Raw genomic sequence first — 113,071 nt, forward strand, 5'->3', positions numbered from 1 at the left:
CGCGGGCGCAGACATGACGTGGGCCGATCCCAAGGATCGCGGCGTGGCGCTCGTGTTCCAGTCGTACGCGCTCTATCCGACGATGAACGTCGAGCGAAATCTTTCATTCGCATTGCGTATCAATGGCACGCCACGCGCGGAAATCGAGCGGCGCGTGCAGCGAGCGGCGGAGATGCTCCAACTCGGCCCGCTGCTCTCGCGCAAGCCGTCGCAGCTTTCGGGCGGTCAGCGCCAGCGCGTGGCGATCGGGCGCGCGCTGGTGCGCGAAGCCGATGTGTTCCTGTTCGACGAACCGCTCTCGAATCTCGACGCCAAGCTGCGCACGGAACTGCGCCGTGAGCTCAAGCAACTGCATCAGCAACTGGGCGCGACAATGATCTACGTGACGCACGATCAAGTGGAGGCCATGACGCTCGCCACGCGCATGGCGGTCATGAATGGCGGCGTGATCCAGCAGTTCGGCGCGCCCGCCGATGTCTATGCGCGGCCCGAAAACCTGTTCGTGGCGACCTTCCTTGGTGCACCGCCGATGAATCTTCTGCACGGTGTGCTCGAAGCCGGCGAAGGCAAGCTGTGGTTCCGCGGCCAGCGGCTCGCCGTGGACGTCTCGCGCTATGGGTTCAAGGGGGCGCCCGATCCTGGCCGGCCATGTGTGCTGGGCGTGCGTCCCGAGGACATCCGCTCGGGCGATCCGGTGCGCATTGCCTCGCGGGGCGAGGCGCTGCAAGGCCAAATTACGCTGATCGAACCGATGGGCAACCACCGGGTGCTCTGGCTCGATTATCATGGAACGCAGATCGCTTCGATCGATCAGGACAAGACACCACTCGCGAGCGGAGCTAATGTGCCGTTCGAGATCGATGCCGGGCAGGTATCGCTGTTCGACGAGGCGAGCAGCCTGCGACTTTGAGCGCCCATTCATCAGACCATTAGATGAAAGGGGCGGGCGCTCGGAAAACATAGCCAGAAGAAGGCAAGGGGGCAAACAAGCGTGGTAACCCTCAAAGACGTGGCAACGCTGGCCGGTGTGGGTCTTTCCACGGCCTCGCGGGCGATTTCGGGCAAGGGGCCGGTGTCGGCCGAGGCCGCTGCGCGCGTGCAGGCCGCTATTGAGCAACTAAACTTCCGGCCGTCGTCGATAGGGCGGGCGATGGCGACGCAGTCGCTCGGCATCGTCGGCATTTTCGTGCCGACTTTTTTTGGCTCTTATTACGGCACCATCCTCAAGGAGACCGATACGGAATTGCGCGCGGTGAAGCGGCACGTGGTAGTGGCCACCGGTTGCGGCGACGGCTCGCCACGCGAGCAGGCCATCGAGGCCGTGCGCTTTCTGATCGGGCGCGACTGCGACGGCATGGTGGTCATCAGCCACGACCTGCACGACGAAGACCTCAATATGCTGCATGCGATGCATCCGCGTATGGCATTCCTGAACCGTGTGTTCGATCAGTTGCCCGAGGCGTCGTTTTGCGCCGACCATTTTCACGGCGGCGAACTGGCCGCGCGGACGCTGGTCGAGCATGGCCACCGGGAGATTGCAGTGATCGGCGGGCCGCCGAGCTCTTCGGACAACCTCGCGCGTCTCGACGGTTTCTTCACCGAACTCGCGCACCACGGCATTGCGCGCGAGGCAGTGCCGCTCATCATGTCGGACTTCTCGCCCGAGGGCGGCTATGCCGCGGCTGGCGAGTTGCTCGACTCGAAGCAACGCTTCACGGCACTTTTCTGCGCCAACGATACGATGGCCATGTCGGCGCTCGCCCGTTTGCAGCAGGCGGGCATTGCGGTGCCGGACGACATCTCGGTGATGGGCTACGACGATGATTATTCAGCGGCCTATATGGCACCCGCGCTCACCTCGGTCCACATTCCGACGGCGGAACTCACCCGCAATGCCGTGCGCTGGCTGATCAATCAGTGTTATGGCACGCATTGGGACATCGAGCGCGATTTCGGCGTCAGCGTAACGATGCGTGCCTCGGTCGCACGGCCGAATCCCGCTCGTCTTGTCTAACTATTGCTCGGCGCAAGAGCGGATGGGCGGATGGGCGGATGAGATGGCGGTGGCACGCACATGCGCACCACCGCCCGCGCGAATCACGGCTGCGCAGCGAGCGCAGGCGAGGACGACGGGGTGGGGGCGCTGGTGTGCGTGGTGGCAGCCGTATAGGTGCCGGTCAGCTGGATACTGCAAAGCCTGTGCAGGGCCATGTCCAGGCTTCGCTGATCAGTGCCGGTTCGCGCGCAGGGAACAAATGGGTGCTGCAAGCTGGGGCGGTCATAGACGACCTTTCAGTCAGGAGACGACGTGAACAAAATTGTCTTCCCTGGAGTCATTGCGCGAACCTTCGCGGTGCCGCTCGTGAGCCCGCTTTGCCTCTCGCTCATAGGTGCAGTCATGCTGGGCGGCTGCGCTCACCAGAAAGTGGCAAGCGAGCATGAGCCTGCAAAATCGAACGTGCCATCGCCGCTCAATGACCTCGGCAGCGGGCCGGGCGAGAGCGGTGCGGCAATAATCGATGCGCGCGCAACTAGTGCGCTGGATGCCATGGGCCGGTATCTGCGCTCGTTACGCACCTTCGAAGTGAATGCGGACACGGCCACCGACGTCGTGCTCGACAACGGCCAAAACGTAGCGCTCCTGCATCACACCATGCTCAAGGTCAAACGGCCCGATCGCCTGCGCGCGGACATCACAGGTAACGGCAACGTGCGCGGCATCGTCTATGACGGCCATCGCTTCACGATCTTCAACGAGAAAAAGGGCTACTACGCGCGGCACGATGCTCCGCCCACGCTCGACGCTCTGGTGCATGACCTCGCCGCCAACTGGCATATCGAAACGCCGCTCGTCGATCTGTTTTATTGGGGCAACGGCAAGCCCGACAACAGCGCCATTCAATCGGCACAAACGCTTGGCGACGAGAAGATCGACGCGCGCACCTGCACGCACTATGCATTCCGGGAAGCGGACGTGGACTGGGAACTGTGGGTACAAACGGGGCGCAGGCCACTGCCGTGCAAAATGATCGTTACCGACACGACCCAGCCGACGCGGCCGCGCCATGATGTGACGTACCACTGGCGGCTCAATCCGGCCTTCGCGGCGTCGACGTTCGTGTTCCATCCGGGCCCCGGTGCGCGGCAGATCGAGCTTAAGCCCGCAGATCATTCACCTGACGGGGAGGCGGAATGAGGAACCCGAAGCACGAGCCTCACACCTGTGCGCATGGAACGCAGGCACGGGCCTAATTACTTGAGGGGCGAAGGGACTTAAGCAATTCTTAAGCTACCGGCGACGAGACTATCGGCCAAGTCTGAAAAAGTGTGCCGATGGAATGAAAGCGATTTACGCCGATCTGAAGCGAGCCCGTATGCGTCCGACCTCTAGTCGCGTCGCGGTTCTGCATTTATTCCACGAATTTCCGCGCGAGCACATGACCGCCGACCAGGTCTTTCGGCGCGTGCCGCCGGAGACCGAGCAATGCAGCCTCGCGAGTGTGTATCGTGCGCTGGCGCAATTGCTGGATGCGGGCCTGATCACGAGCGCGTGGATTGGCGAGCAGCGCGTCGTGTACGAACTCAATCGCGGCACGCGCCATTCGCATCTGGTCTGCAGCGATTGCGGCACGATTTGTGATGTCGACGACAACGCGCTTGAGTTGCAGCACGAGGCCATTGCGGCCGCGCGCGAGTTTCGGTATGCAAGCGCAAGCCTTGTGATCTTCGGGCGCTGTGCGCAATGCGAGGCCTCGCCAGATTCGGCCGTTCGGCGTGCGGGCGCGTTGCATGGGATGGATCGGCGCATGCAATAGTGCGGGGTGCATGCGCGGGCGGACCAGGCTGTGGTGGAAGCGAAAGCCGGTGAATTTTTTATTTTACATAATATAAATTATCGAATTTTTAAGTGTAGATCCCAAATAGAAATGTCGGGTTTCCGCTAAATAGAAGTGTCGTGTTCTGTGTAGGTTGAGTGCCGGACATCCACATGGAGCGCCGAGCGCGCATCGTCGTGAACGATCTCGACGATCCGGCGCACGAAACGGTGGAAGCACTCAAGAAGATGGGCGCCGAAGCGGTGGTCTGCGTGGGCAACGTGTCCGCGCCAGACTTCGCCGAGCGCTTCATCGGCACCGCGATGAACACCTTCCAGGGCATCGACATCGTCGTCAACAACGCGGGCTACACGTGGGACGACGTGATCCAGAAGATGACTGACGAACAGTGGTATGCGATTCTCGACTGCCACATGACCGCGCCGTTTCGCATCCTGCGCGCCGCCTACCCGCACATCAAGGCGCTGCACGCCGCGGACGTAGCGGAAGGCCGCGAGGTCTATCGCAAGATCGTCAATATCTCGTCGACGTCGGCGCTCAACGGTAACGCGGGCCAGATGAACTACTCGGGCGCGAAGGCCGGCGTAATCGGCATGACGCGCGCGCTCGCGCGCGAATGGGGTCGCTTCAACGTGAACGTCAACGCGGTGGCGTTCGGCCTAATCCATACGCGCATGACGTCCGCTGACGCAAAGGCCGGTGCGACGGTGAAGATCGACGGACGCGACATCCGCGTAGGTCTGAACCCCGAAATGCTGAAGACGCACGCACAGCGCAACCCGCTAGGCCGTGGAGGCACGCCCGAGGAAGCCGCGGGCGGCGTGTATCTGTTCTCCCGAGTCGAACTACATCACGGGTCAGACCGTCGCGGTGGCCGGCAATCTGCAGTAAGTCCGGATTCGCCTGCACGCAAGGCCCACGCGAGTCCCATGCGGGGCCCGTTCGGCCCCACAGGCGGCGTCCGTCGCCTGAGGGGGCCTCGCATTTTGCGCCATCGCTCGCGCGCCGCTTTCCAGCCGTTGCCGAACGGAATAGCATAGGAATTTTGGTGGCGAAGGAGACGACCATGGCTACGTATGCTGTCGATGGCGTGCGCATCAGCGCTTCAACGGACCGCGTGACGCACGTGCGCTGGGCGCCAATCGACCCTCATTCCCATGACTGGCTCTCGCCGCCCAAAATTTCGGAAGTGGCCGACGTCGCGAACGGCCTGCGCTCGGGAGCCGTGGTGTATTCCGTGTTCACGCTGGGCGGCATGAAATTCCTCGGGCCGAAGATCAAGGCTGTTCCCCACCCCAACGGCATCGACGGAATCGATATGGAGGTCCCGGACGGCAGCGTCGAAAAGTCGATGGATGATCTGCCGCGCATATAGGCCGGCGCGCATGCGCGCCTGTGCGAACCGATAAAATAGCGGAGTGCGCTTGCCGGCGCACAAGCTGCGCCTGGCCGACGGCCGGGCGCCGTGCTCCCCACGCCCCTATTCAACGCATTGCGCCATGGCCCGCATCGAGCTCCATTTCCCCGAATACCAGTTTTACTACTCGACCCACCTCACGGTGCGCGTCACCGACATCAATTCAGCCAACCACCTCGCGAACGACTCGATGATCTCGATGATTTCCGAGGCACGGGCACGTTTTCTCTTCGATGCCGGCATCGAGGACATGAAAGACGCCCATACCAGCATCATCGTCACCGACCTCGCCACCACGTATCGCGCCGAAGCCTATGCGCGCGACCAGTTGTGCTTCGAGGTCGGCATCATGGATTTCAACCGCTACGGCGGCGACATCATTTTCCGCATCACACGCCCCTCGGACGGCGCACTCATTGCGATGGCCAAGTCGGGGTTTGTTTTCTTCGACTACGAGGCGAAGAAAGTCGTGCCGATGCCGGTGGCATTCCGCGCGAAATTCCCGGGCGTCAACTCGCTCGCCTGAAGCGAATCCGCACTTCGTCTGAACTGACTCCCCGCAGAATACCGGTTCAGCGCGGCTGAAACGCAATGAGCGCCATGCCGGCCAGCGCAAGCGCCATCCCGGCGTAATCCCACGGGCTCGGCCGGATGGCTTCCACGCCCCACAGCCATAGCATCGCTACGCACACGTAGACGCCGCCATAGGCGGCGTAGGTGCGCCCCGCCGCACTCGGATGCAGCGTGAGCAGCCACGCGAACAGCGCGAGCGATGCGGCGGCCGGCACGAGCAGCCAGGCGCTCGCGCCCTCGCGCAGCCAGCGATACGGCAGATAGCAGCCGACGATTTCGGCAAGCGCGGTGGCAATGAACAGCAGGAACGTCTTCATGGATGGCACAAATACTGCGCGAGAGTCGTGGGGGCTCATGGTAGCGCACGTGGCCAATAAACAGTAAAAGCACGGAATGCGCGGACCCCGCCCGCCGATTATTTTTTCCCTGGAAGATTGATTATCTTAATTTCGAATTATTGAACGTGCCGCACAGGCATTGCTATTGCAAGTTCGGGTTATCTGAATTCATTGATTCACTGATAAAAATACTGCAAACAATTGTGTCAAAAATCGGCTCAATCGTTGAGGTCCGGTTTTTTACATACATGTAGTGCGCATTATGTGCACGACATGAATCAATTAATTATCAACGCGGGATTGAATTTATCCATAATCGGTAGATAATTATTTTCGAAATTTTCATTTTAAAAATGATTATTAACCGCCAAGGAAAAAACATGACAACCGCCATCCACGCCAAATGCCTTGCCGCCGCACTCGTGCTTGTCGGCACTGTCCTGCCCGCAAGCGTCGCTCTGGCCGCCGGCGAAGCCGCCGCGCCCGCCACGTCCACCACCGCGTCGGCGGCGTTGCCGCGCGTGGCCGTGCTCGCCACGGGCGGCACAATCGCGGGCCAGGCGGACACGCGCGCGGCCAACGCCTATAACGCGGGCGCGGTGGGCGCGCAGCAACTCGTGCAGGCCGTGCCCGGCATCGAAAAGCTTGCCCGCCTGAGCACCGAACAGGTTGCGTCCATCGGTTCGCAGGACATGAACGACAAGGTCTGGTTCACGCTCGCGCGGCGCATCCAGGCAATCTTCGACCGCAACGAAGCCGATGCGGTCGTCATCACGCACGGCACGGACACGCTCGAAGAAACGGCCTTCTTCCTCGACAACGTGCTGCGCACCGACAAGCCCGTCGTGCTGGTGGGCTCCATGCGCCCCTCCACGGCCACGAGCGCTGACGGCCCGAGCAACCTGTACGAAGCCGTCGAAGTGGCTGCCAGCCCCGCAGCGCGCGGGCGCGGCGTGATGGTGGTGCTCAACGACACGATCCAGTCGGCGCGCGCAACCACCAAGACCAACACCACGAGCGTGCAAACGTTCGTTTCGCCGAACAGCGGGCCGATCGGCTATGTCGATCCCGCAAGCGTGCGCTTCCTGGCGTCCGCGGTCCAACTCGACAGCCACAAGTATGCATCGCCTTCGGGCGAGCAATTGCCGCGCGTCGAAATCGTCTACGCGCACGCGAATATGGATAGCATGCAGATCGACAACGCCATCGCCAACAAGGCCAAGGGCATCGTGCTGGCGGGTGTGGGCGACGGCAACACCTCGAAGCCGGCGATCGAAGCGTAATCGGTAATTCACCGACGTCCTTGCGATCTCAAACGTCCTGATGCAAGGGCGAGCGCAGCGGATTGCCGGCGAAGAGCGATTTCCACATTCGCGGCGTGAGTTCATGCACGCGCGACGCCGGGTGCTGGCCCACGCGCTGCAGCACGTCGACCAGATAGTCATAGGGATCGACGTCGTGCAGCTTGCACGTCACCAGCAGGCTTTGTGCAATACCGATTTGCCTGGCGCCGAGTTCGGTCCAGCAGAACATCCAGTTCTTCTTGCCCATCGGGATGGCGCGCAGCGCGCGCTCCAATGAATTCGTATCGATCTCGACGTCCGGATCGTCCAGATACAGCAACAGGCCTTCGCGGCGCTCCCGCACATAGGCCAGCGCTTTCGTGAGCGGACTGCTCGGCAGCAAGCCTTGCGCTTCGAACTGCCTGTCCACCCAGACGAAGAACTGCTGCGCCACCGGCTTCGCATGCTGCTGGCGCCATGCGCGCTTCGCGGAGCCTGTCAGGCCCTTCTGCCGGATGTCTTCCTCGACGCGATACAGCGCGCCGATATGCTCCAGCGCTTCGGCCACGCGTACCGGCTCGATCTCCTCTGCCTTCACGAACGCCCGTCTGCTGTGCGCCCAGCACTGCGCGTGGGCGAGACCCGTCTTCTTCGCATACCAGGCGTACGCCTTGTAGCCGTCCGTGTGCAGGACGCTGCCAGCCGCCGCGGTTTGCCCGAGCAACTGCTCGACGTGCTCCTGCCGCCGGCTCGGCTGGTAATGGAAGCAGATCTCCTCGAGCTCGCCCATCACCGGCCAGAAGTACGCCGACTTCATCTTGCCCGGGCCGTCCCGTCCGGCCTTGATCGGCGTCTCGTCCATGCGCTTGACACGCGAGCTCAGGATCGACTGCCACTGCGCGTCGTGGACGGGCTCGATCAGCGCAATGGCCGCCTGCGCGATCTGCGTGAGCCACTGCCGCGACACGCGGATGCCGCACTGGGCAAGCCGCTGATGTTGGCGGTACAGCGGCAGGTGGTACACCAGCTTGTCGATGAGCAGCCCGGCAATGAACGACACATCGGCGCGGCTGCCTTCGATCACACCAACCGGCGCCGCAGGACACGACAGTGCCTGCGTGTCGCGCCGCTTGATCACCGGGCGCACGTACTTGAGCACGACATAGCTGCCGGGACGTTGGGCCAGCCGGTGGCTCACACGCTCGCCGATTACTTCGTAATCCTCGGGATCGAGACCTGCGCTCTCGGGGTTCGCGATTTCGATGACTTCGACCGGCACCTTGCCCTCGTCGAAGAACAGTGTTGATTCGTCGACCCCAGGGCGACTGGGCGTGGTGCTGCGCTCGTGGGCTGCTATGCGCGTCTTCCTGCCAGGCACGGGTGCATCGGGCACGGCATCAAAGGCTTCGCCCAGCGTGCCTTGTGCCGCATCGGGCTGTACGATGCGACGCTCGCTCTTGCGGCCGAACAGCTGGCGCTGGAACCATGCGACTTGCGCGCGCAATTGTGCGTTCTCGCTCAGCACCGCTTCGCATCGCGTCGACAACGCCGCTACTTGCGCGGCAAGTGCAGCGAGGGTCTCGTCGGTGGCGGCAGTCGATGGCATGGCTGCCATCATAGAGAAAGACGTGTTTCATGGCGAGGGGCTCGCCGGCGATTGCTGCAGCGGATGCCGGTAACGATGACGTTGCCGTACGACCTCGATTCCCTCCAGCAACAGCTTCAGTTGCGTGACATCAATCTCACGCGTATCCACCCGGTTCCAGTTGGCGAGAAAGCGGCCTTGCTCGAGCCGCTTGGCCCAAACGCACCAGCCGCTGCGATCGAAGTAGAGCACCTTGATCTGCGTGGCACGACGGTTGATGAACGCGAACAGATGCCCCCCAAGTGGATCGACCGGCATGCTGTGGCGCACGATCGCGTACAGGCCATCGAACGAGCGCCGCATGTCCACGGGTGCGCCGTACAGGAACACACGTACCTGCTGCTCCGGGAAGAACATCAGCTTCTCGCGATCGTCAGAACGATGCCGCCGGGCAGATCGAGGCGGATCGTCAGATTCGCCTGTCCAGCCGGCGTGCCCGGCTCGACGCTCGTGTCAGCTGCGGCAATGGTACCCAGATCGACAAAGGCTGAGCCTCCAGTGAGCACCTCCGCACCACGCGGCGATGCGGGGCGCTGCAAGCGCCGCCGCCAATGATAGAAGCGAAACTCCGACACCGATTCCTCGCGGCAAAACGCTCTGACCGTCTGTCCGCACTCTGCGAAGCGCGCCAGCCTTTGTCGCCACGCTAATTCCACTTCCTCTCGCTTCGCTGCTGCCTTCATCGTCTGCTCCTGATCGCACTGAACGAGGAGCATTCTGCAACGACACTTACACGAACTCTATAACGCTCACGGCTTACCGCTTACATCGAAGCGCTCCAGCGCGCCGCGAAGCAGGGAATCGTGGTGGTGCGCGCATCGCGCGTGGGGTCGGGATTCGTGAACCGCAATGTCGAAGTGAATGACGACACGAGCGGTTTCGTCGTCTCGCTCGACTTGAATCCGCAGAAGGCGCGCGTGCTCACGCAATTGCTGATCGCCAACGGGATCACCTCGCCCGCGCAGGTGCAGAAGGCGTTCGCAGCGACCTTGTGAGCGGTGCTGCATGATCAGGCGTGCTTCGGAACGATGAAGCGCTCACGATGAAGCGAACGGGCGGAGGCAAGCCGCCCGCGCCTGAACCTCGGAACAACTCGGCGCAATTCAACGCAATTCAATGCAACTAAGGGGCGCTCGCCGCGCGCGAGCCGCATTTTGATTTCCGTGACCACGAGCCGCGGCCGGCTTCGCTGTCGATCACACGATGCTCACCAGCGGCGCGCAGGCGTTTCGTGGCGGCATCGCGGCGCCGGGCGAATTCTTCGGGCTGTCCGCGGCATAGCCCTGCTCGGCAGCGCCGGGCACGATCTGGTCGATGATCTCGCGTGTGTGGCCCGTGTGTGGCCCGTGTGTAGCCCGTGCGTAGCCCGTGGTCGAGCCAATGCGTACGCCGTCCGCGCGCAGTTGCGCGGTCACGGCCGCCACGCGCGGAATCACGTCTGCGCCGCCCCGGTCCCGAAGGCGTCCCGGCCGCGAATCGGGCACAGGCAGGCACACGCGAAGACGCCCGGGCACCCGCGCCAGGACTGCGCGTGGCACACTGAAACAACCGTTCCGCTTCAACTTTGCATGACACAGGAGTCGTTCATGGAACGTCCCTTCACCGATCGCCGCGAGGCCGGGCAAATGCTCGCCGCGCAACTCGCGTCCTACGCCGGGCGCCGCGACATCGTCGTGCTCGCGCTGCCGCGCGGGGGCGTGCCGGTCGCGTATGAAGTAGCCGGGGCGCTGCGCGCGCCGCTCGACGTGCTGCCCGTGTGCAAGCTCGGCACGCCGTGGCAGCCGGAGCTCGCCATGGGCGCGATCTCGTCGAATGGTGCGCAATACGTCGATGAAGCGCTGATCCGCGAAGCCGGAGTGAGCCAGGCGAAATTACAGAGTGTACTTTCGCTAGCCCGCATCGAGCTGGGCCGGCGCGAGGCGCGTTACCGCGGTGCACGCGCCGCTGTGCCGGTGGCCGGGCGCGTGGCACTGCTGGTCGACGACGGCATGGCCACGGGCGCGTCGCTCAAGGCCGCCGCGCGGGCGCTCGCGTCGCTCGGGCCGGCGCGCATCATCGCGGCGTTGCCGGTTGCACCGGCCGGTGCGCGCGCACGGCTCGCCGGCGCAGTCGACGATTTCGTCTGCGTCCAGACGCCCTCGTCGTTCATGAGCGTGGGCCAGTTCTACTTCGACTTCGACCAGGTCGACGACGACACGGTACGCGATTTGCTCGACCGCGCGGCCACGCCGTAACGATCGAAGCGCCCAGCGTACCCGCGTTCAGCGCACCGGATTAGCCGCTTTTTCTCCTACTACGGTCTGCCAGGACCGCACGCGCCACGCCTTGACGAGGCCGGCCTTCACATAGGGATCGGCGCGCGCGAACGCTTCGGCGGCTGCCGGGCTCTCGCCCTGGAAGAGCAGCAACGCCTCGTCCACGGGCTCGGCAATCGCTCCCGCGAGCAGCAGCTCGCCGCGCTCCACCGCCGCCCACGCAAGCGCCAGGTGTGCATCGCGATGCTCGGCGCGCCGCTCGAGATAATCGTCTACGAGTTCGTACATCAAGAGGTAATGCATAGTCGATCTCCGGTCTCGTTGTGGTGTGCATACAGCGCATTGTGCCTGAGCATGCGTCAACCGAACCCACTCACCGTTCGTTTTCAGGTTGGCTTTGCCATAATGGTTGCGGCGATAGGCAATGATGGACCGGATGGGCCGCCTGCTCGCACGACTAACGACAAACGTCGAAATCCCATGGGAGTGAACGATGAAGATGCAATCCGTCATTGCTGCAATCGTGCTGGGCGGCGCACTGGCCGCACCGGCGTTCGCACAGACCGCCGCACCCGCGGCAGCGGCTTCCGCAGCCGCTAGCCCGAATAGCCAGCAGAACAAGATGAAGGCCTGCAACGCGCAGGCCGGCGACAAGAAGGGTGACGAGCGCAAGGCCTTCATGAAGCAATGCCTTTCCGCGGCCGGCGTGTCCCCCACCATGTCGCAGCAGGAGCGCATGAAGGCGTGCAACACGCAGGCCGGCGACAAGAAAGGCGACGACCGCAAGGCCTTCATGAAGCAGTGCCTCACGACCAAGAGCTGATCCGCCAGGCGGCCGAAGCTTGATCGAAGCATCGGGTTTGCCCTGCCACCGCTTCACCGCAGAACGATCGCTTTCACGACGCGCCGTAGCTCATGCTGCGGCGCGTCGTTTTTCATGGTGCGGCGCACCTGGCCTGGCAGGCCGTCCACTTGCATCCCGCGCGCTTCGGCGTTGCGCCCGTGCGCGATTTTTCTTCTATGATGGCTGCAGCGGCGCCCTTTCCCTGATACGCAATCGCACAGACGCCATCGGGCCGCCGAACGAAGGTTGGAGCCGGAGTGATGCCTGTCGCATCGTACGGAGGCGCGGATGGCATGGAAGCACAAGAATCGCTGGTTTCGCCGCTGGCTGGTGGTGATCGTTTTCTGGCTCGTGCCGGTGATGATCATTGCGGTGCGCGAGGCCCAGGACGAGATGGCCTACAACCGCGCGGATCTGCAGCGCGCCCTCGCCAACTGGACTTTCACCGACGCCGAACGGGCCGCCGGCGCGCCGTTGCATTGCCAGGGGACGCCTGAACGGGCACGCGCGCTGGGCTGCCCTGCCGCCGTGCTCGCGGAAAACGCCGCGGCTCACCAGGCTGCGCTCGACGAATACGCCACGCGGCGCGCCACACTCGTGAGCTATCTGTGGCACGCATTCGTTGGCTACTGGGTCGTGCCGGCTGCAACCCTGCTCGCCATCGGCATCGTCCTGGGCGCCGTGCGCCGCGCGCTGCGACGCCCTCCCGCTGCGAAGCCCGTGGCGGAACACTGATGCGCGTCTTGCCGATGCACGGTCTTGAACGGGCAAATCCGGACCCTGTGTTATAAGAGCGAAAGCTGATTCCTTCATTGGCAAAACGCCATGACGGCACGGCTTAAGGCTATTTCGGATATCCCGGAACACAGAACGGAGAACAACATGCAAGGACGCCGTTTCATCCTTAAGGCTTCGGTTGCAATCGCGCTTGCCAGCGCGGCGCTCGCAGGCTGCTCGACCACCGGCAACACGCCGCCGACGGCACAAACCAATGATGCGAAACGCCAGTCGATCGACGCAAGCGTCGACGGCACGATGTCGCGGCTCTATCAGACCGTGCCCGGCGCGCGCGAACTCGTAGGCAAGGCGCGCGGCGTGCTGGTCTTCCCGCAGGTGACTCAGGCAGGGATCGGCATTGGCGGCGAGCATGGCGACGGCGCGTTGCGTGTCGGCGGCAGCACGGTTGGTTACTACAGCACCACGGGCGCCTCGGTGGGCGCAACGCTCGGCATGCAGTCGAAGTCGGTCGTCTACCTGTTCATGACGCAGGAAGCACTCGACAAATTCCGCAATTCGAGCGGCTGGTCGGCAGGCGGCGACGCCTCGGTCGCGATCGCGAAGGTCGGCGCGAACGGCACGATCGACACCACCACGGCCACCAAGCCCGTGGAAGTCTTCGTGCTCACCAACAGCGGCCTGATCGGCGACCTCTCGCTCGGCACGACCAAGATCTCCCCGCTGAAGCTGTAAGTTTCACGCGTTCACGAGCATGCAGGGCGCCCGGGCCTTGTTCCGCTCGGGCGCTGCCTGTGCGAAACAAGGCCCCCCCGCCGCTCAGCTCGTGGACGTGTCGATCACCTTGAAGCGCGAACGCTTGTTCGCGCGGATCACCGCCTGATACGCCTCGATATACTGCTGCGCCATGCGGTGTGACGTGAAGCGCTCTTCGAAGCGTTGCCGCACACCGGCGCGCGGCACGCGTGAAAGCCGGTTCACGGCCGCCACGGCGCCAATTTCGTCCTCGACGATAAATCCCGAAACGCCCTCATCCACCACTTCCGGCACCGAGCCGCGATTGAACGCGATCACGGGCGTGCCGCACGCCATCGCCTCGATCATCACCAGCCCGAACGGCTCGGGCCAGTCGATCGGGAACAGCAGCGCATGCGCACCGGAGAGGAATTCGGCCTTCTGGCTGTCGTTGATCTCGCCCACGAATTCCACATTCGGGAGTGCGAAGAGTGGCTTGATCTCGCGTTCGAAATACTCGCGATCGGCCTCGTCGACTTTGGCGGCGATGCGGATCGGCAAGCCGCAGCGCTGGGCAATGCGAATCGCCGTGTCCACTCTCTTCTCGGGCGAGATGCGGCCGAGAAACGCGAGATAGCGCGGCTCGACGGGCTGCGGCGTATACAGCGCCTCGGGCAGGCCGTGATAGACCGTCCGGAGCCATTTGGCCTGCGGCATCGGTTGGCGCTGCGCATTCGAGATCGAGATGACCGGCGCCGTGTTGAACGTGTCGAACACCGGTTGCTGCTCGGGCAAGTCCAGACGGCCGTGCAGCGTGGTCACGAACGGCGTTTCCTGGCGCTTGAACACCGAGAACGAGTAGTAATCCATATGGAAATGCAGCACGTCGAACTGGTCGGCCTGGCGGCGCACCATTTCCATGAGCAGCATGTGCGGCGCAATACGGTCGCGAATGCCGGGGTCGAGGCGCAACGCGCGCGGCCACACGGGTTCGAGCTTCGCACGCGTTTGCGAATCGCCGCTTGCGAACAGCGTCACGTCGTGACCGAGCTCGACTAGCGCCTCGGTGATGTACGACACGGCGCGCTCGGTGCCGCCGTAGAGCTTCGGTGGCACCGATTCGGTCAGCGGGGCGATCTGCGCAATTCTCATTGAGTGTCTCCTTCGTGTTCCGCGCACGCACGCGGGAAATTCCGCCAGGTGGGTCGAGCCATTTTAAAGGAAGCCCAGTATTGCAATCGTGCCCTCGAATATCGAAGGAAGGGACAGACTCGCGGAGAACGCGATCGGGCGGCTCGCAGCACGGCGCATTTCGCTATTATTCGCCTTGCGCCGCGCCCGCGCTGCGAGTCTTTCAATTGCTATATGGACTTACACGTCGAAACATCCTGCCTGGCGCCCGTCGCAGAGCGCCCGAGGCGGCTTAGCGCGACGGCCATTGCCACGCCGGTACATCGAGCGAATCGGCGTCGGCGAGCGCCGTCGCGCCGAGACGCCGCTCCAGCACGATCGACTGGCTGCCCGCCTCGCGCTCGAGCGCTGCAACGAGCCGCGCCGCGTGCGAGACCACCAGCACCTGCGAGTGCGCCGAGGCGCGCGCGATGAGCCGTGCGAGCGACGGCAGCAAGTCGGGGTGCAGGCTCGTCTCCGGCTCGTCGAGCACGAGCAGCGTGGGCGGGCGTGGGCTCAGCAGCGCGGCAGCGAGCAAGAGATAGCGCAGCGTGCCGTCCGAAAGCTCGGCGCCACGCAACGGCCGCAGCAAACCTTCCTGACGCAGCGCGACTTCGAAGCGCCCTTCGTGATTGACGATCTCGACGCGCGCGCCCGGAAACGCATCGCCGATCGCCGCGTCGAGCGCACCGGCGTCACCGATCTCGCGGATCGTCTGCAGCGCGGCGGCAAGATTGGCGCCATCGTCGGCCAGCACCGGCGAATGCGTGCCGATCTGCACCCGGCGCGCGGGCGCGTGCTCGTCGGTGCGGAAGTGATCGTAAAAGCGCCACGAACGGATCTGTTCGCGCACCGCGATCATTTCGGGCGCGCTGCGCGGGTCGGCGAACTCCGTCATCATGCTGTCGAAGCTCGCCACGGGTTGCGCGAGCGTCGTCCACCCGCCCTCCGCTTCCCCGTCGCGAATGCGGATCATGGGCCCCTGACGGTCGACGAGCACAGTCGATGGCCGCAGCAGCGGCCCGCCCCAGATGCATTCGCGCTTGATGACCGGGTCCAGCGAGAACTGCGAGGAGCCGGGCACCGGCAAGCCCAGGTCGATCGCATAGCCGAAGGTCTCGCTCGCGAAGCCGAGCTTGAGGCTCACGGCGTCTTTGCGCACGGTGCCCTGCACGGCGTAATCGCCCTGGGCGACCGCGCGCGAAAAGCGCTCGGGGCCGGCCCAGAGCGTCGATTGCAAGCCTCCCTCGCGCGCGAGCGATGGAATCACGCCACCGCGCGCGGTCAACGCGAGCAGGCGCAGCGCCCGATAGAGATTGGACTTGCCGCTGCCGTTCGGGCCGGTGATGACGTTCAGCGGCCCGAGCGGCACGATGAGTTCGCGCAGTGAGCGGTAGTTGGCGATGGCGAGGGTCGAAAGCATGGGCCGTAGCAAGCGCGCGCATGCGCAGGTTGAGCCAGCGCCCGATGATACGCAATCGGGCGCGGCTCGCGCTATCTCCATACTCAGGCAGTCAGCGCAGCTGCGGCACGGCCGCGAGATCGGAGAGAAAGCGGTCGCGCCAGACGCCCAGATCGTTGCGGCGCAGCGCTTCCATATTGGTCAGATAGCGCGCCTTGCGCTCTTCTAGCGGCATCGACAGCGCGCGCCCGAGCGCCTCCGACATGCCCGCGGCATCATGAGGATTCACGAGCAGCGCGCCCGTAAGCTCGGCGGCCGCGCCCGCGAAGATCGAGAGCACGAGTACGCCGGGATCGTCGGGATTCTGCGCGGCCACGTATTCTTTCGCGACCAGATTCATGCCATCGTGCAGCGGCGTGACATAGCCCACCTGCGACTCGCGAAAAAGCGACATCAGCTTCCAGCGGTCGTACTGCTGGCTCAGGTAGCGGATAGGCGTATAGTCGAGGCCCGAATAACGCCCGTTGATGCGTCCGGCCTCGCGCTCCAGTTCCTCGCGGATGATCTTGTAGCTCGCCACGTCGGAGCGCGTGGGCGGCGCGATCTGCACGAGCGTGACCCTGCCGCGCCATTCGGGCGAATGCTCGAGCAATTGCTCGAAGGCGTGAAAGCGCTCGACGAGCCCCTTCGAGTAATCGAGCCGGTCCACGCTCATCACAAGCTTGCGGCCTTCGAGGCTCTGCTTGAGATCGAGCACATGCTGGCGGCTCTCGTAGCGCGCGGCCTGCTCGGCGATCTCGTCGGGAAACACGCCGATGCGATAGACGCCCGTGCGCAGCTTGCGCCCGTAGGCCTCCACCTCGCCCGCTTCCTTGTTTTCGCCATGCTCGCGCACCACGCCCCTCGCGGTGCGCGCGATGTAATCGTGAAACGCCTGCTGGTCGTTGCGCGTCTGGAAACCGAGCAGGTCATAGCAGCACAGCGACCTCACGAGCTCATCGTGCGGCGGAATCGTTTGCAGTACTTGCGGCGAAGGAAACGGAATATGGAGGAAGAAGCCGATACGATTGCGCATGCCCTCGGAGCGCAGCGCCTCAGCGAACGGAATCAGGTGGTAATCGTGGACCCAGATCATGTCGTCGGGCTGGATCAGCTTGACGAGCTTGTGCGCGAGCCACGCATTCACGCGCCGGTAGCCGGCGTATTCATCGCGCTCATAGCGCGCGAGATCGTTGCGGTAGTGGAACACCGGCCACAGCGTGGCATTCGAGAAACCGCGGTAATACTGGTCGTAATCCTTCTTCGTGAGCCCGGCAGTCGCGAAAGTGACCGGCCCCTCCTCGGCGAGCGTCGGGCCCGCGTTGGCCACCGTCTCGCTCACGACATCGCCGCTCCAGCCAAACCACACGCCGCCTGCGTCCTTGAGCGCCCCGAACACGCCAACAGCGAGCCCCCCTGCGGAGCCCTTGGTCTCCGTGGGCGTCGCCACGCGGTTCGAGACGACTATCAGTCTGGCCATCGAGATATTTCCTCCTCCGTTTTGCTCCGGCAACCGAATTCCCCAGCAAGGGACGTGCCACGGTATTGGCCGGAGCCTGCGGACTCGCCGGGCTGGCTAGCGTTCGGGAAGGTAGTGAGCGCGGCGCAAGGCAACAGTACCCGACGTCACGCTACTTGAATGCGCGTAAAGATGCGCTAAAGATTGCGATCGGCCAAGTCGGGCCGTTCAGGAAAAAATTCAGGCCGACGGCTCGGCGCTGAGTCGGGTTTCGGCGTGATTGCCGTCGCGATTGCCGGCCCGGCCCAGTGCCCCGTCAATTGCCGGTCTTGCAAGGAAACGCCTTGCCGAGCCCGAGCGAGATGGCCGTGCTGGCGTTGTAGCCGGCGACGTTCGGGTTATCGGCGATGTATTTGCGCACGGCGTCGGTGAGTTGCGCCGAGCGAGCCTCCTGCGGCAGGCAGAAATACTGGCCGACGCGCGGGCCGGTCGTGCCGCCGATGGCGTCGATGGTGTTGAAAATGCCGTCGGCGGCCCCTTCGATATAAGCCGCGCATGCGCTGCGCGACGCCACGTCAGTCTTCGAACACAGCCGGTTCAGATCGGAGGCGGTGAAGGCAAAAGCCGAAACCGGCACAGCGAGCGCGCCGGCGCAGATCAGAGCCCGCAGCATGATTCTCCTTGATTCGTCGCTTGATTCGTCATCGGGTGCGGCATTTGCCGCGCCGCGAGCCGCCCGCTGGCGGCCGGCGGCAACCCCGGTATTGTGCACTGTTTTAGGGGCGCGTCGTGCGGCTCTTCCGCGAAAGAGCTTGCGCGAATGCACCCGATGACCCGGCCGTCAGCGCCCGCGGCGGCGTTACTGCGCCGCCTGGCCCATGCGCGCCGAGAGGTCCTTGATCGCGTCAGGCGCCTTGTACTGCTTGGCGAAATCGAGCGCCGTCATGCCGATCTGGTTCTTTGCGTTCAGATTGGCGCCGTGGTCGAGCAGCAGTTTAGCGGTGCTCATATGGTCCCCGCGCGCGGCCATCATGAGCGGGGTCGTGCCGTTGGGCGACAGCGCGTTGACGTCGGCCGAATAGCCGACCAGCAGCTTCACCACGTCGTCGTGGCCGTTCGCGGCGGCGTAGTGCAGCGGCGTCCAGCCCTGCTTGTTCACCTCGGCGCCCTTGGTGATGAGCAGCTTCACGAGATCCATGTCGCCATTGAGCGAGGCCAGCATCAGCGCGTTCTCGCCCGACTTGTCCTCGGCGGCGATGTTGATCTTCGGATTGTCGAGCAGCACTGCCGCGACCTTGTCCGACTTCTCGCGCGCGGCCAGCACGAGCAGCGGCATGCCCTGGCTATCCGTGGCGTTCGGGTCCATGCCGTCTGCGAGGTCCTTGGCGACGCCCTTGGCGTCGTCGAACTTCACGCCCTTCACGAGCGAATCGATCGACGCGGCGTGGACCGGCGCGCTCGCGAGGAAGGCGGCGCTCATACCGATGGCGAGCGCGGCAGCGATGCGGCGCACGCCGGTAGCGCGCGTGGCCCGGACGGTGGACGTAAGCGGATTCGAGTTCATGTCAGACCTTAACGTTATTCGATATCTAATTGATAAAAAACGATAAATCAAAATCGACTGCTAGCGGATCACGAATCAGGCCGCGGCCGGAATCTTGAAGAGCCGGAAAAAATTCTGCGTGGTGGCAGCGCCGAGTTCGGCGTCCGGCAATCCGCGTTGCTGGGCGATGAATCTTCCGACATGGCTAACGTACGCAGGTTCATTGGGTTTGCCCCGATATGGCACTGGCGCAAGATAGGGCGAATCCGTTTCGATCAGCAAACGCTCGAGCGGCACGCGGCGCGCCACCTCCTGAACCTCGGTCGCGCTCTTGAACGTCACGATACCTGAAAGGGAAATGTAAAAATTCTGTACAAGGGCGCGCTCGGCGATCGCCCAGGGCTCCGTGAAACAGTGCATCACGCCACCGGGTTCGCCGGCGCGCTCTTCTTCCATGATGCGCAGCGTATCGTCCGACGCCGCACGCGTATGAACGATGAGCGGCTTTCCCGTCGCGTGCGCCGCGCGGATATGGACGCGAAAGCGCTCGCGCTGCCACTCCATGTCCTCGATCGTGCGCTCGCCGAGCCGATAGTAATCGAGCCCCGTTTCGCCGATCGCCACGACCTTCGGGTGCTGCGCCAGCTCCACGAGGTCCGCGACGCTGGGCTCCTGAACGTCCTCGTGATCGGGGTGCACGCCCACCGACGCGTAGACGTTTTCGTAGCGGCTCGCGATGTCGAGCACTGAGGGCAGCGTCTCGAGATCGACCGAAACGCACAGCGCATGCGTGACGGCCTGCGCGCGCATGTTCTCGAGCACCTCGGGCAGCCGGTCGGCGAGACCTTCGAAATTGATGTGGCAATGTGAATCGACAAACATGGCGGTCCTGCGATGGGGTTACGGTAAGGCTGACTGCGCGGAATCTACGGAAATCCGCAACCAACGTGCGCAACGAAAAATTCAGGCCTGCAACTCAGGCGGCAAGCCGCTTGCCGAGAATCACGTGGTCGCGCTCGACGCCGTCGAGCACGACCACGCGCGGCAGCGTCCCCCTGCCGGGACGGCACGGTCGAGTTGTAAATGGCGACGATCGTGGACAGATCGTCAAGGGTGGCATCCCGGTAAGCAAGGCTCATGGTGCGGATCAGCGGCGAATCATCGGATAAGGCGGACGCTCAGCAAGACGTCTCAGGCAAACATTTCACGATAGCCGAGAAACAGCTCCTCGAACACGAGGCGCGCATTCAGCGGATGATTTTCCACGGCACGCTGGCGCGCCATGGACTTCAGGTAACGGGCGAGCGCTGATGCATCCAGATTCGCTGCGCAGCGCGTGAGCGCCGCTGCGGACTGCGGGTAGTAGCGCGGCCGGCCCGCCGTGCGCTCGGCCAGCAGGTCGTAGACCCAGCGCTGCAGCCAGCCGAGGACGAGCGGCACTGGCAGCTTCTGCAGGGTCTCGCCGCAGGCGAAGGCGTCGCACGCCGCGCCAGCCGCGAGCTGGCCGAGGGTCCAGTCGCGCAGCGCGCGATTGTCGTCCTGCGACAGCGCGAGCGCCGCAAGCGGCGCGCCTCCCGCTTCCGCGAGCAGGCCAGCTGGATCACCCACGCCTTGGTTCGCGAGCCACGCCTGAGCCTCGTCCGGCGCGGGCGTGCTCATCGGCCACTGCCGGCAACGGCTGATGATGGTAGGCAGCAGCCGGTCGATGCGCGCCGACACCAGCAGGAACACCACGCCCGCGGGCGGCTCTTCGAGCGTCTTCAGCAGCGCGTTCGCGGCCGCAACATTGAGCGCCTCAGCAGGATACAGCACGACCACGCGCAGGCCGCCGCGATGCGAGCCCACGCCGGTGAAATCGAGCAGCGCGCGCACCTGCTCGATGCGGATTTCCTTGCTGGGCGCGCGAGTCTTCTTGCCCTCGTCCGCGTCAGCTTTATCGGCCTTGGCGTCTTCCTTGTCCTCGGCACCCACCTGGCCTGCGAGACCGGCCAGCGCCTCGGGCAGCACGATCCGGTAGTCGGGGTGGTTGCCCTGCGCAAACCAGGTGCACGCCGGACATTTGCCGCATGGCTGGCCGTCGGCCTGCGGCGACTCGCACAGCAGCCCCTTCGCCAGATGCTGCGCGAACTGGAGCTTGCCGATGCCTGCCTGGCCGTGCAGCAGCAGTGCGTGCGGCCAATGGCTGCGCAACTGCTGGAGGCGCTCCCAGTCGCCCGATTGCCACGGATAGATCATGTTTTAAATCAATCTGTTAAGCGGTATTTTGGAGAACCCGCGCGAACTCTATAAACCATCAGAGCAGCAAATAACGCTTTTTATCAAAGCGTTGCGATGACTTTTTCGAGCTTCTCACGAATCTCATCGATGCTCTGCGACGAGTCGACGATCGCGAAGCGGTACGGCGCTTCCTCAGCCCGGCGCAGATACTCGGCGCGGGTGCGCGCGAAGAATGCGTCGGTTTCGCTCTCGAAGCGGTCCGGCTCGCGCGCGGCGCCGCGGCGCTCGCTCGCCGTATTGGGCTCGATGTCGAACAGCACGGTCAGATCGGGCTGAAATCCGCCCTGGACCCAGCGCTCGAGCGCTTCGAGCTTGTCGCGCGGCAGGCCCCGGCCGCCGCCCTGATAGGCGAAAGTGGCGTCGGTGAAACGGTCCGAGAGCACCCAGTCGCCGCGCGCAAGCGCCGGCTCGATCACGCGTGCGAGGTGTTCGCGGCGCGCGGCGAACATCAGCAGCGCCTCGGTCTCGAGGTCCATCGGCTCGTGCAGCAGGATCTCGCGCAGCTTTTCGCCCAGCGGCGTGCCGCCCGGTTCCCGCGTCATGACCACCGAGCGGCCCGAGGCGCCCAGCTTCTGTTCGAGCCGCTCGCGAAACCACGCCAGATGCGTGGTCTTGCCCGCGCCGTCGATGCCCTCGAACGTGATGAATCGGCCCCGCGCCATTTAATTACCCCGGATGTACTTGTCGACGGCCTTGTTGTGGTCGACGAGATTGTCAGAAAAAACGCTGCTGCCATCGCCACGCGCCACGAAATACAGCGCAGGGGTCGAGGCAGGATTGAGCGCAGCCTGCAGGGCGGCGACGCCCGGCAGTGCAATTGGCGTCGGCGGCAACCCGGGACGCAGGTAGGTATTGTAGATAGTGTTGGTCTGCAAATCGCTCTTGCGCAGCCGCCCCGTATAGTTCACCCCGAGCCCGTAGATCACCGACGGATCGGTCTGCAACGGCATGCCTACCTTGAGCCGGTTCGCGAACACGGCCGCCACGAGCGGACGGTCGCCGGCCTTGCCGGTCTCCTTCTCGACCAGCGAGGCAAGCGTGAGCGCCTCGTAGGGCGACTTCAGCGGCAAGCCCTGCGCACGCGCGGCCCACGCCTCGTTCAGATGCGTCTGCATGAGCTTGTAGGCGCGGCGGTAGACATCCAGATCGCTCGAGCCCTTGTCGAACAAATAGGTGTCCGGGAAGAACAGCCCTTCTCCGCTGCCCTGCGGCGCGGCGGGCGCGCCGATCGCGGCCAGCAGTTGGGCGTCGCTCATGCCGGCAGTATCGTGGCGCAGCGCCGGATTGGTATCGAGTTCGTCGCGCATGCGCTTGAACGTCCAGCCTTCGATGATGGTCGCCACGGACTCGTTGACGTCGCCGAGCGCCATCTTCTGCAGCACCTCATAGGGCGTGACGCCGGCCTTGAATTCGTAGTTGCCGGACTTGAGCTGGCTTTGCAGGCCGAGCACGCGCGTCATCAGCACGAACAAATCGGTCTGGACCGGCACGCCGCCGCGGCGCAGCTGGGCAGTGACGCTGCGCACGGAGCTGTGCGGCTTGATGGTGACATCGAGTTGCGGGACGGCGAGCGCCACGGGCGAGGTCGCCCAGCGCCAGACGCTACCCGCTGCGACGGCGCCAAGCACGACGAGGCCGGCGCCGGCAACAAGGCATTTCTTGAGGAGGGACATGCGTAACGTGACTCAGGCGGACCTCATATAATAACTGCTTGCCCTCGCTAAAGTCAGGATTGACTGTTCCCCGAATCCATGAACGCTCCGCTCGCATCCCACGACACGCATTCCCCCGACACGCATTCCATCGCGGCGCCTGCCGCCGATGAGTTCGACGCCGTCCTCAAGGGAGGCGCCTGGGCGATCCTGCCGCAATTCGGCGTAATCGACGCCAATGGCGACGATGCAGCCAGCTTCCTGCACAGCCAGCTCACGAACGACATCCAGCATCTGGACGTGACCGGCGCGCGCCTCGCCGGCTACTGCTCGCCCAAGGGCCGACTGCTCGCCTCGTTCCTCACATGGAAGACGGGCGACACGATCCGCCTGCTGGTTTCGAAGGATGTCCAGGCGAGCGTGCAAAAGCGTCTCTCGATGTTCGTGCTGCGCGCCAAGGCCAGGCTCACCGACGACAGCGACAAGCTGCTCGTGGTGGGCCTCGCGGGTGATGTGCGCGGCGCGCTCGCGCGCGTATTCGACGCGCTGCCCGACGGCGTGCACGTGAAGGTGGACGATCCCGCCGGCACGCTGATCCGCGTGCCCGATGCGCTCGGGCGCCTGCGCTATCTGTGGGTTGGTCCGAAAGACGCCGTGGAGGCGAAGCTCGCCTCGCTCCAGGACGTGCTCAAGCCCGTCTCGCCCGCGGTGTGGGACTGGCTCGACATCCGCGCGGGCGAGCCGCGCATCACTCAAGCCGTGAGCGAGCAATTCGTCCCGCAGATGGTCAACTACGACGTGCTCGGCGGCGTGAACTTCAAGAAGGGCTGCTATCCGGGCCAGGAAATCGTGGCGCGCAGCCAGTATCGCGGCACGATCAAGCGCCGCACCGCGCTCGCGAGCGTCGCAGCCGGGACCGACGCCGCGCGCGCGGGCGCGGAGCTGTTCCATTCCGACGACCCGAGCCAGCCGTGCGGCATGATCGTGAACGCGGCGGCAGCGCCCGAAGGTGGCGTCGATCTGCTCGCGGAGATCAAGCTCGCGGCGCTCGAATCGGGCAGCGTGCATCTGGGCGCCGGTGACGGCCCCGCACTGCGCATCCTGCCGCTGCCGTACGCACTGCCGTCCGAGGTGTGACGGCTTGGCAAAGAGTCCTGTGACGACGCAGTTCGCGCCGCGCCTCGTTTTTGCGGGTCGCAGCGGAGGCCGCGCGCGATGTGCCTGATCGTCTTCGACTGGCGGCCGCATGCGACCGATGGCGCGCTCTTCACGCTCGCCGCGAACCGCGACGAATTCCTGCGTCGCACCGCCGATCCCATGCAGTGGTGGCAAGACGCGCCGGACGTGCTCGCAGGCCGCGATCTCGTGGGCGGCGGCACCTGGCTCGGCATGACACGTGGTGGCCGCTTCGCGGCGCTCACCAACTACCGCGCGCCGCACGAGATGCGCCCCGACGCCCCCACGCGCGGCACGCTCGTCTCGCGCTGGCTGGCAGCCGGCTCCGAAGGTGCCGGGATCGATATCCCCGATACGCCGCTAGCCTATCTCGCCGAAGTCGCGCGCGACGGCGAAATGTACAACGGCTTCAACCTGGTCATCGGCGACTGGAAGCGGCGCGAGCTGGCCTGGTACTGCAACCGAGGCGAGCGCATGCCCGCGCTGCTGCCCGAGGGCACCCACGGCATCTCCAACGCGGTGCTCGACACGCCGTGGCCAAAGCTCGTGCACAAGCGCGCAGGGCTTGCCGAACTCGCTGCTGATGGTCCCGATGTGCCACTCGAACGCCTGATCGAATTGATGCGCGACCCGCGCATCGCGCTCGACAGTGAATTACCCGCGACGGGCATTCCGCTCGAGCGCGAGCGCGCGCTTTCGGCGGCCTTCATCGAGACACCCGAATACGGCACACGTGGCACGACGGCGCTGCGCGTGCGCGTGAATGGCGGCCAGTTGAGCGTGGAAGCCAGCGAGCGCAGCGACGATGACGGCTCGCACCGCATCGTGCGGCCCGGCGCATTCGAGCGGCATGAACGCTTCACGGTAAGCGCGGCGCGCTGAAGCCAGGCGGCCCACCCGCCCTTGCCGCCCCACCCGCCTGATCAATCGTCGATGCCGAATGCCGCGCGCAACGCTTGTGCGGCTTGCGCCTGCGCGCGCCGCGCCTCGTCCACGAAACCGCCCATCTTGAAGAACTCGTGGATCATGCCGGGAAAGCGCACGAGCGTGACCTCGTTGCCGGCGGCGAGCAGCTTCTGCGCATAGGCTTCGTCCTCATCGACGAGCGGATCGAACTCCGCTGCCGCGATCCACGCCGCCGCCACGCCGTGAAAATCGGGCGCGCCATGCGTGCCGTCGAGCGGCGCGAAACGCCAGTCGTCGCGATCGGACGCATCACGCACGTAGTGATTGAAGAACCATTGCACGGTGGGCTCCGTGAGCAGGTAGCCGATGGCGAGGCGCTTGTGCGATGCCGTTTGCTGGTGCGAGCCCGTGCCCGGATAAATCAGCATTTGCAGCACTGCTGGCATGCCCGCGTCGCGCGCGAGCACTGCGCACACCGTCGCGAGCGTGCCGCCCGCGCTGTCGCCGCCCACGGCGAGCCGCGTCTCGTCGATCGCGAATTCGGCCGCGTGGGCGTGCAGCCATGCATAGGAGTCGAACGCGTCGTTCACGGCAGTCGGGAACTTGTGTTCGGGTGCAAGCCGGTAATCGACCGAAAGCACCGCGCAACGCGCGTCGCGCGCGAACATGCGGCACAAGGCGTCGTGCGTGTCGACGCTGCCCACGGTGAAGCCGCCGCCGTGGTAATAGACGAGCGCTGGCAAGGGTTCGGACCACTGCGGCTCGACCGGCAGATAGAGCCGCGCGCGGATCGTCTCGCCGTCGCGCGTGGGCACTTGCAGGTCTTCGACCGAGTGCATCGGCGCGGACGCGATCTCCAACACCGACGCGCTCTTTTCATACGACGCGCGCGCTTGCTGCGGTGTCATTTCGTGATAAGGCGTGCGGCCCGCGCGGGCCACCATGTCGAGCACTAAAGCGATCTTCGCGTTGAGCGGCATGAGTCTGTCGATTGAAGGTTCCGCTCGAACGCCGGCCGTGCCCGCAAGGGTATCGTCAAGCCGGCGCGTTCTTCACTTCGGGTTTGAGCGAGAGCGGATCGGTGGGATTGCGCAACGTCTCGATGTCTTCGTGACGCAGCTTCACGGAAGGGAGTATGCCCGGATGCGTGAGGATGTAGAAGCGCCCTTCGCGCACCGCGTCGAAAGTGACTTTCGCGACATCGTCGGCCGTGAGGCGGCCCGAGCGCACCGCGCGCTGCAATTGCAGATCGGCGGCCTGCTGCGAGCGCGTGGGAGGCGCTTCGTTGCGCATATCGTCAGGCCGGTTGCGCTCGGCGTTGGCGATGCCCGTCGGCACGAACGCGGGGCACAGGAGCGAGCAGCCCACCTGAGCACTCACGTTTCGGAGGTCGTGGTAAAGCGTCTCGGTGAGCGCAACCACCGCGTGCTTGGACGCGTTATAGATGCCCATTGCGGGCGGCGCGAGCAGCCCCGCCACCGAGGCCGTGTTGACGATATGCGCGCGCTCGCCCTGCTTGAGCATGATGGGCGTAAAGCTGCGCAAGCCGTTCGCGACACCCATCACGTTCACGCCGAACACCCAGTCCCAGTCCCGCGCGCTGCTTTCCCACACGAAGCCGCCGCTGCCCACGCCTGCATTGTTGAAGAGCAGATGGACCTTGCCATAGGCATCGAGCGCCGCCTGAGCGAGCGCGTCCACCTGCGCCGGGTCACGCACGTCGGTGCGCAAGCCGATCGCCTGGGTGCCCTGGGCGCGCAGCGCCTGAACGGTTTCGTCTAGCGTGAGCGCGTCCACGTCCGCGAGCACGAGTTTCATGCCAAGCGACGCGGCCTGCTGCGCGAACGCGCGGCCAAAGCCGCTCGCCGCGCCGGTAATGACGGCCACCCGGCCTTCGAATTGAAACGGGTCAGACATTGCGCTTCCTCACCTGATCGTTAATGCTGCAAAGGCGTCAAACGAGCTTGACGAGCTGTTTGCCGAAGTTCTGGCCCTTGAGCATGCCAAGGAACGCCGTGGGCGCGTTCTCGAGGCCTTCGGCAATGCTCTCGCGATAGGCCAGTTGCTTCTTCGCGACCAGCGTACCGAGTTCGGTGAGCGCTTTCGGCCAGACGTCCAGGTGCTCAGTCACAATGAAGCCTTGCACAAGCAGACGTTGCGTGAGCAACAATTGCGGGTGCTTGAGCGGGATTGGCTCGCCGTCATAGCCCGCGATCATGCCGCACACCGCGATACGCCCGCCGGCATTCATGCGCGCGAGCGTGGCGTTGAGGACGTCGCCGCCCACGTTCTCGAAGTAGCCGTCCACGCCCTGCGGGGTTGCGGCCTTGAGTTGCTGGTAGAGATCGCCAGCCTTGTAATCGACGCATGCATCGAAGCCGAGCGTCTCCACGACATAGCGGCACTTTTCCGCGCCGCCCGCGATGCCCACGGCGCGGCAGCCCGCCCGCTTCGCAAGCTGGCCCACGACGCTGCCCACTGCGCCGCTCGCCGCGCTCACCACCACGGTCTGGCCGGCCTGCGGCGCGATGATGCGGTTCAGCCCGTACCAGGCCGTGACGCCCGGCATGCCCACCGGCCCCAGATACGCGGCCAGCGGCACGTATTTCGTATCGACGACATGCAGATCGCTGCCGTCCGAAGTGCCGTACTCCTGCCAGCCGGCCATGCCGACCACCTGGTCGCCAACCTTGAACTTGCGGTTGAGCGATTCGACCACTTCGCCCGCCGTGCCGCCGATCATCACCTCATTGAGCGGCTGTGGCGCTGCATACGACTTGCTGTCGTTCATGCGGCCGCGCATGTATGGATCGAGCGAAAGCCAGTGATTGCGCACGCGCACCTGACCTTGCGCAAGCGGCGCGAGCGGCGTTTCGACGAGGCGGAAGTTATCGACGCTAGCCGCGCCTTCCGGGCGCGAGACGAGCAGAATCTGACGATTGGATTGAGTCATGGCGTTCGGGTGTGTCGTCGCGGCTTGCACCGCGCGGGTTGGGAGCGGAGTGGAGTCGCACACGCCCAGCAAATGAAAACACGCATGCGGCTTGTGTGCCCGAGGTACATCGGGCGCGGCGTTCAGCCGTCGCTCGGACCGGGTTTTGCGTTGGGGTCGCTGCGCAGGCGCTGACGCGTCACGTCGCGGCCCACTGCGAGACGGCGCATGTACTTGAAGGTTCCGAGCGCCTTCGCCACGAAGTGACCTTCGCTGTCGCGAATCTCGCCTTCGCAATAAGCCATCGTGGTCGAGCGATGCAGCACGCGGCCATAGGCACGCAGCTCGCCGCGGCCGGGCTGCATGAAGTTCACTTTCATTTCGACGGTGACGACGCCCACACCGTCGGCGGCGACGCTGCGCGCGGCCATCGCGAGTGCGATGTCGGCGAGCGTCATGGTCACGCCGCCGTGCGCTACGTCCCAGGTATTCATATGCCGCTCGGCGAGCGAAAGCAGCACTTCGCTCGCGCCGTCGCGCGCGCTCACGAGCTGCGCGCCGAGATGATCGACGAACGGGCTTTCGATGATGGGCTGCTGGCTCGATGCATCGCCCTGCGTTGTATCCGTGGTACCGGTCATGGTTGCGCTCGAATTCCCCAAAGTCTTCAGAGCACGTAATCGACGCACTGGCGCGCCTCGACCACGCGCCTAGCGAAGTCCTTCACGATCTGGTGGTCGGGGTGATCCTGGTAGGCGTCGAGCGCAGTCCGGTCGGTGAAATCGGAGAGCAGCACGAGATCGAACGTCGAAGCGAGGCCCGGCTCGGCAAGACCGGCTTCGAGATGCAACGTGCCCGGCACGAGATTGCGGCAACCTTCGAGCATCGTCTTGAACTTCGCGAGGTTCTCGACACGCGTTGCGCCTTCCGCTGATTCCTTGAACTTCCACATCACGATATGACGAATCACGTGTTCACCTTTTCAGTCAGTCTTGAACGGCGGACGCGCCACGCGGGCGCAATCCAGCCGTCATGATACCTGCCTGGGCCAGCGGCCACAGCGCGATCAGGCGATTTCGAACAGCCCCGCCGCGCCCTGCCCGCCGCCGATGCACATCGTCACCACCACGAACTTTGCGCCACGGCGCTTGCCTTCGATGAGCGCATGGCCCGTGAGGCGCGCGCCCGAGACGCCGTACGGATGGCCCACCGCGATCGCGCCGCCGTTCACGTTCAGGCGATCTGCGGGAATGCCGAGCTTGTCGCGGCAGTAGAGCACCTGCACCGCAAACGCTTCGTTCAATTCCCACAGGCCGACGTCTTCCACCTTGAGGCCGGCCTGCTTGAGGAGCTTGGGTACGGCGAACACGGGGCCGATGCCCATTTCGTCGGGCTCACAACCGGCCACGGCGAAGCCGCGGAAAATGCCGAGCGGCTGCAGTCCTTCGCGCTCGGCAACCTTCGCGTTCATCACCACGCAGGCGCTCGCGCCGTCCGAGAACTGGCTCGCGTTGCCCGCCGTGATCACGCCGCCCGGCATCGCCGTGCGGATCTTCGACACGCCTTCGAGCGTGGTGTCGGCGCGAATGCCTTCGTCGGCGGCAATCGTCACTTCCTTCGTGACGAGCTGGCCCGAGGCCTTGTCGACCACGCCGGCGAGCACCGTCATCGGCACGATTTCATCGTTGAAGAGGCCCGCAGCCTGGGCCGCCGCCGCGCGCAGTTGCGACTGCACGCCATATTCGTCCTGACGCGCTCGCGCGATCTCGTAGCGCTTCGCAACGTTCTCGGCGGTCTGCAGCATGCTCCAGTAGATTTCTGGCTTGTGCTGGCCGAGCCAGCCTTCGACCACCATGTGGCGGTTCATCTCGTTCTGCACGCACGAGATGGACTCCACGCCACCGGCGACGAACACATCGCCCTCGCCTGCGATCACGCGCTGCGCGGCGAGCGCAATCGTCTGGAGTCCGGATGAACAGAAACGGTTCACGGTCATGCCCGGCACCGAGACCGGCAGGCCAGCGCGCAGCGCAATCTGGCGCGCGATGTTGGTGCCCGTGGCGCCCTCGGGGTTCGCGCAACCCATGATCACGTCTTCGACACGTGCGGGGTCGATCTTCGCGCGCTCGACGGCGGCCTGCGTGACGTGACCGCCAAGCGTGGCGCCATGGGTCATGTTGAACGCGCCTTTCCACGATTTGGCGAGGCCCGTGCGGGCGGTAGAAACGATTACGGCATCAGTCATGTGTGTCTCCAGTCAATCGCATCAAGCATCGAAGCTCGACATGCGATCCCTTGCGAATGTGTTGATCCTGCGAATCAGATAGATTTCGAACGCTCATCAGACCGCGCCGCTCAGCACCTCGGCCATTTGCACGCGCTTCACGCCCGCTGCGCTCAACTGCTTCCACGCGGCGGCGAGCGAGCCGTGCAAGTCGATGGCGCGCGAGGCGTCCTCGATCAGCACGGTCTCGAAGCCGGCGGCACGCGCATCGAGCGCGGACCACGCGACGCAATAATCGGTCGCAAGACCGCAGCAGTAGACGCGCTTCACCTCCGTGTCGCGCAGATAGCCCGCGAGCCCGGTGGACGTCGTGCGGTCGGCTTCGAGAAACGCCGAGTAGCTGTCGACATGTGCGTGATGTCCCTTGCGGATGACCGCGCGCGCGTGCGGCACGGCGAGATCGCGATGCAGCGCGGCGCCTTCGGTGCCCTGCACGCAATGCGTCGGCCACAGCACCTGCTCGCCGTAAGGCAGCGCGATCGTCTCGAAGGGCTTGCGCCCCGCGTGCCCGGCCGCGAACGAGACGTGCTGCGCCGGGTGCCAGTCTTGCGTGAGCACGACGTGCTGAAAGTCTTGCGCGAGCCGGTTCGCGAGCGGCACGACTTCGTCGCCGTGCGCGACGGCAAGCGCTCCGCCCGGCATGAAGTCGTATTGCAGGTCGATCAGCAGGAGCACGTCTTCAGCGCTTCTCATGATGTTCGTCCGAATATGTGTCTGGGTGCTTAGTTGAACGTACCGCCCTTATCGGCCAGTTCGGCAACCGACGAGGCGATCTGCCATGCGTCGCCGTTCGGCTGCTGCGCATAGCCGCGGATCGCGCGCGCCACGTTGTAGAGGCCGACCGCGTCCGCGTAGAGCATCGGGCCGCCGCGCCACAGCGGGAAGCCGTAGCCCGTGAGGTAGACCATGTCGATGTCCGACGCCTTCGACGCAATGCCCTCTTCGAGGATCTTCGCGCCTTCGTTCACCAGCGCGTACACGAGGCGCTCGACGATTTCCTCGTCGCCGATCTTGCGGCGCTCGACACCCGCTTCCTTCGAGTACGCGACGATCATCTCGTCCACGAGCTTAGAAGGCAGCGCGTTGCGCTCGCCCGCCTTGTAGTCGTACCAGCCCGCACCGGTCTTCTGGCCGAAGCGGCCCTGTTCGCACAGGCGGTCGGCGACCTTCGAATATTTGATCTCCGGCTTTTCCTGATAGCGGCGCTTGCGGATCGCCCAGCCGATGTCGTTGCCCGCGAGATCGCTCATGCGGAATGGGCCCATCGCGAAGCCGAATTTTTCGATCGCGCGATCGACCTGCGCGGGCAGCGCGCCTTCTTCGAGTATGTAAAGCGCCTGGCGGATGTACTGCTCGATCATGCGGTTGCCGATGAAGCCGTCGCACACGCCCGACACCACGGCCGTCTTGCGGATCTTCTTCGCAACCTGCATCACGGTCGCGAGCACGTCCTTTGCCGTTTCCTTGCCGCGCACGACTTCGAGCAGCTTCATCACGTTGGCAGGGCTAAAGAAGTGCAGACCCACCACATCCTGCGGACGCTTCGTGAACGCCGCGATCTTGTCCACATCGAGCGTCGAGGTGTTCGACGCGAGAATCGCGCCGGCCTTCGCGACTTCGTCGAGGCGCTTGAACACCTGCTCCTTCACGCCGAGTTCTTCGAACACGGCTTCGATGATGAGGTCGGCTTCCTTGAGATCGTCATAGGTCAGCGTCGGGCGGATCAACGCCATGCGCGCTTCGAGCTTCTCCGCCGTGAGCTTGCCCTTCTTGACCTGGGCTTCGTAGTTCTTGCGTATCGTCGCGAGGCCGCGATCGAGCGCTTCCTGCTTCGTCTCGAGCAGCGTGACCGGCACGCCGGCGTTGAGAAAGTTCATGGCGATGCCACCGCCCATCGTGCCCGCGCCGATCACCGCCACCTTCTGGATCTCACGCGTGGGCGTGCTCGAAGGCACGTCGGGGATCTTGCTCGCGGCGCGCTCGCCGAAGAACGCGTGGCGCAGCGCCCGGCTCTCGGGCGTCTGCACGAGTTCGACGAAACATTCGCGTTCGAACGCGAGGCCTTTATCGAAACCCTGCTTCACGCCCGCGGCGATGGCGTCCACGCACTTCAGCGGAGCCGGATAGTTCTTCGACATCGCCGCAACGGTATTGCGCGAGAACTGCAGGAAGCCTTCGGCGTTCGCATGCTCGATCTTGCGGTTGCGCACGAGCGGATGGGGGCCCGGCTTGCTGGCGGCCTGGCGCGCGAAGGCGATGACCTCATCGAGCAGATCGCCTTGAGCCATGGCATCGAAAAGGCCGGCATTCGCGAGCTTTTCCGAGAGCACCGGCGTGCCGCTCACGATCATGTTGAGCGCGGCTTCCAGGCCGATCGCGCGCGGCAGGCGCTGCGTGCCGCCCGCGCCCGGCAGAATGCCGAGCTTCACCTCGGGCAGCGCGATCTGCGCGCCGGGCGCCGCGACGCGGTAGTGCGCGCCGAGCGCGAGTTCGAGACCGCCGCCCATCGCCACGCTATGAATCGCGGCCACCACAGGCTTGGCGCTCTTCTCGACTTCCTTGATGACCGTGTGGAGCGTGGGCTCCTGGGTCGCCTTGGGCGTGTTGAATTCGGTGATGTCGGCGCCGCCCGAAAAGGCCTTGCCGGCGCCCGTGATCACGATGGCCGAGACGGCCGGATCGCTGTTGGCGCGCGCCAGTCCCTCGACGATGCCGACCCGGGTCGAATGCCCCAGTCCGTTGACGGGCGGATTGTTGAGCGTAATGACGGCAACGCCGTCGCGAGTCGTGTAATCCACTGCCATTTGCCTGCCTCCGTGCTTGCGGACCGCGTTGTGTCTCGCGGGAGTCGCCTGACTCGCCGCACATGCGCCGGCCGCTTCATTGTCCGGCATTCCCGGTTCACACGCAGAATACCCAAAAAAGAACGTTCGTTCAATTTTTTGCTGCGCACAAGGCATCGGGGTTTGTACCAATCCTCTGCCCCATGCGAAATCGACCGGCCAACAAAAAACGCAGCCGGAGGCTGCGTTTCGTTCGGGTGCATCCGGGGCGCTAGATCGGCTCGGCCGGGCACTGGCCGCCCGACTCGAGGGCACTCGGCAACACATGATCGCGAAACCGCTCGCGCAGCTTGAGCTTCTGCAGCTTGCCGGTGGCCGTGTGAGGAAGCTCGTCGACGAACACGGCGTCGTCGGGCAGCCACCACTTCACCACCTTGCCTTCGAAAAACGCCAGCAGTTGCTCGCGCGTGATATCGGCACCCGGTTTCTTTACCGCGACGATCAACGGCCGCTCGGTCCAGCGTGGATGCGCGCAGGCGATGCAGGCCGCCTCCGCGATGGCCGGATGCGCCACCGCGATGTTCTCGAGTTCTATCGAGCTGATCCACTCGCCGCCCGACTTGATCACGTCCTTGCTGCGGTCGGTGATTTGCAGGAAGCCATCGGGGTCGATGGTCGCGACATCGCCGGTCGGGAACCAGCCGTCCACGAGCGGCGAGTCGCTTTCCTGCCTGAAGTAGCGCTCGATGACCCAGGGTCCGCGCACGTACAGATCCCCGAACGCCACGCCGTCCCAGGGCAGCTCGCGCCCATCGTCGCCGACGATTTTCATGTCGACGCCGAAAATCGCGCGCCCTTGCTTTTCGAGCAACGCGCGTTGCGCCTCGAGCGGGCGCTGCGTCTGCTCCCAGTTCAGCTTCGAGAGCGTGCCGAGCGGCGACATCTCGGTCATGCCCCACGCGTGGATCACCTGCACGCCGTAGTTGTCCTCGAAGCTGCGCAGCATGGCGGGCGGGCAAGCCGAGCCGCCGATCACCGTGCGATTGAGCGTGGAAAATTTCACGCCCGCCTCGCGCATGTACGCGAGCAGGCCGAGCCACACCGTCGGCACGCCGGCCGAGCAGGTCACGCCCTCCGCTTCCATGAGTTCGTAGAGCGATTTGCCGTCGAGATCCTTGCCGGGCAGCACGAGCTTCGTGCCGGCAAGCGGCGCCGCATGCGGTACGCCCCATGCATTCACATGGAACATCGGCACCACGGGCAGCATGGCGTCGCGCGCGGAAAACCCCATTGCATCGGGCATCGACGCGCCATAAGCGTGCAGCACCGCCGAGCGGTGCGTATAGAGCGCGCCCTTCGGATTGCCCGTGGTGCCCGAGGTGTAGCAGAGATTCGACGCGCTGCGCTCGTCGAGCAAGGGCCATGCGAAGCGGCCGTCCTGCGCCGCGAGCAGCGTTTCGTAGCTGAGCACCGGCGTTTGCATCGCCGGCAGGTGCGCCTCGTCGCACAGCGCGATCCAGCCGCGCACCTGCGGGCATTGCGGCGCGAGCGTGTCGACGAGCGCGGCGAAGGTGAGGTCGAACAGCACGTAGCGATCGTCGGCATGATTGACGATCCACGCGATCTGCTCGGGAAAGAGGCGCGGATTAATCGTGTGGCACACCGCGCCGAAGCCGGCCACACCGTAGTAGGCTTCGAGGTGCCGATAGCCGTTCCACGCCAGCGTGCCGATACGCTCGCCCGGCTCGACACCCAGCGCGACGAGCGCCTGCGCGAGCTGCTTCGAACGCACTTCGCATTCGCGGTATGTATAGCGATGCAGATCGCCTTCGATGCGCCGCGACACGATCTGCGTGCTGCCGTGATGGCGCGCCGCGTGCGCAATCAACGACGACACGAGAAGCGGCACGTCCATCATGCGTCCCAGCAACGGCGCGTTCGTCGCGGTCATGGTCAGCGGTCTCCTCGACTCGAATGCCAGAATTTTGTATGGGATGGCGCAGTGCTCGCGGTCTTGGCACAGCATGCCGGAAGCCGCAAAAGCGCGTGTGGCACGGGTTCGGGCCGTCTCCTGCACGCCCGCGGGCGCGGACTTACAATATCGGCTATTCAACAGGCGCTCAACATGTCGTTTTCACCAGGCCAAACCGATTCATCACATGGCGGCTCGACCGCCGCGCGCGCGCCGGCAAGCGGCCCGCTCGCCGACTTTGAACGCGCGCTCGGCGTGCCGCGCGACGACACGTTCGCGGCCCTTGGCGCGACCTTCCATACCCGGCTGCCCGGTGCGCCGCTGCCAGCGCCCTACGTGGTCGGCTTCTCGAAAGAGACGGCCGCGCTGCTCGGACTCGATGCCTCAGTGGTGGGCGATCCGGCATTCGCCGAGTATTTCAGCGGCAACTTCACGCGCGAGCGCACGCCTACGACGATGTCGTATGCGAGCGTCTATTCGGGACACCAGTTCGGCGTCTGGGCCGGCCAGCTAGGCGACGGGCGCGCGCTCATGCTCGGCGAGATCGAGCACGCGGGCAAGCGCCACGAAGTGCAACTCAAGGGCGCGGGACGCACGCCGTATTCGCGCATGGGCGACGGCCGCGCGGTGCTGCGCTCGTCGATCCGCGAATTCCTGTGCTCCGAGGCCATGCATCACCTCGGCATTCCCACCACGCGCGCGCTGACTGTGACCGGTTCCGACCAGCCGGTGCGGCGCGAAGAACTCGAAACGGCCGCGGTCGTCACGCGCGTGTCGCCGAGCTTCGTGCGCTTCGGCCACTTCGAGCACTTCTACTCGCACGACAATGTAGAAGCGCTGCGCGCGCTCGCGGATCACGTGATCGGCCGCTTTTACCCGCATCTGCGCGAAGCCGACGATCCGTATCTCGGGCTGCTCGACGAAGCGGTGCGCAGCACGGCTGCGCTGATGGTCGAGTGGCAGGCCGTGGGTTTCTGCCATGGCGTGATGAACACCGACAACATGTCGATCCTCGGCCTCACCATCGATTATGGCCCGTTCGGCTTCATCGACGGCTTCGACGCGAACCACATCTGCAATCACTCCGATTCGCAGGGCCGCTACGCCTACCGCATGCAGCCGCAGATCGGCTACTGGAACCTGTTCTGCCTCGCGCAGGCGCTGCTGCCGCTCTTTGGCGCGCACTACGAAATCGCCGACGAAAAAGCGCGCAGCGAGCGTTGCGTGGCCGACGCGCAAGCGGTGCTCGAGCGCTTCAAGGGGCACTTCGCGCCCGCACTGGAAATGCGCATGCGCGCCAAGCTCGGCCTCGAGCACGCGCACGAAGGCGATGACGCACTCGCGGATCGCCTCTTCGAAATCATGCATGCGAACCGCGCCGACTTCACGCTGACGTTCCGCCACCTTGCGCGCGTTTCGAAGCATGATGCGCACGGCGACACGTCCGTGCGCGACCTGTTTCTCGATCGCGCCGCGTTCGATGCGTGGGCGCTCGACTATCGCGCGCGCCTCGCACGCGAAACGCGCGACGACGCCGCACGCGCCGCGGCGATGAATCGCGTGAACCCGAAATACGTGCTGCGCAACCACCTCGCGCAAACCGCGATCGAGCGCGCCGCGCAGAAAGATTTCAGCGAAGTCGAACGGCTCGCAAACGTGCTCAAGCACCCGTTCGACGAGCAGCCCGAGCACGAAGGCTACGCCGCGTTGCCGCCCGACTGGGCGAGCTCGCTCGAAGTCAGTTGTTCTTCGTGACATCGCATTTCCCCGCGCAATTGCCCCCGCATTTGTCACCCACAGGAAACCGACATGAGCCAGGACGATCACAACTCCGACGCGTACCCCGGTCACAAGAGCGACGCCGAATGGCGCAAGCAGCTCTCGGACACGCAATACCAGGTCACGCGCCACGCAGCGACCGAACGCCCCTTCACGGGCAAGTACTGGGATCACACCGAGCGCGGCGTGTACGACTGCGTGTGCTGCGGCACGCCGCTCTTCGAGTCGGACACGAAATTCGACGCCGGATGCGGCTGGCCCAGCTACTTCCGTCCGATCGACGGCGAGGTGATCGAGGAGCGCACCGACCGCTCGCACGGCATGCTGCGCGTCGAAGTGCGCTGCAAGAACTGCGGCGCGCACCTGGGACACGTGTTCGAGGACGGCCCGGCCCCGACCGGCCTTCGGTATTGCATCAATTCGGCTGCGCTACAATTCGAGCCCAAGTGAACGCGAGCGAGGCCCGCTCGCGCGGGGTGTGACGCAGGATCAAGCGCGTCGCGCCCTCTTTTTGCGGCTCATTTTGTCAACTTCCAGGCCGATATGAAATTTCTGTTTGATCTGTTCCCGATCATCCTGTTCTTCGTCGCCTTCAAGGTGTGGGGCATCTTCACGGCCACGGCCGTTGCGATCGTCGCAACGCTCGCGCAGATCGCGTGGGTCGCCTTCCGCCATCGCAAGGTCGACCCCATGCTGTGGCTGAGTCTGGGCATCGTCGTCGTGTTCGGCGGCGCCACGCTCATGCTGCACGACGAGACCTTCATCAAGTGGAAGCCCACGGTCCTCTACTGGGCCTTCTCGGTCGTGCTGCTGGTCTCGCAGGTGGTGTTCGGCAAGAACCTCATCGAAGCGATGATGGGCAAGCAGATCACCCTGCCGCCGCGCATCTGGACGCAACTGAACTTCATCTGGTCGATCTTTTTCGCGCTGCTCGGCATCCTCAACCTGTTCGTCGCGTACCACTTCTCCACCGATGCGTGGGTCGACTTCAAGCTCTTTGGCGCGACGGGCATTCTCGTCGTGTTCATCGTCGGCCAGAGCCTGTGGCTCTCGCGTTACATGAAGGAAGAAGAATGAGCGACGTATTTCTCCATGCCAGCCCGGCTGAGCGCATGGCGCTGATCGAAACCCGCCTTTCGGCCGCGCTCGCGCCCGTCGAATCGATCGCCGTGCGCGACGACAGCGCACAGCATGCGGGCCATGCCGGCGCCGCCGCGGGCGGCCATTATCACGTCACGATCGTTGCGGCCGCATTCGCGGGGAAGGCCCGCGTAGCAAGGCATCGCATGGTGTATGATGCGCTGGCCGAAGCCATGCAGCGCGGCATTCACGCGCTCGCAATCACCGCGCTCACGCCCGAAGAGGCGGCAGCGCAGCCCCGCTAACCCCCACTTTTTAGTTCGCCCCTCAGGATTTTTCGATGACCTTGAAGAAAACCCGTCTCTGGGTGTTGCTGGCTGCGTTCGCGGCGGCTCCCGCCTTTGCGCAGAACGTCGCCGTCGTGAACGGCACGCCGATTCCGAAGTCGCAGGCCGACGCGCTGATCGCCCAGGTCGTGGCCCAGGGCCAGCAAGACACGCCGGACCTGGAAAAGGCCGTGCGTGAGGAACTCATCAATCGCCAGGTGCTGATGCAGGAAGCGGCGCGCGTCGGGATTCCGAACCGCCCGGCCGTGAAGGCCCAACTGGCGATGGCGCAGCAGCAGGTCGTCCTGCATGCGTGGATCGAGGACTTCCTCAAGAGCAACCCGCCCAGCGACGCCGAAGTCAAGGCCATGTATGACAAGCTCACGCAAGGAGCGGCCGGCAAGGAATATCACCTGCATCACATCCTCGTGGACAACGAGCAGCAGGCGAAGGACCTGATCGCGAAGATCAAGGGCGGCGCGAGCTTCGAAGATCTCGCGAAGCAATTCTCGAAGGATCCGGGTTCGGCGAAGAACGGCGGCGATCTCGACTGGTCGGACCCGAAGGCCTACGTGCCGGAATTCGCCGATGCCGCCACGCATCTGCAGAAAGGCCAGATCACCGATGCGCCGGTGCATACGCAGTTCGGCTGGCACATCATCCGCGTGGACGACATTCGCGACATCGCGCCGCCGCCACTCGAGCAGGTGCGCCCGCAGATCATGCAGCAACTGCAGCAGCAAAAGCTGCTCGCATTCGAGAAGCAACTGCGCGACAAGGCGAAGATCCAGTAAGGGCCGTTGTGCGGCTTCCTTGCTGCGAAAAGAAAAACCCCGCGACCTGCGAAGGCGCGGGGTTTTTTGTTGCCGGTGCTCGCTGAACGTTCGAGTTATCCACCGCACAACATGCGGCGAATAACGGCGGGATTCGCCGCAAGCCGAGCCGACAGACGCCTGAGGCCGCCCAAAAACGCGAAGGCCCCGGCCGCGCCTCACTTTTGGGCGTGGCCGGGGCCTCCCGACCTCGACTGTGCCGTCAGCGTTTCGGCCGAACGGCAGCGCGGTTTCGGCTTAACCGAGCCACTTGCGTGCGTTCTGGAACGCACGCAGCCACGGGCTCGCCTCGCCCCAGCCTTCGGGGTGCCAGCTCATCGTCACAGTGCGCTGCACGCGCTCGGTGTGCGGCATCAACACGGTGAAGCGGCCATCGGGCGTCGTGACCGAGGTGATGCCCTGCGGCGAGCCGTTCGGGTTGAACGGATAGCCTTCGGTCGCCTGGCCACGGTGGTCGACGTAGCGCATCGCCACGGCCACCTTCGAGAGGTCGCCCTGCTGCGAGAAGTCGGCGAAGCCTTCGCCGTGCGCGACCGCGACCGGAATGCGCGATCCTTCCATGCCGTTGAAGAAGATCGACGGCGAACTCTGCACTTCCACCAGCGAGAAGCGCGCTTCGAACTGCTCCGACTTGTTGCGCGTGAACTTCGGCCAGGCTTCGGCGCCCGGGATCATCGAAGCGAGGCTCGAGAGCATCTGGCAGCCGTTGCAGATGCCGAGGGCGAAGGTGTCCTCGCGCGCGAAGAACGCCGCGAACATGTCCGCGAGCTTCGCATTGAAGCGGATCGTCTTGGCCCAGCCCTCGCCCGCGCCCAGCACGTCGCCATACGAGAAGCCGCCGCAGGCCACTGCGCCCGCGAAATCGGCGAGCGTGGCGCGGCCTTCGAGCAGGTCGCTCATATGCACGTCGTGCGCATCGAAGCCTGCACGGTCAAATGCATAGGCCGTTTCGAGGTGCGAGTTCACGCCCTGCTCGCGCAGGATCGCCACGCGCGGACGCGCGCCCTTCGCGACGAACGGCGCGGCCACGTCTTCGGCCGGATCGAACGTGAGATGCGGCTGCATGCCAGGATCGGCGGCGTCGAGCAGCGCATCGTATTCGGCGTCGGCGCAAGCGGGGTTATCGCGCAGACGCGCGATGCGCCAGCTCACTTCGCTCCACACGCGATGCAGCTCAGCGCGCGGCGCTTCGTAGATGCGCTTGGCGTCGCGATAGATTTCAATCGAATCGCGGTTGTTCAGCGAGCCGATCACATGCGAGCACGCCGAGAGACCATGCTGACGCAGCACCGCGAACACGGCGTCGCGCTGCTGCGCCGGCACCTGGATCACGGCGCCCAGCTCTTCGGAGAACAGGGCGCGCAGCGTGCGGTCTTCGCGGCGGCCGCTGGTCTGCTTCGCCCAGTCCTTCGCGTCGCCATAGTCGGACTCGTGCTCGCCGTCGAGCGTGAGCATGTCGATGTTGAGCGTGACGCCGGTATGGCCCGCAAACGCCATTTCGCAGACCGTCGCCCACAGGCCGCCGTCCGAGCGGTCGTGGTACGCGAGCAGTTGCTCGTTCGCGTTCAGTTGCTGGATCGCCGTGAAGAACTGCTTGAGGTCTTCGGCGCTGTCGACATCCGGCACGGCGTCGCCGACCTGCTGCGTGACTTGCGCGAAGATGCTGCCGCCGAGGCGGTTCTTGCCTCGGCCCAGATCGATCGCGATCAGCACCGATTCGCCCACTTCGTCGGCGCGGCGCAGTTGCGGCGTGAGGTGGCGGCGCACGTCCTCGACCGGCGCGAACGCCGAAATGATCAGCGAAACCGGCGCCACGACTTCCTTCGCCACGCCTTCTTCGTTCCACTTCGTGCGCATCGAGAGCGAATCTTTGCCCACCGGAATGCCGATGCCGAGCGCCGGGCACAGTTCCATGCCGATCGCCTTCACCGTGTCGTAGAGCGCGGCGTCTTCGCCGGGCGCGCCGCATGCGGCCATCCAGTTCGCCGAGAGCTTGAGCTTGTCGAGCGACAGAATCGGCGCGCTGGCGATATTGGTGATCGCCTCGCCCACGGCCATGCGGCCCGACGCGGGCGCATCGATCACGGCGAGCGGCGTGCGCTCGGCCATCGTCATCGCTTCGCCCTTGTAGCCGGCGTAGTCGAGCGCCGTGATCGCGCAGTCGGCCACCGGCACCTGCCACGGGCCGACCATCTGGTCGCGCACGCTCGTGCCGCCCACCGAACGGTCGCCGATGGTGATGAGGAACGACTTGCTGCCCACAGTGGGATTGCGCAACACGCTCTTCGCGACTTCGTCGAGCGCGATGCCCGTGACTTCAACCGGCGTGAGCGGCACGCTCGCGTGCTCGACGTTGCGGTGCATGCGCGGCGGCTTGCCGAGCAGGATGTCCATCGGCATGTCGACGGGCTGGTGGCCGCCGTTCGCGGCCAGCGCGGCTTCGTCGGTGTCGATCAGCTTCAGCTCGCGTTCGTCGGTCGCCACGCCCACTACGGCGAACGGGCAGCGCTCGCGCTTGCAGATCGCCTCGAACATCGGCAGATCGGCAGGCGGGATCGCGAGGACGTAACGCTCCTGCGATTCGTTAGACCAGATCTCGCGCGGCGAGAGGCCCGATTCTTCGAGCTGGACCTTGCGCAACTCGAAGCGCGCACCCTTGTCGGCGCCGTCGACGAGTTCGGGGAACGCGTTCGAGAGTCCGCCCGCGCCCACGTCGTGAATCGAGAGGATCGGGTTGGCTTCTCCGAGCTGCCAGCATCCGTTGATGACTTCCTGCGCGCGGCGCTCGATTTCCGGGTTGCCGCGCTGCACCGAGTCGAAGTCGAGCTCGGCCGTGTTGGTGCCCGTGGCCATCGAGCTGGCCGCGCCGCCGCCCATGCCGATGCGCATGCCGGGACCGCCGATCTGGATCAGCAGCGTGCCCGCGGGCAGGTCCTGCTTGTGCGTGAGCTTCGCGCTGATGTTGCCGATGCCGCCCGCGATCATGATCGGCTTGTGATAGCCGCGCACGGTGCCCGCGACGTTCTGCTCGTAGGTGCGGAAGTAGCCGCCGAGGTTCGGGCGGCCGAATTCGTTGTTGAACGCCGCGCCGCCGAGCGGGCCATCGATCATGATCTGCAGCGGCGAGGCGATGCGGTCCGGGCGGCCATAGGTCTGCGCCTTATCGGCGGGATTGCGGTGCGCGAGCGGGGTGGCCGCGTCGCGGGCGTTTTCCCACGTTTCGCGCGCATCCGGCAAATCGAGGTTCGAGACCGTGAAGCCCGTTAGGCCGGCCTTCGGACGCGCGCCGCGGCCCGTTGCGCCTTCGTCGCGGATTTCGCCGCCCGAGCCCGTGGCCGCGCCCGCGAACGGCGAGATCGCGGTCGGGTGGTTGTGCGTCTCCACCTTCATGAGCGTGTGCGTGAGCTCGGTGTGGCGGCCGTACTGTTCGCCAGGCGCACCGTCCGCGCCGTTCTTGCGCGGGAACCAGCGCTCCGCCACCGCGCCTTCCATGATCGACGAGTTATCCGAGTATGCGACGATCGTGCCTTGCGGGCTCACCTTCTCGGTGTTGCGGATCATCGCGAAGAGCGACAGGTCCTGGTCCTGGCCGTCGATCGTCCAGCTCGCGTTGAAGATCTTGTGACGGCAGTGCTCGCTGTTGGCCTGGGCGAACATCATCAGCTCCACGTCGGTCGGGTTGCGGCCGAGCTTCGTGAAGTTGTCGACGAGATAGTCGATTTCGTCGTCGGCGAGCGCGAGGCCCAGTTCGCCGTTGGCCGTCTCGAGCGCCTTGCGGCCGTGGCCGAGCACGTCGACGGTCTGCATCGGGCGCGCCGGCAGTTCGTCGAACAGATGCAGCGCGTGGTCGCGCGAAGCCGCCACGCTCTCGGTCATGCGGTCGTGCAGCGCAGCCGCGACAGCGGCGTGCGCTTCGTCCGACAAGGTCTTCTTGCCGCCCAGCAGGCCGCTCTTGAGGATGACCGTGTACTCGACGCCGCGCTCGATGCGGCGCACCTGCTCAAGGCCGCAGTGACGCGCGATGTCGGTGGCCTTGCTCGCCCACGGCGACACCGTGCCGAAGCGCGGCACGACGAGGAACGTGACCGCGCTGCCGCGCTCCTGCGGGGCCGCGAACGGCGCGCCGTAGTGCATCAGCGCTTCGATCTTCGCGCTGTCGTCAGCGGAAAGCGGCGTGGCCGAGTTGACGAAGTGCAGATACTGGCCGTGCACGCCGACGATAATGGCGTCGATACGCTGGAGCGTTTCGAGCAGGCGGGTCTGGCGGAAGTCGGAAAGGGCCGAAGCACCGGGGAAACACGAGAAGTGGGCCATGGACTGGGGCGTTGCGTCGAGGTTGCGTCGGAGTTGCGTTGCGCCATCGCCTCACGGGCGTCTCGCGGAGTGGCGAAGCGTCGCATGCAGGCGATGACGTCGTGCCGACGTCGGGCGATGAGGAGACCGCGATTATAACCCGGAAGACCCCGCCTGGCCGAGCCGCGAGGCAGCCGCGAAGCGCCTGCGCCGATGTCAGCGGCGCCCGCGCAAAGGCGCCCTGGCAACGCGCATGGCAAGCGGGCCGGTTTGGCTGCTATGATTGCGCGTTTCACCCGATCGGCGCAATAGCCCGCGCCGCATGCCTCACCCCCTTCGGCAGGGTGCCTTCGCCCCTCGGCGCGCCGTCTGCCAGCAGATCAAATCGTCATGGATGTCATCGTCATTGGCGGCGGAATCGCCGGCGTCGCCACCGCCTATCAGTTGCGCGCGGCGGGCCATCGCGTCTGCGTGGTCGAGCGCCACGCCACCGTCGCGCAAGGCGCGAGCTACGGCCATAGCGGCGTGGTGCTGCCTACGCCGCTCGACGTCTGGTTCGGGCCCACCTTCCTGCGCAACGGCCGGCAGTCGTCGGGCGGGGTGATCTGCAAGACCGGCTTCACCGGACACGCACGCAGCTTCGTGAAGCGTCTCGCGTCTCTGCACGGCTCCGAAGCTTTCGCCGCGCGTTATTCGCTCCTGCGTCCGCTGATCGAATCGGCGCAAAACGCGCTGGACGATGCCGAAGGCCACTTCGAGCTCGAATACGAGCAGCGCGAAGGCCTGCTCTATCTCGTGCGCGGCAGCGACGAGTGGTCGCTTGCGCAGCCCGCGCTCGAACTGTTGCGCCAATTCGAGACCCCGCATCACGTGCTCACGCCGCACGAGTGCGTGGCATCCGAACATACGATTCCCGCCGATCCGCCGTTCGCGGGCGCCATCCGTTTCGACCAGGCGCGCGTGGCCAACTGCCCGCTGTTCGTCAAGCAGCTCAAGCAGGTGCTCGATACGATGGGCGGCGTGCAATTCCAGACCGGGCGCACCGTCAGCGCGATCCGCCTCGAAGGCACGCGCGCAGCCGTGGAACTCGCTCCGCTCCCCGCCGACACGGCGCACAAGCGCGAAGTCGAAGTCATTTCCGCCGATGCCGTGGTCGTCGCGGCCGGCGCGCAAGCACCGAAGCTGCTTGCGCCGCTCGGCATCAAGCTGCCGTTCTATCCCGTGCGGGTGCACACACTAAACGCACCGGTCGCGCACGAGGAATGCGTGCCGCATTCGACGCTGATCGATGTGGCGCGGCGCATTGCGATCACGCGCACGAACCACCGGCTGCGCATTTCGGGCGGCGCGGTGCTCCAGCGCGTGAAGGAACTCGACGAGGCGCTGCCCGAAGCGCTCACCGAAGAAGCCCTCGCCCTGCTAGGCGAGGCTTCGCGCGATTGGGCGCCGGGCGCCGCGCGCATTTCGGCAGCACTCGCGTGGGAAGGCATGAAATTGCTCTCCGCCGACGGCATTCCGGCAGCGGGCAACGCCGGGCATCCTCGCCTCTATGTCAACGCGGGCCATGGTCCGGCCGGCTGGGCGCTCGCGCTGGGCTCCGCGCGCCTGATCGCCGCACAGATTTCGGGCACCGCGCCCGATCTGCCCGCCGAGACCGTCGAGGCGCTCTGGCCCGGACGCGACTAAAGCACGACTAAAGCACGAGCCAGCGCCGGGCGCGCGCCGCTCGGGTATCGTTGCACTGTCGAACTCCCGCACGCGCCGCAGTCCCTTGCGGCCGCCATCGCCACCATGACAGACGCCACGCATAGCTCGCTGCTTCCTATTCCGGCTCCCACGCTCGTCAATCCGCATGATCGGGCCGCGCCGCTGCTCACGGTCGCGCAGTTGCGCGCAGCCGAAACCGCCGCTCAGGGCGCCCTGCCCGCGCACACGCTGATGGCGCGCGCGGGCGCCGCCGCGGCGCATTTCCTGCGCGAGCAGATTGCGCATGCGCCGTCGCCGGCCAGCGTGAAGCCCGTCTGGTTCGCCGCCGGCCCCGGCAACAACGGCGGCGATGCGCTCGTGACCGCTGCCGAACTCAAGCGCGCGGGAATTGCCGTCGAAGTCTGCATGCCGCTCGAAGTGAAACCCGCCGACGCGCGCTGGGCGCTTGCCGAGGCGCGCGCGGCGGGCGTGCCGATCACGGCCACGCCGCCCGAGTCGTTCGATACGTACGGCTGGCTTGTCGACGGTCTGTTCGGCATCGGCCTTGCCCGCGCGCTGGACGGCGTGTTCGGCGCGCTCGCTCAACGGCTCGCTGCGCGAGCGCGCAGCCACGGCCATGTGCTCGCGCTCGACGTGCCAAGCGGCCTCGACAGCGACACCGGCAACCTGGTCGGCAATGGCCCGGCCGTGCGGGCAACCCATACCGTCACCTTCATTGCCGCGAAGCCCGGGCTTTATACGGGCGCGGGACGCGATTGCGCCGGCGCGGTGAGTGTGGCGCCGATTGGGCTAAATGAGGGGCTAAATGAGGGGCTGCATGCGGGCATCGACACGCCCAATGGAGCACGCTCCGCGAGACTCAACGCACCGGCGCTGTTCGGCGCAGCCATGCCCGCACGCGACTTCGCTACCCACAAAGGCAGCTTCGGCACGCTCGCCGTCGTGGGCGGCGATACCGGCATGTGCGGCGCGCCGATCCTCGCCGCGCGCGCCGCGCTGCTCGCGGGCGCGGGCAAGGTCCACGTGGGCTTCCTCGGCCACGACGCGCCGCCCTACGACGCGCCGCATCCCGAGTTGATGCTGCACACCGCGGGCAAGCTCGCGCTCGAGGCGATGAGCGCGGTCGCGGCGGGTTGCGGGATGGGCGGGAGCGCTTCGGCGCGGCAACTCGTCGACCGGATCCTGCAACTCGACGTCCCGGTGCTACTCGACGCTGACGCCCTCAATCTCGTCGCCCGCGACACCGTCCTGGCCGGACGCGTGGCCGAGCACCTGCGCGCGCATGGCGCGCCATGCGTGCTCACCCCGCACCCGCTCGAAGCCGCGCGCCTGCTGGGCACGGAGACGGCAGCAGTGCAGCGCGATCGCCTGGCCGCCGCGCGTGCACTCGCAACGCACTACGCGGCAGTCGTCGTGCTCAAGGGCAGCGGCACGGTCATTGCCGCGCCCGATGGCCGCCTTGCCGTGAACCCCACCGGCAACGCGGCGCTTGCCACCGGCGGCACCGGCGACGTGCTCGGCGGCCTGATCGGTGCCTTGCTTGCACAGCGCCTGCCTCCCTGGGAAGCGGCGCTGGCGGGCGTCTACCTGCACGGGCTCGCTGCCGATACGCTCGTTGCCGAGGGAGAAGGCCCCGTGGGCCTCGCGGCGGGCGATCTCGCTCCCGTGATTCGGCGCCTGATGAACCGCCTGTTTTACGCCGCAAAAGATTGATGAAGGGGTTTCGCGGGAAGCTTGAGGCACGCGGCTTGCTGCTGTTTCTGCCGATCCGCGCGTTGCTGCTCAGCAACGTGCTGCCCCGCTATACTGGTCCCTCGCGCGCTGCTCACCGGCAGCACGCATCCCCGCAGCGCGCGATGCGCGCGTCGCGCCCGACCGGCGCAGCGCCCTCCGCCGCCCTCCATTCGTTTTCCCTCGCTAGACGAACATGACGAATCCGCTTCCTGCCTGGTCCGCGCTACAGACGCACTACGAACAGATCCGCAACGAACAGATGCGCGACTGGTTCGCACCCGCCAACGACCCCGCGCCGACCCGCGCCGAACGCTACACCTACGCGGGCGGCGGCCTCGCAGCCGACTTCTCGAAGAACCGCATCAACGACGACACGCTGAAGCTGCTCGTGCAACTCGCGCGCGAGGCCGGCGTCGAAAAGCGCCGCGATGCGATGTTCGCGGGCGAAGTCGTCAATCCGACCGAAGGCCGCGCCGCGCTGCACACGGCGCTGCGCGCCACCGAGCCGAACGCGCCGTTCCACGCGCAGATCCTCGCCGAAAAAGCAAAGATGGCGAAGTTCGCCGACGCCGTGCGCAGCGGCGCCTGGACCGGCTACACCGGCAAGCGCATCCGCCACGTGGTCAACATCGGCATCGGCGGCTCGGACCTCGGGCCCAAGATGGTCGTGCACGCGCTCAAGCACCTCGAAACGCCCGAGATCAGCTCGCACTTCGTCTCGAACGTCGATGGCGCCGACCTCTGGCGCGTGATCGAGGGCATCGATCCCGAGGAAACGCTCGCGATCATCGTCTCGAAGACCTTCACCACGCTCGAAACCATGACGAATGCGCATTCGATGCGCGACTGGTTCATCCAGCACGGCTGCCCGGAGAGCGCGCTGGCGAAGCACTTCGTGGGCGTCTCCGCGAACCCGGCCGAAGTCGTGAAGTTCGGCATTGCCAAGGATAACGTCTTCGAGATGTGGGACTGGGTGGGCGGCCGCTACTCGCTGTGGTCGGCGGTGGGCCTCTCGATCATGATCGCTATCGGGCCGCAGCAGTTCGACGAACTGCTCGCGGGCGCCCATGACATGGACGAGCATTTCCGCACCGCGCCGCTCGAAAAGAATCTTCCCGTGCTGCTCGGCATGATCGGCATCTGGTATCGCAACTTCTTCGGCTCGCAGAGCTATCTGGTCGCGCCGTACTCCGAAGCATTGCACTACTTGCCCTCGTACCTGCAACAGCTTGAAATGGAGAGTAACGGCAAGCAGGCGCGCCTGGACGGCAAGTTCGTCGATTACGCCACCTCGGCCATCACGTGGGGGGAGCCTGGCACGAACGGCCAGCACGCGTTTTTCCAGATGCTGCACCAGGGCACGACGATCGTGCCGATCGACTTCATCGCCGTGCTCACGCCCGAGCATCCGCTCGCCGATCATCACCCGAAGCTGCTCGCCAACTGCTTCGCGCAGAGCGAGGCGATGATGCTCGGACGCACCGAGGAAGAAGCGAAGAAGATCGCCGGTCCGGACAAGCCCGAACTCGTGCCGCACATCATGTTCCCCGGCAACCGCCCGACCACGACGCTGCTCGTTGATGCGCTCACGGCGCGCTCGCTCGGCGCGCTGATTGCGCTGTACGAGCACAAGGTGCTGGTGCAGGCGTCCGTCTGGAACATCAATCCGTTTGATCAGTGGGGCGTCGAGCTCGGCAAGATTCTCGGCAAGGTGGTCGAGGCCGACCTCACGGCCGCGAGCGCCGATGTGAAGACGCACGATTCGTCGACGGCCGCGCTGATTGCGCGGGCGCGCGCCGCGCTCAAGCGTTAGGCGACGCGTCTAGACGCGGCCCGCCTCGGGCGCTTCGTGCACATCCTCCGGGTTGTCGACATGCAGCGCATTCGGCACGCGGCGGCCCGCTTCGATCGTCACCACGGCATCGCAGCGGCGCGCAAGATCGACGTCGTGCGTGACGAGTACGAGCGTCGCGCCGCCGCTTGCACTGCTGCCAGCGCCGCCGCCAGAACGATTGAGCTCGAACATCAGGTCGATGACGGCATGCCCCGTCGCCGCATCAAGACTGCCGGTGGGTTCATCGGCGAACAGCACGGCCGGCTGCGTGACGAACGCCCGGGCCAGCGCCACGCGCTGCTGCTCGCCGCCCGACAGCAGCTTGGGATAGTGGTCGGTGCGCTGCCCGAGCCCGACGCGCTCCAGCAGCGCACGGGCGCGCGCAAAAGCTTCGCGCGTAGTGATCCCGCCTTGCAGTTCGAGCGGTAGCGCAACATTCTCCAGCGCGCTCAAATGCGGCATCAGCTGGAACGACTGAAACACGAAGCCCACCGAACCATTGCGCAGCGCGGCGCGCTGATCCTCGGCCATGCCGGTAAGCTCATGGCCGAGCAGGCGAACCGAGCCGGCGCTCGCGCTGTCCAATCCGGCCAGAAGGCCGAGCAGCGTCGACTTGCCCGAACCCGACGCGCCCACGATCGCCACGCTGCTGCCCGCGTGCACGGTCAGGTCGATGCCGTCGAGGATCGTCAGTTCGCCGGTCGCATCGGTGACCCGCTTGCTCAGACCCCGCACTTCGATGACTGGATCGCTATTCATTCGCACATGATGAAGCAAAGTTTCGCCGCCTGGGCGCGGCATGGCACGGCGGCCGCTGCGGCCCGCACCACCCTCGGCACCACTGTCGCCCGTCTCGGCGCTGTCACGGCTGCCGCTGTGCTTGGCCTGGCCGCCACCGCCACACTGCCCGGCGGCTCGCATGAGGCCCTCGCTGCCACGATGCCCGCGGCTCAGCCCGCCGTCGCGAAACCCGTTATCGCCGTGCTCGGCGACAGTCTCTCGGCTGAATACGGCCTGCAGCGCGACACGGGTTGGGTCGCGCTGCTGCGCCAGCGGCTTGCCAGCGAGCGAATCGATTATAGCGTCGCGAATGCGAGCATCAGCGGCGACACGACGAGCGGCGGGCTCGCCCGCCTGCCGCTCGTGATGCGGCGGATGAAACCCTCGATCGTGGTTGTCGAGCTTGGCGCGAACGACGCGCTGCGCGGTGTCCCGCTCGCGACGACACAAGGCAATCTGCGCGCGATCATCGAGCAGATCCGCAAGGGCAACGCGCAGCCCGTGCTGGTGGGCATGTACGTGCCGCCCAATTACGGCCCCGACTATACCCGCGCGTTCCACGGACTCTACATTCAGCTTTCGAACGAGTTGCACGTGCCGCTGGTGCCGTTCCTGCTGGCCGGCCTCGCCGACAAGCCCAATCTCTTTCAGTCCGATCAGATGCACCCGAACGAGCAGGCACAGCCCTTGCTGCTCGAAAACGTGTGGCCGACGCTCAAGCCGCTACTCGGCGGCGGCGCGAAGCGCTGACAGCACCTAACACATCTGTAGGGCACACAAAGGCCTTGTCGTGTAGTGTGCGTGTTGCCGTTACCCTCGCCGCGTGCCGGGCCACGACTTTGCAACGGACGAGCGGCTTTCGTCTGTTTCTCGACTGACTCCGACTGAAGGGAGAAAACGTGAAATTTTTACCTTTGATTGCCATTACGGCCACCCTTGCAGCCTGCGCCAATCAGCCGATACCGAGCGGCACGCAATCGGTGGGCACCAGCCAGCAACCGCCCGCCGCCGTTGCGCAATGCATCGCCAAGAAGTGGGCCGACAAATCGCAGCAGCAGGTCGTCCAGCAGAGCGTCCTCGCGAACGGCCAGGCTGTCGACGTGTACGTGCCCGGCCAGCAACCGCCCAATGGTGCGGCCGCAACGGTGCGCCCGGCATGGAACGCCAACGCGAAAACCTGGGTGGGAATGCGTGGCGCCGGAGGCGATGCGTCGAGCGATATCAGCGGCTGCCTCTAAATGCCGGTGCATGCACGCGCAACGCATCAGTCGCGTTGCGAGCGCCCAAAGCAAAAGCCCCGCATTCGCGGGGCTTTTTTTGCATTTGCGCGTCCTGGCTTGAAGCCGGCCGCAGGACTTACTGCCCGTCGCCCTCGCCAGACTGGCTGGCTGCGTTCAGGGAGCCGTACAGCTTGACCTTGGAGCGATCGCGCAGCGCATCGAGATAAGCCTGCGTCTGCGACTGGCCGCTCACGCCCGCGAGTTGCTGCTGCGCGGCTGCGAGACGCGGGCCGTCGGCGGCCGGGCCATTGGTCACGCTGTTCACGCGATAAATCGCGTAGCCATTGTCGCCCAGATCGACGCCCAAATAAGCGGGCAGTTTCTTCGGGTCGGCCTTGAACACGGCCGAAAGCGCGTTAGGCGGCAGGCCCTGCGCATCGTTGCGCGTAACCTTGAGCGCCGACGAGAAGCCATCGGTCGCCTTCGACTTCTGCAGATCCGCAAGCTTCGCCTCGCCATCCTTGCGCGCCTGCTCGCCCGCCTGCTGCGCGACCACCCTCCCGCGCACGGCGTCCTTGACCGCTGCGAACGCGGGCACGGCGGCCGGCTGGTAGTTCGTCACGCGCGCGGAGATCAGCGTGTTGCTGCCGACATCGATCGCTTGCGTGTTGTTGTGCTGGCTCACCGAATCGGTCGCGAACACCGCGTCGAGGAACTTCGGGTTGTTCAGCGGGTTGTCCTGCGGCAGTGCGGGGTTCGGCTTCGGCGTGACCGTGGCCGTCTGAAGCGTGAGCTTGTACTTGTCGGCGGCCGGCTGAAGGCTCTTCGACTGCTCGTAGACGGTCGACGTGAAACCCTCGGTCGCGTCGGCAAGCAGCTTTGCGGCCTGCTGCGCCTTCACGTCGTTGGTGATCTGGCCTTTCACTTCGTCGAACGACCTCGTCACCGACGGCTTGATATCAGTCACCTTGACGATGTGATAGCCGAAATCCGACTGAATCACACCACTGATTTCGTCCTTCTTGAGCTTGAAGACCGCGTCGTCGAACGCCTGGCCGCCCGCGATCATGCCCGGACCGAAGTAGCCGAGATCGCCGCCCTTCGAGGCCGAACCCGGGTCCTGCGAATCTTTCTGGGCGATCTGTGCGAACTGGTCGGGATGCGCCTTGATTTCAGCCAGAATCTGCTCGGCCTTCTGCTTGGCGGCCGTGCGATCGGCGGCGCTCGCGTCCTTCGCAACCGTGATCAGAATATGGCTCGCCCGCACTTCTTCCTGCGTCTTGAAGTGCGCGATGTTTTCGTCGTAGTACTTCTTGAGATCGGCGTCGCTGGGATTGACCGAAGCCGCAACGGTTGCGGCCGACAGCACCAGATACTGGATCTGCGCCGTGGCCGGCGTGGCGAAATCGTTCTTGTGCGCGTCGTAGTACGCCTGCAGCTGTGCGTCGGTCGGATTGATCTTCGGCGCGAAGTCGCTCGCCCGGAATGCGAGGCCCTGCACTTCGCGCTGCTGCTCGGAGAGTTCGGTGAGCTGCTGCGCCAGCGCCTTCGGCGTGAACGCGCTGTTCACGAGCGCCGCAGGCAACTGCTGCATGGCGAGGCTATAGCGCACGCGCTCGTCGTACTGCTCCGGCGTCATGCCCTGCATCGCGAGCAACTGCTTGTACTTGTCGAGGTCGATCGAACCATCGGGGTTCTTCAACGACGAGATCACGGGATCCGACAGCAAGGTGCGGCGCACTGCGTTATCCGAGGCCGTCAGATGCAGGCGCTGGACCTCGTCCACGAGCACGCGCTGCTGAATGAGGCCGTCGAGGATGTCCTTGCGGCGCTGCGGCGTATCGAACGTGCTCGCGTCGAACCGTGCGCCCATTATCTGCCGCGCCTGGTCCATCTGCTGACGCGCGGCGCCGTCGAATTCGGCGCGAGTGATCTTGTGACCGTTGACGCTCGCAACGTTCGCGCTTTCGTCAAAAAAGCCGCGGAAGCCTTGAATGCCGACGAAGCCGAGACCTGGCAGAATCACCAGCATCAGCATCAGCATCATCAGTCGTTTGTGATTGCGGAAAAAGTCGAGCATGCGTGACCAAGCGTTGGAGGGCGCCTAAAAACGGAACGCCCGATATTACAACAGCGGCCAACAAAAAAGGCGAACCGGAGTTCGCCTTCTTGCTGTTAGATCTGGCGGAGCGGACGGGACTCGAACCCGCGACCCCCGGCGTGACAGGCCGGTATTCTAACCGACTGAACTACCGCTCCGTGCTGGTGTACTGCCGCGCTGCACTTTTACTGCGCTGCCGCTGCACCGCATCTCGCGTGCCGCAAGATGCGTCATGCGAATCTGAAGCTGTGGTGGGTGCTGAGAGGCTCGAACTCCCGACCTACGCCTTGTAAGGGCGCCGCTCTACCAACTGAGCTAAGCACCCAGCTTCATGACCCTCGCGCATCGCATATTTTTGCTGCGCTTTTTACTGCGCCGCCCATCAAGCAGCGAGCCCATAAGTTTAACGCATCTTCACCCATTTTACCAAGCCCCAATTCAGGAACTGGTGCGGTTTTGATCTTGATCTCCCAACGTCAACGAATCTAACGGAGGCCGGGGCGCATCAAACAAAAACCCGCGGACGTGAACTGACCCCGGAAAGCTGGACGGTATTTGGCTAGGGTCGAACGGGCTGAGTTCTGTACATCACAGGACTCAGCCCTTTTAGCTTTTGCTTGATGCGGCTGTGATTGTAGTAGTGAATGTAGTGTTTGATGCCGGCTTGAAGCGCTTCAATGCTCTCGAAGCGAGTCGGGTAAAAGAACTCTGACTTGAGGGTACCGAAGAAGCTTTCCATGGCGGCGTTATCGTGGCAGTTGCCCTTGCGCGACATGCTCTGCGTCAAGGCGCGCTCTGAGAGCAGCGCCTGGTAAGCACCCATCTGATAGTGCCAGCCCTGATCGGAGTGGACCACCGGCCGATCGCCAGGCCCAAGCCGCTTCATTGCCTTTTTGATCATGCCTGCGACCATCGCGAATACCGGACGTGTGGCCGTTTCGTAAGCAATGATCTCGCCGTTATACAGATCCAGAACCGGCGACAGATAGAGCTTCTGCTCGCCCACCCGGAACTCGGTGATATCGGTGACCCACTTCTGGTTCGGCGCGTCTGCATCGAACTGTCTTTGCAGCACATTCGGCGCAATGCGTCCCACCGTCCCGCGGAAGGCCCGGTATTTCTTCGGGCGCACCAGGGACTTCAGTTTCATGAGCTGCATCAGGCGCTGGACAGTCTTGTGATTGACAACGGTGCCCAGACGGCGGATCGCGCTGGTGACGCGCCGATAGCCATAACGTCCCTTGTGCTGCTCGAATACCGAACGGATCCGCGCTTTGAGTTGCGCGTGTTTGTCCGCCATCTGCAATGCCTTGCACTGGTAATAGAAAGTACTGCGCGCCAGGCCTGCCACCTTCAGCAGGCCGTCGACTGGAAACTGATGCCTTAACCCGGCCACTATTTGCGTTTTTTGCGCTGCGCTTTGGGGCTTTCCGAGCGGATCAAGGCATCGAGTTTTTTTAGGTACGCGTTCTCCATCCGCAAATAGTTGAGCTCTTCGAGGAGTTCTTCTTTCGTGCGGGCCTCATCGGGGCTCGTTGGGTTGGGCGGGGAAGATGCCTTCGGTTGCTTCACGGGTCGTCCTCGGGGGCGAGGCTGCAGGGCCTGGATACCGCCCGAATCATACTGGCGTTTCCAGACACCGATAATGGCCGGATTCCGGATATCGAAGACCGCGGCCGTTTCCCGGCACGACAGGGTCTTTGTCTGCATGAACTGCAGCACCTTCAGCTTGAACCGGGCGTCGTAATGCGTGTACTTCTTGCTGAACGCCGCTTCGCCGTGCGCCTGCCAGGCGGCCACCCATTTGCGCACCGTGCCGTGGTCCACACCATGCCGGCGTGCCACTTCCCTGCTGCTGCGGCCTTTGCCTGACAGAAAGTCTTTGACAACAGACCGCTTGAACTGCTCCGTGTACTTCGCCATGAAAAACACCCCAAAGGTCGGATCGGTGTCCAACTTTTGGGGTGCAGTTCAACGTGGGCCGCGGGTTTTTTGGGGGTATCGAGCGTTCCTGCGAGCCGCACCATCAGCGCGGCTCACATGAAGCTCAATGCTTGACCACTTCGGTCGCGCCAGCTTCCTTCGTTTCGGCAGCAACGGGCGCCTTGGCGTCGTCGGCCTTCACCTCTTCTTCCGGCAGGGGCTGCGGCACACGTTCGAGCGCGAGTTCGAGCACCTTGTCGATCCAGCGGACCGGCACGATCTCGATCGAGTTCTTCACGTTGTCCGGAATCTCGGTGAGGTCCTTGACGTTCTCTTCTGGAATCAGGACGAGCTTGATACCGCCGCGATGCGCCGCGAGCAGCTTTTCCTTCAAGCCACCGATCGGCAGCACTTCGCCGCGCAACGTGATTTCACCCGTCATCGCGACATCGGCACGCACCGGAATCCCCGTGAGCACGGACACGAGCGCCGTGGTCATCGCACCGCCCGCGGACGGGCCGTCCTTCGGCGTCGCGCCTTCCGGCACGTGGATGTGGATGTCCTGCTTCTCGAACGCCTCGTCCTTGATACCGAGACGACGCGAACGCGAACGCACCACCGAGCGTGCTGCTTCGACCGATTCCTTCATGACGTCGCCGAGCGAACCCGTGCGGATCACATTGCCCTTGCCGGGCATGACCGCGGCTTCGATCGTGAGCAGATCGCCGCCCACTTCCGTCCACGCGAGGCCCGTGACCTGGCCGATCTGGTTTTCCTTCGCAGCCAGACCGAAGTCGTACTTGCGCACGCCAAGGAAGGTATCGAGGTTGGCGCTGTCCACCGTGACGGCCTTATCGGCCTTCTTCAGCAGCAGCATCTTCACGACCTTGCGGCAGATCTTCGAGATTTCACGCTCGAGCGAACGCACGCCGGCTTCACGCGTGTAATAGCGAATGATGTCGCGGATCGCGCCTTCGGTCACCTCGATCTCGCCTTGCTTCAGGCCGTTATTCTTCTTCTGCTTGGGCAGGAGATAGCGCTGCGCAATGCTGACCTTCTCGTCTTCCGTGTAGCCCGAGAGGCGGATAACTTCCATCCGGTCGAGCAGCGGCGGCGGAATGTTCAGCGAGTTCGACGTGGCGACGAACATCACATCGGAGAGATCGAAATCGACTTCGATGTAGTGATCGGCGAACGTGTGGTTCTGCTCCGGATCGAGCACTTCGAGCAGCGCCGACGACGGGTCGCCACGGAAATCCATGCCCATCTTGTCGACTTCGTCGAGCAGGAAGAGCGGATTGCGCACGCCGACCTTGGCCAGGCTCTGCAGGATCTTGCCCGGCATCGAACCGATGTACGTACGACGGTGGCCGCGAATCTCGGCTTCGTCACGCACGCCGCCCAACGCCATGCGCACGAACTTGCGGTTCGTTGCGCGCGCAATCGACTGGCCAAGCGAGGTCTTGCCCACGCCCGGAGGCCCGACGAGGCAGAGGATAGGCGCCTTGACCTTGTCCACGCGCTGTTGCACCGCGAGATACTCGAGAATGCGCTCCTTCACCTTCTCGAGACCGAAGTGGTCTTCGTCGAGCACGGCTTCGGCGTTCGAGAGGTCGTTGTTGACCTTGCTCTTCTTGCGCCACGGCAGGCCGATCAGCGTGTCGATGTAGTTGCGCACGACGGTGGCTTCGGCCGACATCGGCGACATCAGCTTGAGCTTCTTGAGTTCGGCGTCGGCCTTCTTCTTGGCTTCCTTGGGCATGCGCGCAGCCGTGATGCGCTTCTCGAGTTCTTCGAGATCGGCACCCTCTTCGCCCTCGCCCAGTTCCTTCTGGATGGCCTTGACCTGCTCGTTCAGGTAGTACTCGCGCTGGCTCTTTTCCATCTGGCGCTTCACGCGGCCGCGAATGCGCTTCTCCACCTGGAGAATGTCGATCTCGGCTTCGAGTTGGGCGAGCAGATGCTCCAGACGCTCCACCACCGGGAACATCTCGAGAATGTGCTGCTTCTGGTCGAGCTTGAGCGGCAGATGCGCGGCGATGGTGTCGGCAAGACGACCAGCCTCATCGATACCCGACAGCGAGGTCAGGATCTCCGGCGGGATCTTCTTGTTCAACTTCACGTACTGGTCGAACTGCGAAACGATCGCACGGCGCAGCGCTTCGGTTTCGGCGCTATCGGCGTGATCGGGTTCGAGCGGCATGACCTCGCACGAGAACTGCGTTTCCTGCTCTTCGATGGAAAGCGTTTTCGCGCGCTGCAAGCCTTCCACGAGCACCTTCACGGTGCCGTCGGGCAGCTTGAGCATTTGCAGGATGTTGGCGATACACCCCACTTCGTACATGTCTTTTTCGGTGGGTTCATCCTTGGCGGCAGTCTTTTGCGCGACGAGCATGATGTGCTTGCCGCCTTCCATTGCCGCTTCGAGGGCCTTGATCGATTTGGGCCGGCCCACGAAAAGGGGAATCACCATATGCGGGAAGACTACGACGTCTCGCAGCGGCAGCAGCGGGAGCGTGGTGCGTTCCGGCGGGAGGAGTTGGGTTCCTGACATTTCATTTCCCCATGAGTGGAATCAATTGTTCGGTAAGTGAGGCCACAAGAGTCGATTGCAAGCCTCGCGCAAGTGGGAAAAGTTCAGTGACTCCAAAAAAGTGCGCCATCGACCACAAGATAAACGAAAAAGCCGTTCATCCCATTGCATGAACGGCTTTTTCCCGGAACTCTTTAGCCGATCATCACCATCAGTTCGAGCCAGCAACCTTTGGCGCGTCTTCGTAGATCAGCAGCGGTTTACCGTCGCCGTCGATCACGTTGTCGTCGATGATGACCTTGCTCACACCCTTCATGGCCGGCAGCTCGTACATCACATCGAGCAATGCCTGCTCCAGGATCGAGCGCAGCCCCCGGGCGCCCGTCTTGCGGCGGATCGCCTTGCGGGCGACGGCCTGCAAGGCAGCCGGGCGAATCTCGAGTTCCACGCGCTCCATGTTGAAGAGCTTGTGATACTGCTTGACGAGCGCATTCTTCGGCTCGACCAGAATCTTCATGAGCGCGGCTTCGTCGAGCTTGCCAAGCGTCGCGACCACCGGCAGACGGCCGATCAGCTCCGGAATCAGGCCGAACTTGATCAGGTCTTCCGGTTCCGTTTCGCGCAACACTTCGCCCGTGTCGCGTTCCTGCTTGCTCTTCACGCTCGCGCCGAAACCGATGCCGGTCTTCTCGGTACGATCCGTGATGACTTTTTCCAGACCATCAAACGCGCCGCCACAAATGAACAGAATATTGGTCGTGTCGACCTGGATGAAATCCTGGTTCGGATGCTTGCGACCGCCCTGCGGCGGCACTGACGCCATCGTGCCCTCAACGAGCTTGAGCAGCGCCTGCTGCACGCCTTCGCCCGACACGTCGCGCGTGATCGACGGGTTGTCAGACTTGCGGCTGATCTTGTCGATTTCGTCGATATAGACGATGCCGCGCTGGGCCTTGTCGACCTCGTAATTGCAGTTCTGCAGCAGCTTCTGAATGATGTTCTCGACGTCTTCGCCCACGTAGCCGGCTTCGGTCAGCGTGGTGGCGTCCGCAATCACGAACGGCACGTTCAGAAGGCGCGCGAGCGTCTGCGCGAGCAGCGTCTTGCCCGAGCCCGTGGGCCCGATCAGCAGGATATTGCTCTTGGAGAGCTCGACGTCGTCCTTCTTGTCGAGATGCTTCAGACGCTTGTAGTGGTTGTACACCGCCACCGCGAGGATCTTCTTCGCGCGCTCCTGACCAATCACGTACTGGTCGAGAATGTCGCGGATCTCTTGCGGGCTCGGCAGGTCCGAGCGCGACAGCGCAGCGTCGATGCCGGCACCGGCAGCCTCGTCGCGAATGATCTCGTTGCACAAGTCGATGCATTCATCGCAGATGAATACCGACGGACCAGCAATCAGTTTCTTTACTTCATGCTGGCTTTTGCCGCAAAACGAGCAATACAACAGCTTTTCGCTGTTAGAACCTTTCTTGTCCGCCATGAATAAATGAGCCTCCGGACACTCTGTTACATGATACGCCGTTTCCCCCGGACGCCGCCGGGGGGCGCGTGAACCGCTTGCTGTGACGGCGTTGGGCCGCAGGCCGCGAAGCGCGTTTGCCGATTATTTCACATGGTCCGCGCGCCCGTGGCTATCCCGTTTTTCACGGGGATCGCGCACGAAGCGAGCGGGCCCTCGGTTGGCATCCTCAGTTGGCACCCTCAGTTGGCACCATTAACTGGCACCAAAAATGCCAGCAAAAACGCGCACCGGATCAGGGACGCTTGTGCAGCACCTGGTCGACGAGGCCGTACGCCTGCGCGTCATCGCCCGACATGAAGTTATCGCGGTCGGTGTCGCGCGCGATGCGCTCGACCGGCTGCCCCGTGTGCGTGGCAAGCAGCTGGTTCAGGCGCTCCTTCAGGTACAGGATTTCGCGCGCCTGGATTTCGATGTCCGACGCCTGGCCGCGTGCGCCGCCGAGCGGCTGGTGAATCATCACGCGCGAGTTCGGCAGCGCAAAGCGCTTGCCCTTCGCGCCCGACGCAAGCAGGAACGCACCCATGCTGGCCGCGAGGCCCATGCAAAGGGTCGAAACATCAGGCTTGATGAACTGCATCGTGTCGTAGATCGCCATGCCAGCAGAAACCGAGCCACCCGGACTGTTGATGTACAGGCTGATGTCCTTGTCAGGGTTTTCGCTTTCGAGAAACAGCAACTGCGCGACAACGAGATTCGCGGTCTGGTCGTTCACTTCGCCGACCAGGAACACCACACGCTCCTTGAGCAGGCGCGAGTAGATATCATAAGAGCGCTCGCCGCGGCCGCTCGTCTCGACGACGATCGGCACGAGCCCGAGCGCCTGCGGATCGAAATCCCGCGAGGCGTGGGAGGTCAACGTGTCCAGCGATTGAGCGCGAATGGTCATGCGGTGCATCCTTGTCTGGAAGAGTTGTTCTGGTAACCCTGATAATGCTCAATGGCGACGGACCCTGCAAAAATCAACCACAACTCGAGTGGGGCCAAATTCTGCGGATACAAAAACGGCGTGCTGGCCGTCGGTCGCTCCGACAGCCGGCACGCCGTAGCGGGCAGATTTAAGCCTGCGCCGTTGCGCTTGCCAGTTCTTCGAAGCTCACCAGCTTGTCCGTCACCTTGGCCTTGCCGAGCACGAAGTCCACGACGTTCGATTCGACGACGTAGGCTTCCATTTCGGCGAGGCGCTGCTGGTTCGAATAATACCAGCGCACGACTTCCTTCGGGTCTTCGTAGCTTTTCGCGAATTCGTCGACTTCAGCGCGGATCTGCTCCGGCTTCGCTTCGAGGTTGTTCGCCTTCACGAGCTCGGCCAGCACGAGGCCGAGCTTCACGCGGCGCTCGGCTTGTTCCTTGAACATTTCGGCCGGGATCGGGGCGTCCTTCGCGTTGGGCACGCCGCGCTGCGCGAGGTCGGCGCGCGCCATTTCGACGAGGCGCTGCTGGTCTTGTTCGATGAGCGCATTCGGCACGTCGAGTTCGGCGATCTTCAGGAGCGCGTCCATGACCTGGTTCTTGACGATGGCCTGGGTTCGGCGCTTCGCTTCGCGCTCGAGATTGTCCTTGATCTCGGCGCGCATCTTCACGAGGTCGCCGTCGGCGATGCCGAGCGACTTCGCGAATTCAGCGTCGATCTCCGGCAGGTGCGGCCACTCGATCTGCTGCATCGTGATCGTGAACTTCGCGGTCTTGCCGGCGACTTCCTTGCCGTGGTAGTCCTCGGGGAATGCGAGGTCGAATTCGCGCGACTCGCCCTTCTTCAGGCCGATCGCCGCCTTTTCGAATTCCGGCAGCATGCGGCCTTCGCCCAGCACGAATGCGAAGCCTTCGGCGCTGCCGCCAGGGAATGCGACGTCGTCGATCTTGCCGACGAAGTCGACCGTCACGCGGTCGCCTTCCTTCGCTGCGGTGTCGGCGCCGCCGTCACCGTGCTCGCCTGCTTCGCCACGTGCGTGGTAGTGCACGCGCTGCTTGCGCAGAATGTCCAGCGTGCGGTCGATTTCCGCTTCGGTGATGCTGGTGGTCGTGCGCTCGATTTCGGCGCTCGCGACGTCGCCCAGCGTCACTTCCGGATAGACCTCGAAAGTCGCATCGAACGCGTAATCGCCCTCAGCAGCTTCGGCCTTCGGCGCGAAGCTCGGCTGACCTGCAACGCGCAGGTTCTCGGCGCGGCTGATGTCGAAGAACTCCTTACCGACCTTGTCGCTCAGGACTTCGGCTTCGACCTGGCCCGAGTACTGCTGCGTGACCATCTTGAGCGGCACCTTGCCCGGGCGGAAACCCGGCATGCGCACGTTCTTCGCGAGTTGGCGGATGCGCGAGTCGACTTCTTTCTGCACGGCGTCCTTCGGCAGGGAAATCGTCACGCGGCGTTCGAGCTTGCCGAGGTTTTCTACAACGTTAGCCATGGCTTCAATCGTCCTAAAATTGTTCGAGCGTTTCAGTAATCTTTGCTGCCGCAGTCCGATGGGTCACCCGCATCGCTTGCGTCTCGCCTGTGCCTCGTCGGCGCCGCCGGCTTGCGCCCGACCGGGATACGGGGCGGCGCCCTTTGCGGGATCCGCGAGACCCATCCCGCTATCAATCGGCCAAATTAAGCCGGATCGAGCAGTTTGCGGTGCGGTTCCGTCAAAAGAGCCCGGTATTTTAGCAAACTATTGCCGCACTCAAATGGAATTGCCGTTCCTGCAGGAAGATGGCGCTGACCGGGACGCAAAAACGGCCGCAAAACAGCCACACGATGGCCATGAAGCGGCCATGAAGCGTCCATGAAACGGCCGGATTTCGCGCGTGGGTACGTGGCTGCGATGCGTGCTATCTCGCCTGAGGTATCCAGCAGGCACCCGACCACTGGTAAGCTAGCGCTCGCGCCGGACGCCCCGCCGGCAACAGCCTCTGCCAACACAACTCTTCCAGTCGAGACACCATGCCCAACCAGTCGTTTGCTGACGCACCCGTCGTCGTCATTGCTCCCGATTCTTTCAAAGGCTCGCTCAGCGCGGATGGGGTCGCCGCCGCGATCGCCGATGGCATTCGCCGCGCCCGCGCCGACGCCGATATCCGCATCTGCCCGATGGCGGACGGCGGCGAAGGCACGCTCGACGCGATGCTCAGCGTAGGCGGCGAGCGCCGCGTGATCAATGTGGAAGGCGCGGCCGGCGCACGGCGCGACGCTGCCGTCGGCCTGCTGCACGACGGCAGCGCCGTCGTCGAAACCGCCGAGATCGTCGGCATCACCGACCCGGTGGGCATGGGCGTGCCGGTCGACGCACGCAGCACGCGCGGCATGGGGGAAGCCATTCGCGCACTGCTCGACGAAGGCGTGCGCCGCTTCTATGTCGCGCTCGGCGGCAGCAGCACGAACGATGGCGGCGCGGGCCTTCTGGTCGGCCTCGGCCTGCAATTGTTCGACGCCAACGGCAATGCGCTCGCACCCACGCCGCAGGCGCTGGCGCAGCTCGCGCGGGTGGACGTCTCCGGGCTCGACGCACGGCTTGGCGAAGCCAGCTTCGTTGCGATGTCGGACGTCGACAATCCGCTCAATGGCGATCACGGCGCAACCGCGGTGTTCGGCCCGCAAAAAGGCGTGAAGCCCGAACAGGTCGCAACGATCGACGCCGCCCTCGTGCGTTTCGCCGATCTGCTCGAAGCGGCGCTCGGCCGCAGCGCGCGCAGCGAAGCCGGCGCGGGCGCCGCAGGCGGTCTCGGCTTTGCGCTGCGCATGCTCGGCGCGAGCTTCGAGCCCGGCGCCGAAGTCGTGGCGCGCACGATCGGCCTCGACGCGGCGCTCGCGGGCGCGCATTGGCTCATCACCGGCGAAGGCCGTTCCGACGTGCAGACGCTGCACGGCAAGGCCCCCTTCATTGCATGCCGCCATGCGCAGGCCGCCGGCGTGCCGGCCACGCTGCTGTCGGGCGCGGTCGATCCCGCTGCCCTGCCTCGTCTCGCCGAACACTTCAGCGGCTGCTTCTCGCCTGCGCCGGGCCCGATCACGCTCGACACGGCCATCCGCGAAGCCGCCACGCTGCTCGCGAACGAAGCGGAGCAACTCACGCGCCTCAGGTACGGTTCGCGCGACGCCTGACGCACCACCATAACGCGCCGCAAGCCCGAAGTTTCGTCTGACTTTAGTACGCGTTTTCACCGGGTTTCGCAGTAAGGGATTAATAGATTCGTAGGCCCATTCCGGACGGGCCTACGAGGGTTCTTGCGCGTTGACCCGGGCGCTGGTTGAGGCAACAATCATGATACGCGCGGCGTGATCGCGCGGACCTCACGCGACCAGACCAGGACGACCATGAAGGCAAGCAAAGCCGGACTCGAACAATTTCTGACCTATCGGCTCCATGTCCTCAACAAGCTGTCCGAACGCGGTGCGAGCGAGCGCTACCAGGCGAAGCTCGGCATCACGCTGCCGGAGGCACGTCTCATTGCCGCCGTGGGCGCGTTCGGCCCGTTTTCCGTGATGGAACTCGCGCGTCACGCGAATCTCGACAAGAGCCAGGCCAGCCGCGCCGCAGAGGCATTGATGCGCCGCGGCCTCATGCAACGCGACGCCAGCGAGGAAGATGGGCGCCTCGTACTCGTTTCGCTCACAACCGACGGGCGCGCGCTCTATCGCAAGGTCATGCCCGTTGCGCGCAAGTGGAACGTGGACCTGTTCGCCTGTCTCGACGAGAAGGAACGCGAGTTGCTCAACCGCGCGCTGGAGAAAGTCATTGCGGCAGCCCAGGAAGAATCGTGATGCAGCACGCGCGATAAACGGAATAGATGGCCCATGCGCATGATCGAGTGCGTGGGCGTCGAACAAAAAGGCCACGTACCCGGAGGTACGTGGCCTTTGCTTTTGGTGCGTGAGGCCGGACTCGAACCGGCACACCCTTGCGGGCGTCAGGACCTAAACCTGGTGCGTCTACCAATTTCGCCACTCACGCGAATTCCTTGCATGGCGGGACCGCTGCGAGCTCACGTGAGTGTGGGACGTGGGATCTATCGCGTGCGATACAAACCTGCACTGCGCCTCCGACAGCTGGATAAGCCACCCGCAAAGCGCAAGCGCGAGATTCTAACCGATTGCCTTGCGCTTGTCTGCACCCTGGCTGCGCATCCGGCCGCCTCCGATCGGCCCGCCGCAAACAAGTACCGGTGCTAGAATCGCCGCTCCGCAGCGACTTGCTCCGCGCGCCCCGTTGGGACGCCGGCGAATCCGCCCTTCCTCGCCCCCGAACGCCGTGAATTTCGACGAATACTGCCTGCAAAAAGCGGCCCCGCCCGGATCGAGCACCTACTACGCGCTGCGCCAGGCCAGCGCCGCCCGTCAACCGCTGCTCACCGCCCTGTTCGCGCTGCGCCGCGAGCTCGAGGAAACCGCCAAGGAAACGAGCGACCCCACGGTGGGCCGCACCAAGCTTGCATGGTGGCAAAAGGAACTGGCGGCGCTCGCTGCAGGCAACGCATCGCACCCCGTAACCCAGGCGCTCGCGCACCATCTGGACGATACGGTCGCGATCGATTCGCTGCTTCAGCAGTTGCTCGCCGGCTTCGAAATGGACTTCGAGCAGGCACGCTATCTCGACCTGCCGAATCTACGCCGTTATATCGATGGTGTGGGCGGCACCTTCGCGACCCTCGTGGCCCAAGTTGGCGCGCGCACGGATGAAGCCCGCGCCGGCGCCGCGCGCTGGGCCGCGCCGCTCGGCAATGCGCTGATGCTGGCGCAATTCGTGCCCGAGATCGGCAACGATGCACGCCATGGCCGCATCTACGTGCCAATCGACGAATTGCAGCGCTACAACGTCACCGCGGCCGATCTGATCAATCGCCGCTATAGCGGTGAATTCACGGAACTCATGCAGTTCCAGACCGCCCGCGCGCGCGAAGCCGTGAACGCAGCGCTAGATGCGATTCCCGTTGCGGAGCGCCGCCATCAGCGCACCTTGCGCGCGCTCGCGGCGCTCGAGCTTGCCTTGCTCGACGAAGTGGAGCGCGAAGGCTTTCAGGTGCTGCACCAGCAGATCGTGATCACGCCGATTCGCAAGCTCTGGATCGCCTGGCGCGCCGCCCGCCGCGCCTGATTGCCCAATGCGCCGACCGGCGCCGATGCCGATGCCGGCGCTGGAACGCTTGCGCTATGCCCGCAGCAGCGGCAGCGTGTCGAAGCGTTGCTGCAGCACCGCCTGCGCGTCGAGCCCCCACCAGTTCGCCAGTACCGTCGCGTAAATCTGCCTGAAGTCGACGGCGACCGGCAAATTGCCGTTGCCGTCGAGGCGCGCAAGCTTCGGCGCCTCGCCATGAAGCCCGCCGGCCACCCGCCCGCCCGCGACAAAATGCGCTGAGGCCGTACCGTGATCCGTGCCACGGCTCTGGTTCTCGCGCACGCGTCGCCCGAACTCGGCATAGGTGACGATCAACGTGCGGTCCCAGCGCCCCATCTCGGCCAGCGCCGAACGCATCGCCACCATCCCCGCCGCGAACTGGCGCAACAGATCCGCATGCCGCTGCGGCTGGTTCTGATGCGTATCGAAACCGTTGAGCGTGAGCCGGATCACGGCCACACCCCGTCCCGGCACCGGCGCGGGCCCTTCTTGCGCGCCGGTCATGGTTGCGCCCGAGGCCAGTGCCTGCATCGCAGTTTTCACCGAAGTGCCGAAGGCGCCCCCCGGAAACGCAGTCTTCAGCACATACTGGCCGGGACGCGGCCGCAACTGGTCGGCGGCACGGACGATTTCGTTCTCGACATCGAGGATATGGGCGAGCGCAGGATTGCGCTCCTTGAGCGCGACCGGCGTGACGAGCCGCGAGGCGCGCGCGAACTGCGCGGGATTGACGAGCGCAACAGCGTGCGCGCCATTCGCGAGCGGCCCCATCTCGGCGCTGCCGAGCACGAGGCCATCGGCCGCAAAGCCCGTCGGCACGGGCGCACTCGCGAACGCGCGGGTAAGCCAGCCTTCGCGCAGGTATTGGTCGGCATTGGACGCCGTGTCCCAGATCTCGATCGAGCGGAAATGCGAGAGATTCGGCTGCGCATAGCTCACGCCCTGCACTATGGCGAGTTCGTGTTCGCGCCACATCGGCATGAGCGGCGCAAGCGCGGGATGCAGCGCCGTGCGTTCGTCGAGCTGGATCGCATCGTCGCGACGCACGCCGATGTTCGCGCGATAGCGGTAATAGAGCGGATCCGCGAATGGCACGACGGTGTTCAACCCGTCGTTGCCACCTTTGAGCTCGACGAGAATCAGTAGATTGTCGTAGCCGCTCGCGCGACGCTGCGCGGCCATGTTGCCTTGCGCATGCGCCGCCGCGGGCAGCCACGATGCAGCGCCCGCGGCCGTCATCGCGGCTGCGGCGGCCAGAAAGTCTCGCCGCTTCATGCCGGGCCTCGCGGGTCCAGGCGACGCCGTGCCGCGCCGCGGTTGTCGTGGTAATCGATGCTGCTACCGATGCTTCTATCGTGATTGCTGGCGTTCATTTCAATCGCTCGACGCTGGCGTCATTGGATCACTTCTACCGGGTCACTTCAACTGAAAGACCGGGTCCATCAAAAGTGCTTCGAGATACGCGCCCGCACTGCTGCCCGCCGCAATCGCGTCGACGGGCGCGAGCGGCAGCACGGCGTGCTGCATCTGCAACTGGGCGGACAAACCGGGTACGGCGTCGGCCGTCAGGCCGAAGTGCCCGAGCCAGCCGTCCAGATCGAAGCGCATGCCACCATGCATCGCGCCGCCCATGCGCGGACGCGCGGTCTCGGTGGCGCGAAAAAGCTGCTCGACGAACTGCTTGCGCGCCAGCAGCGTCGCGCTGTTGATCCACATGGCGCCGCCGGGCCAGCCCTTCACGTTCGGCGGATAGAACAGATTCTCGCCGAGCGCCGCCGAAGTGCGCGCGAACATCGTCGTATTCGCGTAGCTCACCCCGAAGCGGCGCACGGTGCCCGCGATGAATTCGACCGGCGAGCTCACCAGCACGCCGCGATTGCGCTCGTCCCAGAACTCGGGCGAGACGAGCAGCGCGCCGAGCGCCGCCTTGATGTCGTAGCCACTCGCGCGAAAGCGTGCTGCCACCATGCCGAGCCGAGCCGGGTCCGGCGTATCCGAAACGAATTCGCGCCATAGCCTGGCCGAGATGAAGCTCGCGGTGCGCGGCTCGCCCAGCAGGATATCGAGCACGGCGTCGCCGTCGAAGGGGCCGCTCCTGCCCAGCACGGTCTTCACGCCTTCGTCGTGCTGCGCCGGGCGCCAGACGTAGCGCCGCGTGTCGGGATCGACGCCCCAGCCCGTGTATGCACGCGCTGCCTCAGTCACGTCCTGCTGCGAATACTGCCCTTCGCCCAGCGTGAAAAGCTCCATGACCTCGCGCGCGAAGTTCTCGTTCGGCTTGCCTTTGCGGTTGCTGGCGCCGTCGAGATACAGCAGCATCGCCGGATCCTTCGCGACCTCGTGCAGCAGCGTCGCGAAGCTGCCCAGAGCGTTGCGCCTCAGCAGCGCATTTTGCTGCGCCATCAGCGTTGGCTCGCCAACCTTGTCCTGGCCCGACGTGAAATGGTTGTGCCAGAGGAGCGTCATGCGCTCGGTGAGCGGCGATGGCGTGACCAGAATTTCACGCATCCACCAGGCGCGCAGTTCTTCGTAGTGCAGGCGATGCTGACGCTGCACGTCGCGACGCGCCTCGGGGGTGAGGGTTTCGCGCTGCGCGCGGTTCAACGGGGGATCGGCGGTCCATGCAGGCAGCGGCGTCACTGCATCGGTGCGCGCCGTCGCCAGAACGCGCTCGACGGCCGCTACGCGCGTGAGCCCGACATAAGGCGCGATCTCGGCGGGCGCCGGCGCGAAGCCCGTGCGGATGAGCAGATGAGTGGCGTCGTCGGCGTCGAGGAGCGCGCTGTCCGGGGCTGTGGACACAGGCGGTGCGCTTGCCGCGCCATGACGATGCCCACGGCGCGCCGGTGGAACCGATGCAGGTCGTTGCGTGACTGACATGGGACTGAAACACGCAGGTTCGGCCCGCGCGCCCCCAGGAGACGAAGGTAACGAACTAACGATGCACGCGACGCATCTGTTGACGGCGCGTTGCTACAGGATTTTTCAGCGATGGAGAGAGGCGTCTTTAGCGACTCATAGGCGGGCCGCTCGATCAGCGCTTGTAAAGTTCGCGCACGGCGTCTTCGATGTGCTGGCGCAGGAGGCGGCGCTCGTCGGGCGTCATATGACCGTCACGCCGGCGCTGGTCGAGATCGGAGGGAACCGCCGCGCGCTGCGTGATGTCAGATGCAGGGCCAGCGGGCGTATCGGTACGCATCTTGCGCGCAGGCTGCTTCGCGCCAGTGCGGCGAGTGTGGGCGGCGGACGCCTGGGAACCCTCCGGGAACGTCTGGGCATGGACGGGCGCCGTGTTCAATGCAGCCACGACGCCACTGGCCAACGCCAGTGCAATCATGTTATGGCGCATTGTCGGCCTGACCCCTCCCATCGTTTTGTTCCCTTCTTGACGCGGCAAACGGCTACCTCGAATTCATGGACGGACCCGGCTCGATACGGGCACTGGTTCGAAATTCGAATGAAGTATCTAACGAATGGCCGTTTTACGCAAAGAAGTCTATCTGTCAGTGCTTGAGCCCGTGCCACAGCATGGGTAAATTTTGTAACTGACTGTAACCTTATAATTGTTGCAAACTCGCACATCTTCTCAATCGCGCTAAGATGCCAGGCATGGAAACCAAGAACCCGTCCAAAATTCTCGTTGTCGACGACGACCCGCGGCTGCGGGACCTGCTGCGCCGCTACCTCGGCGAGCAGGGTTTCAACGTCTATGTGGCAGAAAACGCACCCGCGATGAACAAGCTGTGGGTGCGCGAACGTTTCGATCTGCTGGTGCTCGATCTCATGCTGCCGGGCGAAGACGGCCTGTCCATTTGCCGGCGCCTGCGCGGCAGCAACGATCGCACGCCCATCATCATGCTTACCGCCAAGGGCGAAGATGTGGATCGCATCGTCGGCCTCGAAATGGGCGCTGACGATTACCTTCCGAAGCCCTTCAACCCGCGCGAGCTGGTTGCGCGCATTCATGCGGTGCTGCGTCGCCAGGCGCCGTCCGAGTTGCCGGGCGCGCCTTCGGAAACCACGGAGGTGTTCGAGTTCGGCGAATTCGCGCTGAACCTCGCCACCCGCACGCTCACCAAGGCTGGCCAGGAAATCCCGCTCACCACGGGCGAATTCTCGGTGCTCAAGGTGTTCGCGCGCCATCCGCGCCAGCCGCTCTCACGCGAAAAACTCATGGAGCTCGCGCGCGGCCGGGAATACGAAGTGTTCGACCGCAGCCTCGACGTGCAGATCTCGCGTCTGCGCAAGCTGATCGAGCCCGACCCGGGCAGCCCGCGCTTCATCCAGACGGTCTGGGGCCTCGGCTACGTGTTCATTCCCGACGGTGCGGCCTGATACTCGACGGGGTCTCGTTGTCTGCACTGCCTTTGTTGAAACGGGAAGGGCCCATGCGGATTGACCGGCGTTTGCTGACGCTCGCGTTTGGCGATCTGTTCTGGCGCACCTTCCTGCTGATCGCCCTTCTCATCGCGGTCAGTCTCGCCGCGTGGTTCCAGAGCTTTCGCGTGATCGAGCGCGAGCCGCGCGCGCAGCGCGTGGCGCTGCAACTCGTCGCCGTCGTCAAGCTCACGCGCACTGCGCTCCTCTACTCCGATCCCGACTTGCGCCGCGCGCTGCTCCAGGACCTGGAAAGCAACGAGGGCGTACGCGTCTACCCGCGCGAGGCCACCGACAAATACAAGCTTCAGCCTGACGAATCGCTCAATCGCCTGATCGAGCACGACATCCGCGGGCGTCTTGGCGACGACACCGTGATTGCGCAGTCGGTGAACGGCATTCCCGGCGTGTGGATCAGCTTCAAGATCGACGACGACGATTACTGGGTCGCGCTCGATCGCGACCAGCTCGACAACGTCACGGGCCTCCAGTGGGTCGGCTGGGGCGTATCCGCCCTCGCGCTCTCGCTGTTCGGCGCGGCATTCATCACGAGTCTCGTGAACCGGCCGTTCGCGCGGCTCGCCATGTCCGCGCGCATGGTGGGCTCGGGCCAGTCGCCCGCGAAGCTGCCCGAAAGCGGCATGGGCGTGGCCGCCGAGACCAATCGCTCGTTCAACCAGATGGTGCGTGACCTCGAGCAGTTGGAGGCCGACCGGGCGCTCATGCTCGCCGGCATCTCGCACGATCTGCGCACGCCGCTCGCGCGGCTGCGGCTGGAAACGGAAATGAGTCCGTCCGACCAGGCGACCAAGGACGCGATGATCGACGACATCGAGCAGATGGACATGATCATCGGCCGTTTCCTCGACTATGCGCGGCCCGTGCAGCGCATGCCCGAGCGCGTCGACCTGTCGGTCATCGCGAGCGAAATGGCCGCGCGCATGGCCACCGAGGACGGCGTGCGCCTGATCACGCGTCTTGCGCCCACGGCCGTGATCGAAGCCGACGACACCGACATGCGCCGCGTGGTGGGCAATCTGATCGAAAATGCGCGCAAGTACGGCTTGAGCGAGTCCGACGGCATTCCTCACATCATGCTGGAAACCCGCGTCTCGCATTCGCGCGTGGAGCTTTCGGTGGTCGACGAAGGCCCCGGCATTCCCGAAGACCAGCTTCCGCTCGTCACACGGCCGTTCTATCGCGTCGACAGCGCCCGCACCCAGGCCAACGGCACGGGCCTCGGCATGGCCATCGTGCAGCGCCTCGTGGGCCGCTATCGCGGCGCGCTGCGCCTGCGCAATCGCGCGCCGGGGCCGGGTCTCGAAGTCACCATCGAGTTTCCGCTCGCCAAGGGCGCCTGAGTTTCAGCCTTTGCCCCGGTCCCGGCGCACGCCGGTGGCACGCGCGCTCCGCCCCTGCCACAATTAGCCCAAACATCGGGCCATGAGGCGCGCGCACGGGGCGCGCGTGCGCCCCGCGTTCAAGGAGCGACGCCATGAAAACCGTTGGCGACAAACTCGAAGCCTTCACGGTCACCGCCGCGAAACCCGGCTTCAACCAGCCCGAAGAAAACGGCGAGTCCGCGTTCATGGAGTTCACCGAGCGCAGCTTTCCCGACAAGTGGAAAGTGATCTACTTCTATCCGAAAGATTTCACGACGGTCTGCCCGACCGAGATCACGGCATTCGCGCAATTGCACAAGGAATTCGAAGACCGCGAGACCGTGCTGTTGGGTGGCAGTTGCGACAACGAATACGTGAAGCTCGCGTGGCGGCGCGAGAACAAGGCGCTCGACCGGCTGAACCACTATGCGTTCGGCGACGTGAAAGGCGAGTTGATCGACCAGCTCGGCATTCGCGATAAGGAAGCGGGCGTGGCGCTGCGGGCGACCTTCATCGTCGATCCGGACAATGTCATTCAGCACGTCTCGGTGAACAACCTGAGCGTCGGGCGCAGCGCCGCCGAAATCCTGCGCGTGCTCGATGGGCTGCAAACCGGCGAACTCTGCCCGAGCGATCGCGAGGTGGGCGGCGCGACGTTTTGAGGCACGCATGCTGAAAGCCGCGTGCACAGGTTGCATGTGCAGGCCGCACATGCAGTCTGCGCACTGAGAGCGGCTCAACGCCGCCCCGCTCAGGTCCGCCCGGCGGCCGCGCGCGCAGGCAGGCGACTACGGATCGCCGTGGCGAGCGGCTCCTTCCATTCGAGCACGCGCTTTTCCAGCAACTGCCACGACAGATGCGCAAGCAACACCGAAAGCGCGAACTGCATGACGAGCGACAGCAGGTCCTGCGCCAGCGGCGGCACGTGCAAGCTTGCGTAGAACGCCGGCGCCTCGCCCAGACGCGACGGCACCAGATTGTGGAACAGATAGAACCCGTAGCTGATAGTGCCGAGATACGCGAGCGGCCTGGCTTCCAGCGCGGTCGCGAGCAGGCTGTCCTGGCGTCGCACGAGCCATAGAAATACTGCACCGAGCGAAAGCGCCAGGCCGATATCGAGCAAGCCTGGCAAGATGGCGCGTTGTGCCGCTTCACAGGTGTCGCAATCGGCGCGCGCCAGCGCGAATGTCACGAGACCCGCGCATGCGAGCACGAACCAGGCGCCGCTTCGCACCCTCCCCTGGATCGGCACGCGGGCGCCGCCGATGGCCAGCACGCCGCCGAGCGCGAGCAAGGCGAAATTCCACGGCGAGAACGCATAGACGAGCGGCTCGATCGCACCAGTCGCGTAGAGCACGAGATGCGCGAGCGCCGCGCCGCAGATCATGACGACGCAAATCGCCAGATGATATGAAGCGCGCGTGAACAGCAGCGCAAACGGCGCGATCAGATAGAACTGCTGCTCGACCGCGAGGCTCCAGAAATGCGAGACCGAGCCCGGCCATCCATCATGGACAATGCCGATCCAGAAATTGGAGAGGAATACGTAATGCCAGGCGAGCCCGAGATCCACATCGCGTTGATAGAAGAACGCATGTGCGATCGTCAGCGCGATGAGCAGCAAATAATAGACCGGGAAGATGCGCAACGTGCGCTTGACGAAAAATACATAAAGCACCGCATCGCGGCGCGCTGTGCGTTGCTCGACGCGCAGGCGGTTGCGATGCAGTTCGCCGATGATGAGATAACCGCTGATGAGGAAGAACAGCCACACGCCGATCTTGCCTGCGTCGATTGCGTCGACGTGCGCCTTGTGCGAGAGGAACACCAGCATCACAGCCAGTGCCCGGAGACCGTCGAGGCCTTTCACGCGTCTTTCGAGTCTCGTCATGAACCTTTCCGCTTCCGGTACGACTTAATCCGCCTTGAGTATGCGGCGAAAAAAAACGGAAATTAATCGACAAGAAAAGCCAGGGCGGTGATTGCAGATGCAATCACCGCCCTGGGTACGGCAGCAGGCACACGGCCTGCTAGACCCGCGTGAGCAGCACGGCCGCCTGCGCCTCGATGCCTTCGCCACGGCCCAGATAGCCGAGCTTCTCGTTGGTTTTTGCCTTCACGTTCACGCGATCGAGCGGCAGTTGCAGATCTTCCGCAATGCATGCGCGCATCGCTTCGATATGCGGCGCGAGCTTCGGCGCCTGTGCAATCACGGTGGTGTCCACGTTCACGAGCGTGAAGCCCGCCTCCTGCACGCGGCGCATGCACTCGCGCAGCAGCACGCGGCTGTTCGCGCCGTAGAACTGCTTGTCGGTGTCCGGGAAATGGCGACCGATGTCGCCGAGCGCGGCGGCGCCGAACAGCGCGTCGGTGATCGCGTGCAAAAGCACGTCGGCGTCCGAGTGGCCGAGCAGCCCGCGCTCGTAAGGCACCGTCACGCCGCCGATGACGAGCGGACGTCCCGGCACGAGCGCGTGCACGTCATAGCCTTGTCCGATTCTGATATCCATATGAGGTCTTCCGTGTAGCTCTGTTGGCCGGCTCAATTGCCGGCCCAGTTTCCTGCTCAGTTGTCTGCTCAGTTGCCAGGATTGCGGCTGAGAATGGCTTCGGCGAGTGCGAAGTCTTCTGGGTAGGTCACCTTGAAGTTGCGCAGGCTGCCCTGCACGAGCCGCGGCGAATGGCCGAGCCATTCGATGGCGCTCGCTTCGTCGGTGAGATCGTGACCTTCTTGCTGTGCGCGCTCGATCGCCGTGCGCAGCATGCCGATGCGGAACATCTGCGGGGTCTGGGCCTGCCAGAGGCCATCGCGCGCTTCCGTGCGCGCGATGCGCGGGCCGCCCGGCACGTGCCGGGGCGCGACGCGCTTGAGCGTGTCGGCGACGGGCAGCGCCATGACGCCGCCCACGGGGTCGTCCTTGAGCGCTTCGACGAGCGAGCGGATCAGCGCGGGCGTGATGCCGGGGCGCGCGGCGTCGTGCACGAGCACCCAGTCGTCGTCGGTGGCGCCGAAGTCGGCCAGCGCGATCAGGCCGTTGTAGACCGACGCCTGGCGCGACGCCCCGCCCTTGCGGCGCACCGCGAAGCGCAGGCCGGCGAAGCGGCGCGCGTCGAAATGGCTATCGTCGGGAGAAATAACCACGAGCGTCTGGGAGAATTCGCTGCAGGCGTCAAATGCCGCGAGCGTATAGTGCAGGAGTTCGTGTCCGGCAACCGCCCGGTATTGCTTGGGCATCGCCGATCCCGAACGGCTGCCGGTGCCGGCACAGGGTATCAGGGCAAAAAGACGTGGGGTCACGGTATTGCAGGCCGCATGAGTCAAAGTAAAGGACGGATTTTATAATAGGTCCTTTGACCACACGTCAGCCGCTCGCTCAAGGCCCTCGGCCAGCGCCGCAACCTGCGTTGCCTGGCGGGCGTGGCGGATACGTTGGCCGCCCTTCGCATGGCTGCGCGCGCCCTTTTGCCTTACGAATGGCTGTCGATAACCGGATCGCATGCGCGTTGCCTCGCGCGCTCCGCTACTGACACATCACTGACGCATACGATAAGCAGCGCCTCGCCACTCTGTTGCCCCTATGTCCGATATCGCCGCACCCAAGCAGTCGCCGTCTTCGTCCCCGGTCGCCATCGTCAAGCCGGGGCAGCGCTTTGCCTTCGACGGCACGCACGGCTCGTCCGATGCGCTCCTGATCGCCCGCTATCGCGAAGCCGCGCGTGCAAGCGCCCCGCTTCTGGCGGTGATCTGCGCGAGCGCCGTGGACGCCCAGCGCCTCGCCCAGGAAATCCCGTTCTTCGCGCCCGAAGCGCGCGTGCGCCTGTTGCCCGACTGGGAAACGCTGCCCTACGACACGTTCTCGCCGCACCAGGACCTCGTGTCCGAGCGCCTTGCGACGCTGCACGACCTCGGCGAGGGCCGCTGCGACATCCTCATCGTGCCGGCCACGACCGCGCTGTACCGCATGCCGCCCGCATCGTTTCTCGCGGCCTACACGTTCTCGTTCACGCAGGGCGAGCGCCTCGACGAGGCGAAGCTCAAGTCGCAGCTCACACTGGCCGGCTACGAGCATGTGAGCCAGGTCGTGCGGCCCGGCGAATACTGCGTACGCGGCTCGCTGATCGACTTGTTCCCGATGGGCTCGCCGCTGCCGTACCGCCTCGACCTGTTCGACGATCAGGTCGACTCGATCCGCGCCTTCGACCCGGACAACCAGCGCAGCCTCTATCCGGTCAAGGACGTGCGCCTCCTGCCAGGCCGCGAGTTCCCGTTCGACGAGGCCGCGCGCACGGCGTTTCGCAGCCGCTGGCGCGAGGTGTTCGAAGGCGATCCGAGCCGCGCGTCCATCTACAAGGACATCGGCAACGGCGTGCCTTCCGCGGGCATCGAGTACTACCTGCCGCTTTTCTTCGAAGAAACGGCCACGCTGTTCCACTATCTGCCCGAACATGCGCAACTGGTGTTTTCTGGCGACCTGGACGCCTCGATCCGCCGCTTCACAGCCGACACGAAGCAGCGCCACGCCTTCCTCGCGCACGACCGCGAGCGGCCGATCCTCGAGCCCCAGCGCCTGTTCCTGACCGACGAGGACTTCTTCACGCTCGCCAAGCCCTTCGCGCGCCTCGCGCTGCCGGCCACGAGTGCGGGCGGCTGGGCCAACGCGCTGCCGAGCCTCGCGATCGACCGCCACGCCGACGACCCGCTCGCCGCGCTGCGCGGGTACCTCGACACCACGAAGAACCGTGTGCTGTTCGCGGTGGAGTCGGCGGGACGCCGCGAGACCATCGCGCAACTGCTGGCCGAGAACCATCTGCGCCCCGCCTCCGCGGACAGCTACGCAGACTGGCTCGGCAGCGACGAGCGTTTCGCGCTGGGCGTGGCGCCGCTCTCGACCGGCTTCGCGCTGCCCGGCGAAGGCCTTGCGATCATCACCGAGACCGAGCTCTACGGCCCGCTCGCGCGCCGCGCGGGACGCCGCCGCCAGGAACAGGCGAGCAACGTCGATTCGATGGTGCGCGACCTCTCCGAGCTCAAGGTGGGCGACCCGGTCGTGCACGCGCAGCACGGCATCGGCCGCTACCACGGGCTCGTGACGATGGACCTCGGCGAAGGCGACACCGAGTTCCTCCACCTCGAATACGCGAGTGCCAGCAAGCTCTACGTGCCGGTCTCGCAGTTGCACGTGATCTCGCGCTACAGCGGCGCGGATCCCGATAGCGCCCCGCTGCACGCGCTCGGCTCGGGCCAGTGGGAAAAGGCGCGCCGCAAGGCCGCGCAGCAGATCCGCGACACCGCCGCCGAGCTGCTCAACCTCTACGCGCGCCGCGCTGCGCGCGAGGGCCACGCGTTCGCGCTCGAGCCGCGCGACTACGTGAGGTTTGCGGAAAGCTTCGGCTTCGAGGAAACGCCCGACCAGGCGGCGGCGATCGCGGCCGTGATCGGCGACATGACGAGCGGCAAGCCCATGGACCGCCTCGTGTGCGGCGACGTGGGCTTCGGCAAGACCGAAGTGGCGCTGCGCGCGGCCTTCATCGCCGTGATGGGCGGCAAGCAGGTGGCGATCCTCTCGCCCACCACGCTGCTCGCCGAGCAGCACACGCAAACTTTCACCGACCGCTTCGCCGATTGGCCCGTGCGCATCGCCGAGCTGTCGCGCTTCAAGTCCGCGAAGGAAGTGAGCAGCGCGATCCAGCAGATCAACGAAGGCAGCGTCGACATCGTGATCGGTACGCACAAGCTGCTCTCCTCCGATGTGCAGTTCAAGCGCCTCGGGCTCGTGATCATCGACGAGGAACACCGCTTCGGCGTGCGCCAGAAGGAGGCCCTGAAGGCGCTGCGCGCCGAAGTGGACGTGCTCACGCTCACCGCCACGCCGATTCCGCGCACGCTCGGCATGGCGCTCGAAGGGCTGCGCGACTTCTCCGTGATTGCGACCGCGCCGCAAAAGCGCCTCGCCATCAAGACCTTCGTGCGCCGCGAGGAAGACAGCGTGATTCGCGAAGCGATGCTGCGCGAGCTCAAGCGCGGCGGCCAGGTTTATTTCCTGCACAACGAAGTCGAGACCATCGAGAACCGCCGCGCGATGCTCGAAGCGCTCGTACCCGAAGCGCGCATTGCGGTCGCGCACGGGCAGATGCACGAGCGCGAACTCGAAGCCGTGATGCGCGATTTCGTGGCGCAGCGCGCGAACGTGCTGCTGTGCACGACCATCATCGAGACCGGCATCGACGTGCCGACCGCGAACACCATCCTCATTCACCGCTCCGACAAATTCGGCCTCGCCCAGCTCCACCAACTGCGCGGCCGCGTCGGGCGCTCGCACCACCAGGCTTACGCGTATTTGCTCGTGCACGATCCGCAGGGGCTCACGAAGCAGGCGCAGCGCCGTCTCGAAGCGATTCAGCAGATGGAGGAACTGGGCGCCGGCTTCTATCTCGCGATGCACGACCTCGAAATCCGCGGCACCGGCGAAGTGCTCGGCGACAAGCAGTCGGGCGAAATTCACGAGATCGGCTTCCAGCTCTACACCGACATGCTCAACGACGCCGTGAAGGCGCTCAAGGACGGCCGCGAGCCGGATCTGAACGCGCCGCTCGCCGCAACCACGGAGATCAACCTGCACGCGCCCGCGATCCTGCCCGCCGACTATTGCGGCGACGTCCAGGAGCGCCTGTCGCTCTACAAGCGCCTCGCGAACTGCGAGCACGACGATTCGATCGACGGCATTCAGGAGGAGCTGATCGACCGCTTCGGCAAGATGCCGCCGCAGGCGCACGCGCTGATCGAAACGCATCGGCTGCGTCTCGCGGCCAAGCCGCTCGGCGTCACCAAGATCGACGCGAGCGAAGCCGTGATCGGGCTGCAGTTCGTGCCGAATCCGCCTGTCGACGCCATGCGCATCATCGAAATGGTGCAGAAGCACAAGCACATCAAGCTCGCGGGGCAGGACAAGCTGCGCATCGAAACACGCAGCCCCGACCTCGCGGTGCGAGTGGCGACGGTCAAGGAGACCCTGCGCGCGCTCGGCGCGCCGGCGAGGGCGGCGGCACGCTGAATGCGCCTTGGCGCGGGGCGGATGTTGCACTGCGCCATTGCACACCCGGGCTGCTTCGCCCGGGTCGTTTTGGCTTGAGCGATTCTTTTTGGGTAATATGGATAGACAAGCAAGCTGGAGTCCATCATGACCATCGCCGCTGATTCAGCGCAGTCGTCCACGCCGTCTTCCCAAGCATCGTCATCCGCCTCTCTCCCCGCTGCGCTCCCATGGGTCACCCGCCTCGTGTCGATGGACACGGTCAGCCGCCATCCGAATCTCGGGCTGATCGAGACCGTGCGCGACGACCTGCGCGCGCGCGGCATCGAAGCGACGCTCACCTACGGCCACAACGGCAAATGGGCCAACCTGTTCGCCACCTTGCCCGCCCACGACGGCTCGACCGATGGCGGCATCGTGCTGTCGGGCCACACCGACGTGGTGCCCGTCGACGGCCAGAAGTGGGACAGCGACCCGTTCAAGCCCGAGATTCGCGACGGCCTGCTGTATGGACGTGGCACTTGCGACATGAAGGGCTTTATCGGCACAGCGCTCTCGCTCGTGCCCGAGATCCAGCAGATCAAACTCGCGAAGCCGCTGCATCTCGCGCTCTCGTTCGATGAGGAAGTCGGCTGCGTGGGCGCCCCGCTCATGATCGAAGATCTCGTCAAGCGCGGCGTGAACCCGGAGGGCTGCATCGTTGGCGAACCCACGAGCATGCGCCCGATCGTGGCGCACAAGGGCATCAACGCGTATCAATGCTGCGTGCGCGGCCATGCTGCCCATTCGTCGCTCACGCCGCGCGGCCTGAATGCCATCGAATACGCGGCGCGCCTGATCTGCTACATCCGCGATATGGCCGACGAGTTCCGCGCGAAAGGCCCATTCGACGAGCTCTACGACGTGCCGTTCACGACCGCGCAAACCAGCACGATCGAAGGCGGCAACGCGATCAACACGGTGCCGGCCGAATGCCGCTTCGCCTTCGAATTCCGCAACCTGCCCACACTCGACCCCGACGCGATCTTCGCGCGCATCGAGCAATACGCGCGCGAAACGCTCGTGCCGAAGATGCAGCGCGAAAATGCAGCGGGCGCGATCGAGTTCATGAAAATCGCTGCCGCGCCGGGACTCGACGACAGCGAGCAAGCCGCGATCACCCAGCTCGTGCGCGCGCTCACCGCCGACCGCACGCGGCGCAAGGTAGCGTACGGCACAGAAGCGGGCCTCTTCGCGCGTGCAGGCATTCCGAGCGTGGTGTGCGGCCCGGGCGACATCGAGCAGGCGCACAAGCCCAACGAATTCGTCTCGCTCGACCAGCTCGCGGCGTGCGAGGGCTTCCTGCGCAAGCTCGTGCACGGCCTTTCGGTTCAGGCGCAGGCACAGTAGTCACCGAGGCCCTCCTCCTCAACACACTCGTCCCGCGCGCAGGTCCAACGCCATGTCAACCGCCACGCCGCTGCCCACCGATCGCACGATCGACGGCGAACCCGTTCCAACCCTGGACGAGATCGCCTCGCAGCACTTCATGCTGGCGCCGTGGGTGCTGCGCACGCCGGTGTTCGACCGCCACGACCTGCCCTCGCTCGGCGGCACGCACGTCAACTTCAAGTTCGAACTGCTGCAGGCGAGCGGCAGCTTCAAGGTGCGCGGCGCGTTCACGCACCTGCTCGCGCTCAGCGCGGCGCAGCGCAGTGCGGGCGTCACCTGCGTCTCGGGCGGCAATCATGCGATCGCCGTCGCGTACGCGGCAAAGCGGCTTGGCATCGGCGTGAAGGTCGTGCTCTTTCGCAGCGTGAGCGAAGCGCGCGTCGAGCAGTGCCGAAGGCTGGGCGCCGAAATCGTGCGGGCCAACGACAACCGCGAGGCATTCGAGATCGTGCGCCGCATCGAGGCCGAGGAAGGCCGCTACTTCGTGCACCCGTTCAACGGCTGTCGCACCGTGCTCGGCACGGCGACGCTCGGCTACGAATGGGCGACCCAGGCACCCGATCTCGACGCCGTGATCGTGCCGATCGGCGGCGGCGGGCTGGCCGCGGGCGTCGCCACGGCGCTGCGCCTCGCCAACCCGCGCGTGCGTGTCTACGGCGTGGAGCCCGAGGGCGCTGACGTAATGAGCCGCAGCTTCGCGGCGAATCACACGGTGCGCATGACCCACATGCAGACGATTGCCGACTCGCTCATGTCGCCGCACACCGAGCAGTACAGCTATACGCTATGCCGCCGCCATGTCGAGCGCGTCGTCACGGTCTCGGACGACGCCCTGCGCACGGCGATGCGCCTGCTCTTCGACGAACTGAAACTGGCCGTCGAGCCGGCCTGCGCAACAGCCACCGCGGGCCTTTACGGGCCGCTGCGCGACACGCTCGAGGGCAAGCGCGTGGGCGTCCTGCTGTGCGGGACCAATACCGACCCGCAACGCTTTAGCGAGCAGATCGAGCAGGCTCACTGAGGCCCCGCGACGCGGGGCCGGCCATCGACACAATGTCATGCAGTGTCAAATCGCTACCGCATTGCAGATGCGTTCGCTATCATTGCGCCATTGTGCCCTTACGCCCCCTGGCCTTTGCCGCCCCGTTCAAGGAGAGCCCGCTCATGAGCATCATCAAGGAGTTCAAGGAGTTTGCCGTCAAAGGCAATGTGATGGATCTCGCAGTCGGTGTGATCATCGGCGGCGCCTTCTCCACCATCGTCAACTCGGTCGTGAAGGATCTCATCATGCCGGTGATCGGCGTCGTCACGGGCGGCCTCGACTTCTCGAACCTGTTCGTCCGGCTCGGCCACATTCCCGACACCTTCAAGGGCAATCCCGACTCGTACAAGGATCTGCAAACCGCCGGCGTGGCCGTGTTCGGCTACGGTGCGTTCATCACGGCGCTGATCAACTTCGTGATCCTCGCCTTCATCATCTTTCTGATGGTGAAATTCGTGAACAAGCTGCGCCAGTCGGAACCGCCCGCGCCGGCCGCACCGCCGCCCACGCCCGAAGACGTGTTGCTGCTGCGCGAGATTCGCGACTCGCTCAAGAAGTAAGGACAGTCAAAAAAAAGCCCGCTTTCGCGGGCTTTTTTTTCGATCTCGCGGGCGACGCTCATGCCACCGATGCATCGCCTGCGCGCTGTGTCACCGTCGCTTCGATCAAACGCTCGAGTTGCTCGAAATTCACGGGCTTCGTGAGATGCGCGGTGAAGCCGGCGTCGAGACTGCGGCGCACATCGTCGTCGGTGCCGAAGCCCGTGAGCGCGATGGCCGGCGCCGCCGACTCCTTGCGGAATGCACGGATGAAGTCGATGCCCGAGCCGTCCGGCAAACCGATATCGCTCACCACCAGATCGAAATGCTGCGCGGCCGTGAGAGCGAGCGCGCTGGCCACGCTCGCGGCCACTGAAACGTCGTGGCCGAGCGTGCGAATCAATTGCGACATGACCTCGGCCGTGTCGTCGTGGTCCTCGATCAGGAGGATGTCGAGCGCACCCGCACGGTGCGGCCCGCTGTGGTCCGCAGGGCGAGCGGCGCCCGAAGCGGGCGCCGCAGTCGGCAGCACGATCGTGAAGGTCGCGCCGCAATGCGACCCCGGGCTCTTCGCGCTCACGGTGCCGCCATGCGCCTCGGTCAGCGCCTTCGTCACCGCGAGGCCGAGGCCGAGGCCGCCGAACTGCCGCGTCATGTTGTGGCTACCCTGCTCGAAGGCGTGAAAGAGCTTGCCGATCTGGTCAGGCGCGATACCTATGCCGGTGTCCTCGACTTCGATCACTACATGCATGCGCTCATCGCGGGTGCGCACGAAAATATGGCCGCCGTCGGGCGTGAATTTCGCCGCGTTGCGCACGAGATTCCAGAACATCTGCTGCATTCGCGCGCGGTCGCCGCGCACGTAGTGATGCTGCGCCAGTCGCTCGACGTGCACGTCCTGCTGCTTGATCTGGATTTCACTGTGAAAGAGTTCGAGCACCGCGTCGATCACCTCGTGCACGTCGACCGTGTCGAGCGTGAGGCTCAGCTTGCCGTTCGCGACGCGCGTGAGATCGAGCAGATCGTCGATCAGGCGCGCCTCGAGTTCGATATTGCGGCGAATCATCAGCACGCCCGCACGCGCGGCGTCGGGCAAGCCGTCAATCTGCTCGAGCAGGCGCGTACCAGCCAGCACGGGCGTAAGCGGCGTGCGCAACTCGTGCGAAAGCATCGCCAGAAAGCGGTCCTTTGCGCGATTGGCTTCTTCAGCCGCCTGGCGCGCGGCCTGCTCGGAGGCCAGCAGCAGCTCGCGCTCTTCGTTCGACTCGCGCTGCGCATGGATGTCTGTGCAACTGCCGAACCACTTGTTGACGCCGCCGCGTGGATCGCGCATGGCAACGATTCGGACGTCGAACCATCGGTATGCGCCGTCGTGGCGCAGAATACGCAGTTCGTGCCGGTAATCGTCGTTGGCGGTGCGCACGGCTTTGAGCCAGGTGTCGCGAATCTCGTCGCGGTCGTCCGGATGCACGGCGTCGAGCCACGCAAGGCCGTGCGTCGTGTCGGCGTCGATGCCCGTGTATTCGCGCCACTGCTTCGAAAGAAAATCGCACTCGCCATCCGCCCCGCAGGTGAACACGAGGTGCGGCAGCGCTTCGGACAACGTGCGGTAGTGCTCTTCGCGATCGCGCAAGAGCAGCGCCTGGTCGGAGGCGCGCTGCAGCGCGACCTGGGCGAGCACGCGCGCCACCGCTTCGGGCAAGTAGTCGAGGTAATCGCCCGACTTCGGCACCACGTCGGAGACGCCCGCGCGCAGCGCGGCGATCACGCGCGATTCGTCGGTGAAACCGGTGACGAGAATCGCCGGCACGCGCACGTCCTCGGCACGCAGACGGCGGAAAAAGTCGAGGCCGGTCTCGGCGCCGTCCAACTGGTAGTCGAGCACGAGCACGTCGGGCGTGCGCGCCGCGAGCACCGCGCGCGCCTCGCCAACGCCCGTGCAGGTGTCCACGCGCGCGCCGGCCCGCACGAGCGATTTGCGCGCGAGCCGCAGAATGCCCTCGTCGTCGTCGACGACGAGCACGTGCGCGCCCGCCAACATCGGCGCCCCTTCGTTCAAATCATTCATGCCGTTCATGCCGCTCATGCGTCGAGCATCCCTTGTGGCTGGCGCCGCGCCGCTGACGCGGGCAGTATCGATATTGTCGTGGTGATCCTGCGTGAATCGAAAACATCAAGGACGCAAGAAGCGATGCCCCGGCGGCAGCTTGACGACCTGGAGAAAAAATCCAAGCCGCCGCACCGCCTCGATGAATGCGTCATATTCGACGGGTTTCGTGATGTACACATTGCAGCCCAGTTCGTAACAACGCTCGATCTCGCGCGGATCGTCGGTCGTGGTGAGCACGATCACCGGCACTGAAGCGGTCACGGGATCGGCCTTCAACCGCCGCAGCACTTCGAAGCCGTCCACGCGCGGCATGCGCAGATCGAGCAGCACGACGAAATTCGCCAGTTCTTCCCGCGACGGGTAATTCGACGCTGCAACGGTGTCGGCACCCGGCGTGCCAAAGAAGTAATCGAGCGCCTCCTGGCCGTCGCGAAAACGCAAAAAGCCGTTGGACACGCCCGAGCGCCGCAGGTTGCGTTCGACCAGCGTGGCATGCCCATCGTCGTCTTCGATCAGCACGATGCTCACGCGCCGCCCTGGCTCGCCCGGCTCGGCCGCCAGGTCGGCTCGCGCGCCGCCCGGGTGCGGATCCGGCTGCGTCCCCGCGCTGTCGTCCGCCTTCTTTTCGGCCCTCTCTCCCTCTCTCATACCGCTCTCCGAGGTTTCCTCATGCGATTCAATGGTCGTGCCCTCATGCTGCACGCAGCGGCTCGTCGGGCAGCGCGACGAAGAAAGTGGAACCCGCGCCTTCCGTCGACTCGGCCCAGATGCGGCCGCCATGGCGCTCCGCAATGCGGCGCGCGAGCGCGAGCCCCGTGCCCTGCCCGTCCGACTCGCCGCCGTGCAGACGCTGGAACACGCGAAAGAGTTTGGGCAGATACGCAGCCGGGATTCCGATGCCATTGTCACGCACATAATAGGTCCGGGTGCGCGTGCCCGATATGCGCGAGGCATCACGCGCGGTGGCGCCGGCAATCGCGGAAGACGTGACGAGCGACGTGACGAGCGACGTGGCGGGCAGCGTCGCACGGCCCTGTGCGCCCTCGCCCAGCTCCAGTGCGCCGATTTCCACATGCCCGGGCCGCGCCGGATCGAGATGACGCAAGGCGTTGTCGATCAGGTTGCCGAAGATCTGCTCGAGCGCCGCGGGGTCGCCCCACGCGGGCGGCAGCTCGCGCACCTCGATGCGCGCCTGCTGCGCGAGCCCCGCTGCGAGGCCGGCGAGCGCGCGCTCGACAATCCGCCCCACATTTACGCGCTGCCAGCGGTACTCGAGCCGCCCGGCGCGCGACATGCGCAGCAGCGCGTCGATGATGGCTGCCGCGCGCGCCACGGCCTGGCGCAGGAATTGCAGCGATTCGTCGACATCGCCGTCCAGCACTTCCATCATGTGCCGGCGCTCGGTAGGCGGCAGATCGGCCAGATCGATCTGCTCGCGCAGATCGCTGCACGAAACCTGCAATTCCTTCGAAAAGCCCTGCAGGTTCACGAGCGGCGAGCGCAGGTCGTGTGAGACGCTGTAGATGAACATCTCGTTGTCCTGGCTCTCCTGGCGCAGATTGTCGTTGGCGGCGGCGAGATCCGCGGCGCGCTCCTGCAATTGCGCCTTGAGCGCCGTCTGTTCATGCTCGGCTTCACTCAGGCGCCGGCTCGTCTGGTTGAGCACGGCGTCGAGCGAGGCAATTTCGTCGTTGCCGGCAAGCGGCGGCGCGAGCGCCACGCCAACGCTGAGCCGTTGCGCATTGGCGCTCAGCGTGGCAAGGCGCAGGCTCACATTGCGCGCGAACACTGCTGCGGTGGCGGCCCAGACCAACATCGACCCGGCGACCGCGAAGATGAGCGCATCCTGCTGCCGCTCGCGGCTCTCGCGCAGCGAGGCGCTGCGCGTTTCGTCAAAGCGCGTTTGTTCGGCGATGAACGCATCCAGCTCGCTGCGCACCGCGTCGATTTCCGGCGGCAGGCCGATGCCGCCCGTATACGTGAAGCCCCCGGCATTACCGTCGCGCAGCGCGTCGGCCACCTTTCCACAGCTCGCGCGCCACGTTCGCGCAGAGTCGTTGATGCGCTGGATGCGCGCGAGCTGCCTGGGGTTGTCGCTCACCATATGCTCGAGCAGCGCGATGCGGTCGGAGAATTCGGCCCAAACAGCGCGACGGTCGATGAACGAGGGATCTTCGAGCACGATCGCCGTGCGGACCCGCGCGGCCTCGCGCAACAGCGGATGGGCGAGGCCCGCGGCCTGCCAGAGAATCTGCTTGCTGTTCTCGGCGCTCTTCGCAGCCAGGGCGGCCTCGCCTTGCGTATCGAATACGAGGCCGAGCAGCGCGAGTTCGATTGCGCTCGGTATCGCGATCAGCAAAAGCCCCTTGGCGAACAGTTTCATGTCTGTCTGATTAGATGCCGCTCCGGGCCACGCTTGCGCGCCGGACCTCCCCGCCCGGCCACCCCAGGCCAGGTCCTCGCGTGCCGCGAAAAGGCCGCGCCGCCCGTGCCGAATCATTATCCCCGGTAGATTATGAGATTACAACGTATGTGGTGACCCGCACCACGTAGTGAGAAAAGCCGGCATTTTCCAGAGAAATCGTCACACTGCGCGCGCGTGCAGGTCTATTATTGAGACCGGAGATAAGTAAATGGTAGCGAGAGAGCGCCGGGATACCTACATGAGCGCGACGTGTGGTCCGGCATGGCGTTTGCCTGACACAACGAGGGTGTCGACAGGGTCCTCACGGGCCTGAGTCCTCGTGAACTGGCAGATCGGTATGCTTGAGGGATCGACGTGCGGCGCACCAGTCCGGGAGTGGTCGCATGGGAACGCTGCGTTTTTTGCAATCCACCTTTTTCAGGCGAATTTTTATGTCCTTCCCGAAAAAGCGTAAACGCATCAGGGCGGATGGCGACGAGTCGTTTCTCGCCGTACTCAGCCACTTCAAGCCGTTTGGTCAACTCGACACCAAGATTGCACGTGCGCGCGCGCAGGACGAACCAGTGCTCTATGCACACGTGCTGCCTGGGCTCGATGTGCTGTTATGCAGCGTCCGCGGTGCGCATCCGCCCTATCCCGGCACGAGCGAATTGCGTCGGCGCTGCATCGAATCGATCGCGCATGCACTCGAGCAACCGATCGAGGGGCTCGAGAACGGCGGCTACTGGTACGAAGCCGACGGCTTCGGCTTTCTCGTGTTCGCGAGCCGGGCGCGCGGGCGAATCCTGCCCGAGTTCGGCGGGACGCGGCCCGGCATCAGCTTGCGGCACGCGGCACGCCGCCATGACACCACCGGCGATCCCGCGCCGCGCCAACAGTTGCGCTGAGCCATTCTCAACAACGCCCGACGCTCAAGCGTCGGGCGTTGTTGTATCTGCGCGGCTGCAATGCGTCGGCGTCGGCCATCTGCCTCAACTGCCCTTGTAGAGACTCTGTATGCCGGTTTGCGCAGCGTCGCCATGTGACGCAGGCGGCGAGACCGCCTTCGTCCCGCTAGCGGGCTGCGGCAAGGAAGGCATCTTCTGGCCCGGCGGCGGTGCGGCCGGACGCTGGCGGATCTGCGCGAACAACTGATCGCACGGCAGCGGCTTGTTGTTGCTCGGCGCGACGAGCGGCAAGAGTGCCATAAACGGGTTGATGAGCCCGAGCCCCACCATGGCGCCGCCGCGCAGCGCGAGCGCCGCGGCATCCACGCCCACGTGCGGATTCTGGAACGTGCCCTTCACGTAGAGCGGCGAGCGCAACGAGAACACCCGAAAACCCTTGGTGTGCGGATGCACCTTCATGTCCATCGATTCGTTGCGCAGATCGATGGGGCCGTCGATGTTGATCACCGCATCGTCGGTGTCCAGCGCGAACACGCGCGGATCGAGCACGCCGTTGGTCGCCACGAAATCGGCGGCCGCGCAATTGATGTTCACGTCGCGGCTTCCGAACAGCTTTTCGTAGACCACATTCGCCACGTTCAGGCCCGCCGCTTCCATCAGCAGGCGGCTGATGGTGCCCTGCGTGACCAGCGCCTTCACCTCGCCGTTGGAGGTAGCCGCGAGGGCAGCCGGCGAATTTCCGGTCGCGGAAAGCGAAGCGTCGCCGTTGATCTCGCCAAGCGCCGATTGCATCGACTTGAATTTCGGGAACAGCTCCTTGAGCTTCAGGTGGCGCGCGGTGATGGTGCCGCGCGCCTTGAGCGGTTCGCCGCTGCCATTGAGCGAGAGCCGCGTGGCGAACCGGCCACCCGCTACGCCGAATTGCAGCGGCTCGAACTCGAGCACGCCGTCAGTCAGGATCACGTGCGTGTAGAGGTCCTGGAGCGGCAGGCTGCCCTGCTTGACGATGCGCTTGCCGGTGAACTTCACGTCGGCGTCGATGGACGTCCAGCGGTCGGTCTTGAACGGCTCGACGGGGATCACCCGGCCGGCAGGCTGCCTGGCCGTGTCGCCGCGCTTCGCCTTGCTCGCTTTGCTGTCGGCGCCGATGATCGGCGCCAGATCCGAGAACTGCAGCAGGTTCGACACGAGCTCGCCGGACAGCAGCGGGCGCGGCTGGCGCTGCGTGTACACGAACGTGCCGTTCAGGTCGCTGCCGCCCACACGGCCCGTGAAATTCTCGTAGCGGAACACGCTTGCACCGCGATGGAACTGGCCGACGAAACGCCCTTCGGTTGCGTAAGGCGGCGTTTCGGGCAGCGTCACGCCGGTCAGCCTGTATAGATGCGCCATGCTCCGGCCTTGCAGCCACAGGCGCAGATCGACAGCGGCGAGATGCATGGGGTCGGTCAGCGTGCCGACCAGTGCGATATGCATGTCGCCGGCGTGCACGTCGGCCTGGAGCGGGAACGGCCGCTTTGCGTCTTGCAGCGCCAGCACGCCGCCGAACTTGCCGGCGCCCGACAGCGGCGTCTTGTTGTAGGTGCCCTTGACGGTCCAGCCGAACGCGTAGAACGGCTCGTTCGGCTTGCGTGCCGCAGGTGCGCTTGCAGCGTTTGCAGCGCTGGAGGCACTGGAGGCACTGGAGGCACTGGAGGCACTGGAGGCACTGGAGGCACTGGAGGCACTCGAGGCACTGGAGGCACTCGAGGCACTGGAGGCACTGGAGGCACTAGCTGCGCTAGCGGCGCTCGCAGCGGATGCAGCGCTTGCGGCGGCCGCCTCGGAGGCCTGAGCCTTCTCCGCCTGCTGCGCGAGCCGGTTCGCGCCGGCGCGTCCGATCATCTCGGCGGAACCCTGGCGCGACGCGGCCTCCTGCTGTGCCATCACCTCGCCAATCGGAATCCCCTTGCCGAGCAGATTCACGGCGATCTTCACATCGGTTTTCGTCTGCTGGTCGCTCACGGCGATATTGCCGCTGGAGAACGTGATGTCGTGCAGATCAAGCTTCCATGTGGAAGGCCCGCCCGACGACGCCAGCTTGAAGGTCCAGTTGTTGCGCCCGTCGGCGAGGCGTTCGATATCGACGGCCGGATTCTCGAGGTGAATCGCCGGAATCACGATGTCGTGCGCGAGCAGCGGCAGCACGGCCACATCGAAATCGATCGAATCGAGCGTGGCAAAGTGCGGCGTCTGGGTCCAGTCGGGGTTCGCCACTTCGATTTGGGAGGCCGAGAAGCGCGGCCAGGGCACCCAGGCGCGCCAGCCCGTTTCGTTCGGCGGCCGGCGCCAGCCCACCTTGAGGTTGCCGACGATGGCGAAGGGTCGCCCGATAGCTTGCGTCACCTTGTCGTTGACAAAGGGTCTGGCGCGATTCCAGTCGAAGGTGTAAATGAAGACGCCCAGCCCGGCGACGAGCACCACGACACCGGCCGCGAGCCATGCGAAGATCTTGGCGAGCGTGCGGCCCAAGCCGCGGGGTTGCCGTGACGTCATGCGTACTCCATGTTATGCGTTGTTGTTTCGCCAACGATGGCGCAGCAGCCTGCGTGCCCGGTGGCTGCTATTTGTCTGTAATTCTCCGATGACTCATCACAACGATTCGAGCCGGGCCGGCGTTGACCCGAAGTCGAGCGCGCCGCTCATCGAAGCAAGACGCATCACGCGCCGCGATGCCCAGCGGGGCCAGGTCTTGCTACAGCCCACCGATTTTGCGCTTCATGCGAGTCAACGCGTCGTGCTCACGGGCCCGTCCGGATCGGGCAAAAGTGTATTCCTGCGTGCGCTCGCGCTGCTCGATCCGCTCGACGGCGGCACCCTGCACTGGCATGACCAACCGATCGCGTCCGCGCGGATTCCGCGCTACCGGCGTCACATTGCCTACGTGCGGCAGCGGCCCGCGCTGATCGACGGCACGGTGGAGGACAATCTGCGCTATCCATTCTCGCTCGCGGTCTATCGCGATGCAGCCTTCGACGTCGCGCGCGCGCGTGCGCTCTTCGACGCGGCGGGCCGGGGGGCTGGTTTCCTCGCGCGCGAGACCGCGGAGCTATCCGGCGGCGAAGCGCAGATCGTGGCGCTCGTGCGCGTGCTGCAACTCGATCCCGAGGCGCTGCTGCTCGATGAGCCTACCGCCTCGCTCGATCCTGAATCGGCGCGCGCGGTCGAGACGCTGATCGCGCACTGGTTCGAACACGAGCGCGCCGCACGTGCGACCGTATGGGTCTCGCACGATCCTGCGCAGGCGCAACGCGTGGGCACGCGCCACATCACGATGCGCGCGGGCGTGCTCGACGAGGCCGCCGCCACGCACGCCACGCTGGGGGCCCTGCGATGAGCCCCGGCGTGCTGCAGAACCTCGGCATCGGCGACGTCGCCATCGCCGCGCTGCTGGTATTCGTCAACGGCGCCGTTTCGGTGCTGCTCAAGCTCGACCTCGAACGCAAGCTCGCATGGGCCGCCGTGCGCACCGTCGTGCAGTTGCTCGCCATCGGCTACGTGCTCGGCTGGGTGTTCGCGTTCAACCGCTGGTACGCGGTGCTGCCGCTCATGGCACTGATGACGCTCATCGCCGGCATCGCGGGCTCGCAGCGCGGCGCTCGCACCTATCTCGGCCAGCGCGTGGACAGCATCGTATCGATCTGGGTCAGCGCGTGGCTCGTGGCGGCTGTGGGACTTTTCGTGGTGATCCGGATTCGGCCGTGGTACGAGCCGCAATATGCGATACCGATCCTCGGCATGATTCTCGGCAATACGCTCACGGGCGTGTCGCTCGGCGTCGAGCGCATGATGCAGGAACTCACGGCGCGGCGCGACCGCGTGGAAAGCGCCCTCGCGCTCGGCGCCACAGGCTGGGAGGCGGCCCAGGCGAGCGCGCGCGAGGCCGTGCGCGCGGGCATGATCCCGACGCTCAACCAGATGGCTGTGGTGGGTGTGGTGAGCCTGCCCGGCATGATGACGGGCCAGGTGCTCGCGGGCCAATCGCCGCTGCAGGCGGTGCGCTATCAAATCGTGATCATGTTCCTGATCGCGGCATCGTCGGCGCTGGGCACCGTGGGCGCTGTCGTGCTCGCGTACCGGCGGCTTTTTTCGCCCGAGCATTGCTTCCTGGCCGCGCGGCTCGTCGAGCGGCAGGCCCGCACGAAAGCGCGCGCGTGACGTCCCGGGCATGATGTGCCTTGACGGGACGCGCGCGCACGTGCCGTCAAGGGCCTCCAGCCGCTCGCCGCAACGCGCGCGAGTGCATTTCCGCGCTACCGCAACGTGAGCCCGGTTCTGAACGCAGCCATCTAACGTTGCGCCGAAATGCTCAACTGCGTGCCGTCGCTGAGCGTGAGCGTTTTGGCGCTGCCGTTGGTCGGCATCGAAAAGTGCAGCACCTCGCTATGGGCGACCACTTCGGGACATTGCGCGCCGGCGGCCGACTTGCCCGTGCGCGGCGCCTGGGCCCGGAAGCTCACCTGAACGTTCGCCGTGCCGTCCGCCGCGACGATAGGCGCGAGACGCACCTGCGTCTGGCGCACCATCGCGCCGTTCGCGTCGAGCGGCAGCGAGGCGTAATCGGGACAACTCTGCGCCGCCGGCACCGCGCCGCCTGGCGGCGTGGTGCGCCACGTAAAGTCGTCGGTGTCGCCCGAACGCAGCGTGCGGGTCTCCTGTGAGTTGCCGTAGAGCTTCGACGCGACCTTGACCGTGTAACGAATCGGGCCATCGGGCGGCGTCTTCGACGTCACCTTGATCGGGGGCGAGGCCAGTGCCGGCAGCGCGATCGCGCAAGACAGGGCAACGGCAACACGAACGAGCGCCGCGCGAGTGCGGCTGGGACGGCTGGAGCTGCTGCAAGGCATGCGTCACCTCCTGGCGGGAGCTGCCGTGGGCCGCGAACGACGCGGTGCGGGCAGCACGTGGCGGAACTTCTACTGTCAGTCTAGCGCGACGCGCGAAGCCTTGCGCCGGACGATGACGTCGGCGTGACCAGGTTTTATCCGGCTTGCCAGGCCGCGCATTTTATTAGCAATGCGCAACGTGCTGTCGTGATGCACGAAGACGAAGCGGGCCCCGTCGCACGACGCCTAAGCAGCGCCCTGCTCCAGCCGCAGCGTGAGCTCGCTGCTAATCGACTGGCGCACCTGCGCATAATTTGCCCATGGGTCCGAGCGGTTGACATGCGCCAGACGCGCATCGATATTTGCGAGCGTCCATTGCGCGCCGCCCGTTGTATCGGCGAGTTCGTCCCACGCGATCGGCACCGAGACGCCCATGCCCGGCCGCGCTCGCACGCCATAGGCAACCGCCGTGCTGGCGCCGCGCACGTTACGCAGATAGTCGACGAAGATTTTTTTCTTGCGATGCTCGGGGCCCATGGTCGCCGTGAACTGCGTGGGCCAGCCCGAGGCAAGCCGCTGCGCCACGGCGCGCGCGAACGCCTTCGCGTCGTCCCAGCCCGCACCGTGCATGAGCGGCACGACGATGTGCAGCCCCTTGCCCCCGCTCGTCTTGCAAAACGCTTCAAGACCGAGATCGGCGAGCATCGCGCGCGTGAGCTGCGCGGCCTCGATCATGCGGTCCCAGTCGAGCACCGGATCGGGATCGAGGTCGAGCACGATGCGATCGGGCGCTTCGATATCGGCGGTGACGGCATTCCATGTATGCAGCTCGATTGCGTCCATCTGCGCGACGTGCACAAGCGCTTCGAGCGAATCGATGGTGAGCACCGGCGGATGGCCGGGATCGAGGCCTTCGTGTTGCGTCACCTCGGGAATCGGCGCGCGCGCGCTGTGGCGCTGGAAGAAAAGCTCGCCGTCGAGACCTTGCGGCGCACGCACGAGCGAAACTGGACGATCGCGCAAATGCGGCAGCAGCCAGGGGGCGGCGCGCGCGTAATAGCGCACGAGGTCGAGCTTGCGTGTGCCGCTGTCGACATCGATGACGCGGCGCGCGCTGGTGATGCGTATGCCTGCGACTTCGCCGATGGTCCCATGACGGCCCGAAGAGATTCGAGGAGATCTAGGCGCACGAGGCATGGAGGCACGCGGCGCGCGCTGGGTAGACACGTTGGGCGCGCTGGGTGCGGTTTGCGCTGCGGTGTCCGCAGCGTCGGCCCGCGCGCCGGTCGGCGTTCGAGCGGCGCCCGTCTGGGCATGGTGAGCGTCCTGCATACCGGTTCCCCTTACGCCCTGCAGGGCGCGTGCGACGCATCGCGCGAGACGAGCCGCTCATCACGATACGCACGGTTGACGGCATGCGGCGACCGTCCCCCGGCAGGCGCCGCACGAGCTTTCATTGTGCCTAAAAAGACGGCTTTCGTCTCTGTAAGCTGCGGAGCGGGCCGCGCGCCGGCATCGAAACGGTACAATTCGCCTTTCGCCGCCGTGCATTGGCCGGATCGACCGTCCTTGCACGCTTTTATCGATACCCGTTCGATCCTCCGCCGTTTCCGGGGCGCCATCCCGGAATCGCGGCACTGTTCACGTCATGAATCTCGTCATCCAGAGCCCCGCTCCGCTGCAAGCCGTCCACCACAAGCCACTGCTCGCGCTCGCGCGCGGCAGCCGCCTCGTGCCGATCGACGCGCACGCGATCCGTATCGAAGACGCCGCGCCGGCACAGCACGCGGACCTCGACGTCTATTGCGGGACGCATCAACTCGATTTCGCGTTCATCGAGTCGGACCGCACGCTTGCCGGCTTCGGGCTCGTCGCCATGGACATGGACTCGACGCTCATCACGATCGAATGCATCGACGAAATCGCCGACTTCTGCGGCCTGAAAGCCGAAGTCGCGGCAATCACCGAAGCGGCGATGCGCGGCGAGATCAAGGACTTCAACGAAAGCCTCACGCGCCGCGTCGCGCTGCTCAAGGGGCTCGACGCGAGCGCACTGGAGCGCGTCTATGAGGAACGCCTGCAGCTTTCTCCCGGCGCCGAAAAAATGCTCGCCGGCGCGAAAGCCGCGGGCCTGAAAACGCTGCTGGTTTCGGGCGGCTTCACGTTCTTCACCGAGCGGCTGAAGGCGCGACTCGGCCTCGACTTCACGCGAGCGAACACGCTCGAAATCGTCGAGGGCAAACTCACCGGCCGCGTCGTGGGCGAGATCGTCAATGCGGAGGTGAAGGCGCGCACGCTGGTCGAAACCTGTGCGCAGATCGGCATCGAGCCGCGCCGCGCGATTGCCATGGGCGACGGCTCGAACGATCTGAAGATGATGGCCGAGGCGGGGCTTTCGGTGGCGTTCCGCGCGAAGCCCGTGGTGCGCGAAGCGGCTAGCGTCGCGTTCAATTTCGTCGGGCTCGACGGCTTGCTGCGGCTCTTCTGAAGCGCGTCGAACGTGCCGCGCATGTGGCACGCGCGGTGCTGAAATGACAACGGCCGCGCCTGTCCCGGGATAGCGAACCCCGGCGACAAGCGCGGCCGTTTTGTTATGGCGTCAGTCTTGCGGGCCGCGCGCCGATGCGCCGCCTTCGAGCGTCGCGAGCGCACGCTCGAGGTCGGCGCGCAGGTCGGCTTCATCCTCGAGGCCAATGTAGAAGCGCACCAGCGTGCCGCGATGCGGCCAGTTCGCCTCCGTGCGCATCGACGCGATGTCGTAGGGCATCGCGAGACTATGCGCCCCGCCCCAGCTCCAGCCAAGCGAGAAGAGCTCGAGCGATTCGCAGAACGTGTCGATCTGGGCAGGGCTGTATTGCCCGTCGAACACCACCGAGAACAGACCGCCCGCCCCCGTGAAATCGCGCTTGTAGAACTCGTGGCCCGGACAATCGGCGAATGCGGGATGCAGCATCGCAGCGATCTCGGCGCGCGACTTCAGCCACGTCGCGAGCGCGAGCGCGGTGCGGTCGTGCGTCTCGAAGCGCGCCTTCATGCTCGGCAGGCCGCGCAGAACGAGCGAGCAGTCGTCCGACGAAACCCCGATGCCCAGCCGCATGCGCGCCGCCTTGAGCTTCAGATGCAGTTCCCGATCCCGCGTGATCGTTGCGCCCATCAGGACGTCGCTGCCGCCCGACTGATACTTCGTGAGCGCCTGCACCGAGATGTCGATGCCGTGCTCGAACGGCTTGAACGCGAGGCCCGCCGACCACGTGTTGTCGATCGCCGTGACGACGTTGCGCGCGCGCGCAGCTGCAGTGATCGCACGCACGTCGGGTACTTCCATCGTCACCGAGCCGGGCGCTTCGAGCCAGATCAACTTCGTCTCGGGGCGGATCAGCTCAGCGATGCCAGAGCCGATCATCGGATCGTAGTAGCGCGCCGTCAGCCCGAAATCGCGTGCAAGCCAGTCGCCGTGGTCGCGGTTCGGCGAATAGACGTTGTCAGGAATCAGCACGTCGTCGCCAGCCTTCAGGAGCCCGAAGTACACGTTCGAGATGGCCGAGAGACCGGACGGCTGCAACAGCGCATGCTCGCCGCCCTCGATGGCGGCAAGACGCTGCGTGAGCATCGAAGACGTGGGCGTCGCGTGCAGGCCGTAGCGCCACTGCGCGTCGTTGCGCCAGTCGAGCGCGCGCACCGACTTGAGGTCGGGGAACACGACCGTCGACGCTCGCGTGACGGGCGCGGCAAACGATTCGAAGCCGGGCGTGATGTCTTCTTCGGGGCGAACGACGCGCGTTTGCAGCGCGCGGCTGGATTCGGATTTCTTCATGTCGGATGGCAAGCGGTAAATGCGCTGGGGGTTAGATGGCGCGGGGCTTCCCAGGACGAGGCCGACAACGAAACGGGAGCCGCGACGCGCGCCAAATGCAGAAGATTAACACCTGCGCTAGCCAGCGCTCGCCGCAACGGTCCAATGCCTGCGCTTTCGTGCGGGGCGCACCATGCGGCGCGCGCGTTATCGTGCGCAATGGCGCGTTAGTCGCCCGTCACGAGATTGCCAACCCCGTTCACGGCCTGGCCGCCTTTAGCGGCGGGATGGGACGCCGCGGGCGCCGCTGCCCCTGCGGCAAGCGGTTTCAAGTCGAACGGCTGCGGATTCGAGTCGTCGATTTCCATGCGGTCGCCCGAGATCGAGCCATCGTCCGCGAACGTGCCGACCCAATTGCCCGTGATGCGCGAACCGTCGTCCGACTCTTCCGCTTCGAGCGTGGTGCCGGTGCGATCGCCGGCAATCAGAACGACCTCGCCCGTGTCGGTGAACTGATATTCGCCATGCACGCCAGTCTTGTCGTCCGGGTCGTCGGTCTTTGCGCCAAGCCGCATCACGATCGGACGCTTGCCGAGCGTGCCCACGTATTGCGGAAGCCCGGCGAACTCCGGGCTCGGTTTGAGCGGCGCATGCGCGGATTCCGGCGCGGCAGAGGCGTTCGCCGCATCGCTCGATGCACTGCTGCCCGCGGCGCAGGCTACGAGCGGCAACGCAAGCGCTGCTGCCGCGAAGCACGCGAAGCCATACCGCCGCACGAGATTCGATATGCTCGTGACTTTCGAGGCCGACCTTTCCATCAAGACCCGTCCTTGGCGGCGAGCATGCGCTCGACATCCTCGCGGCGCGGAATCGGCGCGACCGCGCCATAACCCAGCGTCGAAAGCGCCGCTGCCGCGTTTGCGTATTGCGCCGCCGCGAACGGATCGTCGCCGGCCACGATCCGGGCGATGAACGCGCCGCCAAAGCAGTCGCCGGCACCTGTTGCATCGACAGCCGCTACGACGCGGCCCGGCACGAGACGGCGCTCGTGCGGCGTTGCCACATAAGAACCTTCCTTCCCGAGCTTCAGCGCGACGACACGCGAACCGAGCGAGAGCAGACGGTCGACAATCGCATCGCGATCGTCCAGGCCGGTCAGCGCCGCGACATCGTCCCAACTGGGCAGGCAGATATCGGTGACACGCAGCACCTCGGTCATGACCGCGCGGGCACGCGCGAGCGGCCAGAGTTTCAGGCGCAGGTTCGTATCGAAGCTCACCTGCACGCCATTCGCCCGTGCATGGTCGATCGCCGCGAACGCCGCGTCGCAGGCTGTGGCGCCGATCGCCACACTGATGCCCGACAGGTGCAGCACGCGCGCGGCGGCCAGGGCGTCGAGCGGCAGATCGCGCGGCGCATAGCGGCTGGCCGCCGAACCCTTGCGCAGGTAATCGAAGGCATGGCCGTCGGGGCCATGCGAGACGAAGTACACGCCGGTCGGCGCGCTGGCGTCGACCCGCACCATCGAGGTGTCCACACCTTCGCTCGCCCACAGGTCGCGCAGCAAACGCCCGAACTGATCGTCGCCCACCGCCGAAACGAATCCCGTGCGCACGCCCTGGCGCGCCGCCGCGATGGCGAAGTTCGAGGTATCGCCGCCGAAACCCTGCAGATACTGGGGCTGGCCCTTCTCGGCCTGATTGAATTCGATCATGGCCTCGCCATAGGCGAGGACTTCTGGCGCCAGACGTGACATGCCGATCAGACCTCGCCCCAGAGATCGTGTCCGTCGGCGCCGGTGATCTTCACCGAAACGAAGTCGCCGACCTTGTAGCGCTTCGAAGCCTTGGTCGCGGGCGCGACGTAGACCACGCCGTCGATCTCGGGCGCGTCCGCCGCCGTGCGGCCGATGCCGCCGTCGGCGTTGATCTCGTCGATGAGCACCTTGAGCGTCTTGCCAACCTTGCGCTGGATGCGCCTGGCCGAGACTTCCTCGGCCACTTCCATGAATCGCGCGCGGCGCGCCTCGCGCACTTCGTCGGGCAGCGCGCCATCAAGTTCGTTGGCGCTCGCGCCCTCGACCGGCGAGTAGGCGAAGCAGCCCACGCGGTCGAGCTCGGCTTCGCGGATGAAGTCGAGCAGCGTCTCGAACTGCTCTTCGGTCTCACCGGGGAAGCCCGCGATGAAGGTGCTGCGAATCGTGAGGTCCGGGCACATTTCGCGCCACGCCTTGACGCGCTCCATCACCTTCTCCGCGTTCGCGGGGCGCTTCATGCGCTTGAGCACCTCGGGATGCGCGTGCTGGAACGGCACGTCGAGGTACGGCAGCACGTGCCCCTTGAACGGACCTTCCGCCATGAGCGGAATGACCTCATCCACGCTCGGATACGGGTACACGTAGTGCAGCCGCACCCACGCGCCGTACTGCGCAGCCAACTCGCCGAGCGCGGCGACCAGATCGGTCATGCGTGTCTTGATGGGCTTGCCGTTCCAGAAGCCGGTGCGATATTTCACATCAACGCCGTAGGCGCTCGTGTCCTGCGAAATGACGAGCAACTCCTTCACGCCCGACTTGAAGAGGTTCTCCGCCTCGAGCATGACTTCCGCGACCGGACGCGAGACGAGGTCGCCGCGCATCGACGGGATGATGCAGAAGGTGCAGCGGTGATTGCAGCCTTCGGAAATCTTGAGATACGCGTAGTGACGCGGCGTGAGCTTCACGCCCGCCGGCGGCACGAGATCGACGAACGGATCGTGCGGCTTGGGCAGATGGCTGTGAACCGCCTGCATGACTTCGGCTACGGCGTGCGGGCCGGTCACGGCCAGCACCTTGGGGTGCACTTCCTCGATGAGATTCGAGCCGCTCGCGCTGGCCTTCGCGCCCAGACACCCGGTGACGATCACCTTGCCGTTCTCGTTGAGCGCCTCGCCAATGGCGTCGAGGCTCTCCTGCACGGCTTCGTCGATAAACCCGCAGGTGTTGACCACGACCAGATCGGCACCGTCATAGGAACCCGAGATTTCGTAACCCTCGGCGCGCAGTTGGGTGAGGATCTGCTCCGAGTCGACGAGCGCTTTGGGGCAGCCAAGGGATACCATCCCTACGCGCGGTGCAGGATTGCGGGAGGTCGTTGATTCAACAGGGTTTTTCACGTGTACGTCCGGATGTGGGGCGCACGGCGGAGAATGCGCCGCGCGAGATCAAGCCAATCTGCCATTTTACCCGTTTGGCGTATCGAGCGGCGCGCGCTGTCTGGCCAGCATCGAGTGGAGTCAGGGTCAGATGGAAGATGGCCGGCGATCAATCCGGGAACAGGGGCGGCGCTAGCCAACCGGCGCCGCGCAAACATTGTTGCGCGTCGCCGAGCGCCATCCGGAAGCACTGCGCGACCCGAGAAGCGCCTGAGCTTACTTCTTCTCGTTTTCGCCGCTGCCGCCCTCGTTGGTGCCTTGCGCGGGCGAGCCAGGCGCGACGGGCTTGAACGGAAAACTGCTGAACATGTTCTTGGCCTGGTTCTGCATTTGCTCCTGCATCTGCACGAACATGTTCTTCGATTGCTCGATGTAGCTGGTCATCATGCCCTGCATCATCGGCGCCTGCATATTCATGAACTGCGACCAGACCTCAGGATTCATCGCGTTGCCTTCATAGAGGCTCTTCGACTGATCGGCGAGTTTGTTCTGGATGTCGATGAACGCCTGGATGTTCTTCTCCAGGTAGGTGCCCATCATGCCCTGCATCGCATGTCCGTAGAAACGGATGATCTGCGAGAGCATCGACGACGAGAACATCGGCAAGCCGCCGCTCTCCTCTTCCAGAATGATTTGCAGCAGGATGCTGCGCGTGAGGTCTTCGTTGCTCTTCGCATCGATGACCTTGAACTCCTCCTGATCGAGCACGAGTTGCTTCACATCGGTCAACGTGATGTAGGTGCTCGTCTCCGTGTCGTACAGCCGACGGTTCGGATATTTTTTGATCAGCCGTTCGGCGGTCTTCTTTGTAGTCGTCATGTGTCGCCCTTGTAAGCGCCAACGCGCGACGGCAGATACCATCGCGCGCTGCGCTGTCTTCCAGCCCGGTAGCGGAGCCTGCCCCGGCGTGCAAACAGGCCCGCCACCGCCGTCGATCCCTGCGATACCGCGCGCCCCTGTCACGCACGCGGCGTCGCGCGGGATCAGCCCATGTGCAACCCGCCGTTCAGCGAGAAGTCAGCACCGGTTGAGAAGCCCGACTCATCCGAGGCGAGCCATGCGACGATCGAGGCGATTTCCTCGGGAGCACCGAGGCGGCGCACCGGGATGGTCGCGACGATCTTTTCCAGCACGTCGGGACGAATCGACTTCACCATGTCCGTGCCGATATAGCCGGGCGAAACAGTGTTGACCGTCACGCCCTTGGTGGCCACTTCCTGCGCGAGCGACATCGTGAAGCCGTGAATCCCGGCCTTGGCCGTCGAATAGTTCGTTTGCCCGAACTGGCCCTTCTGGCCATTCACCGACGAGATATTGATGATGCGCCCCCATCCGCGCTCGACCATGCCGTCGATCACCTGCTTCGTGACATTGAAGAGGCTCGTCAGATTAGTGTCGATCACGGCGGTCCAGTCTTCGCGCGTCATCTTGCGAAACACCACGTCCCGCGTGATGCCGGCGTTGTTGACGAGCACGTCGACCTCACCCACTTCGGCTTTGACCTTGTCGAACGCCTGCTTCGTCGAATCCCAGTCGCCAACGTTGCCTTCCGAGGCGACGAAGTCGAAGCCCAGCGCTTTCTGGTCTTCGAGCCATTTGGTACGGCGCGGCGAGTTCGGTCCGCAACCCGCGACTACCTTGAAGCCCTGCTTCGCGAGCCGCTGGCAGATTCCCGTTCCGATGCCGCCCATCCCGCCCGTGACATACGCAATACGCTGTGACATAAACCACACTCCATTATCGTTTTCCGGAGCGCCGACCGACGGCCCCGGCCTCGCGTCCAATCCGTTGCTGCCGCGACCCGGTTGCGCTCAATCGAGCTCAATCTAGCTCAAGCGCGCTCGAGCGCAAGCGCCACGCCCATGCCGCCACCGATGCACAGCGAGGCCAGACCGCGCTTTGCATCACGGCGCTGCATCTCGTGCAGCAGCGTCACCAGAATCCGGCAGCCCGATGCGCCGATCGGGTGACCAATCGCAATCGCGCCACCGTTCACGTTGATCTTCGACGTGTCCCAGCCCATCTGCTTGTTCACGGCCAGCGCCTGCGCCGCGAACGCCTCGTTGATCTCCATGAGATCGAGGTCGCTAGCCGACCAGCCCGCGCGCTCCAGCGCTCGCTTCGATGCCGGCACCGGGCCCATGCCCATCACCTTCGGATCCACGCCGCCCGCCGCATACGCCTTGATGCGCGCAAGCGGCGTGAGGCCCAGCGCCTCGGCCTTCTTCGCCGACATCACCACCACCGCCGCCGCGCCGTCGTTCAGCCCCGACGCGTTGGCCGCCGTCACCGTGCCTTCCTTCGAGAACGCCGGCTTCAGGCCCGCGAGCGACTCCGCCGTCACGCCGTGACGCACGAATTCGTCGGTCTTGAACACCAGCGGATCGCCCTTGCGCTGCGGAATTTCCACCGGCACGATTTCCGCGTCGAAGCGGCCCGCCTTCTGCGCGGCTTCGGCCTTGTTCTGCGACAGCGCCGCGAATGCGTCCTGCTCTTCGCGCGTGATGCCGTATTCCTTCGCGACGTTTTCCGCAGTCACGCCCATGTGGTACTGGTTGTAAACGTCCCACAGACCATCGACGATCATGGTGTCGACGAGCTTCGCGTCACCCATGCGGAAGCCGTCGCGCGAGCCCGGCAGCACGTGTGGCGCCGCGCTCATGTTCTCCTGGCCGCCGGCCACGACGATCTCCGAATCGCCCGCGATAATCGCGTTGGCCGCGAGCATCACCGCCTTCAGGCCCGAGCCGCACACCTTGTTGATCGTCATGGCGGGCACCGCTGCGGGCAGCCCGGCCTTGAGCGACGCCTGGCGCGCAACGTTCTGGCCCGAACCCGCGGTCAGCACCTGACCCATGATCACGTCGCTCACCTGCTCGGGCTTCACGCCCGCGCGTTCCAGCGCCGCCTTGATGACCAGCGCGCCCAGATCGGGCGCGGCAATCTTTGCCAGCGAACCGCCGAATTTGCCCACCGCGGTACGCGCGGCCGAAACGATCACGATATCCGTCATTTTCAGTTCCTCCAGGCGGCGGGAAGTTGCGAAAGCCACCTGCCCGTCACGTTAAAAACCCTTCACAACGCCTCGCCGCAACATTCGCGGCGGGCGCGTCGAACCCATCCACTCCGCGCTTCGGCCGCCTCAGTCGCGCTGCTGCACGTAACGCCCGGGCGCGGGCTCAATCTCTGGAAACTCCGTCGAGCCGGGCTGCGCACGCGGCTTCACCTTCTTGCCGCCAAACTGGTCGAGCCACTCGATCCAGCTCGGCCACCAGCTGCCGGGCTTTTCCTCGGCATTGGCAAACCACTCGTCGGCTTCGTCGGGCAGGTGCTTCGCGTCGGTTTCAACGCTCCAGTAGCTGCGCTTGTTTTTCGAAGCGGGATTGATCACACCTGCGATATGCCCTGACGCGCCCAGCACGAACTTGAGCGGCCCGGAAAGCAGCGGCACCGAAGCATAGGCGCTGCGCCACGGCACGATGTGATCCTCGCGCGAGCCGTAGATGAAGGTCGGCACATCGACGCGCGCGAGATCCACTTCCTCGCCGCACACGGTGAGCGCGCCAGGCTCGCGCAGCTTGTTCTCAAGATAGGTATTGCGCAGATACCACGCATACATCGGGCCCGGCAGGCTGGTCGAGTCGCTGTTCCAGTACAGCAGATCGAACGCGGCGGGCGTGCGGCCCTTCAAGTAATTGTCGACGACGTAGTTCCAGACCAGATCGTTCGGGCGCAGGAACGAGAACGTGTTCGCGAACTCGACACCGCGCATCAGCCCCGGCGTGCCGCCGTTCTTGCCGCCGATGGTCTGCTCGCGCATCTGCACGTGCGCCTCGTCGATGAACACGTCCAGCACGCCCGTATCGGAGAAGTCGAGCATCGTCGTGAGCAGCGTCATCGACGCCGCAGGATGCTCGCCGCGCGCCGCAGCGACGGCCAGCGCCGTGGCGAGCAGCGTGCCCCCCACGCAGAAGCCGAGCGTGTTGATCTGCTCGCGCCCGCTGATGCTGCGCGTCGTCTCGATGGCGGTCAGCACCCCCTCCTCGATGTAGTCGTCCCAGCCCTTATGGGCGATCGACGCGTCGCCGTTATGCCAGGAAACGAGGAACACCTGCTGCCCCTGCTCCAGCGCATACGCCACGAGCGAATTCTCGGGTTGCAGATCGAGGATGTAGTACTTGTTGATGCACGGCGGCACGAGCAGCAGCGGCCGCTCGTGCACGGTCGCCGTGCGTGGCTTGTACTGGATGAGCTGGAACAGCGCGTTCTCGAACACCACCGAGCCTTCGGTGTTCGCGAGATTGCGGCCCACCACGAAGCGCGATTCGTCGGTTTGCGAAATCTTGCCGCGCGACATGTCGCCGAGCAGATTCATCACGCCCTGGCGCAGGCTCTCGCCATGGCTTTCGAGCAGCGCGTGCTGTGCCTCGGGGTTGAGCGCGAGGAAATTGCTGGGCGACGCGGCCGCCGTCCATTGCTGAACCGCGAAGCGGATGCGCTCGCGCGTTTTTGCATCGGTGTCGATGGCGTCGACCATCTCATGCAGGTAACGCGCATTGAGCAGATACCACGCCGCCGTGAACGCATAGGCCGGCGTGGCCTTCCACGCGTCCGCGTTGAAGCGGCGGTCCTTGAGTTCCGGGGCCTTGGGCGAGGCGGCAGACGCCTCGCGCAGAAGTTCGAGCGCATCGCGCGAGTACTCGGCCTGCAGATGCTGCAAACGCGAAGGCTCGATCGACGCCGATGGCAGCTTGAACGCCTCGAGCGCGCCCAAGGCGGAACGCATTGCGGCGGGATTCATTGCAGCGTTAAATGCCGCCTGAACGGGATTCGGCGCAGCATTCGCGGCGCCGTTGGCCATGCCGGGCCAGAACGCGCCGGGTTGCCCCGCCGCCTGGCCCCAGTGCTGCATACCCGATTGCTGCGCAGCATCCATGGCACTGCGCCATGCCTGCGTCCATGCATCGAGCATCTGTTGCATGCCAGCGGCGTCCGGTGTGAATTTCGGAATGAAAGACTGTGCACCGTCGGTTGAAGCGCCCGCACCCGGGGTTGTCGAGGAACGTTGAGATGCCGTCATGCCTGCTTTTGACCGATGTGTCCCGGAGGACTGGTTGAGAGGCAGGTGGTCCGCTAGCGGAGCACGGCTGCTAGTGTGCGCCCGGTCGCGTCCTGTCCCGTAGTTGAGGGACATTCTTGCTCCCCACTGCAAAGCGTGTCAATGCTTGTGCCCGATTTTGCCGCACTGCGATATTTTTTTTATTATCGTTTTCCCGATGTAAGCCATTCTTAAATTGGCTGACACAATGCGTCGCGCACGGCAGTGCGAAAAAAGCACCATGCGCGCAAACGCTTGCAGTGCAATGCAGGAATCGCCAGACTAATTTGAATTGCATGGAATACGGCGCTTCGCGCCAACAATGCAGCGCAGCAAAATATGGCGAATCGAGATTTAAAACCGATGTTTGAAATGTTCAGCAGGAAGCCGCGCATTTGAAATCGCGAAGCGGCTCCTCACCGCACGATTCAAGGCGTGAGCCAGATGAGCGCCGCCATGCGTCCCGTCACGCGTTCGCGGCGATAAGAGTAGAACCGTTCACGATCGGTAAAAGTGCATAGCCCCCCGCCGCTGATATGCGTCACGCCGATTTCAGCAAGCCGCAGGCGCGCGAGGCAGCCCAGATCAGCGAGATACTTGCCGGGCGCCTCTGGGCGCGGCACGAATGCCGATGCTGTGCCGACGCGCACGGCATCGCGCCGCGCACCATCGATGGCCTCGACGTGGTCCATGAACGCGGCGCGCACGTCCTCCCCCACTTCGAACGCATTCGGGCCGATTGCCGGCCCAAGGTACGCGTGCAGTTCGCTCGCGGCACAGCCCGCGAGCGCGGCCACGCGTTGCGCGGTTTTCTCGATGACGCCTGCAGCGAGCCCACGCCACCCCGCATGCGCCGCGCCGACGGCCCGCCCCGCGCCATCGCTAATCAGCACGGGCATGCAGTCGGCGACCATCACCGCGCAGGCGATGCCCGGCTGGTCGGTCACGCTCGCATCGGCTTCGAGCAGGGTACCCGCGCGAGCGGACTCGAGCGCGGCGGCCGCGTCTACCACCACCGGTCCGTGAACCTGCTTCAGCCACGCGGCCGGCACGCCAGCATAGGCGAGCAAGCGCGAGCGGTTGGCCTCGACGTGCTCCAGATCGTCGCCGGACGAACGGCCCAGGTTCAGGCCGCACGGCAGTTCCACGCCGCCTTCGTGCGCCGCATCCGCCAGGGACGCCGCATCTGCCCGCCAACGGCCGAACGGCGGCAAGCTCACGCCGCCGTTACGCGTGGTCACGATCGCGCGCACGCGCGGCGCCACATGCCAATCCGGTTGCAGCAAATCGGCGGAAGTCAGTTCGTGGCAGGTCGTAGTCATACCGGCTTGTTCTCCTCGTCCTCTTCGCCTTCGTCGTCTTCTTCGTCGTAGTCGTAATCGTCCTCGTCGCTGCCGATGACGTAGCCCTCGTCGGTGTACGCGCTATCGAACATCTCTTCGTCGAAGCCGTGCTCGTCCTCGCCGTCTTCGCGGCCGAAGCCGAGCGCTTCGATCAGCGCGTCCATGTCGTCGGGCACCTCGGCGCGCCATTGCATCGCGCGGCCCGTGACCGGATGGATCAGGCCGAGACGCCACGCGTGCAGCGCCTGGCGTGCGAAGCCGCCAGGCAGCGCGGCGACCGAGCGCTTGCCGCGCGCGTGCCCATAGACCGGGTCGCCGAGCAGTGGATGGCCGATGGCCGCGCAGTGCACACGGATCTGGTGCGTGCGGCCCGTCTCCAGGTCGCAATGGATCGCGCTCACCGGCTGGTTGTGCCAGAGGGTCTTGTCGATGCGCCGGAAGTGCGTGCGCGCGGGCTTGCCCGAGGCACCCGACACGACCGCCATGCGCGTGCGCTCGCGCGGGTCGCGGCCGATGGGCGCGTCGATCGTGCCCTCATCGCGAATATTGCCCCACACGAGCGCGAGATAGCGGCGCTTGACCGTGCGCGCCTGCAACTGGCGCACGAGATCGGTCTGCGCTTCGAGCGTGCGCGCAACCACCATCAGCCCCGAAGTTTCCTTGTCGAGCCGGTGCACGATGCCCGCGCGCGGCAGACCCGCCGCCGCCTCGCCGTAGCGGTGCAGCAGGCCGTTGAGAATCGTGCCGCTCCAGTTGCCGGCTGCCGGATGCACCACGAGCCCCGCAGGCTTGTTGATTACGACGATGGCGTCGTCCTCGTAGACGACATCGAGCGGTAGGGGCTCGGGGGTGAACGCGAGCTGTTCTGGCAGCAGATCGGGAACGAGTTCGATGACGGCGCCCAGCGGCACCGGCTGGCGCACCTTGGCCGGCTTGCCGTCGACGCGCACGCGCTGCTCCTCGATCCAGCCTTGCAGACGGCTGCGTGAAAACTCGGGAAACACTTTGGCGAGCACCTTGTCGAGCCGCTCGCCGGCAAGCGCGTCGGGCACCTCGACGCGGCGGGCTTCCTGCTCCTGCTGGGCACGACGCGTGCGCGGCGCGGCGGCGCACGCGTTGCCAATGGGGGCGTCATCGCGCGCCTCGCCGGCTGCTGCGTCATTGGGCTCATCGCCCAGGCTATAATCGCTGATGCTGTTTTGGGCGCCGGGAGCGCCGGCCCCCCGAATAACTGAACGGGTCATTGAGTCTGGGTCACCTGTGGACCTGTAGCTGGACTGGATAAATGCGAGCCTTGAACACGATTACGAAACTGGCCCAAGAAACAATGGCCCGAAACGCTACGCGCACGGCGCGAGCACGAACGCTCGGCAAGATCGGCAACGTTGTTCGCATTGCCGCCTGCGGTGCCGCGCTCGCCGTGGTCGCGGCCTGCCACGGCCTGCCGCAAAAAACCGACGAAACGGCAACGTGGAATAACAACAAATTATATACGGAGGCCCAGGACGCGCTCTCCAGCGGCGACTGGGGCAAATGCGCGAAATACTTCGAACAGCTCGAAGGTCGCGACCCGTTCGGCCACTTCGCCCAGCAGGCGCAGATCAACGTCGCCTACTGCAGCTGGAAGGATAACGAGAACGATGCCGCCGACCAGGCCATCAACCGTTTCATCCAGTTGCACCCCGATCATCCGGACATCGCCTACGCGTACTATCTGAAGGGCATGATCCACTTCAACGACGATCTCGGTCTGTTCGGCCGCTTCTCCGGCCAGGACATGAGCGAGCGCGATCCGAAGTCGCTGCGCGAGTCGTATGACGCGTTCAAGGTCGTCGTCGACAGGTTCCCGAAGAGCAAGTACGCGCCAGACGCGGCGCAGCGCATGCGCTACATCGTGAACGCACTCGCCTCGCACGAAGTGCACGCGGCCGACTACTACTACCGTCGCGGCGCCTACGTGGCGGCGATCAATCGCGCGCAGCTCGCGATCCAGGACTACAAGAGCGCGCCGGCAATCGAGGATGCCTTGCACATCATGATCCTCTCATATCAGAAGCTGAATCAGCCGCAGATGGCCGAGGACACCCGCCGCGTGCTCGCAGCCACGTTCCCGGACAGCCCGTATATCACGGGCCATGCGCGTGCTGGCAAGGAGAGCAAGCCGTGGTACCAGATCTGGTAATCACCGCTTCGGCCCAATCGATCCAAAAAAAATCGCCACGGAAATCCGTGGCGATTTTTTTTGCCGCCATCGATTGCCGAGCGACCAGGAAAGGAACCGGAGGCGCCGTCCTCGTTCAGTCGCGTTCGAACAGCGCGATCGACTCGACGTGCGACGTGTGCGGAAACATGTTGACCACCCCCGCGCCCTTGAGCCGGTAACCCGCTTCGTTCACCAGCACGCCCGCGTCGCGAGCGAGCGTCGCCGGGCTGCACGACACGTAGACGATACGCGTGGGCAGCGGCCCGTCGCCGCTCTTCGCAATCTCGGCCAGCGCCTGTGACACCGCGAGTGCACCTTCGCGCGGCGGATCGATCAGGAATTTGTCGAAGGCGCCGAGCGCGCGAAGGTCGTCGGCGGTGACTTCGAACAGATTGCGGCACGCAAACGACGTATGGCCGTCCACGCCGTTAGCACGCGCGTTTTCGAGTGCACGCGCCGTCAGCGTATCGCTGCCCTCGATGCCCACCACTTCGCGGGCGAGACGCGCGAGCGGCAGCGTGAAGTTGCCGATGCCGCAAAACAGGTCGAGCACGCGATCGCCCGCCCCGGGCGCGAGCAGGCGCAGCGCGCGGCCCACGAGCACGCGGTTGATCTGATGATTGACCTGCGTGAAATCCGTGGGCTTGAAGGGCATGCGGATATCGAACTCGGGCAGCGTGTAGTCGAGCGCCTTGTCGAGCGGATAAAACGGGAACACCGTTTCCGGCCCCTTGGGCTGCAGCCAGAACTGCACGTTGTGCTGATCGGCAAAGGCGCGCAGCAAGTCTTCGTCGGCGGCGGTGAGCGGCTCGAGGATGCGCAGCACCAGCGCCGTCACGCTCGATCCAACGGCCAACTCGATCTGCGGCATGCGATCGCGAATCGACAGCGCCTCGACCAGCCGGCGCAGCGGCACGAGCATGGCCGAGACGTGCGGCGGCAATATTTCGCAGCTCGTCATGTCCGCGACATAGCTGCTCTTGCGTTCGTGGAACCCCACCAGCACGCCGCCCTTCTTAGGCACATTGCGCACGGTCAGGCGCGCACGGTAGCGATAGCCCCACGACGGCCCATGGATTGGCCGGAACATCGTTTCGGCACGTACCTTCGAGAGATGCATGAGATTGTCTTCGAGCACGCGCTGCTTGACGGCGATCTGGGCGCGCACGTCCAGATGCTGCATCGAGCAGCCGCCACACGTGCCGAAGAACTGGCACTGCGGCCTCGTGCGGATCGCGCTCTCACGCAGCACGTTCACGACCTGGGCCTGCTCGAAGCTCGGCTTCTTGCGGTAACTCAAGTATGTGACCTGCTCGCCCGGCAAAGCGCCCTCGACGAAGATCACCTTGCCGGGTTCGCCCGTTTCGGTGACGGTGCGGCCCACGCCACGCGCCTCCATGTCGAGGGACTCGATTTCCAGAATCGGGGCATGAGCAACCGACGCTTCGATGGATGCGCGTTTCTCGGCACGGCGCTCGCGCTTGCTGCGCTTCTTCGCGGGCACGGGCACAGAAGCAGCGGCAGTGGATTCGGTGCGGCCGGCTTCGGCTTGAGGGTCGGGGGCAGCTTGAGACACCAGCGGGTTCCTGACAGACAGTGAGGGGGAATTTTTCAGGCGAAGGCGAGATTGTAGTCGATTCGGCGTCGCCTCCCCTACCCGCGCTACGACACGCACCCGCTCACGCCGGTATGCGCACTCGCGCGCTTTCAAATTAATCCGATATCCGGCGCCGGCACCGGTCAGTACGATGTTTCTCGCGATGTGCCATATGAGGCCAGCGCCCGAGACCCGACATCATGGACATACTCCTCTCCGATCATGGCTTTGCGATCCCGCTGGTCATGCTTTGCACTGCGGTTGTATCACTCGCTCCTTTTCTGGGAGTGCCGCCTCGTCGCGCCATCGCACGGCGCCGCTCGTATGCGGTCGGCGCAGTCATGTTAGGCAGCCCGCTCCTGATGATCGGCCTCATTTATCTCGTCGTCCGCTTCGTATTCGATTGAGTGGCCGAGTAAACGGCCCCGCACGTGGACGCGATGCTTTGGATTCCTTGGCACGTTGAATTGAGACGAATCCGATAGGAAATTTCTCACCGGGAGCGTACAGATAGCGCACCCATCATGATCTTCTGGTTTGAAATGAACAAACTGCTTTATGCGATGCTCGTCACAACTGTCCTCGGCGCGAGCGCCTGCACCTTGCCGACGCCCGCACCTGACGTAACGATTTCCTCCGTCATGCGTGGCATGACGCAAACCGAGGTTACCAAGCGCATCGGGCCACCCGATCGCATATTTGGCGAAAATGGCAACGAGTGCTACCAGTATGCGCTCGGCGACTACGGGAACGTGCCCTTTGCCGTGTGCTTCAAGCAGCGCGTCATATCGGCTACCGCGCGCGGGAAATGCGACCTGGCCCTGGTACGCGCGGCAGCCGGGCCCGCAGTGGCCTATCATTCATCCGATTACGCGGTCATGCGCCGATAACCCGCTCGCGGCCACTCCTCGGAGTCTGGCGACTCGGCCATTCAATGATGCGTGAACCGGAGCCCGTCATGAAACTCGTTAGCTGGAACGTGCAGTGGGGGCGCGACGCATCAGGCGTCGTGGATCTCGCGCGCACGGTGCGCGAAGCCCGCCGCCTCGCCGACTTCGACATCCTGTGTCTGCAGGAAATCACGCGAGGCTTTCACGCGCTGCCCGGCGGTCCTGGCAACGATCAATTCGCCGAACTGGCAACGCTTCTACCCGGCTTCACAGTAATCGAGGCAATCGGTGCCGATCTGAGTGCCGATTTGAGCGTCATTCCGGCCACTGCGCCAGGCACGGGGCCCGCACCGCGCCGGCAGTTCGGCAATGCGATCGCCACACGCCTGCCCGTCGCCCAGGTGTTCCGCCATCTGCTGCCCTGGCCCGTCGATCCTGCCGCGCCGTCGATGCAGCGCGTCGCGCTCGAAGCGGTGCTCGATGTGTCCGGCGCTACGTCGTCAGGCGGCGCATTGCGCGTGCTCGTGACACATCTGGAGTTCTATTCCACGCGCCAGCGGCTTGCACAGGTCGATGCGCTTCGGCAACTGCAGCAGGAAGCCGCCGCCCACGCGGCACACCCCGCCCCCGCCGAAAACGCCGCAGGACCGTTCGCTCGTACCGCGCGACCAGTGAGTGCAATTGTCTGTGGAGATTTCAACAGCGCTTTCGGCAGCGCCGCTTACACACGCATGCTCGAGCCGCTTGCCGGCAGTCCGGCATTCGTCGATGCCTGGATGTCGCTGCATCCCGGCGCGACGCCACCGCCCACAGCGGGCGTCTTCGACACCGTGCAATGGTCCGACGGGCCGCTCGCCTGCGACTTCGTGTTCGTCACCGAGGATTTGCGCGGGCGCCTAAAGCACTGTGAGATCGACGGCGCCATCGAAGCATCCGATCATCAGCCCATCGTGCTCGAGCTGGACTGACCCAGTGGGCTGACCAGGTAGACCCACCAGGCCCCGGCGCTCACTGGCCGAACGCTTCCAGATATTCCTGCCAGTGCGCCGCGGGCTCGGCCGCGAGCGATTGCTTCACGAACAGGATTTCGTCGTCGTATTCGCGCTCGGTGAAGCCGCCGCGCATCATCTGGAAGCGGCAATAGAGCAAATACGTGTTGACCACGTCGGTCTCGCAGTAGTTGCGGATTTCCTCGATGCGCCCCTGCTGAAACGACGTCCACACCTGGCCGCCGTCCATCCCGAGCTTCCCCGGAAAGCCGCACAGTTTCGCAAGCGCATCGAGCGGCGCGTTGGCGCGCGGCTGATACAGAGCGAGCAGGTCCATCAGGTCGGTGTGACGTGAGTGGTAGCGGCTGATGTAGTTGTTCCACTTGAAGTCGCGGTCTTCTTCGCCCATTTCCCAGTAGCGCACCGCGCGGATGCCGTGCACCAGTGCCCGATAGTGCAGCACCGGCAGGTCGAAGCCGCCGCCGTTCCACGACACGAGTTGCGGCGTGTACTTTTCGATGGTGCGATAGAACGAATCGATCAGCTTTGCTTCGCCGTCTTCGGGCGTACCGAGCGAGCGCACGCGAAAGCCCTGGCCGTCGCGGAACACGCACGAAATCGCGGCCACGCGCTGCAGATGATGCGGCAGGAAATCGCTGCCGGTTTTCTCGCGGCGCGCAGCGAACGCGTGCTCGGCCACTTCGGCGTCGGTGAGCGAAGCGGGCAGATCTTCGAGGCGGCGAATGCCGTCGACATCGGGAATCGTCTCGATGTCGAATACAAGTACAGGAACTGTCATTCGGGTTAACTGCGAGGTGGACTGCGAGACTTTATAGAACAGCGTCCTTGCGCACGCCGTTCGAAGCGAAAAAGCGCTTGAGGCGCACCAGCGCTTCTTGCTGGATTTGCCGCACACGCTCGCGGGTGAGGCCCATTTCGTCGGCCAGCTCTTCGAGCGTGGCGGGCTCGATATGGTTCAGTCCAAAGCGCCGCTCGATGACATGGCGATGCTTGTCCGAGAGCCGGCCGAGCCAGGCGCGCGTGAGCGTCTCGAGCTCGCGATGCTGCACCTCAGCGTCGGGCGACTGGCTCTGGTCGTCCGAGAGCAGATCGAGCAGGCTGCTTGCCGGATCCAGGTCGAGCGGCGCATCGAGCGAAGCGGTGTGTTCGTTGAGCGCGAGGATGTCGGTGACTTCCTCGGTGGTCTTGCCCGTGAGATAGGCGATGTCGTCGATGCTCGCGTCGCGCCGGTCGGACGCCGAATCGGCGTTCAGCGAATTCTTCTCCAGATGGCGCTTCGCGCGTAGCACCTGATTGAGCTCGCGAATCACATGCACCGGCAGGCGCACCGTGCGCGCCTGGTTCATGATCGCGCGCTCGATGCTCTGGCGGATCCACCAGGTGGCGTAAGTCGAAAAGCGGAAGCCGCGCGTCGGATCGAACTTCTCGATCGCGTGCATCAGGCCGAGGTTGCCCTCTTCGATCAAGTCGAGCAGCGGCACGCCACGGTTCAGATAGCCCTTCGCAATGCTGACGACGAGACGCAGATTGCGCTCGATCATGACCTGTCGAGCCTCGAATTCGCCGGCCTTGGCAAGACGCGAGTAGCGCTGCTCTTCCTCGACGGTGAGCAGCGGCTTAACACTGATCCGGTTCAGATAATGCTGGATGGTGTCGGCCGTGAGTTCGGCCTGCAGCATCGCGCGAAAATCGTCCGCATCGGGCGGCGCTTCCGCTACTTCTTCACTCTCGCGGCCGCCCTCTTCAGAGCCGGACTCGCGCTCGTCGAGCTCGCGTGTGTTCTCGAGTTCTTCGTCGTCGCCCTGCCGAGCGCCGTCCTCCACCGAAACCTGGGCGGCTTGACTGTCAGACTCGGACTGCTGCAGACGGCGCTTCAATTTCGGCATATTCGGCTCGCTTTATTGCGGCGGCAAGTACTTCATAGGGTCGACGGGCTTGCCCTGACGGCGTACTTCGAAATGCAGCATCACGCGGTCCGAATCGGTATTACCCATCTCGGCAATTTTCTGACCCTTCGTGACCGCATCTCCTTCTTTTACCATCAAAGCCCGGTTGTGTGCGTACGCTGTCAAAAACGTCGCGTCATGCTTGATGATAATGAGATTGCCGTAACCGCGCAGCCCATTTCCGGCATAAACCACTCGGCCGTCCCCGGCAGCCTTGATCGACTCTCCAGCCGAACCGCCGATATTGATGCCCTTGTTCTTCGCATCGTCGAAGCTGTTGAGCACCGGGCCACGCACCGGCCACGCGAGCGACACGCTGCCGGGCGCCGCGGCCACGTCGCCGCCGCTTGCCTGCGGGGGCACAGCAGCAACGGGCGGCGGCGCGCCCACGCCCGAACCGTACATCGGCGGCATCGCAGACGAGCCCGGCTGTGCGCCCGGCGCCGGCGCAGCGACGGCACCCGGCGCGCTGCTCGCACCATTCGGCGGCGCGACGCGCAGCAATTGATCCACCTCGATCTGGTTCGGGTTGGTGAGATTGTTCCACGTAGCAACGTCGCGGTAGTTCTGACCGTTTTCGAGCGCAATCCTATAGAGAGTGTCGCCCGGCTTCACCCGGTAGTATCCCGGAGGAGGCGGCCCGAGCGGCACCGCCGGCTGTGCGCCCGCCGTCCCGAGCGGCGCGGTGCGGTCAACGACAGGTGCGTTGTCGAGGCGCGTCGCGCAAGCCGTCAGCAGGCAGAGCGCGATGACCGAAGCACCGTTACGGGCCGCGGTCAGGTCGATATTCAAGCGTTTTCTTTGCATCGCGCGCAACATACTCATCGGTTTCAAATCACTCCGGATTTTAAAGGGACAAAGAAAACGCGATCAAGCCGCGACTCCCGCCACTGCGCA

At 64.9% G+C, this 113,071-nt stretch carries 100 protein-coding genes, 3 tRNA genes and 4 pseudogenes (2 of these 107 running past the window's edge); 44 read left to right on the plus strand and 63 right to left on the minus strand.

All coding sequences use genetic code 11. From position 1 onward, the window contains the following. From P5W98_RS07395 to P5W98_RS07425, 7 genes and pseudogenes are all read left to right on the plus strand, one after another. On the plus strand, positions 1-910 hold the 3' portion of the coding sequence (locus tag P5W98_RS07395) for an ABC transporter ATP-binding protein (protein ID WP_421079473.1). 194 nt of this gene lie to the left of the window's left edge; the window shows 910 of its 1,104 coding nt (coding positions 195-1,104); its start codon lies off the left edge, out of view; the stop codon is at positions 908-910. Positions 911-991: 81 nt separating this feature from the next. Beyond that, positions 992-2,014: a LacI family DNA-binding transcriptional regulator gene (locus P5W98_RS07400; protein ID WP_421079474.1), complete on the plus strand. Its 1,023-nt coding sequence runs from the start codon at positions 992-994 to the stop codon at positions 2,012-2,014. Between the two features lie 294 nt (positions 2,015-2,308). Further along, on the plus strand, positions 2,309-3,196 hold the full coding sequence (locus P5W98_RS07405; RefSeq protein WP_434718016.1) for a DUF2092 domain-containing protein: 888 nt from the start codon (positions 2,309-2,311) through the stop codon (positions 3,194-3,196). A 178-nt stretch (positions 3,197-3,374) separates the two neighbouring features. Then, entirely contained in the window at positions 3,375-3,815 is a 441-nt protein-coding gene (locus P5W98_RS07410) for a Fur family transcriptional regulator (protein ID WP_421079476.1), read from the plus strand. A gap of 185 nt (positions 3,816-4,000) precedes the next feature. Continuing rightward, positions 4,001-4,727, plus strand: a pseudogene (locus tag P5W98_RS07415) (SDR family NAD(P)-dependent oxidoreductase); the annotation flags it as partial. Positions 4,728-4,902: 175 nt separating this feature from the next. Then, positions 4,903-5,211, plus strand: coding sequence for a hypothetical protein (locus tag P5W98_RS07420; RefSeq protein ID WP_213295559.1), 309 nt, complete (start codon positions 4,903-4,905; stop codon positions 5,209-5,211). A gap of 124 nt (positions 5,212-5,335) precedes the next feature. Further along, on the plus strand, positions 5,336-5,779 hold the full coding sequence (locus P5W98_RS07425; protein ID WP_434718017.1) for a thioesterase family protein: 444 nt from the start codon (positions 5,336-5,338) through the stop codon (positions 5,777-5,779). Between the two features lie 46 nt (positions 5,780-5,825). Here P5W98_RS07425 and P5W98_RS07430 read toward each other — a convergent pair whose 3' ends face one another. Next, the gene (locus P5W98_RS07430; RefSeq protein WP_421023982.1) at positions 5,826-6,143 is read right to left on the minus strand and encodes a YnfA family protein; all 318 of its coding nucleotides are present in this window, start codon (positions 6,141-6,143) and stop codon (positions 5,826-5,828) included. A 401-nt stretch (positions 6,144-6,544) separates the two neighbouring features. On the opposite strand from P5W98_RS07430, the gene P5W98_RS07435 reads away from it, so the two are divergent. Further along, positions 6,545-7,447 (plus strand): asparaginase, encoded by a 903-nt coding sequence (locus tag P5W98_RS07435; RefSeq protein ID WP_434718018.1) that lies wholly within the window; start codon positions 6,545-6,547, stop codon positions 7,445-7,447. Between the two features lie 28 nt (positions 7,448-7,475). Here P5W98_RS07435 and tnpC read toward each other — a convergent pair whose 3' ends face one another. From tnpC to tnpA, 3 genes are read right to left on the minus strand one after another with little or no spacing between them, the layout of a single operon-like run. Next, positions 7,476-9,062 carry an IS66 family transposase gene (gene tnpC, locus P5W98_RS07440; RefSeq protein WP_434718515.1) on the minus strand — a complete coding sequence of 529 codons (1,587 nt, stop codon included), beginning with the start codon at positions 9,060-9,062 and terminating at the stop codon, positions 7,476-7,478. An 18-nt stretch (positions 9,063-9,080) separates the two neighbouring features. Continuing rightward, on the minus strand, positions 9,081-9,449 hold the full coding sequence (tnpB, locus tag P5W98_RS07445) for an IS66 family insertion sequence element accessory protein TnpB (RefSeq protein ID WP_434718019.1): 369 nt from the start codon (positions 9,447-9,449) through the stop codon (positions 9,081-9,083). Beyond that, positions 9,449-9,775 carry an IS66 family insertion sequence element accessory protein TnpA gene (gene tnpA / locus P5W98_RS07450; RefSeq protein WP_434718020.1) on the minus strand — a complete coding sequence of 109 codons (327 nt, stop codon included), beginning with the start codon at positions 9,773-9,775 and terminating at the stop codon, positions 9,449-9,451. The genes tnpB and tnpA overlap by 1 nt, the downstream gene beginning before the upstream one ends. Before the next feature lie 102 nt (positions 9,776-9,877). Here tnpA and ansB point away from each other — a divergent pair. Further along, a pseudogene (ansB, locus tag P5W98_RS07455) lies at positions 9,878-10,087 on the plus strand (L-asparaginase 2); the annotation flags it as partial. 201 nt (positions 10,088-10,288) lie between these two features. On the opposite strand, the gene P5W98_RS07460 reads toward ansB, so the two are convergent. Continuing rightward, the gene (locus P5W98_RS07460; RefSeq protein ID WP_434718021.1) at positions 10,289-10,528 is read right to left on the minus strand and encodes a hypothetical protein; all 240 of its coding nucleotides are present in this window, start codon (positions 10,526-10,528) and stop codon (positions 10,289-10,291) included. A gap of 150 nt (positions 10,529-10,678) precedes the next feature. On the opposite strand from P5W98_RS07460, the gene P5W98_RS07465 reads away from it, so the two are divergent. Then, complete coding sequence (locus P5W98_RS07465; protein WP_421079498.1) at positions 10,679-11,326, plus strand: phosphoribosyltransferase; 648 nt, start codon at positions 10,679-10,681, stop codon at positions 11,324-11,326. A gap of 27 nt (positions 11,327-11,353) precedes the next feature. Here the strand turns inward: P5W98_RS07465 and P5W98_RS07470 are convergent, their stop codons facing one another. Continuing rightward, positions 11,354-11,650, minus strand: coding sequence for a YciI-like protein (locus P5W98_RS07470; RefSeq protein WP_421023986.1), 297 nt, complete (start codon positions 11,648-11,650; stop codon positions 11,354-11,356). A 190-nt stretch (positions 11,651-11,840) separates the two neighbouring features. Here P5W98_RS07470 and P5W98_RS07475 point away from each other — a divergent pair, with 190 nt between their 5' ends. The 3 genes from P5W98_RS07475 (at position 11,841) to P5W98_RS07485 (ending at position 13,661) form a co-directional block, all read left to right on the plus strand. Further along, positions 11,841-12,170 carry a PsiF family protein gene (locus P5W98_RS07475; protein WP_421023987.1) on the plus strand — a complete coding sequence of 110 codons (330 nt, stop codon included), beginning with the start codon at positions 11,841-11,843 and terminating at the stop codon, positions 12,168-12,170. 309 nt (positions 12,171-12,479) lie between these two features. Continuing rightward, positions 12,480-12,926, plus strand: coding sequence for a hypothetical protein (locus tag P5W98_RS07480; protein WP_421023988.1), 447 nt, complete (start codon positions 12,480-12,482; stop codon positions 12,924-12,926). Positions 12,927-13,073: 147 nt separating this feature from the next. After that, a complete protein-coding gene (locus tag P5W98_RS07485) occupies positions 13,074-13,661 on the plus strand; it encodes a BPSL1445 family SYLF domain-containing lipoprotein (protein WP_421023989.1) in 588 nt (195 codons plus the stop codon). Between the two features lie 84 nt (positions 13,662-13,745). Here P5W98_RS07485 and P5W98_RS07490 read toward each other — a convergent pair whose 3' ends face one another. The 10 genes and pseudogenes from P5W98_RS07490 to mltG form a co-directional block, all read right to left on the minus strand. After that, positions 13,746-14,813, minus strand: a complete 1,068-nt coding sequence (locus P5W98_RS07490; protein WP_421023990.1) for a glycosyltransferase family 4 protein — start codon at positions 14,811-14,813, stop codon at positions 13,746-13,748. Positions 14,814-15,084: 271 nt separating this feature from the next. Further along, a complete protein-coding gene (locus P5W98_RS07495; protein WP_434718022.1) occupies positions 15,085-16,254 on the minus strand; it encodes an AAA family ATPase in 1,170 nt (389 codons plus the stop codon). Between the two features lie 91 nt (positions 16,255-16,345). Beyond that, positions 16,346-17,752 (minus strand): alpha,alpha-trehalose-phosphate synthase (UDP-forming), encoded by a 1,407-nt coding sequence (otsA, locus tag P5W98_RS07500; protein WP_421023992.1) that lies wholly within the window; start codon positions 17,750-17,752, stop codon positions 16,346-16,348. A 295-nt stretch (positions 17,753-18,047) separates the two neighbouring features. Next, positions 18,048-18,404 (minus strand): Rap1a/Tai family immunity protein, encoded by a 357-nt coding sequence (locus tag P5W98_RS07505; protein ID WP_421025216.1) that lies wholly within the window; start codon positions 18,402-18,404, stop codon positions 18,048-18,050. 186 nt (positions 18,405-18,590) lie between these two features. Then, positions 18,591-19,295 carry an ankyrin repeat domain-containing protein gene (locus P5W98_RS07510; protein WP_421023993.1) on the minus strand — a complete coding sequence of 235 codons (705 nt, stop codon included), beginning with the start codon at positions 19,293-19,295 and terminating at the stop codon, positions 18,591-18,593. A gap of 75 nt (positions 19,296-19,370) precedes the next feature. After that, positions 19,371-20,156 (minus strand): TatD family hydrolase, encoded by a 786-nt coding sequence (locus tag P5W98_RS07515; RefSeq protein WP_421023994.1) that lies wholly within the window; start codon positions 20,154-20,156, stop codon positions 19,371-19,373. A 94-nt stretch (positions 20,157-20,250) separates the two neighbouring features. Beyond that, a pseudogene (locus P5W98_RS07520) lies at positions 20,251-20,328 on the minus strand (GNAT family N-acetyltransferase); the annotation flags it as partial. A 137-nt stretch (positions 20,329-20,465) separates the two neighbouring features. After that, on the minus strand, positions 20,466-21,509 hold the full coding sequence (locus P5W98_RS07525; RefSeq protein ID WP_434718023.1) for a DNA polymerase III subunit delta': 1,044 nt from the start codon (positions 21,507-21,509) through the stop codon (positions 20,466-20,468). Positions 21,510-21,592: 83 nt separating this feature from the next. Next, entirely contained in the window at positions 21,593-22,213 is a 621-nt protein-coding gene (gene tmk / locus P5W98_RS07530; protein ID WP_421023996.1) for a dTMP kinase, read from the minus strand. Beyond that, complete coding sequence (gene mltG / locus P5W98_RS07535; protein WP_421023997.1) at positions 22,214-23,224, minus strand: endolytic transglycosylase MltG; 1,011 nt, start codon at positions 23,222-23,224, stop codon at positions 22,214-22,216. Positions 23,225-23,302: 78 nt separating this feature from the next. Here mltG and P5W98_RS07540 point away from each other — a divergent pair, with 78 nt between their 5' ends. Together P5W98_RS07540 and P5W98_RS07545 are read left to right on the plus strand one after the other, a co-directional pair. Continuing rightward, a complete protein-coding gene (locus P5W98_RS07540; protein ID WP_434660163.1) occupies positions 23,303-24,340 on the plus strand; it encodes a YgfZ/GcvT domain-containing protein in 1,038 nt (345 codons plus the stop codon). Between the two features lie 78 nt (positions 24,341-24,418). Beyond that, positions 24,419-25,261 carry an NRDE family protein gene (locus P5W98_RS07545; RefSeq protein WP_421023999.1) on the plus strand — a complete coding sequence of 281 codons (843 nt, stop codon included), beginning with the start codon at positions 24,419-24,421 and terminating at the stop codon, positions 25,259-25,261. 41 nt (positions 25,262-25,302) lie between these two features. On the opposite strand, the gene P5W98_RS07550 is transcribed toward P5W98_RS07545, so the two are convergent. The 9 genes from P5W98_RS07550 to P5W98_RS07590 form a co-directional block, all read right to left on the minus strand. Then, complete coding sequence (locus P5W98_RS07550) at positions 25,303-26,265, minus strand: alpha/beta hydrolase (protein WP_421079503.1); 963 nt, start codon at positions 26,263-26,265, stop codon at positions 25,303-25,305. Between the two features lie 55 nt (positions 26,266-26,320). Then, positions 26,321-27,202: an SDR family oxidoreductase gene (locus P5W98_RS07555; RefSeq protein WP_434718024.1), complete on the minus strand. Its 882-nt coding sequence runs from the start codon at positions 27,200-27,202 to the stop codon at positions 26,321-26,323. Between the two features lie 37 nt (positions 27,203-27,239). Next, positions 27,240-28,238 carry an NADP-dependent oxidoreductase gene (locus P5W98_RS07560; protein ID WP_421079504.1) on the minus strand — a complete coding sequence of 333 codons (999 nt, stop codon included), beginning with the start codon at positions 28,236-28,238 and terminating at the stop codon, positions 27,240-27,242. A 122-nt stretch (positions 28,239-28,360) separates the two neighbouring features. Then, on the minus strand, positions 28,361-28,858 hold the full coding sequence (locus P5W98_RS07565) for a PaaI family thioesterase (RefSeq protein ID WP_413185975.1): 498 nt from the start codon (positions 28,856-28,858) through the stop codon (positions 28,361-28,363). Positions 28,859-28,884: 26 nt separating this feature from the next. Further along, positions 28,885-29,187, minus strand: a complete 303-nt coding sequence (locus tag P5W98_RS07570) for a Dabb family protein (protein WP_434718025.1) — start codon at positions 29,185-29,187, stop codon at positions 28,885-28,887. Between the two features lie 96 nt (positions 29,188-29,283). Further along, positions 29,284-30,462: an acetyl-CoA C-acyltransferase gene (locus P5W98_RS07575; protein ID WP_434718026.1), complete on the minus strand. Its 1,179-nt coding sequence runs from the start codon at positions 30,460-30,462 to the stop codon at positions 29,284-29,286. 96 nt (positions 30,463-30,558) lie between these two features. Next, positions 30,559-31,194 (minus strand): bifunctional nicotinamidase/pyrazinamidase, encoded by a 636-nt coding sequence (gene pncA, locus P5W98_RS07580; RefSeq protein WP_434718027.1) that lies wholly within the window; start codon positions 31,192-31,194, stop codon positions 30,559-30,561. A 29-nt stretch (positions 31,195-31,223) separates the two neighbouring features. Then, positions 31,224-33,305, minus strand: coding sequence for a 3-hydroxyacyl-CoA dehydrogenase NAD-binding domain-containing protein (locus P5W98_RS07585; protein WP_421024006.1), 2,082 nt, complete (start codon positions 33,303-33,305; stop codon positions 31,224-31,226). Between the two features lie 250 nt (positions 33,306-33,555). Further along, entirely contained in the window at positions 33,556-35,235 is a 1,680-nt protein-coding gene (locus P5W98_RS07590; RefSeq protein WP_421024007.1) for a 3-(methylthio)propionyl-CoA ligase, read from the minus strand. 174 nt (positions 35,236-35,409) lie between these two features. Between P5W98_RS07590 and P5W98_RS07595 the strand changes: the two genes are divergently transcribed. The 5 genes from P5W98_RS07595 to P5W98_RS07615 all read left to right on the plus strand — a co-directional run bounded on the left by P5W98_RS07595 (position 35,410) and on the right by P5W98_RS07615 (position 39,235). Further along, entirely contained in the window at positions 35,410-37,011 is a 1,602-nt protein-coding gene (locus tag P5W98_RS07595) for a protein adenylyltransferase SelO (RefSeq protein WP_434718028.1), read from the plus strand. A gap of 54 nt (positions 37,012-37,065) precedes the next feature. Continuing rightward, complete coding sequence (gene msrB, locus P5W98_RS07600) at positions 37,066-37,485, plus strand: peptide-methionine (R)-S-oxide reductase MsrB (RefSeq protein WP_434718029.1); 420 nt, start codon at positions 37,066-37,068, stop codon at positions 37,483-37,485. Between the two features lie 93 nt (positions 37,486-37,578). Next, complete coding sequence (locus tag P5W98_RS07605; RefSeq protein WP_421024009.1) at positions 37,579-38,112, plus strand: septation protein A; 534 nt, start codon at positions 37,579-37,581, stop codon at positions 38,110-38,112. After that, entirely contained in the window at positions 38,109-38,420 is a 312-nt protein-coding gene (locus tag P5W98_RS07610) for a BolA family protein (RefSeq protein WP_213295460.1), read from the plus strand. The genes P5W98_RS07605 and P5W98_RS07610 overlap by 4 nt, the downstream gene beginning before the upstream one ends. 35 nt (positions 38,421-38,455) lie before the next feature. Further along, a complete protein-coding gene (locus P5W98_RS07615) occupies positions 38,456-39,235 on the plus strand; it encodes a peptidylprolyl isomerase (RefSeq protein ID WP_421024010.1) in 780 nt (259 codons plus the stop codon). Between the two features lie 276 nt (positions 39,236-39,511). Here the strand turns inward: P5W98_RS07615 and purL are convergent, their stop codons facing one another. After that, complete coding sequence (purL, locus tag P5W98_RS07620; RefSeq protein ID WP_434718030.1) at positions 39,512-43,588, minus strand: phosphoribosylformylglycinamidine synthase; 4,077 nt, start codon at positions 43,586-43,588, stop codon at positions 39,512-39,514. Between the two features lie 369 nt (positions 43,589-43,957). Here purL and P5W98_RS07625 point away from each other — a divergent pair, with 369 nt between their 5' ends. The 3 genes from P5W98_RS07625 to pgi all read left to right on the plus strand — a co-directional run bounded on the left by P5W98_RS07625 (position 43,958) and on the right by pgi (position 48,821). Further along, the gene (locus P5W98_RS07625) at positions 43,958-45,253 is read left to right on the plus strand and encodes an FAD-dependent oxidoreductase (protein WP_434718031.1); all 1,296 of its coding nucleotides are present in this window, start codon (positions 43,958-43,960) and stop codon (positions 45,251-45,253) included. Positions 45,254-45,358: 105 nt separating this feature from the next. After that, a complete protein-coding gene (locus P5W98_RS07630) occupies positions 45,359-46,987 on the plus strand; it encodes an NAD(P)H-hydrate dehydratase (RefSeq protein WP_434718032.1) in 1,629 nt (542 codons plus the stop codon). Between the two features lie 214 nt (positions 46,988-47,201). After that, positions 47,202-48,821, plus strand: coding sequence for a glucose-6-phosphate isomerase (gene pgi, locus P5W98_RS07635; RefSeq protein ID WP_434660177.1), 1,620 nt, complete (start codon positions 47,202-47,204; stop codon positions 48,819-48,821). A gap of 9 nt (positions 48,822-48,830) precedes the next feature. Here the strand turns inward: pgi and P5W98_RS07640 are convergent, their stop codons facing one another. Further along, positions 48,831-49,601: an ABC transporter ATP-binding protein gene (locus P5W98_RS07640; RefSeq protein WP_434660178.1), complete on the minus strand. Its 771-nt coding sequence runs from the start codon at positions 49,599-49,601 to the stop codon at positions 48,831-48,833. 180 nt (positions 49,602-49,781) lie between these two features. On the opposite strand from P5W98_RS07640, the gene P5W98_RS07645 reads away from it, so the two are divergent. Beyond that, complete coding sequence (locus P5W98_RS07645; RefSeq protein WP_434718516.1) at positions 49,782-50,372, plus strand: arylesterase; 591 nt, start codon at positions 49,782-49,784, stop codon at positions 50,370-50,372. A gap of 149 nt (positions 50,373-50,521) precedes the next feature. Beyond that, a complete protein-coding gene (locus tag P5W98_RS07650) occupies positions 50,522-50,860 on the plus strand; it encodes a hypothetical protein (protein ID WP_421024017.1) in 339 nt (112 codons plus the stop codon). 118 nt (positions 50,861-50,978) lie between these two features. Here P5W98_RS07650 and P5W98_RS07655 read toward each other — a convergent pair whose 3' ends face one another. The 8 genes from P5W98_RS07655 to tig form a co-directional block, all read right to left on the minus strand. Continuing rightward, entirely contained in the window at positions 50,979-52,922 is a 1,944-nt protein-coding gene (locus P5W98_RS07655) for a SurA N-terminal domain-containing protein (RefSeq protein ID WP_434718033.1), read from the minus strand. Between the two features lie 102 nt (positions 52,923-53,024). Beyond that, positions 53,025-53,101: transfer RNA gene (locus P5W98_RS07660), tRNA-Asp, on the minus strand. A gap of 91 nt (positions 53,102-53,192) precedes the next feature. Beyond that, a tRNA-Val gene (locus tag P5W98_RS07665) sits at positions 53,193-53,268 on the minus strand. A gap of 234 nt (positions 53,269-53,502) precedes the next feature. Further along, positions 53,503-54,866 (minus strand): IS3 family transposase gene (locus P5W98_RS07670; protein WP_421079295.1). Its coding sequence is split into 2 segments (ribosomal slippage): positions 53,503-54,395 and positions 54,395-54,866, totalling 1,365 coding nucleotides; the frame shifts between segments, so codons are not numbered across the junction. Between the two features lie 124 nt (positions 54,867-54,990). Next, positions 54,991-57,420 (minus strand): endopeptidase La, encoded by a 2,430-nt coding sequence (lon, locus tag P5W98_RS07675; protein ID WP_213295434.1) that lies wholly within the window; start codon positions 57,418-57,420, stop codon positions 54,991-54,993. Positions 57,421-57,610: 190 nt separating this feature from the next. After that, complete coding sequence (gene clpX / locus P5W98_RS07680) at positions 57,611-58,882, minus strand: ATP-dependent Clp protease ATP-binding subunit ClpX (RefSeq protein WP_421024019.1); 1,272 nt, start codon at positions 58,880-58,882, stop codon at positions 57,611-57,613. Between the two features lie 274 nt (positions 58,883-59,156). Continuing rightward, positions 59,157-59,810, minus strand: a complete 654-nt coding sequence (clpP, locus tag P5W98_RS07685; RefSeq protein WP_035533252.1) for an ATP-dependent Clp endopeptidase proteolytic subunit ClpP — start codon at positions 59,808-59,810, stop codon at positions 59,157-59,159. A 169-nt stretch (positions 59,811-59,979) separates the two neighbouring features. Next, positions 59,980-61,326 (minus strand): trigger factor, encoded by a 1,347-nt coding sequence (gene tig, locus P5W98_RS07690; RefSeq protein WP_421024020.1) that lies wholly within the window; start codon positions 61,324-61,326, stop codon positions 59,980-59,982. 518 nt (positions 61,327-61,844) lie between these two features. Between tig and P5W98_RS07695 the strand changes: the two genes are divergently transcribed. After that, the gene (locus P5W98_RS07695) at positions 61,845-63,002 is read left to right on the plus strand and encodes a glycerate kinase (protein ID WP_421024021.1); all 1,158 of its coding nucleotides are present in this window, start codon (positions 61,845-61,847) and stop codon (positions 63,000-63,002) included. Between the two features lie 213 nt (positions 63,003-63,215). Beyond that, complete coding sequence (locus P5W98_RS07700) at positions 63,216-63,662, plus strand: MarR family winged helix-turn-helix transcriptional regulator (RefSeq protein ID WP_421024022.1); 447 nt, start codon at positions 63,216-63,218, stop codon at positions 63,660-63,662. 103 nt (positions 63,663-63,765) lie between these two features. Here P5W98_RS07700 and P5W98_RS07705 read toward each other — a convergent pair. After that, positions 63,766-63,852: transfer RNA gene (locus P5W98_RS07705), tRNA-Leu, on the minus strand. 297 nt (positions 63,853-64,149) lie between these two features. Between P5W98_RS07705 and P5W98_RS07710 the strand changes: the two genes are divergently transcribed. Next, positions 64,150-64,992 (plus strand): squalene/phytoene synthase family protein, encoded by an 843-nt coding sequence (locus P5W98_RS07710; protein ID WP_434718034.1) that lies wholly within the window; start codon positions 64,150-64,152, stop codon positions 64,990-64,992. Positions 64,993-65,046: 54 nt separating this feature from the next. Here P5W98_RS07710 and P5W98_RS07715 read toward each other — a convergent pair whose 3' ends face one another. The 3 genes from P5W98_RS07715 to P5W98_RS07725 form a co-directional block, all read right to left on the minus strand. After that, a complete protein-coding gene (locus tag P5W98_RS07715; protein ID WP_421024024.1) occupies positions 65,047-66,288 on the minus strand; it encodes a DUF1501 domain-containing protein in 1,242 nt (413 codons plus the stop codon). A gap of 141 nt (positions 66,289-66,429) precedes the next feature. After that, a complete protein-coding gene (locus P5W98_RS07720; protein WP_421079517.1) occupies positions 66,430-67,893 on the minus strand; it encodes a DUF1800 domain-containing protein in 1,464 nt (487 codons plus the stop codon). A gap of 154 nt (positions 67,894-68,047) precedes the next feature. Further along, on the minus strand, positions 68,048-68,350 hold the full coding sequence (locus tag P5W98_RS07725; RefSeq protein WP_421024026.1) for a hypothetical protein: 303 nt from the start codon (positions 68,348-68,350) through the stop codon (positions 68,048-68,050). A 263-nt stretch (positions 68,351-68,613) separates the two neighbouring features. Here P5W98_RS07725 and ompR point away from each other — a divergent pair, with 263 nt between their 5' ends. From ompR to P5W98_RS07740, 3 genes are all read left to right on the plus strand, one after another. After that, the gene (ompR, locus tag P5W98_RS07730) at positions 68,614-69,348 is read left to right on the plus strand and encodes an osmolarity response regulator transcription factor OmpR (RefSeq protein WP_027814652.1); all 735 of its coding nucleotides are present in this window, start codon (positions 68,614-68,616) and stop codon (positions 69,346-69,348) included. 53 nt (positions 69,349-69,401) lie between these two features. Continuing rightward, entirely contained in the window at positions 69,402-70,751 is a 1,350-nt protein-coding gene (locus tag P5W98_RS07735; protein ID WP_421024027.1) for an ATP-binding protein, read from the plus strand. A 134-nt stretch (positions 70,752-70,885) separates the two neighbouring features. Further along, complete coding sequence (locus tag P5W98_RS07740) at positions 70,886-71,434, plus strand: peroxiredoxin (RefSeq protein WP_434660186.1); 549 nt, start codon at positions 70,886-70,888, stop codon at positions 71,432-71,434. A gap of 89 nt (positions 71,435-71,523) precedes the next feature. On the opposite strand, the gene P5W98_RS07745 is transcribed toward P5W98_RS07740, so the two are convergent. From P5W98_RS07745 to ispD, 3 genes are all read right to left on the minus strand, one after another. Next, positions 71,524-72,663, minus strand: a complete 1,140-nt coding sequence (locus P5W98_RS07745) for an acyltransferase family protein (protein WP_434660188.1) — start codon at positions 72,661-72,663, stop codon at positions 71,524-71,526. A 139-nt stretch (positions 72,664-72,802) separates the two neighbouring features. After that, positions 72,803-73,282 carry a 2-C-methyl-D-erythritol 2,4-cyclodiphosphate synthase gene (gene ispF / locus P5W98_RS07750; RefSeq protein ID WP_421024029.1) on the minus strand — a complete coding sequence of 160 codons (480 nt, stop codon included), beginning with the start codon at positions 73,280-73,282 and terminating at the stop codon, positions 72,803-72,805. A gap of 68 nt (positions 73,283-73,350) precedes the next feature. Further along, positions 73,351-74,070 (minus strand): 2-C-methyl-D-erythritol 4-phosphate cytidylyltransferase, encoded by a 720-nt coding sequence (ispD, locus tag P5W98_RS07755; protein WP_434718035.1) that lies wholly within the window; start codon positions 74,068-74,070, stop codon positions 73,351-73,353. Between the two features lie 280 nt (positions 74,071-74,350). Between ispD and mfd the strand changes: the two genes are divergently transcribed. The 4 genes from mfd to mscL all read left to right on the plus strand — a co-directional run bounded on the left by mfd (position 74,351) and on the right by mscL (position 80,836). After that, positions 74,351-77,824, plus strand: a complete 3,474-nt coding sequence (gene mfd / locus P5W98_RS07760; protein WP_421024031.1) for a transcription-repair coupling factor — start codon at positions 74,351-74,353, stop codon at positions 77,822-77,824. A 126-nt stretch (positions 77,825-77,950) separates the two neighbouring features. Next, positions 77,951-79,192 carry an acetylornithine deacetylase gene (gene argE, locus P5W98_RS07765; protein WP_421024032.1) on the plus strand — a complete coding sequence of 414 codons (1,242 nt, stop codon included), beginning with the start codon at positions 77,951-77,953 and terminating at the stop codon, positions 79,190-79,192. A gap of 52 nt (positions 79,193-79,244) precedes the next feature. Further along, complete coding sequence (locus P5W98_RS07770) at positions 79,245-80,255, plus strand: threonine/serine dehydratase (RefSeq protein WP_421043740.1); 1,011 nt, start codon at positions 79,245-79,247, stop codon at positions 80,253-80,255. Between the two features lie 143 nt (positions 80,256-80,398). Continuing rightward, complete coding sequence (gene mscL, locus P5W98_RS07775) at positions 80,399-80,836, plus strand: large conductance mechanosensitive channel protein MscL (RefSeq protein WP_421024034.1); 438 nt, start codon at positions 80,399-80,401, stop codon at positions 80,834-80,836. Positions 80,837-80,894: 58 nt separating this feature from the next. On the opposite strand, the gene P5W98_RS07780 is transcribed toward mscL, so the two are convergent. From P5W98_RS07780 to P5W98_RS07790, 3 genes are all read right to left on the minus strand, one after another. Next, positions 80,895-82,901, minus strand: a complete 2,007-nt coding sequence (locus P5W98_RS07780; RefSeq protein WP_421024035.1) for a hybrid sensor histidine kinase/response regulator — start codon at positions 82,899-82,901, stop codon at positions 80,895-80,897. Positions 82,902-82,988: 87 nt separating this feature from the next. Continuing rightward, positions 82,989-83,573, minus strand: a complete 585-nt coding sequence (locus P5W98_RS07785) for a response regulator (protein ID WP_421079520.1) — start codon at positions 83,571-83,573, stop codon at positions 82,989-82,991. Positions 83,574-83,616: 43 nt separating this feature from the next. Beyond that, on the minus strand, positions 83,617-85,308 hold the full coding sequence (locus P5W98_RS07790; protein WP_434718036.1) for a sensor histidine kinase: 1,692 nt from the start codon (positions 85,306-85,308) through the stop codon (positions 83,617-83,619). A 425-nt stretch (positions 85,309-85,733) separates the two neighbouring features. On the opposite strand from P5W98_RS07790, the gene P5W98_RS07795 reads away from it, so the two are divergent. Further along, the gene (locus P5W98_RS07795) at positions 85,734-86,237 is read left to right on the plus strand and encodes a hypothetical protein (protein WP_434718037.1); all 504 of its coding nucleotides are present in this window, start codon (positions 85,734-85,736) and stop codon (positions 86,235-86,237) included. An 84-nt stretch (positions 86,238-86,321) separates the two neighbouring features. Here the strand turns inward: P5W98_RS07795 and P5W98_RS07800 are convergent, their stop codons facing one another. Next, positions 86,322-88,772, minus strand: a complete 2,451-nt coding sequence (locus P5W98_RS07800; protein WP_434718038.1) for an AsmA family protein — start codon at positions 88,770-88,772, stop codon at positions 86,322-86,324. A gap of 88 nt (positions 88,773-88,860) precedes the next feature. On the opposite strand from P5W98_RS07800, the gene P5W98_RS07805 reads away from it, so the two are divergent. Both P5W98_RS07805 and P5W98_RS07810 read left to right on the plus strand, forming a co-directional pair. Further along, positions 88,861-89,613: an ABC transporter ATP-binding protein gene (locus P5W98_RS07805; RefSeq protein WP_434718039.1), complete on the plus strand. Its 753-nt coding sequence runs from the start codon at positions 88,861-88,863 to the stop codon at positions 89,611-89,613. After that, positions 89,610-90,434, plus strand: coding sequence for an ABC transporter permease (locus P5W98_RS07810; protein WP_434718040.1), 825 nt, complete (start codon positions 89,610-89,612; stop codon positions 90,432-90,434). The genes P5W98_RS07805 and P5W98_RS07810 overlap by 4 nt, the downstream gene beginning before the upstream one ends. Positions 90,435-90,565: 131 nt before the next feature. On the opposite strand, the gene P5W98_RS07815 is transcribed toward P5W98_RS07810, so the two are convergent. Both P5W98_RS07815 and ligD read right to left on the minus strand, forming a co-directional pair. Further along, positions 90,566-91,123, minus strand: a complete 558-nt coding sequence (locus tag P5W98_RS07815; protein ID WP_434718041.1) for a DUF6013 family protein — start codon at positions 91,121-91,123, stop codon at positions 90,566-90,568. 225 nt (positions 91,124-91,348) lie between these two features. Next, positions 91,349-92,434 (minus strand): non-homologous end-joining DNA ligase, encoded by a 1,086-nt coding sequence (ligD, locus tag P5W98_RS07820; RefSeq protein ID WP_421024043.1) that lies wholly within the window; start codon positions 92,432-92,434, stop codon positions 91,349-91,351. A gap of 316 nt (positions 92,435-92,750) precedes the next feature. On the opposite strand from ligD, the gene serB reads away from it, so the two are divergent. Further along, positions 92,751-93,590: a phosphoserine phosphatase SerB gene (serB, locus tag P5W98_RS07825; RefSeq protein WP_421079523.1), complete on the plus strand. Its 840-nt coding sequence runs from the start codon at positions 92,751-92,753 to the stop codon at positions 93,588-93,590. A 111-nt stretch (positions 93,591-93,701) separates the two neighbouring features. Here serB and P5W98_RS07830 read toward each other — a convergent pair whose 3' ends face one another. The 4 genes from P5W98_RS07830 to rimO form a co-directional block, all read right to left on the minus strand. Beyond that, complete coding sequence (locus P5W98_RS07830) at positions 93,702-94,916, minus strand: cystathionine beta-lyase (RefSeq protein WP_421079524.1); 1,215 nt, start codon at positions 94,914-94,916, stop codon at positions 93,702-93,704. A 206-nt stretch (positions 94,917-95,122) separates the two neighbouring features. Beyond that, complete coding sequence (locus tag P5W98_RS07835; protein ID WP_421079525.1) at positions 95,123-95,713, minus strand: hypothetical protein; 591 nt, start codon at positions 95,711-95,713, stop codon at positions 95,123-95,125. Beyond that, positions 95,713-96,651: a sugar kinase gene (locus P5W98_RS07840; RefSeq protein ID WP_421079526.1), complete on the minus strand. Its 939-nt coding sequence runs from the start codon at positions 96,649-96,651 to the stop codon at positions 95,713-95,715. The genes P5W98_RS07835 and P5W98_RS07840 overlap by 1 nt, the downstream gene beginning before the upstream one ends. 5 nt (positions 96,652-96,656) lie before the next feature. Next, on the minus strand, positions 96,657-97,994 hold the full coding sequence (gene rimO / locus P5W98_RS07845) for a 30S ribosomal protein S12 methylthiotransferase RimO (RefSeq protein WP_421079527.1): 1,338 nt from the start codon (positions 97,992-97,994) through the stop codon (positions 96,657-96,659). A 211-nt stretch (positions 97,995-98,205) separates the two neighbouring features. On the opposite strand from rimO, the pseudogene P5W98_RS07850 reads away from it, so the two are divergent. Beyond that, positions 98,206-98,301 (plus strand): annotated as a pseudogene (locus P5W98_RS07850) (helix-turn-helix domain-containing protein); the annotation flags it as partial. Positions 98,302-98,303: 2 nt separating this feature from the next. Here the strand turns inward: P5W98_RS07850 and phaR are convergent. The 6 genes from phaR to P5W98_RS07880 all read right to left on the minus strand — a co-directional run bounded on the left by phaR (position 98,304) and on the right by P5W98_RS07880 (position 105,772). Next, positions 98,304-98,906, minus strand: a complete 603-nt coding sequence (gene phaR, locus P5W98_RS07855) for a polyhydroxyalkanoate synthesis repressor PhaR (protein WP_421024049.1) — start codon at positions 98,904-98,906, stop codon at positions 98,304-98,306. Positions 98,907-99,070: 164 nt separating this feature from the next. Next, a complete protein-coding gene (locus P5W98_RS07860) occupies positions 99,071-99,811 on the minus strand; it encodes a 3-ketoacyl-ACP reductase (protein ID WP_413185929.1) in 741 nt (246 codons plus the stop codon). 107 nt (positions 99,812-99,918) lie between these two features. Continuing rightward, a complete protein-coding gene (locus tag P5W98_RS07865) occupies positions 99,919-101,100 on the minus strand; it encodes an acetyl-CoA C-acetyltransferase (RefSeq protein WP_421024050.1) in 1,182 nt (393 codons plus the stop codon). Positions 101,101-101,229: 129 nt separating this feature from the next. Beyond that, a complete protein-coding gene (gene phaC / locus P5W98_RS07870) occupies positions 101,230-103,167 on the minus strand; it encodes a class I poly(R)-hydroxyalkanoic acid synthase (protein WP_421079528.1) in 1,938 nt (645 codons plus the stop codon). A 446-nt stretch (positions 103,168-103,613) separates the two neighbouring features. Beyond that, entirely contained in the window at positions 103,614-104,507 is an 894-nt protein-coding gene (gene pgeF / locus P5W98_RS07875) for a peptidoglycan editing factor PgeF (RefSeq protein WP_421079529.1), read from the minus strand. Continuing rightward, the gene (locus P5W98_RS07880) at positions 104,504-105,772 is read right to left on the minus strand and encodes an RluA family pseudouridine synthase (RefSeq protein ID WP_434718042.1); all 1,269 of its coding nucleotides are present in this window, start codon (positions 105,770-105,772) and stop codon (positions 104,504-104,506) included. The genes pgeF and P5W98_RS07880 overlap by 4 nt, the downstream gene beginning before the upstream one ends. A 41-nt stretch (positions 105,773-105,813) precedes the next feature. On the opposite strand from P5W98_RS07880, the gene P5W98_RS07885 reads away from it, so the two are divergent. After that, positions 105,814-106,710: an outer membrane protein assembly factor BamD gene (locus tag P5W98_RS07885; protein WP_421024054.1), complete on the plus strand. Its 897-nt coding sequence runs from the start codon at positions 105,814-105,816 to the stop codon at positions 106,708-106,710. A gap of 115 nt (positions 106,711-106,825) precedes the next feature. Here the strand turns inward: P5W98_RS07885 and rlmD are convergent, their stop codons facing one another. Further along, the gene (gene rlmD, locus P5W98_RS07890; RefSeq protein WP_434718517.1) at positions 106,826-108,130 is read right to left on the minus strand and encodes a 23S rRNA (uracil(1939)-C(5))-methyltransferase RlmD; all 1,305 of its coding nucleotides are present in this window, start codon (positions 108,128-108,130) and stop codon (positions 106,826-106,828) included. A gap of 398 nt (positions 108,131-108,528) precedes the next feature. On the opposite strand from rlmD, the gene P5W98_RS07895 reads away from it, so the two are divergent. The 3 genes from P5W98_RS07895 to P5W98_RS07905 all read left to right on the plus strand — a co-directional run bounded on the left by P5W98_RS07895 (position 108,529) and on the right by P5W98_RS07905 (position 110,186). Continuing rightward, positions 108,529-108,735 (plus strand): hypothetical protein, encoded by a 207-nt coding sequence (locus P5W98_RS07895; RefSeq protein WP_434718043.1) that lies wholly within the window; start codon positions 108,529-108,531, stop codon positions 108,733-108,735. A 117-nt stretch (positions 108,736-108,852) separates the two neighbouring features. Then, positions 108,853-109,218 (plus strand): hypothetical protein, encoded by a 366-nt coding sequence (locus tag P5W98_RS07900; RefSeq protein ID WP_434718044.1) that lies wholly within the window; start codon positions 108,853-108,855, stop codon positions 109,216-109,218. A gap of 68 nt (positions 109,219-109,286) precedes the next feature. Beyond that, positions 109,287-110,186: an endonuclease/exonuclease/phosphatase family protein gene (locus P5W98_RS07905; protein WP_434718045.1), complete on the plus strand. Its 900-nt coding sequence runs from the start codon at positions 109,287-109,289 to the stop codon at positions 110,184-110,186. A gap of 40 nt (positions 110,187-110,226) precedes the next feature. Here P5W98_RS07905 and P5W98_RS07910 read toward each other — a convergent pair whose 3' ends face one another. The 4 genes in view from P5W98_RS07910 to P5W98_RS07925 are tightly spaced (at most 31 nt apart) and all read right to left on the minus strand, a layout consistent with a single transcriptional unit that may run on beyond the window. After that, positions 110,227-111,006 (minus strand): 3'-5' exonuclease, encoded by a 780-nt coding sequence (locus P5W98_RS07910; protein WP_421024058.1) that lies wholly within the window; start codon positions 111,004-111,006, stop codon positions 110,227-110,229. Positions 111,007-111,037: 31 nt separating this feature from the next. Next, positions 111,038-112,114, minus strand: coding sequence for an RNA polymerase sigma factor RpoS (gene rpoS, locus P5W98_RS07915; protein ID WP_421079532.1), 1,077 nt, complete (start codon positions 112,112-112,114; stop codon positions 111,038-111,040). Between the two features lie 12 nt (positions 112,115-112,126). Next, the gene (locus tag P5W98_RS07920; RefSeq protein WP_434718046.1) at positions 112,127-112,999 is read right to left on the minus strand and encodes a peptidoglycan DD-metalloendopeptidase family protein; all 873 of its coding nucleotides are present in this window, start codon (positions 112,997-112,999) and stop codon (positions 112,127-112,129) included. A gap of 5 nt (positions 113,000-113,004) precedes the next feature. Continuing rightward, positions 113,005-113,071, minus strand: partial view of a protein-L-isoaspartate(D-aspartate) O-methyltransferase gene (locus P5W98_RS07925; RefSeq protein ID WP_434718047.1) — the 3' portion only. The gene runs 1,052 nt beyond the window's last position; the window shows 67 of its 1,119 coding nt (coding positions 1,053-1,119); its start codon lies off the right edge, out of view — the gene reads right to left on this strand; the stop codon is at positions 113,005-113,007.

Origin of the sequence: Paraburkholderia sp. A1BS-2L (assembly GCF_051125205.1) — a bacterium.
In the GTDB taxonomy this organism is placed as follows: Bacteria; Pseudomonadota; Gammaproteobacteria; order Burkholderiales; family Burkholderiaceae; genus Paraburkholderia.

What these genes read in the sequence shown, in the direction of transcription:
- P5W98_RS07615 (WP_421024010.1), top strand. Translation starts at nt 38,456, where the DNA reads ATGACCTTGAAGAAAACCCGTCTCTGGGTGTTGCTGGCTGCGTTCGCG.
- P5W98_RS07910 (WP_421024058.1), bottom strand. Translation starts at nt 111,006, where the DNA reads ATGACAGTTCCTGTACTTGTATTCGACATCGAGACGATTCCCGATGTC.
- P5W98_RS07585 (WP_421024006.1), bottom strand. Translation starts at nt 33,305, where the DNA reads ATGGCAGTGGATTACACGACTCGCGACGGCGTTGCCGTCATTACGCTC.
- P5W98_RS07695 (WP_421024021.1), top strand. Translation starts at nt 61,845, where the DNA reads ATGCCCAACCAGTCGTTTGCTGACGCACCCGTCGTCGTCATTGCTCCC.
- P5W98_RS07905 (WP_434718045.1), top strand. Translation starts at nt 109,287, where the DNA reads ATGAAACTCGTTAGCTGGAACGTGCAGTGGGGGCGCGACGCATCAGGC.
- clpX (WP_421024019.1), bottom strand. Translation starts at nt 58,882, where the DNA reads ATGGCGGACAAGAAAGGTTCTAACAGCGAAAAGCTGTTGTATTGCTCG.
- mltG (WP_421023997.1), bottom strand. Translation starts at nt 23,224, where the DNA reads ATGTCCCTCCTCAAGAAATGCCTTGTTGCCGGCGCCGGCCTCGTCGTG.
- tnpC (WP_434718515.1), bottom strand. Translation starts at nt 9,062, where the DNA reads ATGGCAGCCATGCCATCGACTGCCGCCACCGACGAGACCCTCGCTGCA.
- P5W98_RS07815 (WP_434718041.1), bottom strand. Translation starts at nt 91,123, where the DNA reads ATGCCTTGCAGCAGCTCCAGCCGTCCCAGCCGCACTCGCGCGGCGCTC.
- pncA (WP_434718027.1), bottom strand. Translation starts at nt 31,194, where the DNA reads ATGAGAAGCGCTGAAGACGTGCTCCTGCTGATCGACCTGCAATACGAC.
- P5W98_RS07780 (WP_421024035.1), bottom strand. Translation starts at nt 82,901, where the DNA reads ATGAGCGGCATGAACGGCATGAATGATTTGAACGAAGGGGCGCCGATG.
- msrB (WP_434718029.1), top strand. Translation starts at nt 37,066, where the DNA reads ATGAGCCAGGACGATCACAACTCCGACGCGTACCCCGGTCACAAGAGC.
- P5W98_RS07785 (WP_421079520.1), bottom strand. Translation starts at nt 83,573, where the DNA reads ATGAGAGAGGGAGAGAGGGCCGAAAAGAAGGCGGACGACAGCGCGGGG.
- P5W98_RS07725 (WP_421024026.1), bottom strand. Translation starts at nt 68,350, where the DNA reads ATGATTGCACTGGCGTTGGCCAGTGGCGTCGTGGCTGCATTGAACACG.
- ispF (WP_421024029.1), bottom strand. Translation starts at nt 73,282, where the DNA reads ATGGATATCAGAATCGGACAAGGCTATGACGTGCACGCGCTCGTGCCG.
- pgeF (WP_421079529.1), bottom strand. Translation starts at nt 104,507, where the DNA reads ATGACTACGACCTGCCACGAACTGACTTCCGCCGATTTGCTGCAACCG.
- P5W98_RS07745 (WP_434660188.1), bottom strand. Translation starts at nt 72,663, where the DNA reads ATGACGAGACTCGAAAGACGCGTGAAAGGCCTCGACGGTCTCCGGGCA.
- clpP (WP_035533252.1), bottom strand. Translation starts at nt 59,810, where the DNA reads ATGACCATTCGCGCTCAATCGCTGGACACGTTGACCTCCCACGCCTCG.
- P5W98_RS07840 (WP_421079526.1), bottom strand. Translation starts at nt 96,651, where the DNA reads ATGTCACGTCTGGCGCCAGAAGTCCTCGCCTATGGCGAGGCCATGATC.
- tnpA (WP_434718020.1), bottom strand. Translation starts at nt 9,775, where the DNA reads ATGAAGGCAGCAGCGAAGCGAGAGGAAGTGGAATTAGCGTGGCGACAA.
- P5W98_RS07495 (WP_434718022.1), bottom strand. Translation starts at nt 16,254, where the DNA reads ATGCTTTCGACCCTCGCCATCGCCAACTACCGCTCACTGCGCGAACTC.
- P5W98_RS07895 (WP_434718043.1), top strand. Translation starts at nt 108,529, where the DNA reads ATGGACATACTCCTCTCCGATCATGGCTTTGCGATCCCGCTGGTCATG.
- ligD (WP_421024043.1), bottom strand. Translation starts at nt 92,434, where the DNA reads ATGCAGGACGCTCACCATGCCCAGACGGGCGCCGCTCGAACGCCGACC.
- phaC (WP_421079528.1), bottom strand. Translation starts at nt 103,167, where the DNA reads ATGACGGCATCTCAACGTTCCTCGACAACCCCGGGTGCGGGCGCTTCA.
- P5W98_RS07860 (WP_413185929.1), bottom strand. Translation starts at nt 99,811, where the DNA reads ATGTCACAGCGTATTGCGTATGTCACGGGCGGGATGGGCGGCATCGGA.
- rimO (WP_421079527.1), bottom strand. Translation starts at nt 97,994, where the DNA reads ATGGTATCCCTTGGCTGCCCCAAAGCGCTCGTCGACTCGGAGCAGATC.
- P5W98_RS07885 (WP_421024054.1), top strand. Translation starts at nt 105,814, where the DNA reads ATGCGAGCCTTGAACACGATTACGAAACTGGCCCAAGAAACAATGGCC.
- P5W98_RS07595 (WP_434718028.1), top strand. Translation starts at nt 35,410, where the DNA reads ATGTCGTTTTCACCAGGCCAAACCGATTCATCACATGGCGGCTCGACC.
- tig (WP_421024020.1), bottom strand. Translation starts at nt 61,326, where the DNA reads ATGGCTAACGTTGTAGAAAACCTCGGCAAGCTCGAACGCCGCGTGACG.
- P5W98_RS07435 (WP_434718018.1), top strand. Translation starts at nt 6,545, where the DNA reads ATGACAACCGCCATCCACGCCAAATGCCTTGCCGCCGCACTCGTGCTT.
- rpoS (WP_421079532.1), bottom strand. Translation starts at nt 112,114, where the DNA reads ATGCCGAAATTGAAGCGCCGTCTGCAGCAGTCCGAGTCTGACAGTCAA.
- P5W98_RS07720 (WP_421079517.1), bottom strand. Translation starts at nt 67,893, where the DNA reads ATGTCAGTCACGCAACGACCTGCATCGGTTCCACCGGCGCGCCGTGGG.
- phaR (WP_421024049.1), bottom strand. Translation starts at nt 98,906, where the DNA reads ATGACGACTACAAAGAAGACCGCCGAACGGCTGATCAAAAAATATCCG.
- P5W98_RS07410 (WP_421079476.1), top strand. Translation starts at nt 3,375, where the DNA reads ATGCGTCCGACCTCTAGTCGCGTCGCGGTTCTGCATTTATTCCACGAA.
- P5W98_RS07420 (WP_213295559.1), top strand. Translation starts at nt 4,903, where the DNA reads ATGGCTACGTATGCTGTCGATGGCGTGCGCATCAGCGCTTCAACGGAC.
- pgi (WP_434660177.1), top strand. Translation starts at nt 47,202, where the DNA reads ATGACGAATCCGCTTCCTGCCTGGTCCGCGCTACAGACGCACTACGAA.
- P5W98_RS07835 (WP_421079525.1), bottom strand. Translation starts at nt 95,713, where the DNA reads ATGGAAAGGTCGGCCTCGAAAGTCACGAGCATATCGAATCTCGTGCGG.
- P5W98_RS07485 (WP_421023989.1), top strand. Translation starts at nt 13,074, where the DNA reads ATGCAAGGACGCCGTTTCATCCTTAAGGCTTCGGTTGCAATCGCGCTT.
- P5W98_RS07555 (WP_434718024.1), bottom strand. Translation starts at nt 27,202, where the DNA reads ATGTCTGACCCGTTTCAATTCGAAGGCCGGGTGGCCGTCATTACCGGC.
- P5W98_RS07700 (WP_421024022.1), top strand. Translation starts at nt 63,216, where the DNA reads ATGAAGGCAAGCAAAGCCGGACTCGAACAATTTCTGACCTATCGGCTC.
- P5W98_RS07545 (WP_421023999.1), top strand. Translation starts at nt 24,419, where the DNA reads ATGTGCCTGATCGTCTTCGACTGGCGGCCGCATGCGACCGATGGCGCG.
- serB (WP_421079523.1), top strand. Translation starts at nt 92,751, where the DNA reads ATGAATCTCGTCATCCAGAGCCCCGCTCCGCTGCAAGCCGTCCACCAC.
- otsA (WP_421023992.1), bottom strand. Translation starts at nt 17,752, where the DNA reads ATGGCCAGACTGATAGTCGTCTCGAACCGCGTGGCGACGCCCACGGAG.
- P5W98_RS07880 (WP_434718042.1), bottom strand. Translation starts at nt 105,772, where the DNA reads ATGACCCGTTCAGTTATTCGGGGGGCCGGCGCTCCCGGCGCCCAAAAC.
- P5W98_RS07510 (WP_421023993.1), bottom strand. Translation starts at nt 19,295, where the DNA reads ATGAACTCGAATCCGCTTACGTCCACCGTCCGGGCCACGCGCGCTACC.
- P5W98_RS07900 (WP_434718044.1), top strand. Translation starts at nt 108,853, where the DNA reads ATGATCTTCTGGTTTGAAATGAACAAACTGCTTTATGCGATGCTCGTC.
- P5W98_RS07525 (WP_434718023.1), bottom strand. Translation starts at nt 21,509, where the DNA reads ATGATCTATCCGTGGCAATCGGGCGACTGGGAGCGCCTCCAGCAGTTG.
- P5W98_RS07505 (WP_421025216.1), bottom strand. Translation starts at nt 18,404, where the DNA reads ATGCTGCGGGCTCTGATCTGCGCCGGCGCGCTCGCTGTGCCGGTTTCG.
- P5W98_RS07515 (WP_421023994.1), bottom strand. Translation starts at nt 20,156, where the DNA reads ATGTTTGTCGATTCACATTGCCACATCAATTTCGAAGGTCTCGCCGAC.
- P5W98_RS07645 (WP_434718516.1), top strand. Translation starts at nt 49,782, where the DNA reads ATGCCCGCGGCTCAGCCCGCCGTCGCGAAACCCGTTATCGCCGTGCTC.
- P5W98_RS07470 (WP_421023986.1), bottom strand. Translation starts at nt 11,650, where the DNA reads ATGCATTACCTCTTGATGTACGAACTCGTAGACGATTATCTCGAGCGG.
- tnpB (WP_434718019.1), bottom strand. Translation starts at nt 9,449, where the DNA reads ATGTTCTTCCCGGAGCAGCAGGTACGTGTGTTCCTGTACGGCGCACCC.
- ompR (WP_027814652.1), top strand. Translation starts at nt 68,614, where the DNA reads ATGCCAGGCATGGAAACCAAGAACCCGTCCAAAATTCTCGTTGTCGAC.
- P5W98_RS07640 (WP_434660178.1), bottom strand. Translation starts at nt 49,601, where the DNA reads ATGAATAGCGATCCAGTCATCGAAGTGCGGGGTCTGAGCAAGCGGGTC.
- P5W98_RS07625 (WP_434718031.1), top strand. Translation starts at nt 43,958, where the DNA reads ATGGATGTCATCGTCATTGGCGGCGGAATCGCCGGCGTCGCCACCGCC.
- P5W98_RS07480 (WP_421023988.1), top strand. Translation starts at nt 12,480, where the DNA reads ATGGCATGGAAGCACAAGAATCGCTGGTTTCGCCGCTGGCTGGTGGTG.
- P5W98_RS07475 (WP_421023987.1), top strand. Translation starts at nt 11,841, where the DNA reads ATGAAGATGCAATCCGTCATTGCTGCAATCGTGCTGGGCGGCGCACTG.
- P5W98_RS07715 (WP_421024024.1), bottom strand. Translation starts at nt 66,288, where the DNA reads ATGAAGCGGCGAGACTTTCTGGCCGCCGCAGCCGCGATGACGGCCGCG.
- P5W98_RS07610 (WP_213295460.1), top strand. Translation starts at nt 38,109, where the DNA reads ATGAGCGACGTATTTCTCCATGCCAGCCCGGCTGAGCGCATGGCGCTG.
- P5W98_RS07575 (WP_434718026.1), bottom strand. Translation starts at nt 30,462, where the DNA reads ATGACTGATGCCGTAATCGTTTCTACCGCCCGCACGGGCCTCGCCAAA.
- P5W98_RS07590 (WP_421024007.1), bottom strand. Translation starts at nt 35,235, where the DNA reads ATGACCGCGACGAACGCGCCGTTGCTGGGACGCATGATGGACGTGCCG.
- P5W98_RS07425 (WP_434718017.1), top strand. Translation starts at nt 5,336, where the DNA reads ATGGCCCGCATCGAGCTCCATTTCCCCGAATACCAGTTTTACTACTCG.
- P5W98_RS07790 (WP_434718036.1), bottom strand. Translation starts at nt 85,308, where the DNA reads ATGAAACTGTTCGCCAAGGGGCTTTTGCTGATCGCGATACCGAGCGCA.
- P5W98_RS07565 (WP_413185975.1), bottom strand. Translation starts at nt 28,858, where the DNA reads ATGACCGGTACCACGGATACAACGCAGGGCGATGCATCGAGCCAGCAG.
- purL (WP_434718030.1), bottom strand. Translation starts at nt 43,588, where the DNA reads ATGGCCCACTTCTCGTGTTTCCCCGGTGCTTCGGCCCTTTCCGACTTC.
- P5W98_RS07770 (WP_421043740.1), top strand. Translation starts at nt 79,245, where the DNA reads ATGTCAACCGCCACGCCGCTGCCCACCGATCGCACGATCGACGGCGAA.
- P5W98_RS07465 (WP_421079498.1), top strand. Translation starts at nt 10,679, where the DNA reads ATGGAACGTCCCTTCACCGATCGCCGCGAGGCCGGGCAAATGCTCGCC.
- P5W98_RS07540 (WP_434660163.1), top strand. Translation starts at nt 23,303, where the DNA reads ATGAACGCTCCGCTCGCATCCCACGACACGCATTCCCCCGACACGCAT.
- P5W98_RS07800 (WP_434718038.1), bottom strand. Translation starts at nt 88,772, where the DNA reads ATGACGTCACGGCAACCCCGCGGCTTGGGCCGCACGCTCGCCAAGATC.
- P5W98_RS07490 (WP_421023990.1), bottom strand. Translation starts at nt 14,813, where the DNA reads ATGAGAATTGCGCAGATCGCCCCGCTGACCGAATCGGTGCCACCGAAG.
- mscL (WP_421024034.1), top strand. Translation starts at nt 80,399, where the DNA reads ATGAGCATCATCAAGGAGTTCAAGGAGTTTGCCGTCAAAGGCAATGTG.
- argE (WP_421024032.1), top strand. Translation starts at nt 77,951, where the DNA reads ATGACCATCGCCGCTGATTCAGCGCAGTCGTCCACGCCGTCTTCCCAA.
- P5W98_RS07920 (WP_434718046.1), bottom strand. Translation starts at nt 112,999, where the DNA reads ATGAGTATGTTGCGCGCGATGCAAAGAAAACGCTTGAATATCGACCTG.
- P5W98_RS07810 (WP_434718040.1), top strand. Translation starts at nt 89,610, where the DNA reads ATGAGCCCCGGCGTGCTGCAGAACCTCGGCATCGGCGACGTCGCCATC.
- P5W98_RS07655 (WP_434718033.1), bottom strand. Translation starts at nt 52,922, where the DNA reads ATGCTCGACTTTTTCCGCAATCACAAACGACTGATGATGCTGATGCTG.
- rlmD (WP_434718517.1), bottom strand. Translation starts at nt 108,130, where the DNA reads ATGGAGGCGCGTGGCGTGGGCCGCACCGTCACCGAAACGGGCGAACCC.
- P5W98_RS07735 (WP_421024027.1), top strand. Translation starts at nt 69,402, where the DNA reads ATGCGGATTGACCGGCGTTTGCTGACGCTCGCGTTTGGCGATCTGTTC.
- P5W98_RS07560 (WP_421079504.1), bottom strand. Translation starts at nt 28,238, where the DNA reads ATGACTCAATCCAATCGTCAGATTCTGCTCGTCTCGCGCCCGGAAGGC.
- P5W98_RS07550 (WP_421079503.1), bottom strand. Translation starts at nt 26,265, where the DNA reads ATGCCGCTCAACGCGAAGATCGCTTTAGTGCTCGACATGGTGGCCCGC.
- P5W98_RS07865 (WP_421024050.1), bottom strand. Translation starts at nt 101,100, where the DNA reads ATGACGGATATCGTGATCGTTTCGGCCGCGCGTACCGCGGTGGGCAAA.
- P5W98_RS07605 (WP_421024009.1), top strand. Translation starts at nt 37,579, where the DNA reads ATGAAATTTCTGTTTGATCTGTTCCCGATCATCCTGTTCTTCGTCGCC.
- P5W98_RS07805 (WP_434718039.1), top strand. Translation starts at nt 88,861, where the DNA reads ATGACTCATCACAACGATTCGAGCCGGGCCGGCGTTGACCCGAAGTCG.
- lon (WP_213295434.1), bottom strand. Translation starts at nt 57,420, where the DNA reads ATGTCAGGAACCCAACTCCTCCCGCCGGAACGCACCACGCTCCCGCTG.
- P5W98_RS07740 (WP_434660186.1), top strand. Translation starts at nt 70,886, where the DNA reads ATGAAAACCGTTGGCGACAAACTCGAAGCCTTCACGGTCACCGCCGCG.
- tmk (WP_421023996.1), bottom strand. Translation starts at nt 22,213, where the DNA reads ATGGCGCGGGGCCGATTCATCACGTTCGAGGGCATCGACGGCGCGGGC.
- P5W98_RS07430 (WP_421023982.1), bottom strand. Translation starts at nt 6,143, where the DNA reads ATGAAGACGTTCCTGCTGTTCATTGCCACCGCGCTTGCCGAAATCGTC.
- P5W98_RS07830 (WP_421079524.1), bottom strand. Translation starts at nt 94,916, where the DNA reads ATGAAGAAATCCGAATCCAGCCGCGCGCTGCAAACGCGCGTCGTTCGC.
- P5W98_RS07795 (WP_434718037.1), top strand. Translation starts at nt 85,734, where the DNA reads ATGGGAACGCTGCGTTTTTTGCAATCCACCTTTTTCAGGCGAATTTTT.
- P5W98_RS07630 (WP_434718032.1), top strand. Translation starts at nt 45,359, where the DNA reads ATGACAGACGCCACGCATAGCTCGCTGCTTCCTATTCCGGCTCCCACG.
- mfd (WP_421024031.1), top strand. Translation starts at nt 74,351, where the DNA reads ATGTCCGATATCGCCGCACCCAAGCAGTCGCCGTCTTCGTCCCCGGTC.